The 113,337-nt window shown below is 62.1% G+C and carries 104 protein-coding genes, 2 tRNA genes and 1 pseudogene (1 of these 107 only partly in view); 60 read left to right on the top strand and 47 right to left on the bottom strand.

Annotated features, from left to right (window positions below; translation table 11 throughout):
* A protein-coding gene (locus ABVN19_RS24620) for a DUF3010 family protein (RefSeq protein ID WP_028942247.1) crosses the window boundary here: on the top strand, positions 1-86 show its 3' end. The gene continues 334 nt to the left of window position 1, outside the view; the window shows 86 of its 420 coding nt (coding positions 335-420); its start codon lies beyond the left edge, outside the window; it ends in the stop codon at positions 84-86.
* On the opposite strand, the gene ABVN19_RS24615 is transcribed toward ABVN19_RS24620, so the two are convergent.
* Positions 73-1,032, bottom strand: coding sequence for a GlxA family transcriptional regulator (locus ABVN19_RS24615; RefSeq protein WP_028942248.1), 960 nt, complete (start codon positions 1,030-1,032; stop codon positions 73-75). The genes ABVN19_RS24620 and ABVN19_RS24615 overlap by 14 nt on opposite strands.
* Positions 1,033-1,203: 171 nt before the next feature.
* Between ABVN19_RS24615 and choX the strand changes: the two genes are divergently transcribed.
* From choX to ABVN19_RS24590, 5 genes are all read left to right on the top strand, one after another.
* Positions 1,204-2,148, top strand: a complete 945-nt coding sequence (gene choX / locus ABVN19_RS24610; RefSeq protein WP_028942249.1) for a choline ABC transporter substrate-binding protein — start codon at positions 1,204-1,206, stop codon at positions 2,146-2,148.
* 87 nt (positions 2,149-2,235) lie between these two features.
* Positions 2,236-3,120 carry a 3-keto-5-aminohexanoate cleavage protein gene (locus ABVN19_RS24605; RefSeq protein WP_028942250.1) on the top strand — a complete coding sequence of 295 codons (885 nt, stop codon included), beginning with the start codon at positions 2,236-2,238 and terminating at the stop codon, positions 3,118-3,120.
* Between the two features lie 15 nt (positions 3,121-3,135).
* Positions 3,136-4,101, top strand: coding sequence for an L-carnitine dehydrogenase (locus ABVN19_RS24600; RefSeq protein WP_105641435.1), 966 nt, complete (start codon positions 3,136-3,138; stop codon positions 4,099-4,101).
* A gap of 13 nt (positions 4,102-4,114) precedes the next feature.
* Positions 4,115-4,579: a thioesterase family protein gene (locus ABVN19_RS24595; protein WP_028942252.1), complete on the top strand. Its 465-nt coding sequence runs from the start codon at positions 4,115-4,117 to the stop codon at positions 4,577-4,579.
* Between the two features lie 330 nt (positions 4,580-4,909).
* Positions 4,910-5,164, top strand: coding sequence for a hypothetical protein (locus ABVN19_RS24590; protein WP_028942253.1), 255 nt, complete (start codon positions 4,910-4,912; stop codon positions 5,162-5,164).
* Between the two features lie 73 nt (positions 5,165-5,237).
* Here ABVN19_RS24590 and ABVN19_RS24585 read toward each other — a convergent pair whose 3' ends face one another.
* Positions 5,238-6,341: a GlxA family transcriptional regulator gene (locus ABVN19_RS24585; RefSeq protein ID WP_028942254.1), complete on the bottom strand. Its 1,104-nt coding sequence runs from the start codon at positions 6,339-6,341 to the stop codon at positions 5,238-5,240.
* 408 nt (positions 6,342-6,749) lie between these two features.
* The gene (locus ABVN19_RS24580; protein ID WP_028942255.1) at positions 6,750-8,126 is read right to left on the bottom strand and encodes an L-serine ammonia-lyase; all 1,377 of its coding nucleotides are present in this window, start codon (positions 8,124-8,126) and stop codon (positions 6,750-6,752) included.
* Positions 8,127-8,576: 450 nt separating this feature from the next.
* Between ABVN19_RS24580 and ABVN19_RS24575 the strand changes: the two genes are divergently transcribed.
* The 3 genes from ABVN19_RS24575 (at position 8,577) to choV (ending at position 11,613) form a co-directional block, all read left to right on the top strand.
* Positions 8,577-9,524, top strand: coding sequence for a choline ABC transporter substrate-binding protein (locus tag ABVN19_RS24575; RefSeq protein WP_028942256.1), 948 nt, complete (start codon positions 8,577-8,579; stop codon positions 9,522-9,524).
* A 65-nt stretch (positions 9,525-9,589) separates the two neighbouring features.
* A complete protein-coding gene (gene choW, locus ABVN19_RS24570) occupies positions 9,590-10,438 on the top strand; it encodes a choline ABC transporter permease subunit (RefSeq protein ID WP_177431039.1) in 849 nt (282 codons plus the stop codon).
* Positions 10,435-11,613: a choline ABC transporter ATP-binding protein gene (gene choV / locus ABVN19_RS24565; protein ID WP_028942258.1), complete on the top strand. Its 1,179-nt coding sequence runs from the start codon at positions 10,435-10,437 to the stop codon at positions 11,611-11,613. The genes choW and choV overlap by 4 nt, the downstream gene beginning before the upstream one ends.
* A gap of 73 nt (positions 11,614-11,686) precedes the next feature.
* On the opposite strand, the gene hisF is transcribed toward choV, so the two are convergent.
* From hisF to ABVN19_RS24535, 6 genes are all read right to left on the bottom strand, one after another.
* A complete protein-coding gene (gene hisF / locus ABVN19_RS24560; RefSeq protein WP_010221324.1) occupies positions 11,687-12,457 on the bottom strand; it encodes an imidazole glycerol phosphate synthase subunit HisF in 771 nt (256 codons plus the stop codon).
* A gap of 10 nt (positions 12,458-12,467) precedes the next feature.
* Positions 12,468-13,205 (bottom strand): 1-(5-phosphoribosyl)-5-[(5-phosphoribosylamino)methylideneamino]imidazole-4-carboxamide isomerase, encoded by a 738-nt coding sequence (gene hisA / locus ABVN19_RS24555; protein WP_028942259.1) that lies wholly within the window; start codon positions 13,203-13,205, stop codon positions 12,468-12,470.
* Between the two features lie 42 nt (positions 13,206-13,247).
* Entirely contained in the window at positions 13,248-13,508 is a 261-nt protein-coding gene (locus tag ABVN19_RS24550; protein WP_105641434.1) for a DUF2164 domain-containing protein, read from the bottom strand.
* Entirely contained in the window at positions 13,508-14,146 is a 639-nt protein-coding gene (gene hisH, locus ABVN19_RS24545; protein ID WP_028942261.1) for an imidazole glycerol phosphate synthase subunit HisH, read from the bottom strand. Before hisH ends, ABVN19_RS24550 begins: the two co-directional genes overlap by 1 nt.
* Positions 14,146-14,739 carry an imidazoleglycerol-phosphate dehydratase HisB gene (gene hisB, locus ABVN19_RS24540; RefSeq protein ID WP_028942262.1) on the bottom strand — a complete coding sequence of 198 codons (594 nt, stop codon included), beginning with the start codon at positions 14,737-14,739 and terminating at the stop codon, positions 14,146-14,148. The genes hisH and hisB overlap by 1 nt, the downstream gene beginning before the upstream one ends.
* A 138-nt stretch (positions 14,740-14,877) precedes the next feature.
* On the bottom strand, positions 14,878-16,530 hold the full coding sequence (locus tag ABVN19_RS24535) for an OFA family MFS transporter (protein WP_105641433.1): 1,653 nt from the start codon (positions 16,528-16,530) through the stop codon (positions 14,878-14,880).
* 214 nt (positions 16,531-16,744) lie between these two features.
* On the opposite strand from ABVN19_RS24535, the gene panM reads away from it, so the two are divergent.
* The 7 genes from panM to ABVN19_RS24500 all read left to right on the top strand — a co-directional run bounded on the left by panM (position 16,745) and on the right by ABVN19_RS24500 (position 22,690).
* Entirely contained in the window at positions 16,745-17,149 is a 405-nt protein-coding gene (gene panM, locus ABVN19_RS24530; protein WP_028942264.1) for an aspartate 1-decarboxylase autocleavage activator PanM, read from the top strand.
* 97 nt (positions 17,150-17,246) lie between these two features.
* Positions 17,247-19,493, top strand: coding sequence for an AsmA family protein (locus ABVN19_RS24525; protein WP_105641432.1), 2,247 nt, complete (start codon positions 17,247-17,249; stop codon positions 19,491-19,493).
* Positions 19,490-20,554 carry an A/G-specific adenine glycosylase gene (mutY, locus tag ABVN19_RS24520; RefSeq protein ID WP_105641431.1) on the top strand — a complete coding sequence of 355 codons (1,065 nt, stop codon included), beginning with the start codon at positions 19,490-19,492 and terminating at the stop codon, positions 20,552-20,554. Before ABVN19_RS24525 ends, mutY begins: the two co-directional genes overlap by 4 nt.
* Positions 20,554-20,826, top strand: a complete 273-nt coding sequence (locus ABVN19_RS24515; protein ID WP_028942267.1) for an oxidative damage protection protein — start codon at positions 20,554-20,556, stop codon at positions 20,824-20,826. Before mutY ends, ABVN19_RS24515 begins: the two co-directional genes overlap by 1 nt.
* A 91-nt stretch (positions 20,827-20,917) precedes the next feature.
* Positions 20,918-20,993, top strand: a tRNA-Phe gene (locus tag ABVN19_RS24510).
* A 143-nt stretch (positions 20,994-21,136) separates the two neighbouring features.
* On the top strand, positions 21,137-22,189 hold the full coding sequence (gene ppk2, locus ABVN19_RS24505) for a polyphosphate kinase 2 (RefSeq protein WP_105641430.1): 1,053 nt from the start codon (positions 21,137-21,139) through the stop codon (positions 22,187-22,189).
* Between the two features lie 60 nt (positions 22,190-22,249).
* Entirely contained in the window at positions 22,250-22,690 is a 441-nt protein-coding gene (locus ABVN19_RS24500; protein WP_105641429.1) for a hypothetical protein, read from the top strand.
* Positions 22,691-22,775: 85 nt separating this feature from the next.
* Here the strand turns inward: ABVN19_RS24500 and gabP are convergent, their stop codons facing one another.
* Positions 22,776-24,170: a GABA permease gene (gene gabP, locus ABVN19_RS24495; RefSeq protein ID WP_028942270.1), complete on the bottom strand. Its 1,395-nt coding sequence runs from the start codon at positions 24,168-24,170 to the stop codon at positions 22,776-22,778.
* 612 nt (positions 24,171-24,782) lie between these two features.
* On the opposite strand from gabP, the gene ABVN19_RS24490 reads away from it, so the two are divergent.
* From ABVN19_RS24490 to ABVN19_RS24470, 5 genes are read left to right on the top strand one after another with little or no spacing between them, the layout of a single operon-like run.
* The gene (locus ABVN19_RS24490) at positions 24,783-25,556 is read left to right on the top strand and encodes an ABC transporter ATP-binding protein (protein ID WP_028942271.1); all 774 of its coding nucleotides are present in this window, start codon (positions 24,783-24,785) and stop codon (positions 25,554-25,556) included.
* Between the two features lie 13 nt (positions 25,557-25,569).
* The gene (locus ABVN19_RS24485; RefSeq protein WP_028942272.1) at positions 25,570-26,346 is read left to right on the top strand and encodes an ABC transporter substrate-binding protein; all 777 of its coding nucleotides are present in this window, start codon (positions 25,570-25,572) and stop codon (positions 26,344-26,346) included.
* 58 nt (positions 26,347-26,404) lie between these two features.
* Positions 26,405-27,061: an ABC transporter permease gene (locus ABVN19_RS24480; protein ID WP_028942273.1), complete on the top strand. Its 657-nt coding sequence runs from the start codon at positions 26,405-26,407 to the stop codon at positions 27,059-27,061.
* Entirely contained in the window at positions 27,058-27,747 is a 690-nt protein-coding gene (locus tag ABVN19_RS24475) for an ABC transporter permease (protein ID WP_028942274.1), read from the top strand. The genes ABVN19_RS24480 and ABVN19_RS24475 overlap by 4 nt, the downstream gene beginning before the upstream one ends.
* Before the next feature lie 45 nt (positions 27,748-27,792).
* A complete protein-coding gene (locus ABVN19_RS24470; RefSeq protein WP_028942275.1) occupies positions 27,793-29,013 on the top strand; it encodes a methyltransferase in 1,221 nt (406 codons plus the stop codon).
* A gap of 240 nt (positions 29,014-29,253) precedes the next feature.
* Here the strand turns inward: ABVN19_RS24470 and mdtI are convergent, their stop codons facing one another.
* Complete coding sequence (mdtI, locus tag ABVN19_RS24465) at positions 29,254-29,583, bottom strand: multidrug/spermidine efflux SMR transporter subunit MdtI (RefSeq protein ID WP_105641428.1); 330 nt, start codon at positions 29,581-29,583, stop codon at positions 29,254-29,256.
* Entirely contained in the window at positions 29,577-29,936 is a 360-nt protein-coding gene (locus ABVN19_RS24460) for a multidrug/spermidine efflux SMR transporter subunit MdtJ (protein ID WP_028942277.1), read from the bottom strand. The genes mdtI and ABVN19_RS24460 overlap by 7 nt, the downstream gene beginning before the upstream one ends.
* A 395-nt stretch (positions 29,937-30,331) precedes the next feature.
* On the opposite strand from ABVN19_RS24460, the gene ABVN19_RS24455 reads away from it, so the two are divergent.
* The 4 genes from ABVN19_RS24455 (at position 30,332) to ABVN19_RS24440 (ending at position 32,646) form a co-directional block, all read left to right on the top strand.
* Positions 30,332-30,556, top strand: coding sequence for a hypothetical protein (locus tag ABVN19_RS24455; RefSeq protein WP_028942278.1), 225 nt, complete (start codon positions 30,332-30,334; stop codon positions 30,554-30,556).
* 97 nt (positions 30,557-30,653) lie between these two features.
* Positions 30,654-30,729, top strand: a tRNA-Thr gene (locus ABVN19_RS24450).
* Between the two features lie 241 nt (positions 30,730-30,970).
* Positions 30,971-31,171 carry a hypothetical protein gene (locus tag ABVN19_RS24445; protein WP_028942279.1) on the top strand — a complete coding sequence of 67 codons (201 nt, stop codon included), beginning with the start codon at positions 30,971-30,973 and terminating at the stop codon, positions 31,169-31,171.
* A 95-nt stretch (positions 31,172-31,266) separates the two neighbouring features.
* The gene (locus ABVN19_RS24440) at positions 31,267-32,646 is read left to right on the top strand and encodes an NAD(P)/FAD-dependent oxidoreductase (RefSeq protein ID WP_105641427.1); all 1,380 of its coding nucleotides are present in this window, start codon (positions 31,267-31,269) and stop codon (positions 32,644-32,646) included.
* On the opposite strand, the gene rfaD is transcribed toward ABVN19_RS24440, so the two are convergent.
* Together rfaD and ABVN19_RS24430 are read right to left on the bottom strand one after the other, a co-directional pair.
* The gene (rfaD, locus tag ABVN19_RS24435) at positions 32,643-33,674 is read right to left on the bottom strand and encodes an ADP-glyceromanno-heptose 6-epimerase (RefSeq protein WP_105641426.1); all 1,032 of its coding nucleotides are present in this window, start codon (positions 33,672-33,674) and stop codon (positions 32,643-32,645) included. The two genes, ABVN19_RS24440 and rfaD, sit on opposite strands and share 4 nt — an antisense overlap.
* 70 nt (positions 33,675-33,744) lie before the next feature.
* Positions 33,745-34,944, bottom strand: a complete 1,200-nt coding sequence (locus tag ABVN19_RS24430) for an MFS transporter (RefSeq protein WP_028942282.1) — start codon at positions 34,942-34,944, stop codon at positions 33,745-33,747.
* A 218-nt stretch (positions 34,945-35,162) separates the two neighbouring features.
* On the opposite strand from ABVN19_RS24430, the gene ABVN19_RS24425 reads away from it, so the two are divergent.
* A complete protein-coding gene (locus tag ABVN19_RS24425; RefSeq protein WP_105641425.1) occupies positions 35,163-36,821 on the top strand; it encodes an FMN-binding glutamate synthase family protein in 1,659 nt (552 codons plus the stop codon).
* A gap of 77 nt (positions 36,822-36,898) precedes the next feature.
* On the opposite strand, the gene ABVN19_RS24420 is transcribed toward ABVN19_RS24425, so the two are convergent.
* Positions 36,899-38,188, bottom strand: a complete 1,290-nt coding sequence (locus tag ABVN19_RS24420; RefSeq protein WP_028942284.1) for an OprD family porin — start codon at positions 38,186-38,188, stop codon at positions 36,899-36,901.
* A 427-nt stretch (positions 38,189-38,615) separates the two neighbouring features.
* On the opposite strand from ABVN19_RS24420, the gene ABVN19_RS24415 reads away from it, so the two are divergent.
* Positions 38,616-40,718 carry a TonB-dependent siderophore receptor gene (locus tag ABVN19_RS24415; protein ID WP_105641424.1) on the top strand — a complete coding sequence of 701 codons (2,103 nt, stop codon included), beginning with the start codon at positions 38,616-38,618 and terminating at the stop codon, positions 40,716-40,718.
* Positions 40,719-41,208: 490 nt separating this feature from the next.
* Here ABVN19_RS24415 and aguA read toward each other — a convergent pair whose 3' ends face one another.
* The 3 genes from aguA to ABVN19_RS24400 form a co-directional block, all read right to left on the bottom strand.
* On the bottom strand, positions 41,209-42,315 hold the full coding sequence (gene aguA / locus ABVN19_RS24410) for an agmatine deiminase (protein ID WP_028942286.1): 1,107 nt from the start codon (positions 42,313-42,315) through the stop codon (positions 41,209-41,211).
* Positions 42,316-42,373: 58 nt separating this feature from the next.
* Complete coding sequence (gene aguB / locus ABVN19_RS24405) at positions 42,374-43,252, bottom strand: N-carbamoylputrescine amidase (protein ID WP_028942287.1); 879 nt, start codon at positions 43,250-43,252, stop codon at positions 42,374-42,376.
* A gap of 184 nt (positions 43,253-43,436) precedes the next feature.
* Positions 43,437-46,346: an aminotransferase gene (locus ABVN19_RS24400; RefSeq protein WP_105641423.1), complete on the bottom strand. Its 2,910-nt coding sequence runs from the start codon at positions 46,344-46,346 to the stop codon at positions 43,437-43,439.
* A gap of 162 nt (positions 46,347-46,508) precedes the next feature.
* Between ABVN19_RS24400 and rfbB the strand changes: the two genes are divergently transcribed.
* The 7 genes from rfbB to ABVN19_RS24365 are packed head-to-tail and all read left to right on the top strand — an operon-like array spanning position 46,509 to position 53,579.
* The gene (gene rfbB, locus ABVN19_RS24395; RefSeq protein WP_105641422.1) at positions 46,509-47,591 is read left to right on the top strand and encodes a dTDP-glucose 4,6-dehydratase; all 1,083 of its coding nucleotides are present in this window, start codon (positions 46,509-46,511) and stop codon (positions 47,589-47,591) included.
* The gene (gene rfbA, locus ABVN19_RS24390) at positions 47,588-48,463 is read left to right on the top strand and encodes a glucose-1-phosphate thymidylyltransferase RfbA (protein WP_105641421.1); all 876 of its coding nucleotides are present in this window, start codon (positions 47,588-47,590) and stop codon (positions 48,461-48,463) included. Before rfbB ends, rfbA begins: the two co-directional genes overlap by 4 nt.
* Positions 48,460-49,005 carry a dTDP-4-dehydrorhamnose 3,5-epimerase gene (gene rfbC / locus ABVN19_RS24385; protein WP_028942291.1) on the top strand — a complete coding sequence of 182 codons (546 nt, stop codon included), beginning with the start codon at positions 48,460-48,462 and terminating at the stop codon, positions 49,003-49,005. Before rfbA ends, rfbC begins: the two co-directional genes overlap by 4 nt.
* Before the next feature lie 2 nt (positions 49,006-49,007).
* A complete protein-coding gene (gene rfbD / locus ABVN19_RS24380) occupies positions 49,008-49,868 on the top strand; it encodes a dTDP-4-dehydrorhamnose reductase (protein ID WP_028942292.1) in 861 nt (286 codons plus the stop codon).
* A gap of 41 nt (positions 49,869-49,909) precedes the next feature.
* The gene (locus tag ABVN19_RS24375; RefSeq protein WP_028942293.1) at positions 49,910-51,718 is read left to right on the top strand and encodes an ATP-binding protein; all 1,809 of its coding nucleotides are present in this window, start codon (positions 49,910-49,912) and stop codon (positions 51,716-51,718) included.
* On the top strand, positions 51,715-53,127 hold the full coding sequence (locus ABVN19_RS24370; RefSeq protein WP_105641420.1) for a sigma-54 dependent transcriptional regulator: 1,413 nt from the start codon (positions 51,715-51,717) through the stop codon (positions 53,125-53,127). The genes ABVN19_RS24375 and ABVN19_RS24370 overlap by 4 nt, the downstream gene beginning before the upstream one ends.
* Positions 53,124-53,579, top strand: a complete 456-nt coding sequence (locus ABVN19_RS24365; protein WP_105641419.1) for a YiiD C-terminal domain-containing protein — start codon at positions 53,124-53,126, stop codon at positions 53,577-53,579. The genes ABVN19_RS24370 and ABVN19_RS24365 overlap by 4 nt, the downstream gene beginning before the upstream one ends.
* Here ABVN19_RS24365 and cysQ read toward each other — a convergent pair.
* Positions 53,568-54,395, bottom strand: a complete 828-nt coding sequence (gene cysQ, locus ABVN19_RS24360; protein WP_028942296.1) for a 3'(2'),5'-bisphosphate nucleotidase CysQ — start codon at positions 54,393-54,395, stop codon at positions 53,568-53,570. The genes ABVN19_RS24365 and cysQ overlap by 12 nt on opposite strands.
* Positions 54,392-54,958, bottom strand: coding sequence for an ADP compounds hydrolase NudE (nudE, locus tag ABVN19_RS24355; RefSeq protein WP_028942297.1), 567 nt, complete (start codon positions 54,956-54,958; stop codon positions 54,392-54,394). The genes cysQ and nudE overlap by 4 nt, the downstream gene beginning before the upstream one ends.
* A gap of 80 nt (positions 54,959-55,038) precedes the next feature.
* Here nudE and yrfG point away from each other — a divergent pair, with 80 nt between their 5' ends.
* On the top strand, positions 55,039-55,701 hold the full coding sequence (gene yrfG / locus ABVN19_RS24350; protein ID WP_105641418.1) for a GMP/IMP nucleotidase: 663 nt from the start codon (positions 55,039-55,041) through the stop codon (positions 55,699-55,701).
* Between the two features lie 3 nt (positions 55,702-55,704).
* On the opposite strand, the gene lysM is transcribed toward yrfG, so the two are convergent.
* Complete coding sequence (lysM, locus tag ABVN19_RS24345) at positions 55,705-56,145, bottom strand: peptidoglycan-binding protein LysM (protein WP_028942299.1); 441 nt, start codon at positions 56,143-56,145, stop codon at positions 55,705-55,707.
* An 84-nt stretch (positions 56,146-56,229) separates the two neighbouring features.
* Between lysM and ABVN19_RS24340 the strand changes: the two genes are divergently transcribed.
* The 4 genes from ABVN19_RS24340 to ABVN19_RS24325 all read left to right on the top strand — a co-directional run bounded on the left by ABVN19_RS24340 (position 56,230) and on the right by ABVN19_RS24325 (position 61,069).
* Positions 56,230-57,117, top strand: a complete 888-nt coding sequence (locus ABVN19_RS24340; RefSeq protein WP_028942300.1) for a LysR family transcriptional regulator — start codon at positions 56,230-56,232, stop codon at positions 57,115-57,117.
* A 92-nt stretch (positions 57,118-57,209) separates the two neighbouring features.
* Positions 57,210-58,046, top strand: a complete 837-nt coding sequence (gene fdhD / locus ABVN19_RS24335) for a formate dehydrogenase accessory sulfurtransferase FdhD (protein ID WP_105641417.1) — start codon at positions 57,210-57,212, stop codon at positions 58,044-58,046.
* A complete protein-coding gene (locus ABVN19_RS24330; protein ID WP_028942302.1) occupies positions 58,043-60,379 on the top strand; it encodes an FdhF/YdeP family oxidoreductase in 2,337 nt (778 codons plus the stop codon). Before fdhD ends, ABVN19_RS24330 begins: the two co-directional genes overlap by 4 nt.
* 213 nt (positions 60,380-60,592) lie before the next feature.
* On the top strand, positions 60,593-61,069 hold the full coding sequence (locus ABVN19_RS24325; RefSeq protein WP_036989495.1) for a glycine zipper domain-containing protein: 477 nt from the start codon (positions 60,593-60,595) through the stop codon (positions 61,067-61,069).
* Between the two features lie 25 nt (positions 61,070-61,094).
* Here the strand turns inward: ABVN19_RS24325 and ABVN19_RS24320 are convergent, their stop codons facing one another.
* The 4 genes from ABVN19_RS24320 to ABVN19_RS24305 all read right to left on the bottom strand — a co-directional run bounded on the left by ABVN19_RS24320 (position 61,095) and on the right by ABVN19_RS24305 (position 64,814).
* A complete protein-coding gene (locus tag ABVN19_RS24320; protein WP_105641416.1) occupies positions 61,095-61,523 on the bottom strand; it encodes a thioesterase family protein in 429 nt (142 codons plus the stop codon).
* A 162-nt stretch (positions 61,524-61,685) separates the two neighbouring features.
* Positions 61,686-63,227, bottom strand: a complete 1,542-nt coding sequence (locus ABVN19_RS24315) for a phosphoenolpyruvate carboxykinase (RefSeq protein ID WP_028942305.1) — start codon at positions 63,225-63,227, stop codon at positions 61,686-61,688.
* A gap of 179 nt (positions 63,228-63,406) precedes the next feature.
* On the bottom strand, positions 63,407-64,300 hold the full coding sequence (hslO, locus tag ABVN19_RS24310; RefSeq protein WP_036989497.1) for an Hsp33 family molecular chaperone HslO: 894 nt from the start codon (positions 64,298-64,300) through the stop codon (positions 63,407-63,409).
* Between the two features lie 115 nt (positions 64,301-64,415).
* The gene (locus ABVN19_RS24305; protein WP_105641415.1) at positions 64,416-64,814 is read right to left on the bottom strand and encodes a S4 domain-containing protein; all 399 of its coding nucleotides are present in this window, start codon (positions 64,812-64,814) and stop codon (positions 64,416-64,418) included.
* Positions 64,815-64,955: 141 nt separating this feature from the next.
* Here ABVN19_RS24305 and ABVN19_RS24300 point away from each other — a divergent pair, with 141 nt between their 5' ends.
* Together ABVN19_RS24300 and rimK are read left to right on the top strand one after the other, a co-directional pair.
* Positions 64,956-65,438: an ATP-dependent zinc protease gene (locus tag ABVN19_RS24300; protein WP_028942308.1), complete on the top strand. Its 483-nt coding sequence runs from the start codon at positions 64,956-64,958 to the stop codon at positions 65,436-65,438.
* Entirely contained in the window at positions 65,435-66,340 is a 906-nt protein-coding gene (gene rimK, locus ABVN19_RS24295) for a 30S ribosomal protein S6--L-glutamate ligase (protein WP_028942309.1), read from the top strand. Before ABVN19_RS24300 ends, rimK begins: the two co-directional genes overlap by 4 nt.
* Here the strand turns inward: rimK and ABVN19_RS24290 are convergent.
* Both ABVN19_RS24290 and ompR read right to left on the bottom strand, forming a co-directional pair.
* A complete protein-coding gene (locus ABVN19_RS24290; protein ID WP_028942310.1) occupies positions 66,337-67,650 on the bottom strand; it encodes an ATP-binding protein in 1,314 nt (437 codons plus the stop codon). The genes rimK and ABVN19_RS24290 overlap by 4 nt on opposite strands.
* Before the next feature lie 127 nt (positions 67,651-67,777).
* Positions 67,778-68,518 carry a two-component system response regulator OmpR gene (gene ompR / locus ABVN19_RS24285; RefSeq protein WP_028942311.1) on the bottom strand — a complete coding sequence of 247 codons (741 nt, stop codon included), beginning with the start codon at positions 68,516-68,518 and terminating at the stop codon, positions 67,778-67,780.
* A gap of 241 nt (positions 68,519-68,759) precedes the next feature.
* On the opposite strand from ompR, the gene ABVN19_RS24280 reads away from it, so the two are divergent.
* From ABVN19_RS24280 to ABVN19_RS24265, 4 genes are all read left to right on the top strand, one after another.
* Positions 68,760-71,078 (top strand): Tex family protein, encoded by a 2,319-nt coding sequence (locus tag ABVN19_RS24280; protein ID WP_105641414.1) that lies wholly within the window; start codon positions 68,760-68,762, stop codon positions 71,076-71,078.
* Positions 71,078-71,461, top strand: coding sequence for a PaaI family thioesterase (locus ABVN19_RS24275; protein ID WP_028942313.1), 384 nt, complete (start codon positions 71,078-71,080; stop codon positions 71,459-71,461). Before ABVN19_RS24280 ends, ABVN19_RS24275 begins: the two co-directional genes overlap by 1 nt.
* A 153-nt stretch (positions 71,462-71,614) precedes the next feature.
* Complete coding sequence (gene gshA, locus ABVN19_RS24270; protein ID WP_105641413.1) at positions 71,615-73,201, top strand: glutamate--cysteine ligase; 1,587 nt, start codon at positions 71,615-71,617, stop codon at positions 73,199-73,201.
* A gap of 1 nt (position 73,202) precedes the next feature.
* Positions 73,203-73,859 carry a TetR/AcrR family transcriptional regulator gene (locus ABVN19_RS24265; protein ID WP_028942315.1) on the top strand — a complete coding sequence of 219 codons (657 nt, stop codon included), beginning with the start codon at positions 73,203-73,205 and terminating at the stop codon, positions 73,857-73,859.
* A 39-nt stretch (positions 73,860-73,898) separates the two neighbouring features.
* Here ABVN19_RS24265 and ABVN19_RS24260 read toward each other — a convergent pair whose 3' ends face one another.
* The 8 genes from ABVN19_RS24260 to ABVN19_RS24225 form a co-directional block, all read right to left on the bottom strand.
* Positions 73,899-74,114 (bottom strand): molybdopterin-binding protein, encoded by a 216-nt coding sequence (locus ABVN19_RS24260; RefSeq protein ID WP_028942316.1) that lies wholly within the window; start codon positions 74,112-74,114, stop codon positions 73,899-73,901.
* 19 nt (positions 74,115-74,133) lie between these two features.
* Entirely contained in the window at positions 74,134-74,946 is an 813-nt protein-coding gene (gene ssuB, locus ABVN19_RS24255) for an aliphatic sulfonates ABC transporter ATP-binding protein (protein WP_105641412.1), read from the bottom strand.
* Positions 74,943-75,737, bottom strand: a complete 795-nt coding sequence (gene ssuC / locus ABVN19_RS24250) for an aliphatic sulfonate ABC transporter permease SsuC (RefSeq protein ID WP_028942318.1) — start codon at positions 75,735-75,737, stop codon at positions 74,943-74,945. Before ssuC ends, ssuB begins: the two co-directional genes overlap by 4 nt.
* A 10-nt stretch (positions 75,738-75,747) precedes the next feature.
* Positions 75,748-76,896, bottom strand: coding sequence for an FMNH2-dependent alkanesulfonate monooxygenase (ssuD, locus tag ABVN19_RS24245; protein WP_028942319.1), 1,149 nt, complete (start codon positions 76,894-76,896; stop codon positions 75,748-75,750).
* Between the two features lie 58 nt (positions 76,897-76,954).
* A complete protein-coding gene (locus tag ABVN19_RS24240) occupies positions 76,955-77,920 on the bottom strand; it encodes a sulfonate ABC transporter substrate-binding protein (RefSeq protein WP_028942320.1) in 966 nt (321 codons plus the stop codon).
* Between the two features lie 87 nt (positions 77,921-78,007).
* Positions 78,008-78,601: an NADPH-dependent FMN reductase gene (gene ssuE, locus ABVN19_RS24235; protein ID WP_105641411.1), complete on the bottom strand. Its 594-nt coding sequence runs from the start codon at positions 78,599-78,601 to the stop codon at positions 78,008-78,010.
* Positions 78,602-78,844: 243 nt separating this feature from the next.
* Positions 78,845-79,483: a peroxiredoxin gene (locus ABVN19_RS24230; protein ID WP_028942322.1), complete on the bottom strand. Its 639-nt coding sequence runs from the start codon at positions 79,481-79,483 to the stop codon at positions 78,845-78,847.
* Between the two features lie 159 nt (positions 79,484-79,642).
* A complete protein-coding gene (locus ABVN19_RS24225; protein WP_028942323.1) occupies positions 79,643-80,971 on the bottom strand; it encodes an OprD family porin in 1,329 nt (442 codons plus the stop codon).
* 448 nt (positions 80,972-81,419) lie between these two features.
* On the opposite strand from ABVN19_RS24225, the gene tauA reads away from it, so the two are divergent.
* The 4 genes from tauA to tauD are packed head-to-tail and all read left to right on the top strand — an operon-like array spanning position 81,420 to position 84,890.
* A complete protein-coding gene (tauA, locus tag ABVN19_RS24220) occupies positions 81,420-82,397 on the top strand; it encodes a taurine ABC transporter substrate-binding protein (RefSeq protein ID WP_028942324.1) in 978 nt (325 codons plus the stop codon).
* Positions 82,398-82,409: 12 nt separating this feature from the next.
* Positions 82,410-83,204 carry a taurine ABC transporter ATP-binding subunit gene (gene tauB, locus ABVN19_RS24215; RefSeq protein ID WP_105641410.1) on the top strand — a complete coding sequence of 265 codons (795 nt, stop codon included), beginning with the start codon at positions 82,410-82,412 and terminating at the stop codon, positions 83,202-83,204.
* A complete protein-coding gene (tauC, locus tag ABVN19_RS24210) occupies positions 83,201-84,037 on the top strand; it encodes a taurine ABC transporter permease TauC (RefSeq protein WP_028942326.1) in 837 nt (278 codons plus the stop codon). Before tauB ends, tauC begins: the two co-directional genes overlap by 4 nt.
* 19 nt (positions 84,038-84,056) lie before the next feature.
* Positions 84,057-84,890 (top strand): taurine dioxygenase, encoded by an 834-nt coding sequence (gene tauD / locus ABVN19_RS24205; RefSeq protein WP_028942327.1) that lies wholly within the window; start codon positions 84,057-84,059, stop codon positions 84,888-84,890.
* Between the two features lie 56 nt (positions 84,891-84,946).
* Here tauD and betT read toward each other — a convergent pair whose 3' ends face one another.
* Together betT and epsC are read right to left on the bottom strand one after the other, a co-directional pair.
* Entirely contained in the window at positions 84,947-86,908 is a 1,962-nt protein-coding gene (gene betT, locus ABVN19_RS24200) for a choline transporter BetT (protein WP_177431038.1), read from the bottom strand.
* A 212-nt stretch (positions 86,909-87,120) separates the two neighbouring features.
* Positions 87,121-88,053: a serine O-acetyltransferase EpsC gene (epsC, locus tag ABVN19_RS24195; RefSeq protein ID WP_028942329.1), complete on the bottom strand. Its 933-nt coding sequence runs from the start codon at positions 88,051-88,053 to the stop codon at positions 87,121-87,123.
* A 192-nt stretch (positions 88,054-88,245) separates the two neighbouring features.
* Between epsC and ABVN19_RS24190 the strand changes: the two genes are divergently transcribed.
* The 10 genes from ABVN19_RS24190 (at position 88,246) to ABVN19_RS24145 (ending at position 98,238) form a co-directional block, all read left to right on the top strand.
* A complete protein-coding gene (locus ABVN19_RS24190; protein WP_028942330.1) occupies positions 88,246-89,244 on the top strand; it encodes a D-cysteine desulfhydrase in 999 nt (332 codons plus the stop codon).
* A 108-nt stretch (positions 89,245-89,352) separates the two neighbouring features.
* The gene (gene tcyJ / locus ABVN19_RS24185) at positions 89,353-90,141 is read left to right on the top strand and encodes a cystine ABC transporter substrate-binding protein (RefSeq protein ID WP_028942331.1); all 789 of its coding nucleotides are present in this window, start codon (positions 89,353-89,355) and stop codon (positions 90,139-90,141) included.
* On the top strand, positions 90,141-90,806 hold the full coding sequence (gene tcyL / locus ABVN19_RS24180) for a cystine ABC transporter permease (protein WP_028942332.1): 666 nt from the start codon (positions 90,141-90,143) through the stop codon (positions 90,804-90,806). The genes tcyJ and tcyL overlap by 1 nt, the downstream gene beginning before the upstream one ends.
* A gap of 2 nt (positions 90,807-90,808) precedes the next feature.
* Positions 90,809-91,570 carry an L-cystine ABC transporter ATP-binding protein TcyN gene (gene tcyN / locus ABVN19_RS24175; protein WP_028942333.1) on the top strand — a complete coding sequence of 254 codons (762 nt, stop codon included), beginning with the start codon at positions 90,809-90,811 and terminating at the stop codon, positions 91,568-91,570.
* A 252-nt stretch (positions 91,571-91,822) separates the two neighbouring features.
* The gene (locus ABVN19_RS24170) at positions 91,823-93,064 is read left to right on the top strand and encodes an SfnB family sulfur acquisition oxidoreductase (protein WP_028942334.1); all 1,242 of its coding nucleotides are present in this window, start codon (positions 91,823-91,825) and stop codon (positions 93,062-93,064) included.
* A 21-nt stretch (positions 93,065-93,085) separates the two neighbouring features.
* Complete coding sequence (locus ABVN19_RS24165) at positions 93,086-94,291, top strand: SfnB family sulfur acquisition oxidoreductase (protein WP_105641408.1); 1,206 nt, start codon at positions 93,086-93,088, stop codon at positions 94,289-94,291.
* Complete coding sequence (locus ABVN19_RS24160; protein WP_028942336.1) at positions 94,291-95,676, top strand: LLM class flavin-dependent oxidoreductase; 1,386 nt, start codon at positions 94,291-94,293, stop codon at positions 95,674-95,676. Before ABVN19_RS24165 ends, ABVN19_RS24160 begins: the two co-directional genes overlap by 1 nt.
* Positions 95,669-96,475, top strand: a complete 807-nt coding sequence (locus ABVN19_RS24155; protein WP_105641407.1) for a MetQ/NlpA family ABC transporter substrate-binding protein — start codon at positions 95,669-95,671, stop codon at positions 96,473-96,475. The genes ABVN19_RS24160 and ABVN19_RS24155 overlap by 8 nt, the downstream gene beginning before the upstream one ends.
* A 1-nt stretch (position 96,476) precedes the next feature.
* A complete protein-coding gene (locus tag ABVN19_RS24150) occupies positions 96,477-97,604 on the top strand; it encodes a methionine ABC transporter ATP-binding protein (protein WP_105641406.1) in 1,128 nt (375 codons plus the stop codon).
* Complete coding sequence (locus tag ABVN19_RS24145) at positions 97,594-98,238, top strand: methionine ABC transporter permease (RefSeq protein WP_105641405.1); 645 nt, start codon at positions 97,594-97,596, stop codon at positions 98,236-98,238. The genes ABVN19_RS24150 and ABVN19_RS24145 overlap by 11 nt, the downstream gene beginning before the upstream one ends.
* A 64-nt stretch (positions 98,239-98,302) precedes the next feature.
* Here ABVN19_RS24145 and ABVN19_RS24140 read toward each other — a convergent pair whose 3' ends face one another.
* The 3 genes from ABVN19_RS24140 to ABVN19_RS24130 are packed head-to-tail and all read right to left on the bottom strand — an operon-like array spanning position 98,303 to position 103,508.
* Positions 98,303-101,350 carry an efflux RND transporter permease subunit gene (locus ABVN19_RS24140; RefSeq protein ID WP_028942340.1) on the bottom strand — a complete coding sequence of 1,016 codons (3,048 nt, stop codon included), beginning with the start codon at positions 101,348-101,350 and terminating at the stop codon, positions 98,303-98,305.
* Positions 101,347-102,420 (bottom strand): efflux RND transporter periplasmic adaptor subunit, encoded by a 1,074-nt coding sequence (locus tag ABVN19_RS24135; RefSeq protein WP_028942341.1) that lies wholly within the window; start codon positions 102,418-102,420, stop codon positions 101,347-101,349. Before ABVN19_RS24135 ends, ABVN19_RS24140 begins: the two co-directional genes overlap by 4 nt.
* Positions 102,417-103,508 carry an efflux RND transporter periplasmic adaptor subunit gene (locus ABVN19_RS24130; RefSeq protein WP_036989502.1) on the bottom strand — a complete coding sequence of 364 codons (1,092 nt, stop codon included), beginning with the start codon at positions 103,506-103,508 and terminating at the stop codon, positions 102,417-102,419. Before ABVN19_RS24130 ends, ABVN19_RS24135 begins: the two co-directional genes overlap by 4 nt.
* Positions 103,509-103,656: 148 nt before the next feature.
* Here ABVN19_RS24130 and ABVN19_RS24125 point away from each other — a divergent pair, with 148 nt between their 5' ends.
* Positions 103,657-104,853, top strand: a complete 1,197-nt coding sequence (locus tag ABVN19_RS24125) for an AAA family ATPase (RefSeq protein ID WP_105641404.1) — start codon at positions 103,657-103,659, stop codon at positions 104,851-104,853.
* 57 nt (positions 104,854-104,910) lie between these two features.
* Here the strand turns inward: ABVN19_RS24125 and ABVN19_RS24120 are convergent, their stop codons facing one another.
* From ABVN19_RS24120 to ABVN19_RS24090, 7 genes and pseudogenes are all read right to left on the bottom strand, one after another.
* Positions 104,911-105,801, bottom strand: coding sequence for an ABC transporter permease subunit (locus tag ABVN19_RS24120; protein ID WP_028942343.1), 891 nt, complete (start codon positions 105,799-105,801; stop codon positions 104,911-104,913).
* The gene (locus tag ABVN19_RS24115) at positions 105,798-106,718 is read right to left on the bottom strand and encodes an ABC transporter permease subunit (protein WP_028942344.1); all 921 of its coding nucleotides are present in this window, start codon (positions 106,716-106,718) and stop codon (positions 105,798-105,800) included. The genes ABVN19_RS24120 and ABVN19_RS24115 overlap by 4 nt, the downstream gene beginning before the upstream one ends.
* Entirely contained in the window at positions 106,715-107,857 is a 1,143-nt protein-coding gene (gene potA / locus ABVN19_RS24110) for a polyamine ABC transporter ATP-binding protein (RefSeq protein WP_028942345.1), read from the bottom strand. Before potA ends, ABVN19_RS24115 begins: the two co-directional genes overlap by 4 nt.
* A 59-nt stretch (positions 107,858-107,916) precedes the next feature.
* Positions 107,917-109,011: a polyamine ABC transporter substrate-binding protein gene (locus ABVN19_RS24105; RefSeq protein ID WP_028942346.1), complete on the bottom strand. Its 1,095-nt coding sequence runs from the start codon at positions 109,009-109,011 to the stop codon at positions 107,917-107,919.
* A 161-nt stretch (positions 109,012-109,172) separates the two neighbouring features.
* Positions 109,173-110,270, bottom strand: a complete 1,098-nt coding sequence (locus ABVN19_RS24100) for a polyamine ABC transporter substrate-binding protein (RefSeq protein ID WP_028942347.1) — start codon at positions 110,268-110,270, stop codon at positions 109,173-109,175.
* A gap of 169 nt (positions 110,271-110,439) precedes the next feature.
* On the bottom strand, positions 110,440-111,798 hold the full coding sequence (locus tag ABVN19_RS24095; RefSeq protein WP_105641403.1) for an aspartate aminotransferase family protein: 1,359 nt from the start codon (positions 111,796-111,798) through the stop codon (positions 110,440-110,442).
* Between the two features lie 47 nt (positions 111,799-111,845).
* A pseudogene (locus tag ABVN19_RS24090) lies at positions 111,846-113,205 on the bottom strand (glutamine synthetase family protein).
* Between the last annotated feature and the right edge of the window lie 132 nt (positions 113,206-113,337).

Here is a 113,337-nt window from a genome sequence, read left to right as displayed (position 1 = left end):
ACAACATCGAGCCGCCCGCCTCGCTGAACAAATACCAGCACGAAGCCTACAAAAGCGCCTGCGCCCTGCTGCTCACCCGCCGCTGATCGCTGCGGCCTGCGGCTTGCGGTCTTCACGCGGGCAGCGCTCGAAACGCCCGCGATAGCAGCGGGTGAAATAGGACGCCGATTCGAAGCCGCAGGCTATCCCCACTTCCAGCACGCTCATGTCGGTCTGGCGCAGCAGTTGCCGCGCCTTGTCCAGGCGCAGGCGCAGGTAAAAGCCACTGGGGGTGTCGTGCAGGTACAGGCGAAACAACCGTTCCAGCTGGCGCCGGGTGACCTGCACCTGCTCGGCCAGCACCAGGGTATTGAGGGGTTGCTCGGTGTTGCGTTCCATCTCGCCGATCACCTGCACCAGCTTCTTGTTGCTGATGCCGTAGCGTGAGGCGATCTGCATGCGCTGGTGGTCCTGGCGCGGGCGGATACGGCCCAGCACGAACTGCTCCGACACCTGGATCGCCAGCGGTGCGCCGTGGGCCTGGGCGACCAGGTCGAGCATCAGGTCGATGGAGGCGGTGCCACCGGCCGAAGTGATACGCCGCCGGTCCACCTCGAACAACTCCTGGGTCGCCTGCAGCTGCGGGTACGACTCCTTGAAGGCCTCCAGCGCCTCCCAATGCAGGGTCACCCGGTGGCCGTCGAGCAGGCCTGCCTCGGCCAGGACTACCGCACCGGTGTCGATGCCGCCGAGCACCACACCGTCGTGATCGAGCTTGCGCAGCCAGTGCTGCAGCGCAGGTGTGAAGCTACCCAACGGCTCGAACCCGGCCACCACCAGCAAGGTTGCACCCTTGGCGAGCGGCTGCAGCGCGCCATCGGCATTGACCGACATGCCATTGCTGGCCTGCACCGCCCCGCCCTCTATGCTCAACACCTGCCAGCGGTACAACCCGCTGCGAAAGCGGTTGGCCACCCGCAGCGGTTCGATCGCCGAGATAAAGCCGATGGCGGAAAAACCGGGAAGCAACAGAAAGTAGAAATCCTGGGGCATAGCGAACGACTCGACGGCCACGGGTCTGCGGTTAATACCTTGCAGGTCGCCAGTGTGCAAGTGCTGGTCGCCAGGGTGCGATTTTTCCTGGCGATGTGCGCGTAGCTTGATCAGCACGGCACGCAGAGGCCGCCCCTTATAACAATTAGAACTGCCGTTGGAGGAGCCACCATGAACAGATTGATCAGCCGTAGCCTGCTGACGCTCGTCGGTACCGCAATCCTCAGCACCAACGTATGGGCAGCCGAACCCGCTGCTTGCAAGAATGTGCGCCTTGGCGTGGTCAACTGGACCGATGTGATGGCCACCAGTGCCATGACCCAGGTGCTGCTCGACGGCCTGGGCTACAAGACCAAGCAGACCAGTGCCTCGCAACAGATCATCTTCGCCGGCATTCGCGACAATCGCCTGGACATGTTCCTGGGTTACTGGAACCCGATCATGACCCAGACCATCACCCCCTTCATCAAGCAGAACCAGGTCAAGGTCCTCGACCAGCCAAGCCTCGACGATGCCCGCGCCACCCTCGCCGTACCCAAGTACCTGGCCGACAAGGGCCTGAAAACCTTCGCCGACATCGCCAAATTCGAGAAGGAACTGGGCGGCAAGATCTACGGCATCGAGCCCGGCTCGGGCGCCAACACCCAGATCAAGGCGATGATCAGCAAGAACCAGTTTGGCCTGGGCAAATTCCAACTGGTCGAATCCAGCGAGGCCGGCATGCTCGCCGCCGTCGATCGCGCCGTGCGGCGCAAGGAGGCGGTGGTGTTCTTCGGCTGGGCGCCGCACCCGATGAACGTCAACATCGAAATGGCGTACCTGAGCGGCAGCGAAGACGCCCTGGGCCCGGATGAAGGCCGCGCCACAGTGTGGACCGTCACCGCCCCGGATTACGCCGAGCGCTGCCCTAACGTGAACAAACTGCTGACCAACCTGACCTTCAGCGCCGAAGACGAGAGCCGCATGATGCAACCGCTGCTCGAACACAAGGACGCCCTGGCCTCCGCCCGCCAGTGGCTCAAGGATCATCCTGAAGACCAGAAGCGCTGGCTCGAGGGCGTGACCACCTTTGACGGCAAACCGGCTGCCGACAACCTTCAGCTCACTGCCAACTGACTTCATCGCGGGGCAAGCTCCTCACAGGCCTCTGTGGGAGCGGGCTTGCCCCGCGACAACCCCCGACACGCGCCAAGGAACCCCGCCATGAACCATGACGTCATCATCACCTGCGCCCTCACTGGCGCCGGCGACACCGCCAGCAAGAGCCACCTGGTACCGGTTACTCCCAAGCAGATCGCAGCAGCCGCAGTCGAAGCCGCCAAGGCCGGTGCCACCGTGGTCCACTGCCATGTCCGCGACCCACAGACCGGCCGCTTCAGCCGCGATGTGGCGCTGTACCGCGAAGTGATGGAACGCATCCGCGAGTCGGATGTGGACATCATCGTCAACCTCACCGCCGGCATGGGCGGCGACCTGGAGATCGGCCCGGGCGAAACGCCGCTGGAGTTCGGCGCCGGCACCGACCTGATCGGCCCGCTGGAGCGCCTCGCCCACGTCGAGGCGCTGTTGCCGGAAATCTGCACCCTGGACTGCGGCACCCTCAATTTCGGCGACGGCAACAGCATCTACGTTTCGACCCCGGCACAGCTGCGCGCCGGTGCCAAGCGCATCACCGAACTGGGTGTCAAAGCGGAGTTGGAAATCTTCGACACCGGCCACCTGTGGTTCGCCAAGCAAATGATCAAGGAAGGCCTGCTTGACGACCCGCTGTTCCAGCTGTGCCTGGGCATTCCATGGGGGGCTCCGGCCGACACCACCACCATGAAGGCGATGGTCGACAACCTGCCGCCGGGCGTCACCTGGGCAGGCTTCGGCATCGGCCGCATGCAAATGCCCATGGCCGCGCAAGCGGTGCTGCTGGGCGGCAACGTGCGGGTGGGGCTGGAAGACAACCTGTACCTGGACAAGGGCGTACTGGCCAGCAACGGCCAGTTGGTTGAACGCGCCGGCGAAATCCTCAGCCGCCTTGGCGCGCGGGTACTCACCCCTGCCGAAGGCCGCGCCAAAATGAACCTGACCCGCCGCTGAACACTGGAGAGCACGATGAGCTTTATCACCGAGATCAAGACGTTCGCAGCCCTGGGCAGCGGTGTGATTGGCAGCGGCTGGGTGGCCCGCGCCCTGGCCCACGGCCTGGACGTAGTGGCCTGGGACCCGGCACCCGGCGCCGAGACGGCGCTGCGCAAGCGCATTGCCAATGCCTGGCCGGCCCTGGAGAAACAGGGCCTGGCGCCGGGCGCCTCGCAAGATCGCCTGCGCTTCGTCGACACCATCGAGGCGTGTGTGCGCGACGCCGACTTCATCCAGGAAAGCGCACCTGAGCGCCTGGACCTGAAACTCGACCTGCACGGCAAGATCAGCGCCGCGGCCAAGCCCAACGCCCTGATCGGCTCCAGTACCTCGGGGCTGTTGCCCAGCGAGTTCTACGAGTCCTCCACCCACCCTGAGCGCTGCGTGGTCGGCCACCCGTTCAACCCGGTATACCTGTTGCCACTGGTGGAAATCGTCGGCGGCAACAAGACCTCGCCCGAGGCCATCGAAGCGGCGAAAGCCGTCTACACCCGCCTGGGTATGCGGCCCTTGCACGTACGCAAGGAAGTCCCCGGTTTTATCGCCGACCGCCTGCTCGAAGCGCTGTGGCGCGAAGCCCTGCACCTGGTCAACGACGGCGTGGCCACCACCGGCGAAATCGACGACGCCATTCGCTTTGGTGCCGGCCTGCGCTGGTCGTTCATGGGCACCTTCCTGACCTACACCCTGGCCGGGGGCGATGCCGGCATGCGCCACTTCATGTCCCAGTTCGGCCCGGCGCTGCAGTTGCCCTGGACCTACCTGCCCGCGCCGGCGCTCACCGAAGACCTGATCGATGCCGTGGTCGACGGCACCAGCGAACAACTGGGCAAGCGCAGCATCAACTCGCTTGAGCGCTATCGTGATGATTGCCTGCTGGCCGTGCTGGATGCGGTCAAAACCACCAAGGCCAAGCACGGCATGGCCTTCAGCGACTGACCGGAGTGTTGTGATGCCCGCCTTGATCACCTACCAGACCCCAGTCCAGGCGGACTGGGTCGACTACAACGGGCATTTGCGCGATGCCTTCTACCTGTTGATTTTCAGCTATGCCACCGATGCCTTCATGGACCACATCGGCCTGGACAGCGACAACCGCAGCGCCAGCGGGCACTCGCTGTTTACCCTGGAGTGCCACCTGAACTACCTGCATGAAGTGAAGCTGGGCACAGAGGTGTGGGTGCAAACCCAGGTGATCGGCTTTGACCGCAAGCGCCTGCACCTTTACCACAGCCTGCACCGCGAGGGCTTCGACGAAGCCTTGGCGGCCAGTGAGCAGATGCTGTTGCATGTGGACCTGGCGGGGCCCCGCTCTGCGCCCTTTGCGCCTGAGATTGCGCAGCGGTTGCAGGCCATTGTGGATGAGCAACAAGACCTGCCGGCAGCGGCATTCATTGGCCGGGTGATTGGCCTGTAGGAGCGGCGGTGCGACTTGCCCCGCGATGCGATGTGCCTGTGAGATTGCTATCGCGGGGCAAGCCCGCTCCCGCTCAACCCATAAAAAAACCCCGGTAAGCCGTGACGCAACCGGGGTCAAGCAAGAGCATCTGCATGCGCGAAGCGGGAGGTGACCAAACCTTCCTGTAACTGTGCATGGCCCCAGTGTGCAGCCTCCCCGTCCCGATGATTTAGCCGAAAACGACCTGTTCATAGCCAAAGCGGCCATTGCGACATTCTGCCCTTGCCGCGGCCCACCCACGCCCACAGAATCGACTCACGATCACACCTGCAAACAAGGACAACAACCATGATGCATGCGGATTTGATTGATCAGGACGACCTGCTGGGCCAGCTGCGCGCGCTGGGGTTCGAGATGCCGGCCGACGCCAGTGCCGAACAGGCCTGCGAGTGTGCGGTGCGGGGCTTGAGCGAGCCGCGGGCCAAGGCCCTGAAGGGAATGGTCGAGCAGATGTACACCGGTAACGCGACGATTCTGCCGGCGGTGCGCCAGGCCATCGAAAAGCAGCTGTTACCGGCGTTGGCGCAGTTCAACAGTCGCTAAACGCATCACGGGGCAAGCCCGCTCCCACAAGCTCTGTGGGAGCGGGCTTGCCCCGCGGTGAATTCACCCCAATTCAGAGCCTCACACTGGCAAACGTCGACTCGTTGCGCGCCTGGCTCAACGCCGACATCGGCCCTGCCAGCGGCGACAACACCAGTGCCTGTGGAATCGGCATCATCGCCACTTGCTGCGCGGTGTTGGAGCCCACGCGCTCGTCACGTGGCGGAATACCGAAGTACTCGCGGTAGCACTTGGAGAAGTGCGGCGTAGAGACAAACCCGCACACCGACGCCACCTCGATGATCGACATCGGTGTCTGCTTGAGCAGTTGCCGGGCACGGATCAGGCGCAGCTTGAGGTAGTAGCGCGACGGCGAGCAGTGCAGGTACTTCTGGAACAGGCGCTCCAGCTGGCGACGCGACACCGCTACATACACAGCCAGTTCGTCCAGGTCGATCGGCTCTTCCAGGTTGGCTTCCATGAGCGCAACGATTTCCTGAAGCTTGGGCTGGTTGGTGCCCAGCATGTGCTTGAGCGGCACGCGCTGGTGGTCCTGTTCGTTGCGGATGCGCTCGTAGACGAACATCTCGGAGATCGCCGCCGACAGTTCGCGGCCGTGGTCGCGACTGATCAGGTGCAGCATCATGTCCAGCGGCGCGGTGCCGCCAGAGCTGGTGAAGCGGTTGCGGTCGAGGGTGAATAAACGGGTGCTCATGCTCACCCGCGGGAAAGCCTCCTGCATGGCCGCCAGGCACTCCCAGTGCACACTGCAATCAAAACCATCGAGCAGGCCGGCGCAGGCCAGCGCCCAGCTTCCGGTACACACCGCACCCAGGCGACGCGACTGGCGGGCCTGGCTCTGCAGCCACGTCACGTGCTCTCGGGTCACCGTGCGCTGAATGCCGATACCGCCGCAGACGATGACCGTGTCCATGGCGGGCGCCTTGTGCATCGCCGCGTCCGGGGTGATCTGCAAGCCATCACTGGCCCAGACCTGACCGCCATCCACACTCAAGGTGCTCCAGCGATACAGTTCACGGCCCGACAGCTGGTTGGCCATGCGCAGCGGCTCGACCGCAGACGCCAGGGAGATGAGGGTGAAGTTGTCCAGCAGCAGGAAGCCGATGGATTGAGGTGTGCGGTTCTGGGTTGGGGTCCCGGAGTTGTACGACGTCATCGCGGTATCTCCTCACACAATGCAGGGTGCGCCTCAGGCAGGCACGGGCTTTTTTGTCACGGCCCCGATTCGAATGCAGGGGCTTTTGACTATCACAACGCAATTGCCATGCCTGAAATTGAATGGCTATTCAACAAAACCCAAAAACGACGTCGCGCAGCGTCTATCTGGCCCCTGCTTCCAGGCCTGGACACAAACGCAAACGACCGGGCTAGCGCCGGTGCGTAGGAAAAATGAGCAGTTCGGTAGCACTTGTGGGAAGGATGCCCAGAAACGACATGTGACAAATGTCACCCAAGTACTTCAGCCGGGGGTAACAAGCGTTTAAGGCCGGGGTGCCGTGCCGCGCGCCAAAAGGCGGCGCGCGTACAGGTTATGTGCGAAAAAGGCGCAGCGTCTGTAGGGCACTCAGCACTCAATGGCGCTGACGGCCAGGCCACCGCGCGACGTTTCCTTGTACTTGTCGTGCATGTCGGCACCGGTATCGCGCATGGTGCGGATCACCCGGTCGAGGGAGATGAAGTGCTCGCCGTCGCCGCGCAGGGCCATCTGTGCGGCGTTGATCGCCTTGACCGCAGCAATGGCATTGCGCTCGATGCACGGCACCTGAACCAGGCCGCCCACCGGGTCGCAAGTCAATCCCAGGTTGTGCTCGAGGCCAATCTCGGCCGCGTTCTCCAGCTGTGCCGGGGTGGCGCCGAGCACTTCTGCCAACCCTGCAGCCGCCATGGCGCAGGCTGAACCGACCTCGCCCTGGCAGCCGACCTCGGCACCGGAAATCGACGCATTCTTTTTGCACAGAATGCCCACCGCTGCCGCGCCCAGAAAGAAGTCGACCACGTTCGCTTCACTGACTTCATCGCTGAAGCGCATGTAGTAGTGCAGCACCGCCGGAATGATCCCCGCTGCGCCATTGGTGGGCGCAGTCACCATGCGCCCGCCGGCGGCGTTTTCCTCGTTCACCGCCAGGGCATAGAGGTTGACCCACTCCATGGCGCTCAGGGTCGAGCCGATCACATTGGGCTTGTTCAACTCTTGCAGGCTGCGGTGCAGCTTGGCCGCACGACGCTTCACATTCAGTCCGCCGGGAAGAATGCCTTCGTATTTGAGACCGTTTTCGACACAGGCCTGCATGGCGTGCCACAGCTTCAACAGCCCAGCGCGAATCTCCTCTTCACTGCGCCAGACCTTTTCGTTTTCCAGCATCAATTGCGACACGCGCAGGTCGTTTTGCTTGCACAACTCCAGCAGCTCCACGGCACTGTTGAAATCGTAGGGCAACACGGTGTTGTCGGCATCCAACACACCGCTGGCGGCCTGCGCGGCATCGACCACAAAGCCGCCACCAACCGAGTAGTAGGTATCGCGGTGCAGCTCGCCCGATGCGCCTTCTGCGATCAGGGTCATGGCATTGGGGTGGTAGGGAAGGTTCTCGTCCAGCAACAACATGTCGCGGCCCCAGACAAACCCGACTTCGAGCCTGCCATCGAGGAGCAAGGTGTCTGTCTCGCGCAAGGTGGCAATGCGCAGGCCGATCTGCGACGGGTCGATTGCATCTGGCCATTCGCCCATCAGGCCCATGATCACTGCATTGTCGCTGCCATGGCCGATACCGGTAGCCGACAGCGAGCCGTACAGGCGCACCTCGATGCGTCGCACCTGCTCAAGCTCACCGCGCTCACGCAGGCCCTGGACGAACAACGCCGCCGCCCGCATCGGGCCCACGGTATGGGAACTGGAAGGGCCGACGCCGATCTTGAACAGGTCGAACACACTGATGGCCATGCCACCTACCTCCTGATTGAGCAGCCGCCCACAGCCCACGCCAAGGACGGTGCAACTGCTACGCTGATTAGGCGGCAATCCGCCGAATTCGCGCATCATCAGGCTTTTGACCCGAGGTCTGACGTCTGCAACCGACGTGCTCTTGCTCAGCAACGCCGCCAGTTGTCACCCGCGTCCATGCGCCGTTTTTTTACGGTGCAGATGCACTGAAACCACGTTTACGGGGCGGGAAAAATCTGTAAACGACCTCATCGACACTGGATGCGACCCTGTCTGTACTGGATACGACGCACCCTGTAGGCGTTTGATTTTCGCTGTTAGATGATCGGTATCGACTCGATTGCACGGCACCTGTCCCGCTATAGCCCGATAGCCAGGCCCGACCGACTGCAAACCATAAAGCACGGCGGTCCCGTGGGACGTCCGAGAAAAACATCAGGAGTCCATCGTATGAAAGGTTCACCTTCGCTGTTGCTGGCCGCGGCGCTGAGTCTGCCGGTGCTGGCCCAGGCCGCCGAGCCCGAGCAGTGCCATACCGTCAACTTCTCCGATGTCGGCTGGACCGACATCACCGTGACCACCGCAGTCACCAGCGTGGTGTTGCAGTCGCTGGGCTACAAGACCAAGACCACCATGATCTCGGTCCCGGTGACCTACAAGTCGCTGGCCGATGGCAAAAATATGGATGTGTTTCTCGGCAACTGGATGCCAACCATGGAAAACGACATCAAGCAGTACCGCGATGCCGGCACCGTGGAAACCGTACGGGCGAACCTCGAGAACGCCAAGTACACCCTGGCTGTACCTCAGGCGCTGTATGACAAGGGCCTGAAAACCTTCGCCGACATTCCCAAGTTCAAGAAGGAGCTGGACGGCAAGATCTACGGGATCGAGCCTGGCAATGACGGCAACCGCACCATTCAAACCATGATCGACAAGAACGCCTTCGGCCTCAAGGACGCCGGTTTCAAGGTGGTCGAATCCAGCGAGGCCGGCATGCTCTCGCAGGTTGAACGCGCCCAGCGCCGTGACACCGCCGTGGTGTTCCTGGGCTGGGAACCGCACCCGATGAACACCCGCTTCAAGATGAAATACCTGGACGGGGGCGATGACTTCTTCGGTCCCGAATACGGCAAGGCCACGGTGCTGACCAACACGCGCAAGGGCTATGTGCAGGAATGCAGCAACGTCGGTCAGTTGTTGAAAAACCTGTCCTTCACCCTGGACATGGAAAGCACCCTGATGGGCAACGTCCTGGACGACAAAATGAAACCCGACGCCGCAGCCAAGGCCTGGCTGAAAAAGAACCCTCAGGTACTCGATACCTGGCTGGCAGGGGTTACCACCGTTGACGGCAAACCGGGCCTGGAAGCGGCCAAAGCCAAACTGACGCAGTAAGCACCACCTGCGGCGGGTTCGCCCGCCGCAGGCTGTCTTCAATCTTTTGCAGGTGGACGCTCGCTATCATGCTGATCGATCAAAAAATACCACTGGGCCAGTACATCGCAGGCTTCGTCGAATGGTTGACCCAACACGGCGCCAACTACTTCGATGCCTTCGCCGAAGCACTGGAATTGATGATTCACGGGGTGACCGGGGCGTTGACCTGGTTCAATCCTTTCGTCCTGATCGGCCTGGTTGCAGTGATCGCGCACCTGATCCAGCGCAAATGGGCGCTGACCGCCTTCTGCGTGCTGTCATTCCTGCTGATCCTCAATCTGGGTTACTGGCAAGAAACCATGGAAACCCTGGCCCAGGTGCTGTTCGCCACCATGGTCTGCGTGGCCATCGGCGTACCGCTGGGCATCCTCGCCGCCCACAAGCCGATGTTCTATACCGCCATGCGTCCGGTGCTGGACTTGATGCAGACGGTGCCCACCTTCGTCTACCTGATCCCGACACTGACCCTGTTCGGCCTGGGCGTGGTACCGGGGCTGATCTCCACGGTGGTGTTCGCCATCGCCGCACCGATCCGCCTCACTTACCTGGGCATCTGCGACGTACCCCAGGAGCTGCTGGATGCCGGCAAGGCCTTCGGTTGCTCGCGCCGACAACTGCTCTCGCGCATCGAACTGCCCCACGCCATGCCGAGCATCGCTGCCGGCGTCACCCAATGCATCATGCTGTCACTGTCGATGGTGGTCATTGCCGCCCTGGTGGGCGCCGACGGCCTGGGCAAACCTGTGGTCAACGCACTGAACACCGCCGATATCGCCCTGGGCTTCGAAGCAGGTCTTGCGATCGTGCTGCTGGCGATCATGCTCGACCGTATCTGCAAACAACCCGACGCACCGGTAAGGAGTGAAGCATGAGCATTATTCGCTTCGAAGATGTAGACGTTATCTTCTCCAGCCGACCGCGTGAGGCCCTCAGCCTGCTAGACCAAGGCCTTTCGCGGGAGCAGATCCTGAAGAAAACCGGGCTGGTAGTCGGCGTCGAAAAAGCCAACCTGGACATCAACAAAGGCGAGATCTGCGTGCTGATGGGCCTGTCCGGTTCGGGCAAGTCGAGCCTGCTGCGCTGTATCAACGGCCTGAACACCGTCAGCCGTGGCAAGTTGTTTGTCGAGCACGAAGGCTCGCACATCGACATCGCCCACTGCACCCCGGCGGAACTGAAAATGATGCGCACCAAGCGCATCGCCATGGTGTTCCAGAAGTTCGCCCTGATGCCCTGGCTCACCGTGCGCGAGAACATCAGCTTCGGCCTGGAAATGCAGGGCCGCCCCGAGAAGGAACGGCGCAAGCTGGTCGACGAGAAGCTCGAGCTGGTCGGCCTGACCCAATGGCGCAACAAAAAGCCCGACGAACTCTCCGGCGGCATGCAGCAACGTGTAGGCCTGGCCCGCGCCCTGGCGATGGACGCCGATATCCTGCTGATGGACGAACCCTTCTCGGCCCTCGACCCGCTGATTCGCCAGGGCCTGCAGGACGAACTGCTGGAGCTGCAGCGCAAGCTGAGCAAAACCATCGTGTTCGTGAGTCACGACCTGGACGAAGCGCTGAAGCTGGGCAGCCGAATCGCGATCATGAAGGACGGCAAGATCATCCAGTACAGCAAGCCAGAAGAAATCGTCCTCAACCCGGCCGACGAATACGTGCGTACCTTCGTCGCCCACACCAACCCCCTCAACGTACTGTGCGGCCGCAGCCTGATGCGCACCCTGGACAAGTGCAAGCGGATCAACGGCTCGATCTGCCTGGACCCGGGCGGCGATTCGTGGCTGGACCTGGCCGAAGGCAACACCATCAAAGGCGCGCGCCAGGGCGTCAACGGCCTCGACCTGCAGAACTGGGCGCCAGGAGAAGCAGTGGAAGACCTGGGGCGCAAGCCAACCCTGGTCAGCGCCAGCATCGGCATGCGTGAAGCGCTGCAGATTCGCTACCAGACCGGTAACAAGCTGGTGCTTCAGGAAGGGAATTCAGTGGTGGGGATTCTGGGTGACAGCGAGCTGTATCACGCGTTGCTGGGCAAGAATCTGGGGTAAAAAGCATCGCGGGGCAAGCCCGCTCCCACCGGCCTGGTGGGAGCGGGCTTGCCCCGCGATCAGCTTTGCAATTTCAGCGAACGACGATGCCCTGCTTGGCCATGAAGGCCTTGGCTTCAGGCACGGTGTACTCACCGAAGTGGAAGATGCTCGCCGCCAGCACTGCGCTGGCATGCCCTTCGATAATGCCATCGGCCAGGTGCTGCAGGTTGCCCACACCACCGGAGGCAATCACCGGAATCCCCAGCGCATCGCTGATGGCCCGGGTTACGCCCAGGTCGAAGCCGTTCTTCATGCCATCCTGATCCATGCTGGTCAGCAGGATCTCACCAGCACCCAGGCCTTCCATTTTCTTTGCCCATTCAACGGCATCCAGGCCGGTCGGCTTGCGGCCACCGTGGGTGAAGATTTCCCAGCGCGGGGTTTCGCCCGGGCCGGAAACCTTCTTGGCATCGATGGCGACCACAATGCACTGAGAGCCGAAATGCGCGGCAGCTTCGCCGACGAACTCCGGGTTGAACACCGCGGCAGTGTTGATCGAAACCTTGTCGGCACCGGCGTTGAGCAGGTTGCGGATGTCTTGCACGGTGCGCACGCCACCGCCCACGGTCAGCGGGATGAATACCTGGCTGGCCATGCGCTCGACAGTATGCAAGGTGGTGTCACGGCCATCGACGCTGGCCGTGATGTCGAGAAAGGTGATCTCGTCGGCGCCCTGTTCATCGTAGCGACGGGCGATTTCCACCGGGTCACCGGCATCGCGGATATTCTCGAACTTGACGCCCTTGACCACTCGGCCGTTGTCGACGTCCAGGCAAGGGATGATGCGCTTGGCCAATGCCATGGGTCGTTCCTCAGCCTTTGTAGGCGTCGCAGAAGGCTTGCGCCTCGGCAACGTCCAGGGTGCCTTCGTAGATGGCGCGGCCGGTGATCGCACCGATGATGCCTGGCGCCTTGGCGTCGAGCAGGGCCTTGATGTCACCCAGGTTGTGGATACCGCCGGAGGCGATGACCGGGATCTTGGTGGCTTCGGCCAGGGCGGCGGTGAACGGCACGTTGCAGCCCTGCATCATGCCGTCTTTGGCGATGTCGGTGTAGACGATGGCCGAGACGCCGTCAGCCTCGAAACGCTTGGCCAGGTCGATGACCTGCACAGTGCTGACTTCGGCCCAGCCGTCGGTGGCGACGAAGCCGTCCTTGGCGTCCAGGCCGACAATGACCTTGCCCGGGAAGGCACGGCAGGCTTCTGCGACGAACTCGGGCTCTTTCACTGCCTTGGTGCCGATGATCACGTAGCTGACGCCGGCCTTGACGTAATGCTCGATGGTTTCCAGCGAGCGGATACCGCCGCCGATCTGGATCGGCAGGTTCGGGTAGCGCTTGGCAATGGCGGTAACCACTTCGCCATTGACCGGCTGGCCTTCGAAGGCGCCGTTCAGGTCGACCAGATGCAGACGACGGCAGCCGCCCTCGACCCATTTGGCGGCCATGCTCACCGGGTCATCGGAAAAAACGGTGGAATCTTCCATACGGCCCTGGCGCAGGCGTACGCAAGCACCGTCCTTGAGATCGATAGCGGGGATAATCAGCATCTGGAAAACCTGTCTATTCGGTAAACAGTGATGCTCGGGAAGTCAGTTCTTCTCGAGCGCCCACAGGTCGCTTTCGATGCTTTCGAACCTCTCTTTGAGGTGCGTCTGCACATCGAAAATCGCCCTGTTGTAGTAGTGCGGGGCAATCTCTTTGGTGAACACGTCCAGGACCTCGGCCACCTCGAACGACCCAAGCTGCAGCTCGAAGCGGTCTTCAAGAAAGCGCTTGAGTACATCCAGTGCCTCGCGTTCCTGTTCCGGTGCGAGCGTGAGGATCGGTGCCTTGGTCCTGGATTTGCTCATTACCAGCGTCCGTCCCAGGCAGCGAAGTTCTGCAGCAGTTGCAGGCCATGGGTATGGCTCTTCTCCGGGTGGAACTGCACGGCAAAACGCGAACCTTCAGCCAGCGCGGCGGCAAAATCGACGCCGTAGTGACCACGGCCCACCACCTGCACGGCCTTGGCCGCGGTGATGTAGTAGCTGTGCACGAAGTAGAAACGTGCAAGGTCGGGGATGTTGTGCCACAGCGGGTGATCGATGGCCTGGGTGACCTCGTTCCAGCCCATGTGCGGCACTTTCAGGTGCTCGCCGTCTTCGTGCAGGTCCTTGCCGAAGAACTTCACGTTGCCGGGAAACAGTCCGATGCAGTCGACGCCGTCGTTCTCTTCACTGTGATCGAGCAGCGCCTGCATGCCCACGCAGATGCCGAGGAACGGACGGTCCTGGCTGACTTCACGCACCAGGCTGTCAAAGCCCAGGCGGCGGATCTCGGCCATGCAGTCGCGGATCGCGCCAACACCCGGAAATACCACGCGGTCAGCCTCGCGGATCACCGCAGCATCGCTGGTGATCAGCACCTTGCCGGCGCCTACATGCTCCAGGGCCTTGGCCACCGAGTGCAGGTTGCCCATGCCATAGTCGATTACGGCAACTGTCTGCATTACAGGCAACCCTTGGTCGACGGCATCTGACCGGCCATGCGCTCATCGAGCTCGATGGCCATGCGCAGCGCGCGGCCGAAAGCCTTGAACACGGTTTCGATCTGGTGGTGGGTGTTGTGCCCACGCAGGTTGTCGATGTGCAGGGTGACGTTGGCGTGGTTGACGAAGCCCTGGAAGAATTCCTGGAACAGGTCGACATCGAAGCCGCCTACCGAGGCACGGGTATAGGGCACGTGCATCTGCAGGCCTGGGCGGCCGGAGAAGTCGATAACCACACGCGACAGTGCTTCGTCGAGCGGTACATAGGCGTGGCCGTAGCGGCGGATGCCTTTTTTGTCACCGATGGCCTGGTTGAACGCCTGGCCCAGGGTGATCCCGACGTCTTCGACGGTATGGTGATCGTCGATATGCAGGTCGCCCTTGCATTCGATGTCGAGATCGATCAGCCCATGTCGGGCGATCTGGTCGAGCATATGTTCAAGGAAAGGCACACCGATATCGAATCGGGCCTTGCCGCTGCCATCCAGGTTGATCGAGGCCTTGATCTGGGTCTCCAGAGTATTGCGCTCGACGGAAGCCTTACGTTCGACCATCACCAGCTCCGCAAAATCATTGGGCGAAAAAGGCGATCATTATAGGCCCAGATATGTCTGGCATGAAACGAAGATGACATGTGGCAGGGGATTTACCTGGTAAATCCCCCAAATCGCACAAATTTCCGCAGCCGCGGGTCAGTTGAACAGCACCGCCGTCTTCTGCAGCGTCACCCAGATCCCCCAGGCCAGCGGAATGCCCACTACCAGCCAGGCGGCGATCACCAGCGGCAAGGTGCCCGGCGCCGCATGCCACTCCAGCACCCGCGCGCTGCCCTGGTCATGGCCCAGCGCCTGTTCGGCCGCCAGTTGTTCGTCGGTCATGAAGTATTTGTCGGCCACCGGGCGTACCAGCGCGTTGCAGATAAAGCCCAGCACCAGCAAGCCGGCGAGGATGTACAAGGTGATGTCGTACACCGCCGCGCGATCGACCCCCAGCGACAGTTGGTACTCGCGCAAATACGTGATCAACACCGGGCCAAGCACCCCGGCAGCCGCCCAGGCGGTCAGCAGGCGACCGTGAATGGCCCCGACCATCTGCGTACCGAACAGGTCGGCCAGGTAGGCCGGCACCGTGGCAAAGCCACCGCCATACATAGACAGGATGATGCAGAACGCCGCCACGAAGAGGGCGATGTTGCCCACCTGCCCCATGTTCGGCACCAGTGCATACAGGGCAACGCCCAGGGCGAAGAAGGCAAAGTAGGTGTTCTTGCGCCCTATATAGTCGGAGAACGACGCCCAGAAAAACCGCCCGCCAATGTTGAACAGGCTGAGCAGCCCGGTAAAGCCGGCGGCGATGGCGGCGATCTGCGCCAGCTGTGCGGTGTTGAGCTGGCTGAAGGTCAGGTCATTACCCAGCAGTTTGCCGGCAAAAACCTCCTGCAGCAGTGGCGAGGCCATGCCCAGGATGCCGATACCCGCCGAAACGTTCAGGCACAACACCAACCAGATCAGTGCAAACTGCGGGGTTTTCCACGCCACGCTGACATGCACATGGCGGTGGGTGATCATCGCGTTGTTGGCCTTTTTCAGCGGAGCGGTCCAACCCTCGGGCTTCCAGCCGGTGGGCGGCACACGGTAGGCCAGGGCACCGCCGATCATGAAGATGAAGTAGATGACCGCCATCACCACGAAGCTCTGCCATACGCCGACACCTTCAGGGCTGGCGAAGTGGTTCATCAAGGCTGCCGCCAGCGGTGCGCCAACCATGGCCCCGCCGCCAAAGCCCATGATCGCCATGCCGGTGGCCATGCCGCGCTTGTCCGGGAACCACTTGATCAACGTCGAGACCGGCGATATGTACCCCAGGCCCAGGCCGATTCCGCCGATCACCCCCGAACCCAGCCACATCAACCAGAGCTGGTGGGTGTAGATACCCAGCGCCGAAAGCAGTAAACCACCGCACCAGCACAGTGCCGACACCACACCGGCCTTGCGCGGCCCGGCATGCTCCAGCCAACCGCCCCAGACCGCCGCCGAGCAGCCCAGGAACACAAAGAACAGGGTGTAGATCCAGCTCAGCATCGAGATCTGCCAGTCGCAGTCGGCGCTGAACAGGCGGGCAAAGAAGCTCATGTCGGGCGCACAGGCAACCGGCGCGGTGATGCCGACGGCCTGGGACAACGGCAGCCAGAACACCGAAAAACCGTAGGCCATACCGATACACAAGTGGATCGCCAGGGCGGCGGGCGGTACCAGCCAGCGGTTGAAGCCGGGCGTGGCGATAATCCGCTCCTTGGACAGGAAACCCGGGGGGCTGGCTTTGGCGCCTGCCGTGATGCTGTTCATTTGTTGTAGTCCCTCGTAGAAATGGTCAGCTCACGGCTCACGACCTTGGCCGGCAGGCACTGGTCGTCTTATTTGGCACAATTGCCCTGCAAAACGCGACAAAACGCCACAGCAGGACCCGCGAGCGGCGAAAGAGTAGCATTAGCCGCCCGCACTGAAAGCAAGCTGATCCCGTCTTTTGCTCAACAACTGAACCCGTGTGCAAGGAACTGTCATGCCCATCGTTGTCGAAACCCTGACCACTCCCAGCCAGCAAGACCTGCAGGACCTGGCCAGGCTCTATGCCGACGCCCCCGCCTGGATGCTCGCCGGCCCCGAACAGGCCCTGGCCCTGGTCAGCGCAGCACTTGAGGACGGCAGCCTGATCGCCGCGCGATTCAACGATCGCCTGCTCGGCGCTGCCCGCCTGCAGCGTGAGGATGTAGCCTGGCAATTGAGCGACTTGTGCGTACGCTCATTGACCCGGCGCCGCGGCGTCGGGCTGCGCCTGGTCAACGAGGCACAGCGGTTGGCACAAGAAGCAGGGGCTGGGTTGCGTCTGTTTTCAAAGCAGGAAAGCGCTGAGATGAACGCGCTATTGGCACCACTGAACCTGAAGCTGGATGTGGCACAACTGTAGGAAAAATTCCTGACAGCGCGGCATCACTCCAGCGTCAACGACCGCAGCGCTATACTCTGCGGCTGAATTTTAGAAATCGGACTACAAGGACTCGCCCATGAAAGCGTTCGGCAAAATCCTGGGGCTGGTGCTTCTCGGGCTGTTGCTGATCATTGTGGCTCTGGGCTTCGCCCTGACCCACCTCTTCGATCCCAACGACTACAAAGACGAGATTCGCCAGCTGGCACGCGACAAGGCCCACATCGAGTTGACGCTCAATGGTGATATCGGCTGGAGCCTGTTCCCCTGGCTGGGGCTGGAACTGCATGAAGCCAGCATCGCCACCCTGAACAATCCGCAAGTGCCCTTTGCCGACCTGCAGATGCTTGGCCTTTCAGTGCGCGTGCTGCCCCTGCTGCGCCGTGAAGTGCAAATGAGCGATGTGCGTGTCGAAGGCCTGAACCTGACCCTGAGCCGCGACGAGAACGGCCATGGCAACTGGGAAGACATCGGCAAGCCGCTGCCGGCTGCCACGCCGGCACCTGGCGAAGGCACCCCGCCTGCCGCCGATGGCACGGCCCAGGCCGAGAGCAAGAGCGACGCCAGCGACCGCCCTGTGAAGCTGGACATCGACAGCCTGACCGTGAACAACGCCCGGGTGCAGTACACCGATGCCCGCAGCGGCCAGACCTTTGGCGCCGAAAGCATCCAATTGAGCACCGGCGCCGTACACGAAGGCGTGAACATCCCGCTGAAGCTGACCGCCTTCCTCAGTGCCGGCCAGCCAGTGATCAAGGCGCGTACCGAGCTCAACGGCGAGCTGCGCTTTGACCGTCGCCTCAAGCGCTACCAGTTCGAAGACATGAAACTCAGCGGTGAGGCCTCGGGTGAACCGTTGCAGGGCAAGACCATGAGCTTTGCCGCCCAGGGCCAGTTGTTGGTCGATCTGGCAGCCAACGTCGCCGAATGGAACGGCTTGAAGCTGTCGGCCAACCAATTGCGCGCCCTCGGCGAGTTGAACGTGCGTGACTTGGACAAAACCCCCCAGCTGACCGGCGGCCTGTCCATCGCCCAGCTCGACCTGCGCAAGTTCCTCGACAGCATCGGCCGCCCACTGCCGGCCTCGGCCGACGCCACCACCCTGAGCAAGTTCGAGATGGTCAGCCGCCTGCAAGGCAGCCCTACCAGCCTTGCCCTGGAAGACCTGGCAGTAAAACTCGACGACAGCACCTTCAGCGGCCGCCTGGCCGTCGAAGACTTCGCCAAGCAAGCCCTGCGCATCCAGCTCAAGGCCGACAAGTTCGACGCCGACCGCTACATGCCGGTCAAGAGCGAAGCGGCCGCCAGCGCCACGGCGGCGCGTCAGGCCGAGGTCAAGAGCAAGGAAGACAGCGCCCTGGCCACCGCCGGCAACACGCCGCTGCCCGACGCTCCTACCCAGGTGGCCTGGAGCAACGACAAGCTGCTGCCGGTCGACCGCCTGCGTAAAGTCGACCTGCAGGCCGATCTGACCTTCGGCCTGCTGACCCTGGAGAAGCTGCCGATCGAGAACGCCCACCTCAAAGCCCAGGGCCAAGGTGGCCTGATCACCCTCGAAACCCTGAGCGGCGGCCTCTACAACGGCGACTTCGCCACCAAGGGCACCCTCGATGTACGCCCCGCGGTGCCGCAGATTGGCCTGAACACCAAGATCAACCGAGTGCCGGTGGAGCACTTCATCAAGAGCCAGACCGAAACCCCGCCGGTCAAAGGCCTGTTGACCCTCAACAGCGACCTGACCGCCACCGGCAACAGCCAGAAGGCCCTGGTCGACACCCTCAACGGCAACGCCAGCTTCGTCATCAACGACGGCATCCTGGTCAACGCCAACCTTGAACAGCAACTGTGCCAGGCCATCGCTACGCTGAACCGCAAGTCCTTGAGCGGCGAGCCTCGGGGCAAGGACACGCCGTTCCAGGAGCTCAAGGGCACCCTGGTGCTGCGCAACGGCGTCGCCAGCAACCCGGACCTCAAGGCACGCATTCCGGGCCTGACCGTCAACGGTCGCGGCGACCTCGACCTGCGCGTGCTCGGCATGGACTACCGCATCGGCGTGATCGTCGAGGGCGACAAGCGCGACATGCCGGACCCGGCCTGTCAGGTGGGCGAGCGCTACGTGGGCCTGGAATTGCCGCTGCAGTGCCGTGGCCCGCTGGAGCTGGGCGCCAAGGCCTGCCGCCTGGACAAGGACGGCCTGGGCAAGGTTGCCGCCAAACTCGCTGGCGACCGGGTCAGCGAGAAACTGAGCGACAAGATCGACGAGAAGCTCGGTGACAAGGTGAGCCCGGAACTCAAGGATGCACTCAAGGGGTTGTTCAAGCGATGAGCCCCGAGCAGTTTTCCAGCGCCGTACTGGCGTGGTACGACCGTAACGGCCGTCATGACCTGCCCTGGCAACAGGGCATCAACCCGTATCGGGTGTGGGTCTCGGAGATCATGTTGCAGCAGACCCAGGTCAGCACCGTGCTCAATTACTTCGCTCGCTTCATGGAAGCGCTGCCCACCGTGCAGGCCCTGGCCAAGGCACCTGAAGACGAAGTGCTGCACCTGTGGACAGGCCTGGGTTACTACACCCGGGCGCGCAACCTGCAGAAAACCGCGAAGATCGTCGTCGAGCAGTACGGCGGCGAATTTCCCCACGATGTCGAGAAGCTCACCGACCTGCCCGGCATCGGCCTGTCTACCGCCGGCGCCATTGCCAGTATCAGCATGGGCCTGCGCGCGCCGATCCTCGACGGCAACGTCAAGCGCGTGCTGGCCCGCTACACCGCCCAGGAGGGTTACCCGGGCGAGCCCAAGGTGGCCAAGGCGCTGTGGGCCAATGCCGAACGCTACACCCCGCACGCCAGGGTCAACCACTACACCCAGGCGATGATGGACCTGGGCGCCACCTTGTGTACTCGCAGCAAGCCCAGTTGCCTGCTGTGTCCGCTCAAGGTCGGTTGTGAAGCGCACATGCTCGGCCAGGAGATCCGCTACCCGATCCCCAAGCCGCGCAAAGAGCTGCCCCAGCGACGCACCCTGATGCCGCTGCTGGCCAACCCCGAAGGCGCCATCCTGCTTTACCGTCGCCCTTCCAGCGGCCTGTGGGGTGGTTTGTGGAGCCTGCCGGAGCTCGACAACCTGGAGCAGCTCGAAGACCTGGCCGAGCAGCACGGCCTGAACCTGGCTGGCAGCCAGGCGCTGGACAGCCTGACCCACACCTTCAGCCACTTCCAGCTGGCCATTGAACCCTGGCTGGTCCGGGTCGATGACACCCGGGCCCACGTGGCCGAGGCCGACTGGCTCTGGTATAACCTCGCCACCCCGCCGCGCCTGGGCCTTGCCGCCCCGGTGAAAAAACTGCTTAAGCGCGCGGCCGACGTTTTGATTGCAGGAGAGTCGTGATGACCCGCACCGTAATGTGCCGCAAGTACAAAGAAGAACTGCCAGGCCTTGAGCGCCCACCGTACCCCGGCGCCAAGGGCCAGGACATCTATGAGCACATCTCGCAGAAGGCCTGGGCCGACTGGCAGAAAGAACAGACCATGTTGATCAACGAGAAGCGCCTGAACATGATGAACGCCGAGGACCGCAAATTCCTCCAGGGCGAGATGGACAAGTTCTTCTCCGGCCAGGAATACGAGAAGGCCGAAGGCTACGTTCCACCGGCCGAATAACCCCGGAAAATCGTAAGCGACGGAATTAATTTAAAAAATTTTAAAAAAGTCGTTGACGTAAATCCGAAAAACCCTTTTAATGCGCCCCGTTGCCCAGATAGCTCAGTCGGTAGAGCAGGGGATTGAAAATCCCCGTGTCGGCGGTTCGATTCCGTCTCTGGGCACCACTAATACCGAAAACCCCTGAATCGCGAGATTCAGGGGTTTTTCATTTGCGCCGCAAAAAGCGCCGTCGTTGACCACCGTCAATACGCCCCCGCCCCATCGCCGTAAGCTGCCTGGTGGATACCCGAAAACCAACAGGCCCCCAATGAGCGAAGATTCCACAGCCCTGCCCCTGCCCTTGCCCGCTACCGAAACACCCGCGAGCACCAGCACGACTACACCGCGCAAGACCGCTACCCCCCGCCCACGTCGCCCGCGCGCCCCACGCCCCCCTGCGACCGCCAGCACCGACGCGCCGATCAGCACCATCAGCCAGCAGCCGGCCGCACTCAAAGTCGCCTCGGCCCCACGCGGCTCGAATGAAGACAGTACCTCGGCCAGACTGCCCGCCAGCTACCCCTACCGTACCCGCATGCGCCGTGCCGAGTACGACAAGGCCAAGCACGAACTGCAGATCGAGCTGCTCAAGGTACAGAGCTGGGTCAAAGACACCGGCCAGCGCATCGTCGTGCTGTTCGAAGGCCGTGACGCCGCGGGCAAGGGTGGCACGATCAAACGCTTCATGGAGCACCTGAACCCGCGCGGCGCACGCATCGTGGCCCTGGAGAAGCCTTCTGAGCAGGAAAAGGGCCAGTGGTACTTCCAGCGCTATATCCAGCACCTGCCCACCGCAGGTGAAATGGTCTTCTTCGACCGCTCCTGGTACAACCGCGCCGGCGTCGAGCGGGTGATGGATTTCTGCACGCCGCTGCAGTACCTGGAATTCATGCGCCAGGCGCCCGACCTTGAACGCATGCTCTGCAACAGCGGCATCCTGTTGTTCAAGTACTGGTTCTCGGTGAATCGCGAAGAACAGCTGCGCCGCTTCATCTCCCGACGTGACGACCCGCTCAAGCACTGGAAGCTGTCGCCTATCGACATCAAGTCGCTGGACAAGTGGGACGAGTACACCGCGGCCAAAGAGGCAATGTTTTTCCACACCGACACCGCCGATGCGCCGTGGACAGTGGTCAAGTCCGATGACAAGAAGCGCGCACGGATCAACTGCATCCGTCACTTCCTGCATTCGCTGGACTATCCGGGCAAAGACCTGCGCGTGGCCCATCATCCCGACCCTTTGTTGGTGGACCGGGCATCGCGGGTGCTGGTGGAAGAGGACCGTAGTGAGGGTGTACAGCCGCTGGCCACCCATTCGTAGCTTGGGTTTCCCGGCCAACTGCGATTCAATACGCAAAACCTTACGACTCAGGATTCACCGATGGCCTCCAACAGCAAACAACAGAAACGCGCCAAGCGCGCTGCCGCCAAGGCTCGCGAAAACCGCATGGTGCGTAGCGGCCAGGCGGTCAAGAGCAGTGGCGAAAGCTCCAGCGCAAGCGTTGAGCAGGTGTTCAACAAGGCAATGGACTCGGGCAGCTACGACGCCCTGTTCGAGAAGATGAAGACCGCTCAGGAAGGCGGGCTGGTGTCGCTGATCTCGGTGTTCCTGGTTGACCCGCTGCTGGCCCTGGTGCTCAAGGGCCACAAGGAAGAACACGCTACCGACTACATCGTCATGGTCTTCACCGCCTACCGCAAATGGCTGGACGGTGCAGACGAAGACACCACCATGGCGTGGCTGGAGAGCGACGAGTTCCAGGAGGCCTACATCTCGGCCTCTGAGGCTGTGGCCAAGACTCAGCAGAAGCAGTTCGGCTGAGTTTCGCGGGGCAAGTCGAGACGTCACACCGCCGCTCCTACAGGTTTTGTATGCACCGGTAGGGCTTGCCCCGCAACTCATCCCGTCAGTTGTTCAGCACAACCCGCCCAGCCGCTTCGGCCTTGCGCTTGCGCGCCACCAGCAGCCCCGCCGCCACAACTGCAATCGACAGCAACCCGGTCGCCACGATCTCGATGCGATGGTCCGGACGGATCAGCATCACCGTCAGAATGCCCACGATGAACACGATGGTTGCCCAGGTCAGGCCCGGGAACAGCCACATCTTGAAGGCAATCTTCTCGCCACGGGCCATACGCTGACGGCGCATGCGCAGTTGCGAAACGGCAATCACCAGGTACACCAGCAAGGCGATGGCACCGGAGCTGGCCAACAGGAACTCGAACACCTGGGCCGGGGCCAGGTAGTTGGCGATCACGGTAAGGAACGCCGCCGCCGTCGACAGCACCACCGCGCAGTACGGCGTGCCGGTTGAGGTGGTGCGCTGGGCAACGGCCGGTGCATCACCACGCTTGCTCAGGGAAAAGAGCATGCGCGAGGAGGTGTACAGCGCCGAGTTCAGGCAACTGGTCACGGCAATCAGCACGACGATGTCGACGATCAACTTGGCATTGGGGATGCCCATCAGGTTCAGCACAGTCTGATAGGAGCCCACTTCGGCCAGGTCACTGTGGTTCCACGGCACCAGGGCCACGACCACGAAGATCGACACGAGGTAGAACAGGAAGATCCGCCAGATCACCGAGTTGGTGGCCTTGGTGATCTGCTTGCCCGGATCTTTCGACTCGGCGGCAGCAATGGTGACGATCTCGGTGCCCATGAACGAGAACATAGTGGTCAACATGGCTGCCAGCACCGCACCCATACCGTTGGGCATGAAGCCCTGGGTGTCGAACAGATGGCTGACGCCGCTGACCTGGCTGTTGGGCAGCAGGCCGAAGATTGCCGCAGCACCAAGGATAATGAAGGCGACGATCGCGACCACCTTGAGCAACGCGAACCAGAACTCGAACTCGCCGTAGTTCTTCACGCTGAACAGGTTGGTCGCGGTCAGCAGCAAGGTGATGACCAGGGTGAACACCCAGATCCCGACATCAGGGAACCAGGCATGCAAGATGGTGGCGGCGGCATTGGCCTCCAGCGGGATCACCAACACCCAGAACCACCAGTACAGCCAGCCGATGGTAAAGCCGGCCCAGTGGCCGATGGCCTTGTCGGCGTAAGTGGAGAAGGAGCCGGTATCCGGCGAGGCGATAGCCATTTCCGCCAACATGCGCATCACCAGCACCACCAGGGTACCGGCAGCGGCATAGGCCAGCAGCACGGCTGGGCCGGCCTCGGCAATGGCGTGGCCGGAGCCGACGAACAAACCGGCGCCGATAACGCCAGCAATGGACAGCATGGTGACATGCCGTTGTTTGAGCCCCTGAGCGAGGTCATTGGAAGTGTGCGTACCGCTCATTAAAACTACCTTTGCAAGGATTGGCTTTTCGGTCCTGCGACGTCGGGTGCGCCCTTGAATGCAGCGGCGCAACATCCTGTTACCGATCAGGAACGCAAATAGTGCGCCAGCTCCCCGACCGTTCGTTCGAAATCCCCTACGGCCTTGTGCAACAAGGTTTACAGGCCTTTCCGCCAGACACTGGCCGAATGCCCACTAAAAAAGGCCCCTCCCCCCTTAATTACTGAAATACTCACTTACAAATAGACGGTCGCACCAAAATCCATCACCGGTAACACCTCACGCACATCCTTGGAGCAAAAAGGTACAACCCACAAGGCGCAACCAATCGCCGCAATCCATGCCCGAAGCTGTACGGAAGGTCAGAAACGGCTTCCCAGCACTGGCCAAAAATGGCACCATCGCGCCTTTTTTCATCAAGGCTCCGGCCCTGGAAACGAGGGCAGGCGGACATCCGCGCGACAGTCAGCTGCAGCGATGCGACACCCGCCCTCCCGGTAACCCGTTGCCCCTCCCGTCGTTGTTGGCTGTCATTCAGCCGCTATGCTAGCTTGGCGCTCGCCAAGAAGGCCGCCAACAGCAGGAGCGCACCAGAACACATGAGGACCGCACATGGCTGAGGCCACGCCCGCGCTGGAAATCCGCAACCTGCACAAACGCTACGGCGACCAGGAGATTCTCAAGGGCATCTCGCTGACCGCACGCGATGGCGACGTGATCTCGATCCTGGGATCCTCCGGCTCCGGCAAGTCCACTCTGCTGCGCTGCATCAACCTGCTGGAAAACCCGCACCAGGGCCAGATCCTGGTGGCTGGCGAAGAGCTGCGGCTCAAGTCGGCAAAAAACGGCGAACTGGTGGCAGCCGACAACAAGCAGATCAATCGCCTGCGCAGCGAGATCGGCTTCGTGTTCCAGAATTTCAATCTGTGGCCGCACATGAGCATCCTCGACAACATCATCGAGGCCCCTCGCCGCGTGCTCGGCCAGAGCAAGGCCGAGGCCATCGAACATGCCGAGGCGCTGCTCAACAAGGTCGGCATCCACAACAAGCGCCACAGCTACCCGGCCGAATTGTCCGGTGGCCAGCAGCAGCGCGCAGCCATTGCCCGCACCCTGGCCATGAAGCCCAAGGTCATCCTGTTTGACGAGCCGACCTCGGCCCTGGATCCGGAAATGGTCCAGGAAGTGCTTAACGTTATCCGCGCCCTGGCCGAAGAAGGCCGTACCATGCTACTGGTTACGCACGAAATGGGCTTCGCCCGCCAGGTGTCCAGCGAAGTCGTCTTCCTGCATCAAGGGCTGGTCGAAGAGCAGGGAACGCCGCAGCAGGTTTTTGAAAACCCGAACTCGGCGCGTTGTAAACAATTCATGTCCAGCAACCGCTAACGGAGCAACACGCATGCAGACCTATAAGAAATTCCTCCTGGCCGCTGCCGCCACGCTGGTGTTCTCGGCCAATGCAATGGCTGCCGAGAAACTGAAGATGGGCATCGAGGCGGCCTACCCGCCATTCAACAGCAAGGACGCCAGTGGCCAGGTAGTGGGCTTTGACAAAGACATCGGCGACGCCCTGTGCGCCAAGATGAAAGTCGAATGCGAAGTGGTTACCTCCGACTGGGACGGCATCATTCCGTCGCTGCTGGCCAAGAAATACGACTTCATCGTCTCGTCGCTGTCGATCACCGACGAGCGCAAGCAGGCCGTTGACTTCACCGACCGCTACTACTCCAACAAGCTGCAGTTCATCGCGCCGAAAAACAGCGACTTCAAGGTCGAAAAAACCGACATGGCCTCGCTCAAGACCGCACTCAAGGGCAAGACCATCGGCACCCAGCGCGCCACCCTGTCCGGCACCTGGCTCGAAGACAACTTCAGCGACGACGTCAAATCCATCAAGCTCTACGACACTCAGGAAAACGCCTACCTTGACCTGACCTCCGGCCGCGTCGACGCACTGCTGGCCGACAAGTTCGTCAACTACGACTGGCTCAAGTCCGAAGCGGGCAAGAACTACGAGTTCAAAGGCGAGCCTGTGGTCGAGAGTGACGAAATCGGTATCGCCGTACGCAAAGGCGATCCACTGCGCGAGAAGCTGAACGCTGCCCTGAAAGAAATCGTTGCTGACGGCACCTACAAGAAGATCAACGACAAGTACTTCCCTTTCAGCATCTATTGATTCGCCCCGACCGGCACCGCCTGCATGGGCGGTGCCCGTCCCTTGAACACACCTGCCCATGAATATTGATCTATACGGATTCGGTCCGGCTCTTGCGGCCGGGACGCTGATGACCGTCAAACTGGCGTTGTCGGCCCTCTGCGTAGGGCTGGTGCTGGGGCTGCTCGGCGCCCTGGCCAAGACCTCGCCCTTCAAACCCCTGCAATGGATTGGTGGCACCTACTCCACCCTGGTACGCGGCGTACCGGAATTGCTCTGGGTACTGTTTATCTACTTCAGCTTTGCCACGCTGATGGACAAGCCCTTCGTTGCCGGCGTGATCGCCCTGGGCCTGTGCTTCGGTGCCTATGCCACGGAAGTGTTCCGCGGCGCGATCCTGGCCATCCCCAAGGGCCACCGCGAAGCGGGCCTGGCCCTGGGCCTGTCCAAGGGCCGCATCTTCTCCAGGCTGATCCTGCCGCAAATGTGGCGCATGGCCCTGCCCGGCCTTGGCAACCTGTTCATGATCCTGATGAAAGACACCGCCCTGGTGTCGGTGATCGGCCTCGAAGAAATCATGCGCCAGGCCCAGAACGGCGTGACCAACACTAAGCTGCCATTCACCTTCTACATGGCTGCTGCCTGCATTTACCTGTGCCTGACCATCGTCGCCATGATCGTCATGCACTTTCTGGAAAAACGCGCCGCTCGCGGCTTCGCGAGGGCCAACCAATGAACTGGGAAGTCATCATCAAGTGGCTGCCAAAGCTGGTCCAGGGCGCCACGCTGACCCTCGAACTGCTGGCCATTGCCGTGATTGTCGGCCTGATCCTGGCCATTCCGCTGGGTATCGCCCGCTCGTCGCGGCACTGGTATGTGCGCGCCCTGCCCTTTGGCTACATCTTTTTCTTCCGCGGCACCCCGCTGCTGGTGCAGCTGTTTCTGGTGTACTACGGTCTGGCGCAGTTCGATGCGGTGAAAAACAGTGCGCTGTGGCCTTACCTGCGCGATCCGTTCTGGTGCACGGTGCTGACCATGACCCTGCACACCGCGGCCTACATCGCCGAAATCCTTCGTGGCGCCTTGCAGGCCATCCCCCGTGGCGAGATTGAAGCGGCACGGGCACTGGGCATGTCGCGGGCCAAGGCGATGATCTTCATCATGCTGCCGCGCGCCGCGCGCATCGGCCTGCCGGCCTACAGCAACGAAGTCATCCTGATGCTCAAGGCCAGCGCCCTGGCCAGTACCGTGACCCTGCTGGACATCATCGGCATGGCCCGGACCATCATTGCGCGCACCTACATGCCGGTAGAGATCTTCTTCGCCGCTGGTGTGATGTACCTGGTGATCTCCTTCGTGCTGGTGCAAGCGTTCAAGCAATTGGAACGCTGGCTGCGCGTAGACGCCTGCCAAGGCCGTTGAACCTGTATAACGGGGCTGATCACAGCCCCGTTTTCGTATCAGACCATGACCACTGCCCTCCCCCTCGCCAATGACCAACTGCCCAGCCGCTTCCAGGCACTGGACAGCTTTTTGCGCGAGCACCAGCACTTGTGGCGACCACGCCCCTTCACCCAGCTGCAACTGCCCTGGGAGGCCGAGCACCCGACGCTGGCGGCCTGGCTGCGGCAGCGCTCGCTGGACGAGGCAGAAACCGCGCACAACCATCCCGAGCGACTGGACGCGCCGGCACCTTTTCCACAGCTGGCAAGCATGGCCGCCCAATTGGCCGAGGTCGGCGAGTTATCCACAATCGCCCTGCCAGCGGCGAGCCATCGCTTGAACGTGGATGTGCCGGGGCGCAAATGGCAGCAGATCGAAGCCTTCGCCAGCCACCTGGGCTTTACCCAGGCGCCACGACACTGGCTGGACTGGTGCTCAGGCAAAGGCCACCTGGGCCGGCGCTTGCTGCAGGCCGAGCAGCAGCAACTGACCTGCCTTGAATACGACCCGGCGCTGGTCGACGCTGGCCGGCAACTGAGCCAGCACCACGGCGTGAATGCCCAGCACCTATTGCAGGACGTACTGGCCGAAGACGCCGACCAGCGCCTGGGCAGCGCCCACACCGCCGTCGCCCTGCATGCCTGTGGCGACCTGCACGTACGCCTGATGCAATTGGCCAGCCGCCAGGGCTGCCGTCAGCTGGCTATTGCGCCCTGCTGCTACAACCGCATCCAGGCGGCGCAGTACCAGCCGCTCTCGGCCGCTGCGATCACCTCCGGCCTGCATCTGTCGATCGATGACCTGGGCCTGCCCCTGAGCGAAACCGTCACCGCCGGCGCACGGGTACGCCGCCAGCGCGATGAGTCGATGGCCAGACGCCTGGGGTTCGATTTACTGCAGCGAGCGCTGCGAGGCATGGATGAGTACCTGCCGACACCCTCGTTGCCGGTCAGCTGGCTGCAAAAGCCCTATGCCGACTACTGCCGGGAACTGGCGGCGCTCAAAGGCCTGTCGATAGACCACACCCCTGACTGGGACGCACAGCAGGCTGCTGGCTGGCAGCGCTTGGCCGAGGTTCGCAACCTGGAGTTGCTGCGCAACCTGTTCCGCCGCCCGCTGGAGTTGTGGCTGGTGCTCGACCGTGCGCTGTACCTGCAGGAGCAGGGCTACCACGTACAGCTGGGAGTGTTCTGTGAGCAGCCCCTCACACCGCGCAACTTGATGCTCCTGGCGGAACGCCAGTAACCCTGCCCCGAAGGTGCGCAGCCTGTGGATAAGTCTGTGTGCAACCTTTTGAAAAAACCCTCAAAAACCTTGGATCCAAGCGCTTTCGACCGTTGGTCGTTTTTTGCTCAGCGGCTTATCGCCAGCAAAAACAGCCATTTGCGCAAAGACCAACGGCAAGCGTTGGTCCGATGGAAGCGACACCGATATGGCACGCGGCTTGTGCATAAGCATTTTAACCAAACGCTCTAAGCAGCAAAATCAGGCCAGTTTCAGCAAGCTCATACCGACCAGCAACAGTGCCAGGCCCAACCAGCCGCGCCCGGCCAGGCGCTGACCAAACAGCGCCCACCCCATGGCTACGGTGGCAAGGATGCCGAAGCCACCCCAAATGGCATAAGCCAGCGACAGTTCAATATCGCGAACAGCCTGGGCCAAAGCAGTAAAGGCCGCCAGCACGCACAGAATCGAGAAGATACCGTAGCCGCGCTTGCGGAAGCCGTCGGAATACTTGAGCAGCAGGTTGGCAAAAACTTCCAGCACGATCGCCAGGCCCAGCCAGGCGAAGGGAACCCAATTCATGGTCAGCATGGCAGGGCCTCCATCTCGCGCTTGGCAGGCGCGGCGCGGGTACCAGCCTTGATCAGCAGAATACCGGCGATCATCACACCCAGGCCGGCGGCCTTGAGCAGGCCGATGCTCTCACCGAGCCAGGTCACACTGATCAGTGTGATCAGCACGATACCGATGCCTTCCCACAGTGCGTAGGCAACGCCCACCGGCACACGTTTAACGGCCAGGGCGAGGAAGAAGTACGACAGACCGATCATGGCGTACATCAACCCATGACCCAGAATGGCAGAATGAGTGGCGGCGAATTTCATCGACGCGGTGCCGATCACCTCAGCGATGATGGCGATAAACAAATAGATCCAGGAACGCATGATGCCCTCCCACGGGCGACAACACACCGCGCGCACAAACAGCGACGGCTACAGACAAAAAAGAGAAAAAGCTGATTGTCGGGGGAGGCGCTACAGACCGCCGGTCCAGTGATTTTCACGGGTGGCCAGACGAGGGATGAGGAGCAGAAACGCTTTAGTGTTCAACATAATGCACAACAAATTAGCTCAAGGCATTGCTTAAGTCAAATCGATAGAGAATCACTAATTAAAAATCGCGTGGTTTATGACCTATTCAGGGAAAAGCCCTTAAAGCCTGCTGAAAGTTTCGTAAATTATATTCCCCACCCAAGACCACAACCGTCACGTAGCGGCTGCCGCCAGGCTGCGATTCTGCGTGGCAGCCCCGAAACAGCCCATCAGCAAACGGAATTCAAGTGAAAGCCCTCTACCCCTTCACCCTGCTCGCCGCCCTGACCACCCTCCCCGGCTGCAGCACTCCAAGCGCCCCCACTGCCTCTGCCTGGGACACGCCACTACCCCCCCTGTCCGCCCAGCCCACCACCCACTGCAACAAGCGCGGCTGCCACGAACACAAACCGATGATTTTCGACCCGACCCAAAACGAACCCGACGCCACGACATTGCACCGCGGCTGGTAAGAAAATCCCCCGCGACACACCCAGAAACCGGGCATCGCAACGAATCTTGCAGAAGTAGTTTACAGACGCAAACTGATCGCTATAATGGCGACCCTGTGCCGGTATAGCTCAGATGGTAGAGCAACTGACTTGTAATCAGTAGGTCCCGGGTTCGATTCCTGGTGCCGGCACCATACGCAGTAAAAAAGAGGCTCACCGAAAGGTGGGCCTTTTTTGTTTCCGTCTAGAAAACCGCGCTTCTCCGTAGCATTCGACATTACTGGCGGTGGGCTGACCGCAACCTTCGGCCGAAAAGGTGTAACCGCTCGGTCGCCTTACGATGCAGCACCAACGCCATCCAACCTTGTAATCCAAATCCCCATCCGTTATAGCTAAAAAGGCATCCATAACCAAAAGAGGCAGAATCAGCCCGCCATGAACGAGACCACACGTATCTTTCGCCCCCAAGGCCCGTTTGCCGCGCTGTTCGGCAATACCTACGGGCCTACCGCGGTCGCCACGCTTTCGCTGACCAGCTCTCCCCTCTCGACACTGTTCCATGCGCTGTCGATTCCACCCCGCGACGTCTTGCTCGCGCACAAACGCAAACGCCCTGTTCCTCCGCCTGCCAGCTGACGCCTGAATTTTCGCTTTCCATTGCCCTCGGCTTTTTGCCGCTCAGGGCTGGAGACGCTTTGCATTTTTTTCAGTGTTTTCTGTCAGGAAGTCTTATGAGTATTCGTGTTGCCATTATCGGCGCGGGCCCGTCTGGCCTGGCGCAGCTGCGTGCCTTTCAATCCGCTCATGCCAAGGGGGCGGCCATGCCGGAGGTGGTCTGTTTCGAGAAGCAGGCCGACTGGGGCGGGATGTGGAACTACACCTGGCGCACCGGGCTGGATGAGCATGGCGAGCCGGTACACGGAAGTATGTACCGCTACTTGTGGTCGAACGGGCCGAAGGAGTGCCTGGAGTTCGCCGACTACAGCTTTGACGAGCACTTCGGGCGGCCGATTTCGTCCTACCCCCCGCGTGAGGTGTTGTGGGACTACATTCAGGGCCGGGTGAAGAAGGCCGGTGTGCGCGATTACATTCGCTTCAATACGGCGGTCAAGGCGGTGCGTTTCGATGAGGCCAGCCGCACCTTTACGGTCACCGCCTACGACTATGCACAAGGCCAGGGCATCGAGCAGGTGTTCGATTACGTGGTGGTGGCCAGCGGGCATTTTTCCACCCCGCATGTGCCGGACTTCGCCGGCTTCGAGCGCTTCTCCGGGCGCATTCTGCATGCCCACGATTTTCGCGATGCGCTGGAGTTCAAGGGCAAGGACGTGCTGATTGTCGGCAGCAGTTACTCAGCCGAAGACATCGGCTCACAGTGTTTCAAGTACGGCGCGCGCTCCATCACCACGGCCTATCGCACCCAGCCCATGGGCTACAAGTGGCCCAAGGGTTGGGAAGAGCGCCCGCAGTTGCAGCGGGTGGAAGGTGAGCTGGCGTTCTTTGCCGACGGGTCGAGCAAGCGGGTGGAGGCGATCATTCTGTGCACCGGCTATCAGCACCACTTCCCGTTCCTGCCCGATGAGCTGACGCTCAATACCGGCAACCGCCTGTGGCCGCTGGGGTTGTACCAGGGCGTGGTGTGGGAGCAGAACCCACAGTTGATCTACCTCGGCATGCAAGACCTCTGGTACAGCTTCAACATGTTCGACGCCCAGGCATGGTTCGCCCGGGACTACATGCTGGGCCTCAAGAAGCTGCCATCGATGGCCGAGATGCAGGCCGACAGCGCCCGTTGGCGCGCCGAAGAAGAGGCGCTGCAAACCACCGCGCAGATGTACGAGTTTCAGGGCCGCTACATCAAGCACCTGATCGAGCAAACCGACTACCCGAGCTTCGATATCGACGCGGTGAACCGGATCTTCCTCAAATGGAAGTCGGACAAGAAGCAGGACATCATGGGCTATCGCGACAAGTCCTACCGTTCAGTGATCACCGGCACCGCTGCCGTGCCGCACCACACCCGCTGGATGCAGGCAGTGGATGATTCGCTGGTCGAGTACCTGCGCGAAACCTCAGCCAAGGGCGATGTAAAAACCCTGCGCCGGCACTAGGCCACAGCCGCGTGCCTATGCTGGGCAGGCGGCGCTACCTCGATGCCTTGCAGCCAGTCGCAATAGCGGGCCACACCCTGCTCGACCGTGAGCAGCGGCTGCGTGAAGCCTGCCTCGCGCAAGCGGCTCAGGTCGGCGCAGGTGTAGCACTGGTACTTGCCGCGCAGGTGGTCGGGAAAGTCGCTGTATTCAAGGATGCCCTCGAGCAAGGCCATCTCCCGTGACAACGGGGGCTGGTCTTGCTGCTCGCGCAGGCGGTTGATCACAGCCATGGCTACTTCGTTGAACGGCTGGGCGCGGCCACTGCCGACGTTGAACAGGCCGCTGAGCCGAGAGTGGTCGAGAAAGTGCAGGTTGACCTTGACCACATCCTCTACCGACACGAAATCGCGCAGGTGGCCGCCGCTGGGGTAGTCGCCATAGCTACCGAACAGGCTGACCTTGCCGTGGGCCTGGTACTGGTTGAAGCAGTGCAGGGCCACCGAGGCCATGGTGCCCTTGTGCTGTTCGTGGGGGCCGTAGACGTTGAAGTAGCGCAGGCCGACGATCTGGCTGCGCGCTGCAGGCAACAGCCTGCGCACGTGTTGATCGAAGAGGAATTTGGAGTAGCCGTAGACGTTCAACGGCCGCTCGCACTCGCGCTGTTCGCGAAAGTCGCGCCCGGCGCCATACACCGCTGCCGACGAGGCATACAGCATGGGCACTTGCAGGGCCTGGGCAGCATCGAGCAGGTTGCGACTGAAACGGTAGTTGTTGTCCATCATGAAGCGCCCGTCGCCTTCGACGGTACTGGAGCAGGCGCCCTGGTGCAGCACCGCGCGGACCTTGCCGAACTGGCCGCGGGCAAAGCGCTCGAGAAAGTCGTCCTTGTCGAGGTAGTCGGCAATCTCGCAGTCGGCGAGGTTGCGGAATTTGTCGCCATCGGTCAGGTCGTCGACGGCAATGATCTCGGTTTCATTGCGTCGGTTGAGGGCCTGGACGAGGTTGCTACCGATGAAACCGGCGGCGCCGGTCACGATGATGGTCATGCCTTGTCCCCCTTTGAGGGTGCAGAGCATTCAGTGTAAAGCTGACCATTTGAACAAAAATTAACCAGGATCAATAAAACGGCGATACCTCGCGGGTGCGTGCGCGCCAGCGGCCGACCAGGCGACCGGCGCTCACCAGCCAGTTGAGCAAGGCGATGCCCAGCAGGCACAGCATCATGGCCTCGGTACCACCGCTGACGATCAAGTTGCCCGCCAGCCACGGGAAGCCGAACACGCCGAGAAAATAGGCCAGGCTGAACAGCAGCAAGGCTTGCGGGGTGTGCCCGGCCGGCGCCTGGTTGGCCGCCAGGCCGTTGATCACCGAGTAGTTCAGGCCATAGCCGACACCCAGCAAGGCAGCGGCCAACAGGTAACCAAGATTGTTCTGCACCCACCAGCCCAATGCCAGCACGGCCAGCACGGTGAAGGCCGAGAGTAGGCAGGAGGCGCGGTAGGCGTCACGCTTGACCACCCACCCGGCCACCAGCAACCGGCAACCAATGGCCGCACTCATGAAACCGACGAAGAACAGCGAATAGTCCAGGCCACGGGCTGCAGCGTAAGAGGTTTGAAAACTACCCAGGCCGCCGAAGATCGCACCACCCAGGCCGACCATCAGAATCGGCCAGCGCGCCGCCGAGCCCAGCACCTGGGCACTGGCCCGGCGGCTGATGCCGACGGGGCTGGCAGCTTGCCGGGGCTGTCGGGCCAGGTGGTTGAAGATCATCAGGCCAAGCACTGCCGCCGTCGCCGCGGTGAAGAACGCCGTTTGCACTGGCAGGTGAAAGAAGCTTGCGAGCTTGCCCGCAAGAGGTCCGGAGCCAATGCCGCTCATCATGCTGCCCGAGAGCAAGGCAAAGCAGTGTGTGCGGCGCTCAGGCTCGACCCGTTCGGCGACCAGGATCGGCCCAAGGGTGTAGAACGCACCCCAGCCCAGGCCCAGGGCAAGGCCGCAGAACATCAGGCCGATGCCGATGCCAGGCATCAGGGCAAAACCCAGGCAGGCGGCCACCAGGCACAGCGCCGACAGTGCAATGGCCCGCGCCGAGCCCAGGCGATCAGCCAGGTGTCCGCTGCCGAGTACCGCCACCACCGTACTGAGCATCGCCAGGGAAATTATCCGCCCCGCGTCCTGCTCGTTGCCGCCGCGGGTGCTGACCAGCAACGACAACAAAAAGGTCGAGCCGTACGACAGCGACAGCAAGTAGCTGGCCAGGCAAAGCAGGCCAAAGCCCTTGTTGGCAGGTGCGGTACGGGAAGCGGCGGTCACAGATTCTCACTCGCAAAAAAACGGTACGAGCCTTGTAGCACGGCGGCTGCGAGCGGCAGTTATGCAAGTGCCGGAGTTGGGTTCAGTCATTGGCAAACTATCGCGCCAACGGCGGGGTCAAGCACACCGGGAATAAAAGTCTTTTACCGAAACCACGGGTTTTCTGCGCAGGGGCTTGCCTTATCCTAGGTAGGATCTCTCACATCAGCGGAAGATCCATGAAAGCTTCGCTTCCCAGCCGTTTTGCCTGTCTGGCCGGCTGTTTGCTCTTCACCTGTATCAGCCTGCCCTTCCTTGCAACCCAGTCCTGGCTCTGGCCCTTTACCGCACTCTGCGCAGTGCTCAGCCTGGTCGGGCTGAACGACCTGCGACAACGTCATCACGCGGTGCGACGCAATTACCCGATCCTGGGCAACATCCGTTACCTGATCGAAACCATCCGCCCGGAAATCCGCCAGTACCTGCTCGAAGGCGATGACGACAAGCTGCCCTTCTCCCGCGCCCAGCGTTCGCTGGTGTACGCCCGGGCCAAGAATGAAAGCGCCGAGAAGGCCTTCGGCACACTCAATGATGTATACCGCCCGGGCTTTGAGTTCATCAGCCATTCGATGCTGCCCAGCGACACGCCGGACCCGGCCTCGTTTCGCATCGCCATCGGTGGGCCGCAGTGCCGCCAGCCTTACTCGGCTTCGATCTTCAATATCTCCGCCATGAGCTTTGGTGCGCTCAGTGCCAATGCCATTGCCGCCTTGAACCAGGGCGCCAGGCGCGGGCGTTTTGCCCATGACACCGGCGAAGGCAGTATCAGCCCCTACCACCGCGAACACGGTGGCGACCTGATCTGGGAAATCGGCAGCGGCTATTTTGGTTGCCGCAGCGAAGAGGGACGTTTCGACCCCGAACGCTTTGCCGCCCAGGCCAGCGATCCGCAGGTGAAGATGATCGAGATCAAGCTCAGCCAGGGCGCCAAGCCTGGTCATGGCGGGATCTTGCCGGGGCACAAGGTCAGCGCCGAAATCGCCGCCACGCGCGGGGTGACGGTAGGTGAGGACTGCATCTCGCCCGCCGCCCACAGCGCCTTTCGCACGCCGCTGGAGCTACTGCAGTTCATTGCGCGGCTGCGTGAGCTGTCGGGCGGCAAGCCGGTGGGTTTCAAATTCTGCCTGGGCCATCCCTGGGAGTTCATGGGCATCGCCAAGGCCATGCTGAGCAGCGCAATCGTGCCGGACTTTATCGTGGTCGATGGCAAGGAAGGAGGAACCGGCGCTGCGCCACGGGAGTTCAGCGACAACATCGGGGTGCCGATGCGCGAAGGGCTGATGTTCGTACACAACACCTTGGTCGGCCTGAACCTGCGCGACAAGGTGCGCATCGGTGCCGGCGGCAAGATTGTCAGTGCGTTCGATATCGCCAGCGTGCTGGCCATTGGTGCCGACTGGGTGAACTCCGCGCGCGGCTTCATGTTCGCCATTGGTTGCATCCAGTCGCAAAGCTGCCACACCAACCAGTGCCCCACCGGGGTTGCAACCCAGGATCCATTGCGCCAACGCGCGCTGGTGGTGCCCGACAAGGCCGACCGAGTCTACAGCTTTCACCGCAACACCCTGCACGCCCTGGCCGAGATGCTGGCGGCTGCGGGGCTCGATCACCCTTCACAACTGAAGCCCAAGCACCTGGTTCGGCGCATCAGTGCCAGCGAGATTCGACTGTTTTCGCAGCTGCACGTGTTCCTCAAGCCTGGCGAGTTGCTCAGCGGCGAGATCAACAGCGAGTTCTATGCGCGGATGTGGCGAATGGCCCGCAGTGACAGCTTTGAGCCGGAGATGGGTGAGACCGTGAAGGTTCCAGTGCGCAGAAAAGAAACAACCCCGGCATAAACCGGGGTTGTTCGATCGGGGGGGGCAAGCCCCTCCCACCGAGTAAGGTGGGAGCAGGCTTGCCCCGCGAAATCCAATCAGAAAATGCTGATCGGGTATTCGACGAATACGCGGACTTCGTTGCCGTCGTCGTTGTAGCCGTTCTGACGAACGCTGTCAGAGGTACGCAGGAACGAGCTACGCAGTTTGACGGACAGGTCCTTGGCAGGGCCTTCCTGAACGACGTATTTGACCTGGTTGAAGATTTCGCGCTCTTTACCTTCGCCGAAGCCGTGGGTGTTGATGTTGTCACCACGCACGTAGGCCACTTTGTAGGTCAGGCCCGGTGCGCCGAAGGCACCGAAGTCCAGGCCGTAGCCGATCTGCCAGGAACGCTCGTCTTCAGCGTTGAAGTCAGACCAGTACGAGTTGGCCAGGTAGATGGTCGAGCCACCGTCACCCACGCCACCACGGTTCTGGTACCAGCCGTACTGGTAGCCGGTATCGCCAGTGCTGCGCTGGTGAGCAATGGTCACCGAGTGCGGACCGAAGGCGTAAGTGGCTGCCAGGCTCCAGATGGTGTTGGAGTCGCCAGTCAGGCCAGCTTCCTTGACGTACTTGTTGTTGATGTCCGACTTGTAGCCGTTGAAGTCCAGGGTCAGGGACTGGTCATCGGCGATTGGGTGAACGTAGTTCACGCCCAGGTAGTACTTCTGCAGCACGTCTTCGACGTCGGAACCGTACACCGCAGCCGACAGGTTCTCGGTGAACTTGTAGCTACCGCCAAGCACGTTGATCGACTTCAGGCCACCGCTGTCACGGCCTTCAGCACTCTTGCGCGCTTCCTGGGTGAAACGGCCAGCGTTCAGTTCCAGGCCCTTGATCTCTTTGGAGGTGATCATGGTGCCGGTGAAGCTTTCTGGCAGCAGACGGGCATCGTCGTACTGCAGTACTGGCAGCGAAGGCATCTGGTCGCCGTACTTCAGCACGGTGTTGGAAACGCGCAGTTTTACTGCAGCGCCGCCACGGGCCAGGTTGTGCGGGGAGTTGGCCTGAGCACCATCGCTAGGCTTGAAGAAGTCGACACCGGCGCCGCCGTTGTGACCCTTGCCGCCGTCCAGACGCACGGCGTACAGACCGAACGCATCGACACCCACACCAACGGTGCCCTGGGTGAAGCCGGAGGAGAAGTTGGCGATGACGCCCTGGCCCCATTCGATCTGGTCGTCGGTGCCGTGTTTCTTGTCACGGTTGATGTAAGCGTTGCGCAGCAGGACGTTCATGCTGCTGTCTTCTACGAAGCCCTTGGCGGCGGCCTGGTCATTGGCCATAGCCTGGGTCGCGGTCAAGAGGCTGAGCGCGATCAGACTGATCCTGGTTTTGAACATTTTATTTTCCTTATTACTTAGTCAAAGACGCTCTGCGGCCGACGCCAAAAACCACGCCCCCTGCGTGGGTTGACGCTCGCGGGTCAGAAAATAAAAAGCCCGCGTGCGAGTGATCGCAGCGGGCCTTTTATTCTGGACTCTTGGCCGGTGGGCCTACAGGCGTTGACCGAATCCTATCCGTGGTTTCATCAATGTGTCAAAAATTCGTGAAAAGTCGTTCACATTAGCCACTGATAGCAACACCAGACGACGGATCTGCACGGTTGTTTCAGCCTTGTAACACCGAAATTACTGAGCAACATCCTGAAACAAATGTCCGCAACAAAACATTAGAAACAATTAACGCTAGCAAATAGCACGCATTATCATTCGCGCCAAATTTTAGCACCCCTCCTTTCGTCTACCTCTACCCCTGCGGATGTCTTTAATGCCTGCCCCTTGCCGCCTGTCACCCTTGAGCCTGGGTGTCTCCCTGTTCCTCAGTTCCAGTATGGCCCTCGCTGCCAGCATGACGTTGCCAGAGCTGTCGGTTACCGCCCAAAGCGAACGCGATGAGGACGATCCACGGGTCAAGGAAGTGACCACCGCAACCCGTACCGCCACCCCGGCCCGCTACGTGCCCCAGGCCATCGACTCGGTGAAGACCAGCAACGTGCTGGACTACGGCACCGATGACCTGGGCCAGGCCTTGAGCGGCATTCCCAACGTGAGCACTGGCGCCGACACCCGCTTCGACAGCGTGCGCATCCGTGGTTTCGATGCCAGTAACGACTTCTATCTGGACGGCATCCGCGATGACAGCCAGTACGTGCGCGACCTGCACAACATCGAGCGAATCGAGGTGCTCAAAGGTCCCGCCGCCGTGCTGTACGGCCGTGGCAGCCAGGGCGGTATCGTCAACCGCGTGAGTAAAACGCCGGAAGCCGGTCGACGCTCGAGCATCGAAGCCCAGGGCGGCAGCGAAGACCTGCGCAGTCTGTATGCCGACCTCAGTGCCGACCCCACCGACACCATCAGCCTGCGCCTGAACATGGGCAACCAGGATAGCAACAGCTTTCGCGACGGCATCGACGGCAACCGCCAGTTGTTCGCCCCGTCCATGAGCTGGCAGCTTACCCCGGACCTGAACTGGCTGGTGCAGTACGAGTACAGCCGCTACAACCGCACCCCCGACCGTGGCATTCCGAGCGCCAACGGTCGCCCGGCCGATGTCGGCCGCGACACCACCTACGGCGACACCCAGCGCGACTACATCGACGACAAGGCCCAGTCCCTGCGTTCGCGCCTGAACTACCAGCTCAGCGATACCTGGCAGGTGCGCCATACCCTGGGCCTGTTCAAGCTCAACAGCGACTTCGACAACACCTACCAGACCGGCTACAACGCCACCACCGGCCAGGTCACCCGCCAGCGCTGGCAGCAGGACCTGAATACCCGCAACCTGTTCAACAACGTCGAACTGGAAGGCAACGTCGACACCTACGGCCTGCAGCACACCCTGTTGACCGGCATCGAAATCGGCAACCAGCGCCGCGACCCGCTGCTCTATACCGCTGCTACCACGGGCCCCGGCGCGAGCCCGGTGCCGAGCGTCGACCTGTACAACCCCAACCGTAACCTGCAGCACAACGGCACCATGATTGCGTCGAGCAACAACCACACCGTGGTCGACAGCCGAGGGCTGTATGTTCAGGACCAGATCCGCCTGAGCGAGCAATGGCAGGTACTGGCCGGTGTGCGCTTCGACCAGTTCGAGGTGGAGACCACCAACAAGCTGCGCGGAATTTCCGAAAACCAGGACAGCGACAGCACCAGCCCGCGCCTGGGCGTGGTGTATTCGCCGTGGAAGGAGCACGCCTTCTACGCCTCCTGGAGCAAGACCTTCTCGCCTGTGGGGGGCGGTTTGATCGGCATCACCCCAGGGGCTGCCGGCAACGCCAACGAGACCAGCCCGGAAGAGACCCGGCAAAAGGAAATCGGGGTCAAGAGCGACTGGCTGGATGAACGCCTGAGCACCACCCTGGCCGTCTACGAGCTGGAGCTCTACAACCGCCGCACCAGCGACCCGAACAACCCGGGCATCACCCTGCTGACCGGCCTGCAACGCTCGCGCGGTGTGGAGTTGACCGCTACAGGCAATATCGTTGGCAACTGGTATGTGCGCGGCGGTATCGGTTTGCAGGACGCCACCATTGTCGAAGACAACAATGGCCAGCAAGGCAATCGAGTGAGCAACGTCGCCAAGCGCAACGGCAGCCTGTTCCTGACCTGGAAACCGGAAACGGGCTGGTATGGCGAGACCGGGATGACCCTGGTGGGTGAACGCTATGCCGACAACCAGAACACAGCAGTGTTGCCGGGTTATGGTCGATGGGATGCCTTGGCCGGTTTCCGTACCCAGGACTGGGACCTGCGTGCGGCGTTGAACAACATCACCGACAAGACCTACTACAGCTCGGCAACCAGTGCTGCGCAGATCCAGTTCGGTGATCCGCGTAGCCTGGTGGTTACCGGGACCTATAGCTTCTGACCCGGTAGGAACAACGGTCTTGTACAGACTTTGTGGGAGCGGGCTTGCCCCGCGATGAGGCCAGTGAATGCGCCATGAATCGCGGGGCAAGCCCGCTCCCACCAGCCCCCCGCCAATCACTCGCCCAGCAGTGCCGCAAGCTCTGCGTCGGTCAACAGACCTGCTGGGTATCGCTCTCGCAACACTCGCCGTGTATCGGTCTTCCTGACCCGGATTGCTCCATTGTGTTTCAACCACTGCGCCACACGCTCTAGCGCTTCGTGGTTCAAGGCCGATGGGGACGAAGCCGGCTCACTTGCTGCATTCATTTCGACACGTACTCCCTGGGGTCGTGAGCGGCTAATCTATTCAAACTTTGTGACAGAACGATGCGGTTCTATCTCGTTGAAATACAATGCAAAACAAATACAAGAGGTATGCCAGCGCGGGTGCCGATTGTCGCTTGCCCATAAAAAACCCGTCAAGCGACGGGTTTTTTTATGGCCGGATTTCAGCCCTTGGCCGGAGCCGGTTGCTGCTGGGTCAGGCAGTGAATGTTGCCGCCCCCCAGGAGCATTTCGCGTCCTGGGATCATGACCACTTCGTGATCAGGGAACACCTTGCTCAGAATCGCTCTAGCCTCGGCATCTGCCGGGTCGTCGAAGCTCGGGGCGATGATGCCGCCATTGACGATCAGGAAGTTGACGTAGGAGCCGGCCAGGCGAACCGAGGGGTTGCGCTCCTGGCTGCCAGCCACCGGATCGACGCCATCGCACTCTTCTTCAGTGGCAAACAGCGGGCCGGGGATCGGCATTTTGTGCACGGTAAAGGTGCGGCCTTTGGCGTCTCGGCTGTTCTGCAACACCTCGAGGGCAGCGTGGCAGCGTGCGTAGTTGGGGTCTTGCGGATCATCTGTCCAGGCCAGTAACACTTCGCCCGGGCGCACGTAACAGCAGAAGTTGTCGACGTGGCCGTCGGTCTCGTCGTTGAACAGGCCATCGGGCAGCCAGACGATGGTGTCCACCGCCAGGTGATCACGCAGGATCGCTTCGATCTGCTCGCGGTTCAGGTGCGGATTGCGGTTGTGGTTGAGCAGGCATTCTTCGGTGGTGATCAGGGTGCCTTCACCGTCGACATGGATCGAGCCGCCTTCCAGTACAAAGCCTTCGGTGTGGTAGCGCTGGCAGCGCTCCATTTCCAGGACCTTGCTGGCCAGTTGTTCATCGCGGTTCCACGGCGCGTACAGGCCGCCCTCGAAACCACCCCAGGCGTTGAAACCCCAGTCGACGCCGCGCACTTCGCCGTTGTCGTTGATGACGAAGGTCGGCCCGGTGTCACGCACCCAGGCGTCGTCGTTGCTGATTTCCACAACGCGGATGTTCGGTGCGTCCAGGCGGGCGCGGGCATTGTCGTACTGGGCTGCGGAGACGGCCACGGTAACCGGCTCGAAACGCGCGATGGCCTTGGCCAGGGTCACGTGGGCGGCCTGTACCGGTTTGCCGCCCAGGCGCCAGTTGTCCGGGCGCTCGGGCCAGACCATCCATACCTGGGTTTGCGGCGCCCATTCGGCTGGCATGTAGAAGCCGTCGGCGCGTGGGGTGCTGGTCAGGGTTTTCATGAGTCAACCTTTGCAGTGCCCGACGCGGGCGCAAGCCCGCGTCGAGGTCATTGAATGTTCAGGATTCCAGCGCGCCGTCGAGGGTTTTCACCGGGCCGTACAGGTTTGGACGGCGGTCACGGAAAGTGCCCCAGGCGCTACGGATGTGCTCCAGTTTATCGAGATCGAAAGTATGCACCAGCACACCCTCTTCGGTCTCATTGAGCTCCTGGACTTTCTCACCGAACTGGTTGGCGATGAACGACGAGCCATAGAAGGTGATGTCGTAGCCGTCCTGCTCTTCGTTGCCGATGCGGTTGCTGGCGATCAGCGGCATCAGGTTGGCGCCGGCATGGCCTTGCTGCACGCGCTGCCAGTGGTCACGCGAGGAGATGGTCTTGTCATGCGGCTCGCTGCCGATGGCGGTCGGGTAGAACAGCACTTCTGCACCCAGCAGCGCCATGCTGCGTGCGCACTCCGGGAACCACTGGTCCCAGCAGATGCCCACGCCGATCTTGGCGTAGCGGGTCTGCCAGACCTTGAAGCCGGTGTCGCCCGGGTTGAAGTAGTACTTCTCGTGGTAGCCAGGGCCGTCCGGGATGTGGGTCTTGCGGTACACACCCAGGTTGCTGCCATCGGCATCAATGATCGCGATGCTGTTGAAGCGGGCGCGGCCGGCCAGCTCGAAGAAGCTGATCGGCAGTACCACTTCCAGCTCCTTGGCGATCTGCTGGAAGTGCTCGATGGCAGCGTTGATCTCGACTGGCGTTGCCAGCTGCAGATAGTCAGGGTTTGGTTTCTGGCAGAAGTACGGGGTTTCGAACAGTTCCTGGATCAGGATGATCTGCGCGCCTTTGGCGGCAGCTTCACGCACCAGCTTCTCAGCGGTGGCGAGGTTGGCCTGGCGATCCCAGGTACAGGCCATCTGGGTGGCGGCGACGGTGACGGTGCGGCTCATGAAAACCTCCTCGAAGGGTGACTGGGCCGACTGACCGTAGCAGGCGACCGATGACAGATTGCAGCGTTGTGGACGCATTTATATCCGATAAATATCGACTTTAAAAGCCAGAATGAAAATATTAAGACCACAAAAAAGCCATATAACCCGATAACAATCGGGTTATATGGCTCTGAGTTGAGGGTTACAGCACTTCGCTGAGCACCTGGTCGATGCTGTCGACAAAGAAATCGACACTGGCGCGGGTGGTACACATCGGTGGCTTGATCTTGAGGATGTTCAGGTAGTCGCCAGTGGGCTGCATGAAGATGCCCAGGTCACGCAGGCGGTTGCACAGTGTGGTGGTTTCTTCAGTGGCAGGCTCCAGGGTGTCGCGGTCACGCACCAGCTCCAGGCCGAGGTAAAAGCCCGAGCCGTGTACAGCGCCGGCCAGCGGATGTTTATCGACCAACGCTTGCAGGCGTGCCTTGAAGTGCCGGCCAACATCCCGGGCATTGTTCCACAGGCCTTCTTCGCCCATCACGTCGAGCACCGCCATACCGATCCGGCAACTGACCGGGCTACCGCCGGCCGACGAGAAGAAGTAGCCCTCGGCTTCCAGCGCCTCGGCAATTTCGCGCCGGGTGATCACCGCGCCCAGCGGGTGGCCGTTGCCCATGCCCTTGGCCATGGTGATGATATCGGGCACCACGCCCTGCTCCTCGAAGCCCCAGAAGTACTCGCCCAAGCGGCCGTAGCCCACCTGCACCTCGTCGGCGATGCACACCCCGCCGGCCGCCCGGACCTTGGCATAGGCCTGTTGCAGATAGCCCGGTGGCAGGGAGATACCGCCCGCATTGCCATACACCGGCTCACAGATGAAGCCGGCCAGTTGGCGTTGTTCGGCCGCCAGTGCGTCGAGCTTGGCATCGACATCGGCCAGGTATTCGGCTGCGCTGCCTTCGCCACGGTAGGCGCCGCGATAGGTGTTCGGCGCAATCACCGGGTGTACCCACTCCGGCCGGGTGCTCAGCGCCTGGGGGTTGTCGGCAATGGACGTGGAGATCGCATCGGTGGCCACCGACCAGCCGTGGTAGGCCTCCAGCACGCTGAGCATGTCGCGCCCGCCGCTGAAAGCCCAGGCCAGGCGAATGGCCAGGTCGTTCGCCTCGGTACCGCTGTTGACCAGGAACACCCGGTCCATGCCCTCGGGAGCCAGCTCCAGCAGGCGCTCGGAGAACTCGGCAATAGCCGCGTAGTGAAAACGCGAGTTGGTATTGAGCAGCGACCATTGCCGCGCCGCTTCGTTGACCATGCGCGGGTGACCGTGGCCCAGCACCGCGACGTTGTTGAGCATGTCCAGGTAGGAGCGGCCCTGCATGTCGATCAAGTAGTTGCGCCAGCCGCGCTCGATATGCGGCGGCTGCTGGTAGTAGTGCTTCTGCGAGCGGGCGAAGCTGGCGTCGCGACGTTCCAGCAACTGGCGTGCATCCACCAGGGGCTCGGCATTGCAGTCGAACCCCAGCAGCGCTTGCGGTGACGGGCACAGCGCCTGCCAGGCGGCAGCGCGGGACGGCACCACAAAGGCAGGCGGCTGCAGGCCAGCAACGCGGCACAGCTGCACGGTCAGCAATCCGCTGCTTTGCCCCAGCGACTGCCCGGCGCTCACCTGCGTGCCGGCTGCCGGGGTATCGGCCAAACCTTTCAACCAGAGACTGCACTGCTCACCTTGCAGGCAGCCCTGCCCGACTGCCGCTGGCTGCCAGGTGCCCGCCCAGGGCGCTTGCACGGCCATGCCCGCAGGCAGCTGCAACTCGACGCTCAGGGCGAAGGTCGCAGGCTCCTGTGGATTGTCGATATGAGTCTGTGAAAGCCGGTACTGGCCATACAACGAGCAGGCAGCGCCCTGCTCGCCTGCCTGCTCGCTCAGTAGCTGTTGGTCGATACCGGCTTGCTCCCAGTTGCCGGCCTGGAAGTGGCGGCCGAGTACGCCCAGATCCACTGGCATGACCGAGCCTGCCTGCAGCCCCGGCAATAGCGGCGCACTGGAGGCCAGGTCAACGGCAGGCACGTCGAGACCAGCCACTTGCAGGATCGCCGCTTCCATCAGCTCGAACGGCACGCCGGTGGCGACATCGAAAATTTCCCATTCGTGGGCCAGGTTATCGCGGCTGTAGGCGTTGCCCGGATCGACACTCAACTGCTGTTCGCTGCTCAGCACCAGCACCGCCGCACGCGCCACGATCATCGGCCACAAGGCCTTGAGTTCGGCTTCGGTCAGGGGGTTGAGTGCGTGGTAAGCCTCGACTGCTGGCAGGATGCGCAGCGGGTCGCCCTCGGCATGGTGCAGCAGTGCCGCGCAGGTCACCGCCAGGTCGGCGATGCGCCAGGTGTGCATCAGGTCGCCGAAGTCGATGACCCCTTGCAACTGCCATTGGCGCTGGTCGTCGCGTTGCCACACGGCGTTGTCGTCGGTGATGTCCAGGTGCACGGCCTGCATCGGCAACTGCTCGAGCAAAGGTTGCAGGCGTTGTTCAGCCTTGCGTGCGGCCTCAAGCACCTGTGCTTTGCGCGGCCCCTCGGCGAGTACCGGCAGCAGGTGAGCGATCAGCGCCTGGGCATGACGGGGGTCCCATTGCAGGGTGCGTTCGAGTCCTGGGTGATTGAAGTCGGCCAGCGCCTGGTCGATTCGGGCACACAGTCGGCCCAGCTCGGCGATCAGCTGCGGCTCCATGTGTTTGAGACGGGTGAGGGACTGGCCTTCGATATAGTCGAGCAGGCGCACGCGCAACGGCTGGCCATCGAGGTCCAGCGCCAGCAACTGCTCGCCGGACGTGGCACCGATCACAGCCGGCACGGGCAGCCCGCGTTCGCGCAGGAAACCCAGGGCCGCATGCTGGGCCTCTAGCTCAGCCACGGCATAGGTACCATGGCATATTTTCAGCACATAGCGCCCGCTGGGTGCATCGACACGAAAGTTCAGGTCTTGCTGGCTGCCCAGGGACTGCAATGAACCGCTGAGCCCGTAGCGCTCCTGCAGTACGCGCAGGGCCTGCTGCTCGCTGACGTTGGGGCAGGGCTGGCTGGAGCGGTGGATCAGGGTACTGAGCGGCATGACGGGACCTCGTTTTTTTTGCTGCTTATATCGCCACCGCTCCCGTCGATAAGCAAGTACGGCAGGAAAAAAGCGATGGGCGAGCGGGCTTGTGTGTTGGGCAAGACACCGACAAGCTAGTCTTCAACAGATAACCGTCAGAAACGCGAAAGGTCCTTGAACATGCGAATTCTCATTACCGGCGGCGCCGGGTTCATCGGTTCAGCCCTGATTCGCCACCTGATCGATACCACCGAACATGAAGTGCTGAATCTCGACAAACTGACCTACGCCGGCAACCTGGAATCCTTGGCCAGCATCGTCACCAACACCCGCTACGAGTTCGTCCAGGCCGACATCAACGACCAGGCCACGGTCACGGCCGTGCTGCAGCGCTTCGAGCCCCAGGCGGTCATGCACCTGGCGGCCGAGTCCCATGTGGACCGCTCGATCGATGGCCCGGCACCGTTCATCCAGACCAACATCGTCGGCACCTATGCTTTCCTCGAGGCCACCCGCGGCTATTGGCAAGCGCTGCCTGACGCGGCGCGCAGCAACTTTCGCTTCCACCACATTTCCACCGACGAAGTGTATGGCGACCTGCACGATACCGATGCACTGTTCAACGAAACCACCGCCTACGCCCCCAGCTCGCCCTACTCGGCAAGCAAGGCGGCATCCGACCATCTGGTCCGCGCCTGGCATCGCACCTACGGGCTGCCGGTGGTCATCAGCAATTGCTCGAACAACTACGGACCGTTCCAGTTCCCGGAAAAACTCATACCGCTGACGATCCTCAACGCCCTCGCAGGCAAACCATTGCCGGTGTACGGCAATGGCCTGCAGGTGCGCGACTGGCTGTTCGTCGATGACCATGCCCGTGCGCTGCTAACAGTCGTGACCGGTGGCGAGGTCGGCCAGACCTACAACATCGGCGGGCACAATGAGCAGAAGAACATTGATGTGGTGCGTGGCATCTGCACCCTGCTCGAAGAGCTCGCACCGCAGCGACCTGCTGGCGTGGCGAACTACGCCAACCTGATTACTTTTGTTGAAGACCGCCCCGGCCATGACCAGCGCTATGCCATCGACGCCGGCAAGATCGAACGCCAACTCGGCTGGGTACCCGACGAGACCTTCACCACCGGCTTGCGCAAGACCGTGCAGTGGTACCTGGAGAATTTGGAATGGTGCCAGCGGGTCCAGGACGGCAGCTATCAAGGCCAGCGCCTGGGCAACAGTGACTTCAAGGATTTGATTGCATGACCAAGGGCATTGTCCTGGCAGGGGGGACCGGTACCCGCCTGCATCCCATCACCCTCGGCGTTTCCAAGCAACTGCTGCCAATTTACGACAAGCCGATGATCTACTACCCGATCTCGGTACTGATGCTCGCTGGCATTCGTGAAATCCTGCTGATCTCGACCCCGCAGGATCTACCGCAATACCAGCAGCTGTTCGGCGACGGCAGCCAGTTCGGCACCCAGCTCAGTTATGCCGAACAACCGTCACCCGACGGGTTGGCCCAGGCCTTCCTGATTGGCGAGCAGTTCATCGCGGACGACTCGGTGTGCCTGATTCTGGGTGACAACATTTTCTACGGCCAAGGCTTCAGCGAGCAGTTGCAGCGGGCGATCAACCAGCCTGGCGGTGCCACTGTGTTCGGCTACCGGGTCAAGGACCCGGAGCGTTTTGGCGTGGTGGAGTTCGATGCTCAGGGGCGGGCACTGTCCATCGAAGAAAAGCCGCTCCAGCCACGCTCCAACTACGCCGTTACCGGGCTGTATTTCTACGACAACGACGTGATCGAGATCGCCAAGGGCATCAAGCCTTCGGCCCGTGGCGAGCTGGAAATCACTGATGTCACCAATGCCTATCTGCAACGCGGCGACCTGCGCGTTGAGCGCTTTGGCCGAGGCTTCGCCTGGCTCGACACCGGCACCCACGACAGCCTGCTCGAAGCCTCGCAGTATGTGCAGGCCATCGAGCATCGCCAGGGCCTGAAGGTCGCATGCCTTGAAGAGATCGCCTTCCAGCAGGGCTGGATCAACCGCGCGCAATTACTGGAGCGTGCAAGGATTTTTGGCAAGATCGGCTATGGCCAATACCTCTACCGCCTGGCTGAAGAGCAAGCATGAATATCATCTCAACTACCTTGCCCGGCGTGCTGATGCTTGAACCCAAGGTGTTCGGCGACGAGCGCGGCTTTTTCTACGAAAGCTTCAACGCCCGCACCTTCGAGCAGCAGACCGGCGTGACTGCACGCTTTGTGCAGGACAATCACTCAGCTTCGTGTCGTGGCGTACTGCGCGGCCTGCACTACCAACTGGAAAACACCCAGGGCAAGCTGGTGCGGGTAACGCGTGGCGAAGTGCTGGATGTGGCAGTGGACATTCGCCGCAGCTCCCCTTGCTTTGGCCAGTGGGTGGCGGCGCGGCTGTCGGCAGACAACCACCGCCAACTCTGGGTACCCGAAGGCTTCGCCCACGGTTTTGTGGTGCTGAGCGAAAGCGCCGAGTTTCTGTACAAGACCACCGACTACTACAACCCGAGCGCCGAGCGCTGCATTCGCTGGGACGACCCGGACCTGGCCATCGACTGGCAGCTCACTGAGCCCCCTCAGCTTTCCGCCAGGGACCAGGCTGGCCAGTGGCTGAAGGACGCGGACCTGTTTCCATGAGCCTGCACATCCTCATCATCGGCCAACACGGCCAAATCTCCCAGGCCCTGCAACAACGCCTGCATGACCTTGGCACGCTCCAGGTACTGGGACGCAACCAACTGGACCTGGCCCAGCCCGACAGCCTTCGCGCCCCCGTGCAACAGCTCAGGCCGGACCTGATCATCAACGCCGCCGCCTACACGGCCGTGGACCTGGCCGAAAGCGAGCCGGACCTTGCGCTCGCGATAAATGCCCGGTCGCCTGGCGTGCTGGCCGAAGAAGCGGCGCGCCTTGGCATACCGTTGATCCACTACTCCACCGACTATGTGTTCGATGGCAGCAAGACAACGCCCTATACCGAGGACGACCTGCCAAACCCGTTGAACGTGTATGGCCGTAGCAAGCTGGCCGGTGAAGAAGCCATCAAGGCCGTCGCGGGCCAGCACCTGATCTTGCGCACGAGTTGGGTGTATTCGCGCCAGGGCCGTAATTTCTTGCTGACCCTGCAACGCCTGCTGCAGGAAAAGCCGCAGCTGCGCATCGTCGCTGATCAGGTCGGTGCCCCCACCTGGGCCGGGACCATCGCCCACAGCACCCGAGCCTTGATCGAGCGCTGGCAAACAGATCAGGCCGGCCCGTGGGGCACCTATCACCTGACGGCTCAGGGCGAGACTTCCTGGTTCGGTTTTGCCCAGGCGATTGCCGAGCACTTGAAAGCCCAGGGCCTGCCCTGCGCCGACCTGCTGCCAATCCCCTCCAGCGACTACCCGAGCCCGGCCCGGCGGCCACTGAACTCACGCCTTGACTGCAGCCACCTGCAGCACCACTGGCAAGTCAGCCAGCCCCACTGGCAGCAGGCGCTGATCGACTGCCTGAAGTAGCGCATAATGCGCCAGATCACCCTGGCGCAATTGCGATGACCATGACTCCACCTCCTCCACGACGCCCTCGCTGGCGCAGCCTCGCCCTGTTGGCGATTTGCCTGGCGCCGTTGCTCTGGCCCCTGCAGCACCTTGCCGAACGCTACTACCAGGAAGAACTGGCCAGCCAGAACCGCCAGACCCTCGACCTGTACGTGGCCAACCTGCTGGGCACCCTGCACCGCTATGAAACCCTTCCGCAGATCCTTGGCGACCTGCCTGCCCTGCGGGCGGTGCTGGCCGACCCGTTGCGGCTCGAAACCCTGACCAACGCCAACCGCCTGCTCAAGGACATCACCACCCAGACGGGCGCCGAAGTCATGTACCTGCTGGACGCCAACGGCAATACGCTGGCGGCCTCGAACTGGGACAAACGCGACAGTTTCATCGCCCGCAACTTCACCTTCCGGCCTTACTACAGTGAAGCCATTGCCGGTCGCCTGGGACGCTTCTTCGGCCAGGGCACCACCTCCGCCAAGCGCGGTTACTACTTTGCCGCCGCGGTCCGTGACGGGGAACGGATCATCGGTGCGCTGGTGGTCAAGGTCGACCTGGACCATACCGAAAACCTGTGGGGCAAGACGCCCGAGCAACTGCTGGTAACCGACCATAATGGCGTGGTCATTCTTACCTCGCGCCCGGACTGGCGCTTCCGCGCCACTCGGCCGCTGACCGATGCCGAGCGTGAAGCGATCGTCGCTATCAAGCCTTACCCGACCCAGGCGCCGCAGCCACTGAACCTCGACCGGGCGGCCTGGCTGATCCAGACCGAAGCCATCGAAGAAACCGGCTGGCAAGCCAGCATCCTGGCTCCACGGTCCATCGTCGACCGCTCGGTGAGCACCGTGCTGGCCATTGGTGCCGCAGCGTTGCTGGTGCTGATGTTGCTGCTGGGCCTGATGATGCAGCGCCGACGCCATTACATGGACCGCATCGACTTCGAGGCCCACGGGCGCCAGGAATTGGAAAAGCGTGTAATCGAGCGTACCGCCGACCTCGAAGGCCTCAACAGCCGCCTGAAAAACGAGGTACTGGAGCGCGAACAAGCTCAGCAGGAACTGGTGCGCGCCCAGGATGAACTGGTCCAGGCCGGCAAATTGTCGGTGCTCGGGACCATGTCGGCGAGCATCAGTCATGAACTCAACCAGCCGCTGGCGGCCATCCGCAGCTATGCAGAAAACGCCGAGATCCTGCTGGATCACCAGCGCACCGACGATGCCCGCAGCAACCTCAAGCTCATCAGCGAACTGACCGGGCGCATGGCTTCGATCATCGCCCACCTGCGCGCCTTCGCCCGCCGCGACCGCCATGCCCCCGAGAGTGTGGCGTTGCAACCGGCGCTGGACGATGCCCTGGCCCTGCTGGCCAAGCGTCGGCGGGCCATGGCGGTAGAGCTGGTACGTGACCTGCCGGACGCCACGCTGTGGGTCCAGGCCGGGGAAACCCGCCTGCGCCAGGTGCTCGGAAACCTGCTGGCCAACGCCCTGGATGCCCTGACCGAGAAGGCCAACCCGCGCAAACTCTGGCTAAGTGCCGAACAGCGCGACGGCAACGTCTACCTGTACATTCGCGACAACGGCCCGGGGTTTTCCAGTGAAGCCCTGGCCCGCGCCCGCGAGCCGTTTTTCACCACCAAGACACGCACCCAGGGCCTTGGCCTGGGCCTGGCGATCTGCGATACCTTGATGCGGGCGTTGGGTGGCGAACTGGTGCTCGGCAACCACCCCGAAGGGGGTGCCCTGCTTACCCTGCAACTGCGCGTGGCCAAACCCGGCGCCAACCTGCAACCCTCGGAGGACCCATCGGCATGACGACCGAGCCGCTCATCGACAGCCGCGTACAGGTGATTCTGGTCGACGACGACCCGCACCTGCGCCAGGCCCTGAGCCAGACCCTGGACCTGGCCGGCCTCAAGGTCCTGTCGCTGAGCGACGCCCAGGGCCTGGCCGGGCGAATCGAGCAGGACTGGCCCGGGGTGCTGGTCAGCGATATCCGCATGCCCGGCATCGACGGCCTGCAACTGCTGGAGCAGGTACAGGCCCAGGACCCGGAATTACCGGTGCTGCTGATTACCGGGCACGGCGATGTGCCCCTGGCGGTGCAGGCCATGCGCGCCGGTGCCTACGATTTTCTCGAGAAGCCCTTCGCCAGCGATGCCCTGCTCGACAGCGTGCGCCGCGCCCTGGCCTTGCGCCGCCTGGTGCTGGACAACCGCAGCCTGCGTCTGGCCCTGAGCGACCGTCAGCAATTGAGCACCCGCCTGGTGGGCCAGTCAGCGCCAATGCTGCGTTTGCGCGAGCAGATCGGTGCGCTGGCCGGTACTCGTGCCGACGTGCTGATCCTCGGTGAAACCGGTGCCGGTAAAGAAGTGGTGGCGCGTGCGCTGCATGATTTGTCGAGCCGCCGCGACGGCCCGTTTGTCGCCATCAACGCCGGGGCCCTGGCGGAATCGGTAGTCGAAAGCGAGCTGTTCGGCCATGAACCCGGCGCCTTTACCGGCGCGCAGAAGCGCCGCATCGGCAAGTTCGAGTTCGCCAACGGCGGCACGCTGTTCCTCGATGAAATCGAAAGTATGAGCCTGGACGTACAGGTCAAGCTGCTGCGCCTGTTGCAGGAGCGGGTAGTCGAGCGTCTCGGCGGCAACCTGCAGATTCCCCTGGATATCCGCATCATCGCCGCCACCAAGGAAGACTTGCGCCAGGCCGCCGATCAGGGTCGCTTCCGTGCCGACCTGTATTACCGCCTGAACGTTGCACCGCTACGCATCCCGCCGCTACGCGAACGTGGCGACGATGTCCTGGTGCTGTTCCAGCATTTCGCCGACGCCGCCAGTGACCGCCACGGTCTGCCGCCTCACACCTTGCAGCCCGCACAGCGTGCATTGCTGCTGCGCCATAACTGGCCGGGCAATGTCCGTGAGCTGCAGAATGTGGCGGAGCGCTTCGCCCTGGGCCTTGAGCTGGCCCTGGACGGCGACGCGCCACCGCCCGCCCAGGCCCAGGCATCACCCGTGAACAGCGGCAACCTCAGCGATCAGGTCGAGCAGTTCGAGCGCGCGTTGATCGCCGCCGAACTGGCTCAGCCGCACAGCTCCATGCGCAGCCTGGCCGAAGCCCTGGGCATTCCCCGCAAAACCCTGCACGACAAGCTGCGCAAGCATGGCCTGAGTTTCGCCGACAGCAACGCCAGCACTGACGAGATGGAGGACACCCGCCCATGACCACGGACAGCCGCTACCTTGAATCGGTGCTGCACGGTGACATTCCCCTGACCCGCGAAATGGGCCTGCAGGTGCTCGACTGGGAACAGCAGCGCTTGCGCCTGCAGTTGCCGCTCGAAGCCAACGTCAATCACAAGAGCACCATGTTCGGCGGCAGCCTGTATTGCGCTGCCGTACTGGTCGGTTGGGGCTGGTTGCACCTGCGTCTGCGCGAGGCGGGGATCGACGATGGCCACATCGTCATCCAGGAAGGTCAGATCAGCTATCCACTGCCGGTCACCGGCGCAGCCATCGCCACGTGCGAGGCACCGGAGGAAAAAACCTGGGAGCGCTTCATCGCCACCTACCAGCGCCGTGGCCGGGCACGCCTGAACCTGCACACGCGGGTCAGCAACGCCGGTAGCGATGAGGCCGCCGTGTTGTTCAGCGGCCAGTACGTGCTACATCGCTGAAGCCAGTTGCAGCAGCCGCTCACGCCAGGGAGCGGCTGCTGGCAGCGCGAGGAAGAAGGGATTGAGCAACGACTCGCGCGGCGGGTATACAAACACCTGGCCATCAAGCCCCAGCACTTCGCCGCCTGCGCCTTCCAGTACGCCCTGGGCAGCGGCGGTGTCCCACTGCGAAGTTGGCGCCAGGCGCGGATAGCAGTCGGCAGCGCCTTCGGCCAGCAGGCAGAACTTCAGCGAGCTGCCGATATTGGCAAGTTCAAGCTCACCCACCGCCGAACTCAGGCCGGCCAGCAGGGCTTCCTGCTGCGGGCTTGAATGGCGACGACTGGCCACCACGGTAAAGCCCTGCCCCGCAGGCGGTGCCAGGCGGACTTGAATAGCGTGCGCTGCGCCATCGGCCTCGGCGCACCAGGCGCCAATACCCTGGCCACCGTAGTAGCAGCGGCCATTGGTAGGAATCGCCACAACCCCGAACACCACCCGGCCTTGCTCGATGAGGGCGATGTTGACGGTGAACTCCTCGGTGCCGGCGATGAACTCCTTGGTCCCGTCCAACGGGTCGACCAGCCACCAGCGCTGCCATTGCTGGCGCTCGCTCAGGGGAATCTCGCAGTCTTCCTCGGACAGTACCGGAATTTGTGGGGCCAGTTCCCGCAAGCCTTTGGCAATCACCTCATGGGCCGCCAGGTCGGCTGCGGTGACCGGGGATTCATCGGCCTTGGACGTCACTGCGACATCAGCACGCCAGAACGGCAGGATGGCCTTGCCCGCCTCGCGAGCCAGCTCAACCACTGCCTGCATCAATTGCACATCGCTCATGCGCCGAACACTCCGCGCTGGGTCAACAGGTCACGCACCAGGTACAACGCCGCCAGGGCGCGCCCTTCGGAAAACTGCGGGTGCTGGGCCAGGGCCGAGAGCTCGCGCAGGCTGACCTTGTCGACCCGCATCGGCTCGGGCTCGTCGCCTTCCAGGCGCTCTTCATAGAGGTCGGTGGCCAGTACCACCTGGATCTTCTGGCTCATGTAGCCCGGCGACAGGGAGAGTTCGGTCAGGTGCTCGAGTTGGCGAGCGCCAAAGCCGGCTTCTTCCTTGAGTTCGCGGTCGGCAGCGGCCAGAACATCCTCACCCGGCTCGATCAGGCCCTTGGGCAGGGACAGTTCGTATTCGTCGGTGCCGCCGCAATATTCTTCGACCAGCACCGCATGCTCGCTGTCGAGCATCGCCACGATCATCACCGCACCATAACCGTTGCCGCGTCCCACCAGCCGCTCATAAGTGCGCTCGTTGCCATTGGCAAAGCGCAATTGCACAGCCTCGACCCGGAACAGGCGGCTGCTGGCGACAATCTCGCGGGAGAGAACGGTGGGTTTCTGGCGCATGGGGCGGCTCCTTGGCGTGAACGGGTTACTATACCGTGGCTTGCCCGGCCACCGCTGCCCTGACTGTCCGAGAATTTCATATGCCCGTTTTAGCCTGGTCCACCATCGATACCGTACTGCTGGACATGGACGGCACCCTGCTGGACCTGCACTTCGACAATCACTTCTGGCTCGAGCATCTGCCCCAGCGCTACGCCGACCTGCACGGCATCAGCCGAGCCATGGCCGAGCTTGAAATGCAGCCGCTGTTCAAGCAGCACGCGGGCTCACTGAACTGGTACTGCCTGGATTTCTGGAGCCGCGAGCTGAACCTTTCGGTGCGCGACCTGAAGCTGGAAACCGCTCATCTGATCGCCCTGCGCCCGGACGCCGACACCTTTTTGCAGGCAATCAAACAGGCCGGCAAGCGGGTGATCCTGATCACCAACGCGCACCGTGATTCGCTGTCGCTGAAATTGGAGAGGGTGGAGCTTGCGCCCTACTTCGAGCGCCTGATCAGTTCCCATGATTACGGGTACCCCAAGGAAAACCCGCAGTTCTGGGACGCCTTGCAAGCCGATATCGGCTTTGAACCGGGCCGCAGCCTGTTTGTCGACGACACCTTGTCGATCTTGCGCAGTGCCCGCGACTTCGGCGTGGCGCACCTGCTTGCGGTGCGCCAGCCAGACAGCCGCAAAGGGCCGCGTGATACCGAGGAGTTCGCCGCCGTGGAGGACTACCGGACGCTGCTCGAAGGGCTTTGAGGCTTACTCGGGAATGCGCAGGCTCTGGCCCGGGTAGATCTTGTCCGGGTGCTTGAGCATCGGTTTGTTGGCTTCGAAGATCTTGTTGTACAGGTTGGCGTTGCCATACACAGCCAGGGAAATGGCGCTGAGGGTGTCACCTTTCTTGACCACCACAAAGCGCGCTGCCGCCATGACCGGGCCAGTCACAGTGATCTGGTCGTCGACTTCAGCGACACCGGCAATGTTGCCCAGCGCCAGGAGGATCTTTTCTTTTTCTTCCTGGCTGGCCACCTCGCCTGTGACCGTTACCTTGTCGCCCTCGACCGAGGCCTTGATGTTGGGGTTACCGAGGCCAACCGCTTCCACGTGCTTTTGCAATTGCTCACTGGCATTGGCATTACCCGGTGTCAGCAGGTCGATGATTTTCTCACCGGCCTCTTTGATGAAACTGAAAATGCTCATACCGCTCTCCTTGGTGATGAATCTCGGAGCCTGCAGTCTAGGACAGGTTAGAATGCTTCGCCTGCTTTGCGCCGTGGACCGACGATGGACATCAAACAGCTCAAATTCCTCATCGCTCTTGATGAAACCCGACACTTCGGCCAGGCCGCCGCCCGTTGCCACGTGACCCAACCGACCCTGTCGATGCGTCTGCGCAACCTGGAACAGGAACTGGACCTGGCGCTGGTCAACCGCGGCCAGCGCTTTGAAGGCTTTACCGCCCAGGGCGAGCGCGTGCTGGCCTGGGCCCGCTCGGTGATGGCGGCCTACGACGGCCTGCACGCCGAAGCCGCGGCCTGTCGCGGGCACCTGGTCGGTAACCTGCGCCTTGGCGTGGTGCCGTTGTCGAGCTTCGATCCGCTGCCGTTGCTGCAACGCCTGCACGAACGTCATCCGGAGCTGAACTTCGAGCTCAGCGCCCTGAGTTCCGAACAGATCCTGGAGCAGCTCACCAGCAACCGCCTGGACCTGGGTGTGTCGTACCTGGAGCGCCTGGACAACGAACGCTTCCTGTCCCTGCCCCTTGGTGAGACACGCATGGGCCTGCTGTATGACCCAGATCACTTTCGGTTCGACGATCAACCCTTAGGCTGGCAAGCACTGACCGAACTGCCGCTGGGCCTGCTGACTGCCGGCATGCACTTTCGCCAGTCGATCGACCACAACTTCACCAGCCGGGGCCTGGAACCACGGCTGTTGCTGCAGACCGACGCCGTCCATCAGTTGGTGCAGTCGGTAAATGGCGGCCTGTGCTGCGCGATCATGCCGCTGGCAGCGGGCCTTGAAGTGCTGACCGAACGGTTGCGCCTGCAACCGATCGAACAGGCCAGCACCCTCGCGCCACTGGGCCTGATCATGCGCCGCACGGCACCGCGCTCGGCACTGGCCGAAGCCTGCCTGGCCGAATTCCAGGCACTGCACAGCGGTGCATGATCGACGCCATCTATCAAGGCATCAGCATTAGCGATTAGACGATACCCGAGCGCAAGCCTAGGCTTAAACCAGACCTGCCGCCGGTATCTCCAATGAGCACAAAACCTCCGGCCTGCGCCGCGTCCGCCCCTCTGACTGCGCCCGCGGCCAGCAACCGCTACGACTATACCCACCTGACCGATGACAGCCAGGCCAGCACCGCGCTGGCCGAAGAAGTCGCCCTGGCCATTGCCTACAACGGTATCAACCAGGCGGTGATGCTGGTCAGCCCGACCGACCTCGAAGACTTCATCGTCGGCTTCAGCATCGGCAGCGGCATCATTGCCTCGCCCCACGACATTTATGACGTGAAGCTCAGCGGCCGGGGGGCGGCCATCAGCGCAGAGGTAGAAATCGCCAGTCGCGCGTTCTGGAACCTGAAGAACCAGCGCCGCCAATTGGCCGGTACCAGTGGCTGCGGCCTGTGTGGGGTCGAAGCCCTGGAGCAGGCCTTGCCAGACTTGAACGTATTGCCCGGGGCGCCCCTGCCCCCGGCACACTGGCTCGACGGCCTGCGTCAGCGCATCGACGCCTTCACGCCCCTTGGCCAGCACTGCGGTGCCGTGCATGCAGCGCTGTTCATGAATGATCGCGGCGAGTTGCTGATGGGTCGCGAAGACATCGGCCGGCACAACGCCCTGGACAAGCTGATCGGTGCCCTGCTGCGCCAGCACATCAGCCTGGATGGCGGCCTTGCCATCGTCACCAGCCGTTGCAGCCTGGAGCTGATCCAGAAAGTCCTGCGCGCCGGCATCCAGACCCTGGTGAGCCTTTCATCGCCCACCGGCCTTGCCCTGCAATGGGCCCGCCGGCACAACCTCAACCTGATCCACCTGCCTAAACACAGCGCGCCACGGGTGTTCAGCCCCGTGCGGGAGAACCGATCTTGAGCCTGCACCACCAAGCCGACCAGAAGCCTGTGCCTCGCTACAAACCCTACAACGGCGCCGCCGGCGGCTGGGGTGCGCTGCGCAGCGTGGCCCAGGCGTGGATGGGCAGCGACAATGCGCTGAAAAACATTCGCGCCCTGCTCAAGACCAACCAGAACGGCGGCTTCGACTGCCCGGGCTGCGCCTGGGGCGACTCCCCGGAAAGCGGCATGGTCAAGTTTTGCGAGAACGGCGCCAAGGCGGTGAACTGGGAAGCCACCAAACGCCGTGTCGATGCGGCATTCTTCGCCCGCCACAGTGTGACCTCGCTGCTGGGCCAGAGCGACTATTGGCTCGAATACCAGGGGCGATTGACCGAGCCGATGGTCTATGACGCCGACACCGACCGCTATCGACCCATCGACTGGGACGGCGCCTTCACCCTGATCGCCAAACACTTGCACAACCTTGCCAGCCCCGACCAGGCCGAGTTCTACACCTCCGGGCGCGCCAGCAACGAGGCGGCGTACCTGTACCAGTTATTCGTCCGCGCCTATGGCACCAACAATTTCCCCGACTGTTCGAACATGTGCCACGAAGCCAGCGGCGTCGCCCTGGGCCAGAGTGTCGGCGTTGGCAAAGGCACCGTGACATTCGATGACTTCGAACACGCCGAGGCCATTTTCGTCTGGGGCCAGAACCCCGGCACCAACCACCCCCGGATGCTCGAACCGCTGCGCGAAGCGGTCAAGCGTGGCGCTCAGGTTGTGTGCATCAACCCGCTCAAGGAACGTGGCCTGGAGCGTTTCCAGCACCCCCAGCATCCACTGGAGATGCTCACCAACGGCGACCGCCCGACCAACACAGCGTACTTCCGCCCGGCCCTGGGCGGCGACATGGCTGTGCTGCGCGGCATGGCCAAGTTCATGTTGCAGTGGGAGCGCGAAGCCCAGGCCAGCAATGCGCCGGCGGTCTTTGATCACGACTTCCTCGACCAGCACACTCAAGGCGTAGCCGAATACCTGACAGCCGTTGATGCGACACCGTGGGATCAGATCGAAAGCCAGTCGGGCCTCGGCCTCGCCGAGATCGAGCAGGCCGCACGCATGTACTGCAACGCCAGCAAAGTCATCATGTGCTGGGCCATGGGCATTACCCAGCACCGGCATTCGGTGGCGACCATCCAGGAAATCGCCAACCTGATGCTGCTGCGCGGCAACCTTGGGGCACCCGGTGCCGGCCTGTGCCCGGTACGGGGCCACAGCAACGTCCAGGGCGACCGGACCATGGGCATCAACGAACGCCCGCCAGTGGCCCTGCTCGATGCACTGGAACGCCGCTTCGACTTCAAGGTGCCACGCCACAACGGCCACAACACCGTGGAAGCCATCGCCGCCATGCTCGCAGGCCAGGCCAAGGTATTCATCGGGCTGGGCGGCAACTTCGCCCAGGCCACCCCCGACACCGAGCGCACGGCCCAGGCCCTGCGCAGCTGTGAGCTGACCGTACAGATCAGCACCAAGCTCAACCGCAGTCACCTGGTTCACGGCAAACAGGCGTTGATCCTGCCGTGCCTGGGCCGCACCGACATCGACCAGCAAAGCGAAGGTCCGCAGGCGGTCACGGTGGAAGACTCGTTCAGCATGGTCCATGCCTCCAACGGCCAACTGCAGCCGCTTTCACGGAAGATGCGCTCGGAGCCTGCGGTGATCGCCGGTATCGCTGCCGCCACCCTCGGCGCAACACCGGTGGACTGGCACTGGCTGGTGGCCGACTACGGTCGTATCCGCGACCTGATCAGCGACACCATTCCCGGCTTCGACAATTTCAACCAGCGCCTGGAGCATCCGGGAGGCTTCTACCTGGGCAACAGCGCCGGCCAGCGGCACTGGAAGACTGCCAGCGGGCTGGCCAACTTCAAGGCCAACGGCCTGCCTGATGATTTGCTCCACGAACGGGTACGCGCTACCGGCCAGGTACCGGACCTGATCATGCAGTCGATGCGCTCCCACGATCAGTACAACACCACCATCTATGGCCTGGATGATCGCTACCGCGGGGTCAAGGGCCAGCGCAATGTGCTGTTCGCCAACGAAGCCGACATCATTCGCCTGGGCTTTCACCCGGGGCAGAAGGCCGATATCGTTTCGTTGTGGAGCGATGGCCGCGAGCGTCGAGTCAAAGGCTTCACCCTGCTGGCGTTTGATATCCCGGCGGGACAGGCAGCGGCGTATTATCCGGAGGTCAATCCGCTGGTGCCGCTGGAGAGCGTCGGCGATGGCAGCCATACGCCGACCTCGAAATTCGTCGCGATCAAACTCGAAGCAGCCAGCGACAACGCCCGCATCCTCTGACAGACTGGCTGTACCCCAGACACAAAAAAGGCCCTGGCAGCGATGCCGGGGCCTTGTCTCAAGTAAGCTCAGACAGCCAAAAATCAATAAAGTTTCATAGTTAAAACAGTAACTTAGAGAATTGTGTACAACTCGTGTTACTCGTCGGATTTCCGTTGCCAGCCCCCCTCGCCAGCCTCAGGATCGCCTCGTCATCCCTATGAGGCTCTCTTGATGAAGTACTCCTCGATTCTGTTGTTGTCTCTCGGCCTGCTCAGTGGCGTTGCCTCGGCAGGTGGCACCACCGAAGCCGGTATTGGCGGCGCATTGGGTGGGGTACTGGGTTCGGTGGTCGGTCAGTCGATCGGCGGCAGCACCGGCTCGGCGATCGGTGCGGGTCTGGGCGGCGCGGCAGGCAGTGCCGTCGGCGCCGACAAACGCAGCCGTGGTGAAGCAGCCATCGGTGGCGCCCTGGGCGCAGCCGGCGGCAACGTGGTGGGTCGCAGCGTAGGCGGCACCAGCGGAAGCTATATCGGTGCAGCCGCAGGTGGTGGTGCCGGTGGCGCCCTGGGTAACTACATGGGCCGCAAGAGCGACGAAGAAGATGATCGTCGCTACCGCAACCGTGGCTACGACGACCGTCGTCACTACCACGACCGTGGCCACCATTACGGCCACCGCAAGCACAAGAAGCACTGGCGCCACCGCTAAGGGCGCCTTCAGCTGAATGTGCGGCTTAGCCCTGAATACGTACCAGCGCTGCCTGAAGCCCCTCAGGTAGCGCTACAGGGCGTCCCGAGGCGCGCTCGACGAACACCTGCACCACCTTCCCCGCTGCACATGCCTGCACCTCTCCTACCTTGAACAGTGCCAACTGATACTCCACCGAACTGCCGGCAAGGCGCGCGACGCGCAGGCCCACTTCGAGAGTGTCGGGAAACGCCGGCAACGCGAAGAAATCCGCTGCCGAACTGACCACGAAGCCCATCACCTCACCTTCCTGAAGATCCAGGCCGGCTTGCTGCTGCAGGAACCCCTGGATCGTCGTATCGAAATAGGCATACACCGTGGCACCGGCGATAAAACCGTTGAGGTCACTGTCTTGCCAGCGCGTGAGGATCGGCTGCAGGTGGGGGTAGTCGTGGCGTTGGGGGGATTCGGACATGGCGGCTCCTTGTCATTGAAATCACTGTAGGCGTGGCGGTGCGACGTCTCGACTTGCCCCGCGATAGCGATGTACCTGAGGCACCGAAACGTCGCACCGCCGCGCCTGCACAGCAAAAAGCCGCCCCTGGGGGCGGCTTTTTCGTTTCACGCGGGCTTTAGCTTACAGCTGTGGGCCAGCAGCCTTGATGGCGTCGGAAACGTCGAACTTCTTGAAGTTCTCGATGAACAGGTTGGCCAGGCCCTTGGCTGCTTCATCGTAGGCGGCCTGGTCAGCCCAGGTGTTGCGTGGGTTGAGCAGGACCGTTTCAACACCGGCAACGGCTTTTGGCACGTCCAGGTTGATGATGTCCAGGTGCTCGGTCTCGGCACCGACCAGAGCGCCGCTCTGGATGGCTGCGATCACCGCACGGGTGGTCGGGATGTTGAAGCGCTTGCCGACGCCGTAGCCACCGCCGGTCCAGCCGGTGTTGACCAGGTAGACCTTGGAGCCGAAACCACGGATACGCTTGATCAGCAGTTCAGCGTACTCGCCAGCCGGACGCGGGAAGAACGGTGCGCCGAAACAGGTGGAGAAGGTCGACTTGATGCCGCTGCCCGAACCCATTTCGGTGGAACCGACCAGTGCGGTGTAACCCGACAGGAAGTGGTAGGCCGCTTGCTCTTCGCTGAGGATCGACACGGGCGGCAGAACGCCGGTCAGGTCGCAGGTCAGGAAGATCACAGCGTTAGGCTCACCGCCGAGGTTCTTCTCGGAACGCTTCTCGACGTGCTCCAGCGGGTAGGCGGCACGGCTGTTCTGGGTCAGGCTGCCATCGGCGTAGTCAGCTTTCTTGTCACCGTCGAGAACGACGTTTTCAAGAACGGCACCGTGCTTGATAGCTTTCCAGATGACCGGCTCGTTCTTCTCGGACAGGTCAATGCACTTGGCATAGCAACCGCCTTCGATGTTGAACACCACGCCTTCGCCCCAACCGTGCTCGTCGTCACCGATCAGGTAACGGCTTTCATCGGCCGACAGGGTGGTTTTACCGGTGCCCGACAGACCGAAGAACAGGGTCACGTCGCCTTCTTCGCCGATGTTGGCAGCGCAGTGCATTGGCAGCACGTCGGCCGCTGGCAGCAGGAAGTTCTGCACCGAGAACATGGCTTTCTTCATTTCACCGGCGTAACGCATGCCAGCGATCAGTACTTTCTTCTGGGCGAAGTTGATGATCACGCAACCGTCGGAGTTGGTGCCGTCACGCTCAGGCACGCACTCGAAGTTGGCAACGTTCAGTACTTGCCACTCATCACGGCCAGCAGGGTTGTACTGCTGCGGGTTGATGAACAGGCAACGACCGAACAGGTTCTGCCAGGCAGTCTGGGTAGTCATCTTCACCGGCAGGTAGTGCTCGGTGGCCGCTCCTACGTGAACGTGGGAAACGAAATGCTCTTGGGCGTTGTTGAACGCCTCGACGCGGTCCCACAGGGCATCGAACTTGTCGGCCGGGAACTTGCGGTTGATCGGGCCCCAGGCGATGGCGTCCTGCGTGGACGGCTCTTCAACGATGAAACGGTCAACCGGCGAACGACCGGTACGGTGACCGGTTTTCACGACCAGGGCGCCAGTATCGGCCAGCTCGCCTTCACCGCGGTTCAGCGCTTCTTTTACCAGCTCATCGACGCTCAGGTCGGTGTAGACGGTGTTGTTGGCTTGCGTCATGAGATTCCCCATCCGGCCTGCGGCCGAGTGCTCCAAACGTTTTGTAGTAGAGCTTTGAAAACTACTACAGCGAAAAAAGTGGCCGGATTATGCCAGAAACGCCCAAAAAAAGTAGGGCCCTCCTGTCAGAACACCCGGTTTACGGCGTTCGACAGGAGATTTTCCTGTGATGAAACGTTTTAGTGCCGAGTATCTGAGGGCGTGTCTACGCCACCACCGGCGAACAATTGTTCGATATCCGCCGCGTCGAACTTGTAGCTCTGATTGCAGAACTGGCAATCGACTTCAACGCTGCCGCCATGCTCGGCCGCCAGCTGTTTGGCGTCTTCCAGACCCAGGCTCACCAGGGCGTTGCCGGAGCGCTCACGCGAGCAGCTGCAATGGAAGCGCAGTGATTGGATATCGAACAGGCGCACGGCTTCTTCGTGGTAGAGGCGGTGAAGGACCGTCTCGTTGTTCAGGCCCAGCAGCTCTTCGGCAGTCAGGGTGCTGGCCAGGGCCGTCACATGCTGCCAGCTGACGGCACGCTCTTCTTCGTCTTTCTCGCGGTCGGCGGGCAGTTGCTGCAGCAACAGGCCACGGGCGTGCTTGCCATCGGCGTTCAACCAGAACTTGGTGTTCACCTGCTGGGACATGACGAAGTAGTTGGTGAAGCACTCCGACAGCGTTTCGCCGTCCAGGTCGACAATGCCCTGATAGCGCTGGCCCTGGGTCGGGTCGACGGTCATGGCCAGAACTCCGCTTGGCATCAGGTCCGCCAGGGTCGCGCCGTCGCGGATGTCTTCGGCGTTGTAGCGGGCCAAGCCGCGAATATCGCGCTCGCTGGAGCACTCGATCATCAGCAGCGGCACCGGCCCCTCGGAACGGGCTTGCAGAATCAGCAGGCCATCGAACTTGAGTGTGCCGACCAGCAGCGCAGCCGCCGCCATGAACTCGCCCAGCAATTGCTGGACCGGCAGCGGATAGTCGTGCTTGGCCAGGACTTCGGCGTAGCTGTGCTCCAGTGCAACGAGCTCACCGCGCACGTCGCGCTCGTCGAAGATGAAGCGTTGGGTGTAATCGGTATCAGACATGAATGCTGGCTTTCTGAAGAGAAGGATGGGCGTATTTTATGGGCAATTGCCCCCTGTTCCAAGCAAGGACACCGTTTGCCCTACCCCGGTTGCCGGCGCGCGACGAATGGTGCCATTACTGGCTGTCGTGAAACTGGTGAAACTGGCGTCGCTGCTTCTTGGTCGGACGGCCGTCGGTACTCACCCCCAGGGCCCCGGCCTTGCGCTGCGCGGCAGCCTCTTTACGCTTGGCGATACTCTGCGGGGTCTCTTCGTAGAGTGCCTGGGCCTCGGGCGCCCCCCGGCGGACGATGGACAACGCCCTGACCACCACCGTGCGCTCATCGAAGCCGGTACGCAGTACGAACTCGTCGCCCACGCGCGGCTCCTTGCCTGGCTTGCAACGCTCCCCGCGACAGTGCACCTTGCCACTCTCGATGGCCGTCTTGGCCAGCGCGCGGGTCTTGTAGAAACGCGCTGCCCATAACCACTTGTCCAGACGGATCTTGTCGTCCTCTTCCGGCTTTTGTGCCATGACATTTCTCCATTGATTTTCCTTAACGGAACTGTACTACCGTAACTGGCGGATGCAAAAAAACCGGCACGTGCTTACAGTTCACCGAACTGTCGCACACGCCGGTTCCGGCCTGACGATTTCCTACGCTGGTTGAACATTTTGAAGACATTTGATCATTTGACTGTGATTGGCCTGCGCGAGTGGGTAGCCTTGCCCGACCTCGGTGTGGCAGGCCTGCGCGCCAAGATCGACACTGGGGCCAGTACCTCGAGCCTGCACGCCACCGAAGTCGAACCCTTCGAGCGCAATGGCGAGCGATGGGTGCGCTTCAACGCTCACCTGGGCTCGGTCGTGCAGTTGCGTCACCGTCGCTGCGAAGCACCACTGGTAACCATGAAAACCATCAAGAGCTCCAACGGCCATGCCCAGATCCGCTACGTGATCCGCACGGCCCTGGCGCTGGGTGACCGGGTCTGGGAGGTCGAGTTCACCCTGGCCTGCCGCAAGGCCATGCGCTACCGCTTGCTGCTGGGTTCCAAAGCCCTGATCCATGGCCAGCTGGTGGTCAATCCGGGCCTCAAATACGTTCAGGACAAGCCGGCATTCCCGGCCACTATTTCCCCCTCCACAGGTGTTGCATGAAGATCGCCGTGCTGTCGCGAAACCCGCGTCTGTATTCCACTCGTCGCCTGGTAGAAGCCGGTACCGAACGAGGCCATGAGATGGTTGTGATCGATACCCTGCGCGCCTACATGAACATCGCCAGCCACAAGCCGCAGATCCACTACCGCGGCAAGCCGCTGGAAGGGTTCGACGCGGTGATCCCGCGTATTGGTGCGTCGGTGACGTTCTATGGCTGCGCCGTACTGCGCCAGTTCGAAATGATGGGTGTATTCCCGCTGAACGAGTCGGTGGCCATCGCCCGCTCGCGCGACAAGTTGCGCTCGCTGCAGCTGCTTTCGCGTCGCGGCATCGGCCTGCCGGTGACAGGCTTCGCCCACTCGCCAGACGACATCCCCGACCTGATCCAGATGGTCAATGGCGCGCCCCTGGTGATCAAGGTGCTCGAAGGCACACAGGGCATCGGTGTGGTGCTGTGCGAAACCACCAAGGCCGCCGAATCGGTGATCGAGGCGTTCATGGGCCTGAAGCAGAACATCATGGTCCAGGAATACATCAAGGAAGCCGGTGGCGCCGATATTCGCTGCTTTGTGGTCGGCGACAAGGTCATTGCCTCGATGAAGCGCCAGGCCAAGCCCGGCGAGTTCCGCTCCAACCTGCATCGCGGCGGCAGCGCCAGCCTGATCAAGATCACCCCGGAAGAGCGCATGACCGCCATTCGCGCAGCGAAGGTCATGGGTTTGAGCGTGGCGGGGGTGGATATCCTGCGCTCCAATCACGGCCCCTTGGTGATGGAGGTGAACTCTTCGCCTGGCCTTGAAGGCATCGAGGTCACTACCAACAAGGACGTTGCCGGGATGATCATCGAACACCTGGAAAAGAACGGCGGGCCAAACCTGACCCGCACAAAGGGCAAAGGCTAGACCGCGTCGCGCGGCAGCAGCAGGCCCAGTGGCAAGCGCACCCGGGCTTCAAGGCCGCCACCGGAACGATTGCGCAATTCGACATTGCCGCCATGCTGGGCGGCAATGCGCTTGACGATCGCCAACCCCAGCCCCGTGCCCTTGCCGCTGCGAGCACGGTCACCGCGAATGAACGGGTTGAAGATGCCTTCCAGCTCGTTCGGGTCGATGCCCGCCCCCCTGTCCAGCACACTCAGCACCACGTAGGGCGCACTGCTGTCGCCCGACACGTAGGCTGCCACCTCGACCCCCTTGCCAGCGTGATACAACGCGTTGCCGATCAGGTTGTTCAGCAGGCGCTTGAGTGACACCCGACGCAGCGGAAAGGGTGGAATCGGCTCAAGGCACAGCCGTACCCGTTCTTCAGGTTGATTGAACGGTGCTACCACCTCGCGCACCAGGTCACTCAGGTCGACCTGCTCCACCGGTTCGTCTCGTCCGTCGCGGATGAAGGCGAGGAACTGATCGAGGATGGCGTCCATGTCTTCGATATCGCGCACCATGTCGTCGGTCAGGTCGCTCTCGTTGGCCAGCAGCGACAACGACAGGCGCAGACGGGTCAGCGGTGTGCGCAGGTCATGGGAAACCCCCGCCAGCATCAGCTCCCGTTCGCGTCCGGCTTGCTCGACATCTTCAGCCATCTGGTTGAAGGCGCGGTAAACCTCGGTCATCTCACTCGGGGTGTCACTGATCGGCAACCTGACACTCCGCCCCTGCCCCAGTTGCCGGGCAGCGAACACCAGGCGCTTGAGAGGCTGGTTGAGCTGGCGCACGAAGATCCAGGCCGAAGCCGTGGACAACAAACCAATGGCCAGGAACCAGCCCAGCACGCTCCAGATCTTCTGGCCGCGCAGCGGGTGGGGGTACAACGGAACCTTCAGCCAGCCATCGCCCAGGCTTGGCGCCCTGACCCACAGCGCCGGTGGCGCATGGATGCGCAGGCGCACTTCAGTGTCGGCACCCAATTCGGCCTGCATCTGGCGCTGATAGATCTCGCTGTACGGCCAGTGCTGCTCACCCTCGGGCACGCCAGAGCCGACCACCCGGATCAAGCCGGCCGCTTCGGCGATCTTGTCCCGGTCAGACTCGTCGGCCGCCCAATAGGCGCGCAGGGTCAAGGCAACGCCGTGGCTGTACTGTCGATCGACCAGCACATCCTCGTTCATCAGCAGGTAGACCAGGGTCAGGGCCTTGGAAAACAGCACGACGATAAGCACCAGCCAGAGGGTGCGGGCGAAGAAGCTTTGCGGGAACCAGAGGGGCGTTTTCATCGACAGCAGCTACACACTTTGCGGAAACGAGCAGGGCTCGCAGGCTTTGCAGGCTTCAGCACACACAAAAACAGGGCAACCCAAAGGACTACCCTGTTCGTCATGACTGATGCCTACAAACGAAACATCACTTGCTGGCATTACCATCCGGCACAAAGACGTAACCGACACCCCATACCGTCTGAATATAGCGCGGCTTCGACGGATCGGGCTCGATCATGCGGCGCAGACGGGAAATCTGTACGTCGATGGAGCGTTCGAGCGCGTCCCATTCGCGACCACGGGCCAGGTTCATCAGCTTGTCGCGGGTCAGCGGCTCGCGGGCATGCATCACCAGTGCCTTGAGCACGGCGAACTCACCCGTGGTGAGCATGTGTACTTCTTCGCCACGCTTGAGTTCGCGAGTGGCCAGCGACAGCTCGTAGTCGCCAAAGGTAACGGTTTCGTCTTCGCTGCCCGGTGCCCCCGGCACGGTCGGTGCCTGGCGGCGCAATACGGCCTTGACCCGTGCCATCAGCTCGTCGGGGTTGAACGGTTTGGCCAGGTAGTCGTCGGCGCCCAGCTCCAGGCCCTTGATGCGGCTCAGTTCGTCGCCCTTGGCGGTAAGCATGATGATCGGGATCTGGTTGTTCGCGGCGCGCAAGCGGCGACAGGCAGTCAGGCCATCTTCGCCTGGCAACATAAGGTCGAGCACCACCAGGTTGAAGACCTCGCGGGCCAGCAGGCGGTCCATCTGTTCGGTGTTGGGTACTGCACGAGCGCGGTAGCCCTTGCTGGTGAAGAAACGCTCCAGCAGGCTGCTCAAGCCCGGGTCGTCGTCGACGATGAGGATTTTTTCGCCTTCAGCGGTTTGTGCAGTGCTGCTCATGGGTAGCTCCTTTAATCTCGGCACGCATTATGGCTTAGCCGCCATTGGCCGTGCCGTGTGCATTGTTAGCAGATTTTTCCCCTTGTGCCAGTTTTGCCCGGCCTGCATCTGGCTCCCTGCCATCACCGCAACCCCGACGCACTGGGTATAATGCGCCGCTTTCGGACTGCGCCGCATTGACTTTCAGCGCCTTCAGGCGCCCGCCCGCGGCCTTTGTATTCACAATATGTCAGGTGGTTTTATGGACAGCATCAACAGCCGCATCGCCGAGGAACTCGGTGTCCGCCCGCAACAGGTCGAAGCGGCCGTGGCCCTGCTTGATGAAGGCTCGACAGTGCCTTTTATCGCCCGTTACCGTAAAGAAGTGACTGGCAGCCTGGACGACACCCAACTGCGCCATCTGGAAGAACGCCTGCGTTACCTGCGCGAACTGGACGATCGCCGCGCCAGCATCCTGGCCAGCATCGAAGAGCAAGGCAAGCTGACCCCGGAACTGGTCCGCGAAATCAAGCTGGCCGACACCAAGACCCGCCTCGAAGACCTCTACCTGCCCTACAAGCAAAAGCGTCGCACCAAGGGCCAGATTGCCCTGGAAGCCGGCCTGGGCGAGCTGGCCGACGGACTGTTGAACGACCCGCAACTGAGCCCTGAAGTCGAAGCCGCCCGCTTCGTCGATGCCGACAAAGGCGTGGCCGACGTCAAGGCGGCCCTCGAAGGCGCCAAGTACATCCTCATGGAACGTTTCGCCGAAGACGCCAGCCTGCTCGACAAGCTGCGCAGCTTCCTCAAGCAGGAAGCGGTACTCAGCGCCCGCCTGGTCGCCGGCAAAGAGGAAGAAGGCGCCAAGTTCCGCGACTACTTCGAGCATGACGAACTGCTCAAGAGCGTACCGTCGCACCGCGCCCTGGCGATTTTCCGTGGCCGCAACGAAGGCGTGCTGGCCGCTTCGCTGAAAGTCGGCGAAGAGCTGCCAGGCACCCTGCACCCATGCGAGATGATGATCGCCGAGCGTTTCGGCCTGCAGAACCAGAACCGTCCTGCCGACAAATGGCTGGCCGAAGTGGTGCGCTGGACCTGGAAGGTCAAACTCTACAGCCACCTGGAAACCGACCTGTTCGGCGAGCTGCGCGATAACGCCGAAGGCGAGGCAATCAACGTCTTCGCCCACAATCTGCACGACCTGCTGCTGGCTGCCCCGGCCGGCCCACGCGCCACCCTGGGCCTTGATCCGGGCCTGCGGACCGGCTGCAAGGTCGCGGTCGTGGATGCCACCGGCAAGCTGCTCGACACTGCCACCGTGTACCCGCACGTACCGAAAAACCAGTGGGACCAGACCATCGCCGTGCTCGCCGCCCTGTGCGCCAAGCACTCGGTGGAGCTGATCGCCATCGGCAACGGTACCGCCAGCCGCGAAACCGACAAGCTGGCAGCCGAGCTGATCAAGAAATACCCGGCCCTGAAGATGACCAAGATCATGGTCTCCGAAGCCGGCGCATCGGTGTACTCGGCCTCGGAACTGGCGGCCCGTGAGTTCCCGGAGCTGGACGTATCGATCCGTGGCGCGGTGTCCATCGCCCGTCGCCTGCAGGACCCGCTGGCAGAGCTGGTGAAGATCGACCCGAAGTCCATCGGCGTCGGCCAGTACCAGCATGATGTCTCCCAGCTCAAGCTGGCCCGCGGCCTGGATGCCGTGGTCGAGGACTGCGTGAACGCCGTCGGCGTTGATGTCAACACCGCCTCGGTCGCGCTGCTGGCCCGCATCTCCGGCCTCAACAGCACCCTGGCACAGAACATCGTCGCCCATCGTGATGCCAACGGCGCCTTCAAGACCCGCGCAGCGCTGAAGAAAGTCAGCCGCCTGGGCGAAAAAACCTTCGAGCAGGCCGCAGGCTTCCTGCGCGTGATGAACGGCGACAACCCGCTGGATGCCTCGGCTGTACACCCTGAGGCCTACCCGCTGGTGCAACGCATTGCCGCCGAAACCGACCGCGACATCCGCTCGCTGATTGGCGACAGCGGTTTCCTCAAGCGCCTGGACCCAAAGAAATTCACCGACGAAACCTTCGGCCTGCCGACCGTCACCGACATCCTCCAGGAACTGGACAAGCCCGGACGCGACCCTCGCCCCGAGTTCAAGACCGCCGAGTTCCAGGAAGGCGTCGAAGACCTCAAGGACCTGCAACTGGGGATGATCCTCGAAGGCGTGGTCACCAACGTCACCAACTTCGGCGCCTTCGTCGACATTGGTGTACACCAGGATGGCCTGGTCCACATCTCGGCGCTGTCGGAGAAGTTCATCAAGGACCCGCGTGAGGCGGTCAAGGCTGGCGACGTGGTCAAGGTCAAGGTCATGGAAATCGACATCCCGCGCAAGCGCGTCGGTTTGTCGATGCGCATGAGCGACACCCCGGGCGAGAAAGTCGATGGCGCCCGTGGCAGCCGTCCAGGTTCGGCACCGCGCCAGCAGAGCGCCCCAGCCCGCGCCAAGGAAACCCCGGCACCGGCCAACAACGCCATGGCGGCGCTGTTTGCCAACGCCAAGCAGTTGAAGAAGAAATGATGGAACTGCCGCAAGAGGTCACCCTCAGCGCCTTCAGCCAACTGCTCGGCTGCCACCTGCAACGCCTGGAACCAGGCGTTGCGCAAATGACCCTGGCGCTGGAGCCGCACCTGCGCAACCGAGGCGGCAAGTTGCATGGCGGGGCGATCTTCAGCCTGGTCGATACAGCCATGGGCCTGGCCTGTTCAAGCGCCCACGGCTTCGATCAGCAGAGCGTCACCCTGGAATGCAAGATCAACTACCTGCGCTCCGTCGGCGACGGCGAAGTGCTGTGCATCGCCCGGGTGCTGCATGCCGGGCGTCGCACCCTGGTGGTCGACGCCGATGTACTTCAGGGCGACAAGCTGGTGGCAAAAGCGCAAGGGACATTCGTCGTCCTCTAGCCGCAAACAGCCAAACTGCGATACTTTCGGCAGAGCGCAGGCGCTGCCGGAAGCCAGCCAATACCAGGCGACAACGCCAGTTCCTCTGTCCACCCTTGTAGACCGTCAACTCTACCCCCATATTGCGGCGACTGACGTGTGAAGGAATCCATCTTGAGCGAACTTCTCAACCGCCGCCTGAGCCTGCTCGGCCAAGGCGACAACCTTTCCCTGCTCAAGCAGTGCCTGCACGGCATCGAGCGCGAATGCCTGCGTGTGACCGAGGACGGTCGCCTGGCCCAGACCCCGCATCCCGAGACGCTCGGGGCGGCGCTGACCCACGAGCAGATCACCACGGACTATTCGGAGTCGCTGCTGGAGTTCATCACCCCTGCCCTGGCCGACCCTGCGCAAACGCTCGAAAGCCTGGAGAACATCCACCGCTTCGCCTACACCCAGCTGGGCACCGAGTACCTGTGGAGTCCGTCGATGCCCTGCCCGCTGCCGGCCGAGGAAGACATTCCGATCGCCTGGTACGGCACCTCCAACATCGGCCAGCTCAAGTACGTCTACCGCAAGGGCCTGGCCCTGCGTTACGGTCGCACCATGCAGTGCATCGCCGGTATCCACTACAACTTCTCGTTGCCGGAACAACTCTGGCCGCTACTGCGTGGCGCCGAAGACAACCAGCTTGATGACCGCGACTTCCAGTCGGCGGCCTACATCGCCCTGATCCGCAATTTCCGCCGCTACAGCTGGCTGCTGATGTACCTGTTCGGTGCCTCGCCAGCCTTGGATGCAGGCTTCCTGCGTGGCCGGGCGCACCAGCTCGAGCAGTTCGACGCCGACACCCTGTACCTGCCCTACGCCACCAGCCTGCGCATGAGCGACCTGGGCTACCAGAGCAACGCCCAGGCCGGCCTCACGCCCTGCTACAACGACTTGAACAGCTACACCGACAGCCTGCGCAGGGCCGTGGCAACCCCATACGCACCTTATGTCGAGATCGGCACGCACAAGGATGGCGAGTGGGTTCAGCTCAACACCAACATCCTGCAGATCGAGAACGAGTACTACTCCAACATTCGTCCCAAGCGCGTGACCTACAGCGGTGAACGACCGATCCAGGCACTGGTGGCCCGTGGCATCCAGTACGTCGAAGTGCGTTGCCTGGACATCAACCCGTTCCTGCCGACCGGTATCGACCTGCCCGAGGCGCGCTTCCTCGACGCCTTCCTGCTGTTCTGCGCCCTGGAAGAAAGCCCGCTGCTGGGCCACCTGGAGTGCGGCAACTGCACCGGCAACTTCCTCAGCGTGGTCAAGGAAGGCCGCCGCCCTGGCCTGCAACTGCAACGCCACGGCGAGCCGGTCGAGCTCAAGCAATGGGCCGACGAGTTGCTCGAGCGCATTGCACCGCTGGCCGAACTGCTCGACCGCAGCCAGGGTGGCGAGGAACATGCCAAGGCCCTGCAGTTGCAAAAAGCCAAGGTCAGCGACCCGTCCCTGACACCGTCGGCCCAAGTGCTGGCGAGCATGACCGAGCACAAGGAAAGTTTCAGCCGCTTCGCCTTGCGCCAGAGCCAGGCCCACGCCGAATTCTTCCGCGCCCAGGCGTTGCCAGCGCAAGAGCAGCTGCGCTTTGAAGCCGCGGCGCGCGCCTCCCTCGAGGCCCAGGCCAAGCTTGAGCGCGAAGAGGACAAGGCCGACTTCGACCTGTTCGTCAGCGCTTACCAAGCCAGCATCCTGGCGATCAGCAACTGACATGACGCGCACTGTTACCCCACGCAAACCCCGCGCCCGCAGTCAGGCGCGGATCGACTCGATCCTCGAAGCCGCACGCACGCTGCTGGCCAGCGAGGGCGTGGCCAGCCTGTCGATCTACAGTGTGGCCGAGCGGGCGCAGATCCCGCCGTCGTCGGTGTATCACTTCTTCGCCAGCGTCCCGGCCCTGCTCGAAGCCCTGACCGCCGACGTGCATGGCGCCTTTCGCGCCTGCCTGCAGGCGCCGATCGATGGCGCTGCACTGAACACCTGGCACGACCTTTCGCGCCTGATCGAGCAGCGCATGCTGAGCATCTACAACCAGGATGCCGCTGCACGCCAGTTGATCCTCGCCCAGCATGGCCTGAGCGAAGTGACCCAGGCCGACCGCCAGCACGACCTCGAACTGGGTGACTTGATGCACAAGCTGTTCGCCCAGCATTTCCAGCTCCCAGCGCTGCCGGAAGACGTCGACGTGTTTGCCCTGGCCATGGAGCTGGGGGATCGGGTGTATGCCCGTTCGGTGCAGTTGCATGGGCAGATCACGCCGCGCATGGCTGAGGAAGGCATGCGCGTGTTTGATGCCTACCTGGGTTTGTACCTGCCGCCGTTCTTGCCGAAGCATCGCGGGGCAAGCCCGCTCCCACAGGACCTGTAGGAGCGGCGGTGCGACGTCTCGACTTGCCCCGCGATCGCGTCACAACTTGGCAATCGACACCTCGGTCGACTTCACAAAGGCAATCACCTCGCTGCCAATCGCCAGCTCCAGCTCGCGTACCGAACGGGTGGTGATCACCGAAGTGACGATGCCCGAGGCTGTCTGCACATCGATTTCCGACAGCACCGGCCCTTCCAGGATTTCCTTCACGGTGCCTTTGAACTGGTTACGTACGTTGATTGCTTTGATAGTCATCTGCTGGATTCCTTACAGGTCAGAGGGCCCAACGCAATTGCGTCGGCAAGGGGGCTACAGGTTCAGGTTCGGGCGGTGTGCCCGGGATCGCCAGAACCCGGTTGAGAACTTCGGCTTCCAGGGCCGCCAGGCGGTGTGAGCCGCGCGCCCGTGGTCGTGGCAGGTCGACCGTCAGGTCCAGTCCGACCTCCCCGTCTTCAATCAGAATCACCCGGTCAGCAACCGCCACCGCTTCGCTGACATCATGGGTTACCAACAGCACGGTAAAGCCGTACTGGCGCCAGAGCCGTTCGATCAGTTGCTGCATCTCGATGCGGGTCAACGCATCCAGCGCTCCCAACGGCTCGTCGAGCAGCAACAGCCGAGGTTTGTGGATCAAGGCCCGGGCCAGGGCCACACGCTGCTTCTGCCCGCCCGAGAGCGCTGCCGGCCATTCGTTGGCGCGCTCGGCCAGGCCGACCGCTTCCAGGGCCTCCAGCGCCTGGGACCGCCAGTTGCCTGACAACCCCAGGCCGACGTTGTCGATCACCTTCTTCCAGGGCAACAAGCGCGCCTCCTGGAACATCAGCCGGGTGTCTTCGCGCGCCTCGCTCAGGGGGGCGGTGCCTGCCAGCAACTCGCCCCCGGAAGGCTGGTCAAGCCCGGCCAGCAATCGCAGCAACGTGCTTTTGCCGCAGCCGCTGCGGCCAACGATCGCCACGAATTGCCCGGCCGGAATGTGCAGGTCGATATCGCACAGCACCTGCCGCTGGCCGAAGGTTTTCTGCAGGTTGTTCGCCGCCAGCGGGATACCGCGCAGCAGGTGTTGAGGTGGTTCCTTGAGGATGGTCATGCGCCCTCTCCCCGGGTCGGTTGATACGCCGGGTGCCAGCGCAGCCAGACCCGCTCGAGGCCTCGGGCCGCCAGGTCGGCAAGCTTGCCCAGCACGGCATACAGGACGATGGCCAGGACCACGACGTCGGTCTGCAGGAACTCGCGGGCGTTCATGGCCAGGTAGCCGATGCCGGCGTTGGCCGAAATGGTTTCGGCAACGATCAGAGTCAACCACATAAAGCCCAGGGCGAAGCGCACCCCCACCAGGATCGACGGCAAGGCGCCGGGCAGAATCACCTGGCGAAACAGCTCGAACCCCGACAGACCATAGCTGCGTGCCATTTCCACCAGTGCCGGATCGACGTTGCGGATGCCGTGGTAGGTGTTCAGGTAGATCGGGAACAAGGTACCCAGAGCGACCAGGAAAATCTTCGCCGACTCATCGATCCCGAACCACAGGATCACCAGCGGAATCAGCGCCAGGTGCGGCACGTTGCGGATCATCTGCACCGAGCTGTCGAGCAGGCGTTCACCCCACTTCGACAGCCCGGTGATAAAGCCCAGTGCCAGGCCGATGGCACCGCCGATCAAGAACCCGACGGCGGCACGCCAGCCACTGATTGCCAAATGCGTCCAGATCTCGCCGCTGCGCACCAGCTCGACCCCGGCGCTGAGTACCGCGCTCGGTGCCGGCAGGATGCGCGTCGACAGCCAGCCAGCACTGACGGACAGTTGCCAGATCGCCAACAGCAGCAGCGGCAGCGCCCAGGGCGCCAGGCGCTGTGGCCAGGGAGTGGAGACTCGACTCATGGCCCGCCCCTCAGCGCTGTGCTGTGGATTTGGGCAGGATGTCGTTGGCCACCATCTCGCCGAAGGGGCTCACGTAGCCACCGGTTTTCGGCAACTCCGGGCGCTCCACATCCAGGTGCGGGAACAGCAGCTCGGCAACCCGGTACGACTCTTCGAGGTGTGGATAACCGGAGAAGATGAACGTATCGATGCCCAGTGCCGCGTACTCCTTGACCCGCTCCGCCACGGTCGGCCCGTCACCCACCAGCGCGGTACCGGCACCGCCACGCACCAGGCCGACACCGGCCCAGAGGTTGGGGCTGACTTCCAGGTTGTCGCGGTTGCCGCCGTGCAGCGCGGCCATGCGTTGCTGGCCCACCGAATCGAAGCGCGCCAGCGAGGCCTGGGCGCGGGCAATGGTGTCGTCGTCCAAGTGCGAGATCAGGCGCTCGGCGGCCTGCCAGGCTTCGGCATTGGTTTCGCGCACGATTACATGCAGACGAATCCCGAACCGCACCGTGCGGCCCTGCTTGGCGGCCTTGGCACGCACTTGCTCGATTTTCTCGGCCACGGCGGCCGGTGGTTCGCCCCAGGTCAGGTACAGCTCGACCTGCTCGGCTGCCAGGTCCTGCGCAGCCTCGGAGGAACCGCCGAAGTACAACGGCGGACGTGGCTGCTGAATGGGCGGGTAAAGCAACTTGGCGCCTTTGACCTGGATATGCTGGCCGTCGTAGTCGACGGTTTCGCCTTCCAGTACGCGCCGCCAGATGCGGGTGAATTCCACCGAAGCCTGGTAGCGCTCTTCGTGGCTGAGGAACAGGCCATCGCCAGAGAGTTCTTCCGGGTCGCCGCCGGTGACCAGGTTGAACAACGCACGACCACCCGAGAGCCGGTCCAGAGTCGCCGCCTGACGCGCAGCCACCGTGGGTGAGATGATGCCCGGGCGCAGAGCCACCAGGAACTTCAGGCGCTGGGTCACCGGAATCAGCGACGCAGCAACCAGCCAGGAGTCCTCGCAGGAGCGCCCGGTGGGAATCAGCACCCCGCCAAAGCCCAGGCGGTCGGCAGCCTGGGCGATCTGCTGCAGGTAGCCGTGATCGACCGCACGGGCGCCTTCGGCGGTGCCCAGGTAGTGACCGTCGCCGTGGGTGGGAAGAAACCAGAAAATATTGAGGCTCATTGGAGTTGTCTCCTAAGGGGAACGCAAACCGGGGCGGCGCCCCGGCACGGGCGAATCGTCAAGGCGCGGTGGCAACCTTGGCCGGGGGAGTCCAGATCACATCCTTGATGCTCAATGGCTTGGGAATCAGCTTGAGCGAGTGGAAGGTGTCGGCGATTTTCTGTTGGGCAATGACCACGTCCGGGGTCAGGAAGTGAGCACCGTAGCCCTGGCGCTTGACCGAGGTGAGGGTGATGTCGGCAGGCAGGCCGAGCAGCGGCGCCACCTGGTCGGTGACCTCTTGCGGATTGGCCTTGGACCACTCGCCCACGGCGCGCACTTCCTCCACCAGAGCATTGATCACCTCAGGGTGCTTCTGGGCGTAGGGCTTGGTGGCGAGGTAGAACTGGTGGTTGTCGACAATGCCTTTGCCGTCACGCAGGGTGCGTGCCTGCAGTTGCTGTTCTGCGGCGGCCTGGTACGGATCCCAAATCACCCAGGCATCGACACTGCCACGCTCGAAGGCGGCGCGGGCATCGGCGGGCGGCAGGAACACCGGCTGGATGTCGGTGTATTTGAGGCCGGCATCTTCAAGGGCGCGTACCAACAGGTAGTGAACGTTGGAACCCTTGTTCAGCGCGACCTTCTTGCCTTTGAGCTCCTTCACCGACTGGATCGACGACCCCTTGGGCACCAGGATCGCTTCGCTGTGCGGTGCCGGCGGCTCATAGGCCACGTACAGCAGATCGGCACCGGCGGCCTGGGCAAACACGGGCGGGGTTTCACCGGTAACGCCGAAGTCGATGGAGCCTACGTTCAGGCCTTCAAGCAGCTGCGGGCCGCCGGGGAACTCAGTCCATTGAACCTGTACGCCCTGGGCGGCCAGACGCTTTTCCAGCGAGCCCTTGGCCTTGAGCAGCACCAGCGTGCCGTACTTCTGATAACCGATACGCAGGCTTTCAGCTTGAGCGTGAGTGATGGCGCCGAAGGACACAGCCGCAGCAAACAGAGCGACCAGACCACGACGCAAAATGACAGTGCGCATAGCGCTCTCCTTTTGCTGTTGGGTTCAGGCTGCACCTGCTTGCCCGTTGGCGGGCGAGTAAGGTGGGAATGACAGGTTGAGTAGGGCTCAGATGCTCCAGCGAGCACTGAGCAGACGTTCGTTCAGCACCCCTGGGGCGACCGGTTTTGGCCGGCGCGCCAGGGCACTGTGAAACAGGTCCAGCGATTCGTTCAGGCGCTGCTCCAGGGCCGGGGCCAACTGCGCGGCTGCGCTGCCTTCGCCGTAGGCGATCTGGCTGTCGTCGGCGAAGATCCCTTGCAGGGTTTCTTCGGCCTTGAGTGCCGACAGAACGGGCTTGAGGGCGTAATCCACCGCCAGCATGTGGGCGATGCTGCCGCCCGTGGCGATTGGCAATACCACCTTGTGGCGCAGTGCGCGTTCAGGCATCAGGTCGAGCAGTGTTTTAAGGGCACCCGCAAAGGACGCCTTGTACACCGGCGTGGCGACGATCAGGCCGTCCGCCTGTTCGACCAGTTGCAGGAAGTGTTGCACTTTGGGGCTGTCGAAGCGGGCATGCAGCAGGTCCTCGGCCGGAAAATCCCGTACTTGGAAAGTCACCACTTCAACACCCTGCTCTTGCAGCCACTGGCGGCTGCGCTCAAGCAGCACACCGGAGCGTGAACGCAGACTGGGACTACCACCGAGAGAAACAACCAGCATTGGAGCGCTTCCTTGATCGTGTTCTAGAGGGCCGCGAGGTGAAGTTCTCGCTGGAGTGGAGTGACCTTAACAGCCGGACACATATATCTATAAATCATATTTTTTCATTTGTTTATTCGTTTTGGAACTATTAAAGCATCGCGGGGCAAACCCGCTACCACCGGCCTGGTGGGAGCGGGCTTGCCCCGCGATCAACCATAAAAAAGGGCCGTCGAAACGGCCCAAGGATCCCTGCTATTGGATTCAGCGGTTAGGCTGCGGGGTCAAGCGCAAGTACGGCTTGACCGCCCGGTAGCCCTTCGGAAAGCGTTGCTTGATTTCGTCTTCGTCCTTGAGCGACGGCACGATCACCACCTCATCACCGTCCTGCCAGTTGGCTGGCGTTGCCACCTTGTGGTTGTCGGTAAGCTGCAGCGAGTCGATCACCCTGAGGATTTCGTGGAAGTTGCGCCCCGTGCTGGCCGGGTAAGTGATGGTCAGGCGGATCTTCTTGTTCGGGTCGATCACAAACAGGGAGCGTACCGTCAGCGTGTCACTGGCGTTGGGGTGGATCAGGTCGTAGAGGTCCGAAACCTTGCGGTCGGCATCGGCCAGGATCGGGAAGTTGACCACGGTGTTCTGGGTTTCGTTGATGTCGTCGATCCAGCGGTGGTGGGAGTCCACCGGGTCCACCGACAGGGCAATGGCCTTGACGCCGCGCTCGGCAAACTGGTCCTTGAGCTTGGCGGTAAAGCCCAGCTCGGTGGTGCATACCGGAGTGAAGTCGGCCGGATGCGAAAACAGCACGCCCCAGCTATTGCCCAGCCACTCATGGAAACGGATCTTGCCGGCGCTGGATTCCTGTTCGAAGTCGGGGGCGATATCGCCGAGTCTGAGGCTCATGGTGCGGCTCCTTGGCTGGGTTCGTTATGGGTTCACTGTGCCTGCAAGCAGTAGAAATTAAAAAGAATAAATATCGATTTATTTATAACTTTAAAATCTATAAATGCGCAGACAAAAAAAAGCCTCGCACTAAGGCGAGGCTTCTCGTTTCAACCGGACTTACATGAAGCTGTAAGTGTAGTTGAAGATCAGGCGGGTCTGATCCTGGTCGGCGCTGGCTTCGCTGCTGCCGCCGCGGTACACACCGTGACGCAGGCTGGCGCCCAGGCCCTTGAGGGTACCTTCCTGGATCACGTAGTCGATACGCGCGTCGCGTTCCCACTCGCTGTAGTCGCTGCCACCGGTACGGCTACGGATGTCATCACCACGCAGGTAGGAGATCGAGGTCTTCAGACCAGGAACACCCAGGCGAGCGAAGTCGTAGGAGTACTGACCGAAGGTGGTGTTTTCACCGGCACGGGCAAACTGGTTGATCATGCTGTCGGTGAACAGGTAGAAGCTCGAACCGCCGGCACCTTCGTTGCGGCCATTGCCGTCAACCACGTTGCCCTGGTTCAGCCAGACGAAACCACCGTCATCACCGATCTGCTGGTGACCCAACAGGAAAGCATGACCACCCAGGGAGTAGGTGAACATGGCGCTCCAGGTCTTGTTGTCGACCTCGCCGGTGTTCTTGGCATAGCCACCGTTGTTGTTGAAGGCGTAGCCGGTTTCACCGTTCTTGCCATCGCTGCTGCTGTCGAAGTAGCGGATGTCGGTCTTGAACGACTGGTCTTCAGCAATCGGCAGGACGTGTACCAGGCCCAGGAAGTGCTGCTTGTAGAAGTCTTCCAGGTTCGAGTAGTAGTACTGCAGGGTCAGGTCTTTGGTGACTTTCCAGTCGCCACCGGCGAACTGGAACTTGTTGCTGTCCTGGGTAGCACCGGCAACCGACAGGCCGGTACGGTTGCTCGAAGCACGGCCCATGGCGTGGGTCAGCTGACCGGCGTTGAGGGTCAGGCTGTCGATTTCCTTGGACTGGATGGTGCCGCCTTCAAAGGTTTGTGGCAGCAGACGACCGTCGTTGGATACCAGGATCGGCAGGTTTGGCGCCAGGGCGCTCCCGAAGTGAGCTTCAGTCTTGGAGAAGCGCGCTTTGGCGTTGGCACCGAAACGGGCCCACTGGCTCTCGGCCGAACCATCGGAGTCGCTTGGGAAGAAACTGCTGTTGTCTGGGTGGTGGCCACGGCCGCCGTCCAGGTGAATACCCCACAGGGCTTGTGCATCAACACCAAAACCAACGGTACCCTCGGTGAAACCCGAGATGTAGTCGACTTTGAAACCCTGACCCGATTCACGGTTGTCAGCGCCACCATCACGGTTGTCGTTGTTGAAGTACATGGTGCGGGAGCTGAGCGACAGCTTGCTGTCTTCAACGAAACCGGCGGCACCTGCCTGCTGGGCCAGAACCCCTACGGCCACGGCAATTGCCAAGGTCGACTTGTACATGTTTTGCTCCTCTCGTTTCTAATTCTTGTGGTTCGCTTACGGCAGGATCTGAAGCCCTGCTCGTTGTCGATTGGCGATTAGCACCAAAGCGTGACCGTCAAGTCAATCGTAACTATTCATTTCGCTACTTTGGTCTAATACGCCAGCCCTTGGGGTCAAGGATAATAACAATCCTATAAATCCAAAAAGCCTTATTTCAGAATTTTTCAGACTAATCTGGAATATGTTCCGAATTTTTCTCAGCCAGCTGTATCGACGTCCTGTTTAATTCCTTAAGGTTATAAGCTCTAATTTTTTAGATCTAATCTCCTGGGCACCTTCCTTCGGCCCCCAACAACCTTAAATCAAATGCTTCCTAAGCTAATGCTAAAAAGTTATTTATTTTAGCTTTCTTAGATCATTTAGCCTTTCTTCTCTCGCACCTCCACCGCCTGAGAAGGAGTTCACCATGACCCCGCACGCCCCACTGCGCCTGTTTGCCGCCCTGACCCTGGCTGGCGCCAGCTGGTTGGCCCAGGCGGCCGATCTGACCGTGGCCTACCAGACGACCGTTGATCCGGCCAAGGTCGCCCAGGTCAACGGCGACTACGAAAAAGCCAGCAAGGCCAGCATCGACTGGCGCAAATTCGACAGCGGCGCTGATGTGATCACCGCCGTGGCTTCCGGCGACGTGCAGATCGGTTATCTCGGCTCCAGCCCGCTGGCTGCCGCTGCCACCCGCAAGCTGCCGGTGGAAACGTTCCTGATCGCCACGCAGATCGGCGCTGCCGAAGCCCTGGTAGCTCGTGACGGCGCCAACATCAACTCGCCTCAGGACCTGATCGGCAAGAAGATCGCCGTACCGTTCGTGTCGACCGGCCATTACAGCCTGCTGGCCGCACTCAAGCAGTGGGACATCGACCCGGCCAAGGTGCAGATCCTCAACCTGGCGCCACCGGCGATCATCGCCGCCTGGAAGCGCGGCGACATTGATGCCACCTATGTATGGGACCCCGCCCTGGGTGTGGCCAAGGAGACCGGCAAGGTGTTGATCACTTCCGGCGAGCTGGCCAAGAAAGGGGCACCGACCTTTGACGCCTGGATCGTGCGCAAGGACTTCGCGGCCAAGCACCCTGACATCGTCAAGGCCTTCGCCACCGTGACCCTTGATGCCTACGCCGACTACCGCAAGGACCCGCAAGCCTGGCTGGCCAACTCGAGCAACGTCGACAAGCTGGTCAAGCTGTCCGGCGCCAAGCCCGCCGACATCCCGGGCCTGCTGCAGGGCAACGTGTTCCCGCTGGCCGCCGACCAGGTCGCCGCACTGGGCGCACCGACAACCCAGGCGATTACCGACACCGCGACCTTCCTCAAGGCGCAGGGCAAGGTTGAAGCCGTGCTGCCGGATTACTCGCCCTATGTCAGCGCCCAGTTCATCCCCCATTGATCGGAGCTTGTCATGGCATTGCTTGAGCTGGAGCGCATCAGCGCACAGTACCCCGGCGCAGCCGTACCGGTGCTGACCGACATCACCCTCAGCCTGGGCCCGGAGCAATTGCTGGTGGCCCTGGGTCCCTCCGGCAGCGGCAAGACGTCGCTGCTCAATTTGATCGCAGGGTTCGTCGCGCCCAGCGCCGGCCGTATCACCCTGGACGGTGTGCCGGTGCAAGGCCCCAGTGCCGAACGGGGCGTGGTCTTCCAGGACGACGCCCTGCTGCCGTGGCAGGACGTGCTGGCCAACGTCGCCTTCGGCCTGGAGCTGGCCGGGGTGCCGCGCGCCGAGCGTGAACGCAAGGCCCGGGAGATGCTGGCACTGGTCGACCTGAGCGACTTCGGCAAGCGGCGGGTCTGGCAGCTTTCCGGTGGGCAGAAGCAACGCGTAGGCCTGGCTCGCGCCCTGGCTGCCGACCCACGGGTGCTGTTGATGGACGAGCCGTTCGGCGCACTGGATGCCTTTACCCGTGAACAGATGCAAGAGCTGCTGTTGCAGGTCTGGCAACGCACGGCCAAGCCGGTGTTCCTGATTACCCACGACATTGAAGAAGCCGTGTTTCTCGCCACCGACCTGATTCTACTGGCGCCCGATCCCGGGCAAATCGTCGAACGTCTGCATCTGGATTTCGGCCAGCGGTACGCCGCCGGCGAATCGGCGCGGGCAATCAAGTCCGATCCACGCTTTATCGAAACCCGCGAGCATGTCCTGGCCCGGGTGTTTTCCCAACGCAGCGCCACCGTGCGCCAGGAGATCGCATGAGCAGCCTGAATGTGGTCGCAGCCAAACACAGCGCCCCAGCGCACGCGCCCACCCCGCTACGTCGCCCTTTGAGCACTCGCTTGATCAGCGGTCTGACCCTGGCCACCCTGCTACTGGTGTGGTGGGCGGTGACTGCAGCCGAATGGATCGAGCCGCTGTTCCTGCCATCTCCTGGTGCGGTGCTGGCCAAGGCCTGGTTGCTGCTGACCCAGGGCTACATGGAGTCCACGCTCTGGCAACATCTGGGCGCGAGCCTGGGGCGCATCGGACTGGCCTTGGGCGCGGCAATAGTCACCGCGATCCCGATTGGCATCGCCATCGGCCACAACCGTATTGCCCGCGGTATCCTCGACCCGCTGATCGAGTTCTACCGCCCGATTCCACCCCTGGCCTACCTGCCCTTGATCGTAATCTGGTGCGGTATCGGCGAGCTGTCGAAAGTGCTGCTGATCTACCTCGCGATCTTTGCCCCCATCGCCATTGCCACCGCCACCGGTGTACGCACCGTCGACCCGAGCAAGCTACGGGCAGCACAGTCGCTGGGCGCCACGCGGGCCCAACTGATTCGCCATGTGATCCTGCCCAGCGCCTTGCCCGACATCCTCACCGGTGTGCGCATCGGTCTGGGCGTGGGCTGGTCGACCCTGGTCGCCGCCGAGTTGATCGCCGCCACCAGCGGCCTGGGTTTCATGGTCCAGTCGGCCGCGCAGTTCCTGGTGACCGATGTGGTGGTGCTCGGCATCCTGGTGATCGCGCTGATCGCCTTTGCCCTGGAAATGAGCCTGCGTGCCCTGCAACGCAAACTAGTGCCCTGGCATGGCCAGAGTCATTGAAGACGTATCGAGAACCGACATGAGCCTGACCATTACCCCGCTCAGCCCTGCCCTCGGCGCCCAGATCAGCGGTATCGACCTGAGCCACCCGATCAGCCACGAAACACGTGACGCCATCGAACACGCCCTGCTCACTCATCAGGTGCTGTTCTTTCGCGACCAGCCGATCAACCCACGCCAGCAAGCTGAATTTGCCGCGCGCTTTGGCGACCTGCACATTCATCCGATCTACCCCAACGTGCCGGAAACCCCGCAGGTGCTGGTGCTCGACACAGCGGTTACTGACGTGCGCGACAACGCCGTGTGGCACACCGACGTGACCTTCCTGCCAACCCCGGCACTGGGTGCCGTGCTCAGTGCCAAGCAACTGCCGGCTTACGGTGGCGACACTTTGTGGGCCAGTGGCATCGCAGCGTTCGAGGCCTTGTCGGCGCCGCTGCAACAATTGCTCGACGGGTTGACGGCAACGCACGACTTCACCAAGTCCTTTCCGCTTGAACGCTTCGGCAATACACCCGAAGACCTGGCGCGCTGGAAGGCGACGCGGCGCAATAACCCACCGCTGTCGCACCCGGTAGTTCGCACCCACCCGGTCAGCGGCCGCAAGTCGCTGTTCGTCAATGAAGGCTTCACCACGCGGATCAATGAGCTCAGCGAGACGGAAAGCGAGGCGATTCTCAAGCTGCTGTTCGCCCACGCCACCCGCCCGGAGTTCACCATCCGCTGGCGCTGGCAGGAGAGCGACGTGGCGTTCTGGGACAACCGCGTGACGCAGCATTTCGCGGTGGATGACTATCGGCCGCAGCGGCGGGTGATGCACCGGGCGACAATTCTTGGGGATGCGCCGTTCTGACGCGATCGCGGGGCAAGCCTGCTCCAGCAGGAGCGGGCTTGCCCCGCGATGGCTTGCTAACGAACCAAATGCAAAAACTGCATATGCCGCTCGTACTGATCAAGGATGTCGTTGATGATCTGCTCCTTGCTGTAGCCAACCAGGTCATAGTCCTGGCTGCCTTCGCTCAGGTGAACTTCAGCACGATAGTAACGACGGTTCTTCAACTCCTGGGTACCCAACCCGCCCAAGGCGAATGACGGGGTGAAATACCCGCGCATCTGCACCTGGTAAATGAACGGCTGCTCTTCACCGTGGCCGATCTTGAGGCTGACGTTGTCGTGGCTCGGGTCCTCCTGGGTGATGACGTTCAGGCCTTTCTCGACAAACACCTCGGTTACCTCGGCAATCGCCGGGCGCACCACGTCGTCCATGAAGCGGTACACCTCATCGCGCGACGGAAAATGCACGGCCTGGCTCAAGCGCTGACGCCAGCCACCGCGTCCGCGGCGCGAATTGGCGAAAGGTGCCAGGGAATGCATCTGCGCAATCTGGCGTTGCGACTCCAGGTAGAACGCCTTGTGCAGGCCCCACATCATGGCCAGCAGGATCACCGAGAACGGCAGCGAGGTCAGTACCACCGCCGACTTCAACGAATCGATGCTGCCGGCGAACAACAGGCCGATGGTCACCAGCGCCGTCATCGCGCCCCAGAACACCCGCAACCAGTTGGGGCCGTCTTCATCGGCATTGCCGCCACGGGCGGACAGGGTCGACAGCACCACAGTGCCGGAGTCGGCGGAGGTGACGAAGAACACAAAACTGATGAACACGGTGACGCCGATCACCGCCTTGCTCCAGGGGTAGGTTTCCAGCAGCAGGTAGAGGGTCATTGACGGGTTGTCGATCGCCGACTGTCCCAGTGCGGTCATGCCGTGATCGAGCACCTGGGACATGGCGCTGTTGCCGAAGATCGACATCCACGCCAGGGTGAAGCCCAACGGAATCAGCAGCACGCCAAAGACGAATTCACGGATGGTCCGGCCACGGGAGATCCGCGCGATGAACAGGCCTACAAACGGCGCCCAGGCAATCCACCAGGCCCAGTAGAACACGGTCCAGCCGCCCAGCCAGTCGCTGGCCTCGTTGTAGGCATAGACATCAAAGCTCTTGCGCGGCAGCGCCCCCAGGTAGTCACCCAGGTTCTGGATCAGGGTATTGAACAGATGCTGCGTGGGCCCGGCAAACAGCACGAACAGCAACAGCGCACAGGCCAGGAACATGTTGATGTCGGACATCACCCGCACGCCCTTCTCGACTCCCGCCACGGCAACCGCCACCGCAGCACCCATCATCAGGGTAATCAGCGCCACTTGTACCCATTGGGTATGCGGGATGCCGAAGAGGTAGTCCAGGCCAGAGTTCAGGTGCAGCACACCAAAGCCCATGTCGGCGCCCAGGCCGAACACCGTGGCAATGATCCCGAAGCCATCCACCGCATAACCGATCGGCCCGTTGATGCGTTTCCCGATCAGCGGGTAAAGCGCAGAACGCAGGGCCAGAGGCAGGTTGTGACGGTAGGCAAAGTACGCCAGGGCCATGCCGACGAAGGCAAACACGCCCCAGCCATGCAGGCCCCAGTGCAGGAACAACAACTGCATCGCCTGACGCCCGGCCTCGGCAGTGCCCGCCTCGCCCTGGGGCGGATGGAGCATATGGGTCAGGGGTTCGGAGACACAGAAGAAGAACAAGGTGATGCTGATACCGGCGGCGAACAGCATGCCGGCCCAGGACAGGTAGCTGAACTCGGGCTCGTCGTGGTCGGCACCGAGCTTGATCTTGCCGTAGCCGGACAAGGCGGTGACCACCACGAAGACCAGGTACAGCGTCATTGCCAGCATGTAATACCAGCCGACCGTGTTGGCCGCCCAGTTCTGCGCCGCCAGCAACCACTCACCCGCTGCTTGCGGGTTGCTGATGACCACCAGTCCGAAAATGAGGATAAAGCTCGCCGCGAAATAGAAAACCGGCGGATTCATGCGGATCTTGCCGCTGGGTAGGGAACTCGGTGCACTCATCTAACGCGCACCTCGAAATGAGGGAAAAGGCTTGGATTGAACGGGTTCAGCAAAGGGTTTCCTCCTGTTGAACGCCGGCAGCGGACCACCGTTTTAACTTGAACAAGCGTTCAAGTTAAACATGGATGGGGTCCGCAATGCGACCCGATGCCGCAAGCCAAGCCTGGTTTGCGCTACTTCTGGGTCCCGTCATCGTGCTGCAGATTGGCCTGGGTCAGGTTGCTGCCCGGCGCCACACTGCGGGTCAGCCAGACGTTGCCGCCGATGGTCGAACCCTTGCCGATGGTGATACGTCCCAGAATAGTGGCGCCGGCGTAAATCACCACGTCGTCCTCTACGATCGGGTGACGCGGGTGCCCCTTTTGCAACTGGCCGTCTTCGTCAGCCGGGAAGCGCTTGGCGCCCAGGGTAACGGCCTGGTAGATGCGCACACGCTCACCGATGATTGCCGTCTCGCCGATCACTACGCCAGTGCCGTGGTCGATGAAGAAACTCTGACCGATCTGCGCACCCGGGTGGATGTCGATACCGGTGGCCGAATGCGCCAGCTCCGAACTGATCCGCGCGAGCAACGGCAGGCCAGCGCGGTACAGGTGATGGGCCAGACGGTGATGGATGACCGCAAGAATTCCCGGGTAGCACAGCAACACTTCATCGACGCTGCGCGCCGCCGGGTCGCCGTGGAAGGCAGCCAGTACATCGGTATCGAGGATGCTGCGCAGGCCCGGCAATGCCGCAGCAAAGCCCTGGATAACGCTCAGGGCCTTGGCGTCGACATCCGCCATGTTGCACTTGCCGTGGCGAGCCACGTAGCGAAGCTCGAGGCGGGCCTGGGCGAGCAAGGCAGTCAGGGCCGAATCGAGGGTGTGCCCGACATAGAAGTCTTCACTTTCCTCGCGCAAGTCCACGGGCCCCAGGCGCATCGGGAACAGCGCCCCGCACAGTTGCTCGAGGATGTGCCGCATGGCTTCACGCGAAGGCAGCTCGCGGCCGCCCTGTTCGCCACTGCTACGACCATTGCTGCTGCGCCATTTGTCCCGGGCAGTACGCAAGCCGGCGACGATGCCCTGCAATTGCCAATGCCCTGTTTGCGCGTTTTCGCTCACGGTTACGTCTCCTGCCACGGCGGCGGTTATTGGAAGGGAAGGCCGCCTGATAGGCGGTCACTTTACGGCAAATCACCAGGCGGGAAAAAATAACCCTTTATTCCAGATCGCGATAACGCCGGCATAAGCCCTGGAGTTGCCCCTGAGCTTGGCGCTGCCTATAGTCGAATTTTCCCACGCAGATGTGTTGCCATGATCGAACGACAGCTCGAACGCTTCAATCGTCTGGACCTGCTAGGCGCACCCACCGCACTGGAAAAGCTGGATCGCCTTTCGGCCTGGCTGGGCCGCGAAATCTACGTCAAGCGCGACGATTGCACGCCGCTCGCCCTCGGCGGCAACAAGCTGCGCAAGCTCGAATACCTGGCCGCCGACGCCTTGAGCAAGGGTGCCGACACCCTGGTGACCGCCGGTGCAATCCAGTCCAATCATGTGCGCCAGACGGCCGCCTTGGCTGCGCGCCTGGGCCTGGGTTGTGTGGCGCTACTGGAAAACCCCATCGGCACCGATTCGCTCAATTACCAGCAAAACGGCAACCGCCTGCTGCTCGACCTGTTCGATGCCAAGGTCGAGTTGGTCGACAACCTGGACAATGCCGATGATCAACTCCAGGCCCTTGCCATACGGCTGCACGCCAGCGGTCGCAAACCTTACGTGGTGCCTATTGGTGGCTCCAACGCTCTCGGTGCGCTGGGTTATGTGCGTGCAGGCCTTGAACTGGCGACCCAGATCGACCACACCGGCAAGCAATTTGCCGGCGTGGTCCTGGCCTCCGGCAGCGCCGGCACCCATAGCGGCCTCGGCCTGGCCCTGGCATCGGTCATGCCACAACTGCCGGTGATTGGGGTGACCGTATCGCGCAGTGATGAAGACCAGCGGCCCAAGGTCCAGGGCCTGGCCGAACGCACGGCCGAACTGCTCGGTGTGCAGGTACCCGGCAGCTTTCACGTTGAACTCTGGGACGAGTATTTCGCCCCCCGCTACGGCGAGCCGAATGCCGGCACCCTGGCCGCCATACGCCTGCTGGCAAGCCACGAAGGCCTGCTGCTGGATCCGGTGTACACCGGCAAGGCCATGGCCGGCTTGCTCGATGGCATCGCTCGCCAGCGTTTCGATGATGGTCCGCTGATTTTCCTGCATACCGGTGGGGCTCCGGCATTATTCGCCTACCCTGAGGTCTGGAACAGCTGAATGGCTTATCTGAAAGCGATATAAGAAAATAAATTTATATTATTTTTAAGCCTATAGCGCTTCACCCTATTGTCGTCACCCACTACACAACAACATTGGGGCTTCGTCATGACAGTAATCGGTAAACAGATTTTCAATGCAGGTGTTGCCCTGCTGCTGGGCGCCAGCCTGCTTGGCCAGGCCGTTGCCGGCGAGCAATTGAAGACCATCAAAGACAAAGGGGTGATCAGCGTAGGCCTCGAAGGCACCTACCCACCCTTCAGCTTCGTCGATGAAAGCGGCAAGCTGGCCGGCTTCGAGGTGGAGCTCTCCGAAGCCCTGGCCAAGGAGCTGGGGGTCAAGGCCAAGCTGCAGCCGACCAAATGGGACGGCATCCTCGCCGCCCTTGAGTCCAAGCGCCTGGACGTGGTGGTCAACCAAGTGACCATCTCTGATGAGCGCAAGAAAAAGTACGACTTCTCCGAGCCCTATACCGTTTCCGGTATCCAGGCGCTGACCCTGAAAAAGAACGAAGGCACGATCAAATCTGCCGCCGACCTGGCCGGCAAGAAGGTCGGTGTGGGCCTGGGTACCAACTACGAGCAGTGGGTGAAATCGGCGGTACCGAAGGCGGAGGTGCGCACCTATGACGATGACCCGAGCAAGTTCCAGGACCTGCGCGTGGGCCGAATCGACGCCATCCTCATCGACCGCCTGGCCGCGCTGGAATACGCGAAGAAAGCCCAGGACACCGCCGTGGCAGGTGACGCCTTCTCGCGCCTGGAATCCGGTATCGCCCTGCGCAAGGGTGAGCCCGAATTGCTCGATGCTATCAACAAGGCGCTGGACAAGCTGCGCGCCGATGGCACCCTGGCCAAGCTCTCCGAGAAGTACTTTGGCGCCGACGTGACTAAATGATCGAAGACAGCCTGCAGCTTGCTCTCGACAGCGCGCCCTTTCTGCTCAAGGGCGCTTACTACACGGTAATCCTCAGCCTGGGCGGGATGTTCTTCGGCCTGCTGCTGGGTTTTGGCCTGGCGCTGATGCGCTTGTCGTCGTTCAAGCTGCTGAGCTGGACGGCGCGGGTCTATGTGTCGTTCTTTCGCGGCACACCGCTGCTGGTGCAGTTGTTCATGATCTACTACGGTCTGCCGCAGCTGGGGCTTGAGCTGGACCCGTTGCCGGCAGCGCTGATCGGCTTCTCGCTGAACATGGCCGCCTACGCCTGTGAAATCCTGCGTGCTGCCATCGGCTCCATCGATCGCGGCCAATGGGAGGCCGCCGCCAGTATCGGCATGACCCGTGGCCAGGCAATGCGCCGGGCGATCCTGCCCCAGGCGGCGCGTACCGCCTTGCCACCGCTTGGCAACAGCTTCATTTCGCTGGTCAAGGACACTGCCCTGGCGGCCACCATCCAGGTGCCGGAACTGTTTCGCCAGGCGCAGCTGATCACCGCCCGTACCTTTGAAATCTTCACCATGTACCTTGCCGCCGCCCTGATCTACTGGGTGCTGGCCAGCGTTCTCGCACACTTTCAGAACCGTCTGGAAGCGCGGGTCAACCGGCACGACCAGGAGTCCTGAGCATGATCGTGGTAGACCGACTGAGCAAGCAGTTCAACGGCCAGACCGTGCTGAACGACATCAGCCTGAAGGTCGAGGCCGGCGAGGTGATCGCCATCATCGGCCCCAGCGGCTCGGGCAAGACCACCTTCCTGCGTTGCCTCAACTTGCTGGAAACCCCCAGCAGCGGCCGCATCCAGGTCGGCGATGTGCAGATCGATGCCAACCGCCCGCTCGGCCAGCAGCAAGGACTGATCCGCAAGCTGCGCCAGCAGGTAGGTTTCGTGTTCCAGAGCTTCAACCTGTTCCCGCACCGCACGGCACTGGAGAACGTCATCGAAGGGCCGCTGGTGGTCAAGAAGACCCCGCACGACAAGGCGGTGGCGCTGGGACGCAAGCTGCTCGCCAAGGTGGGCCTTGCCGGCAAGGAAGACGCCTACCCGCGCAAGCTTTCGGGTGGCCAGCAACAACGCGTAGCCATTGCCCGCGCGCTGGCCATGGAACCTGAAGTGATTCTGTTCGACGAACCCACCTCGGCACTGGACCCTGAGCTGGTTGGCGAGGTGCTGGCCACCATCCGCGGGCTTGCCGAAGAAAACCGCACGATGATCATCGTCACTCATGAAATGAGCTTTGCCCGCGACGTCGCCAACCGGGTGATCTTTTTCGACAAGGGTGTGATCGTCGAACAGGGTGAGGCCAAGGCACTGTTCGCCCACCCCCGTGAAGAGCGCACCCGCCAGTTCCTCGGCAAGTTTCTCGGCACCCAGAACACCGGTTACTGATTTCCCCGCCCCCATTGCTACCGCCCATCCCGCTGTTTGGGGCGGTAGCAACACTTCTATTAATATTCCTATAAGTTAGTTTATTTAATTTTTATACACGATTAGGGTATATAAACCGGACCACCGGACCAGCGCATTTTTCGTCGGCGCCCTCGCGTCGACCTTCTCAATACGTGAGGTAGGTATGGTCAGGAACACAATCACCCCAGTGCGTAACGCCAGGGCATTGAGTGCAGCCAAGGAGCAGTACTGATGTCCAGTCTGGCAACCACCAACGTCCACAGTGATCTGGACAACGCCCCCCTGCTGTTGCCAGCCAACGTGCTGCGCAGCGACACCGAGGCCCTGCAGGCCGCCCATGAGCTGGCCGAGATCGCCCGCAGCCAGGCTGCCCGTCGCGATCAGCAGCGCAAGCTGCCGTGGGCCGAAATCGAGCAGTTCACCCGCAGTGGCCTGGGCAGTATCTCCATTCCTCGCAGCCACGGCGGTGCACAGGTTTCGTTCGTCACCCTTGCCGAGGTGTTCCGCATCATCAGTGCCGCCGACCCGGCGCTGGGGCAGATTCCGCAAAACCAGTTCGGCATCCTGCAACTGCTCAAAGGCGCCGCCAGCGAACGGCAGAAAGACCTGCTGTTCAAGTCGGTGCTCGACGGCTGGCGCATCGGCAACGCCGGCCCCGAACGCGGCAGCAAGAACACCCTGGAACTCAAGGCGCGGATCACTCGCAAAGGCGAACACTCGGTGATCGATGGGCAGAAGTTCTATTCGACCGGCGCCCTGTTCGCCCATTGGGTGGCGGTCAAGGCGCTGAACGATGAGTGCCGTCCGGTGATGGCCTTCGTTCGCCGCGGCACCCCGGGGCTGCGCATCGTCGATGACTGGAGCGGCTTCGGCCAACGCACCACCGCCAGCGGCACAGTGCTGCTGGATCAGGTGCAGGTCGACAATGACCTGGTCGTGGATATCTGGCGCCAGAGCGAAGTGCCGAACATCCAGGGCGCTGTCTCGCAACTGATCCAGGCGGCCATCGACGCCGGCATTGCCGAAGCGGCCGTGGCCGATGCCATCGCTTTTGTCCGCGAGCGGGCCCGGCCCTGGATCGATGCCAAGGTCGAGCGCGCCAGCGACGATCTCTACGTGATCGCCGACATCGGTCGCCTGCAGCTCGAACTGCACGCCGCCCAGGCCCTGTTGAGCAAGGCTGCGCGAACCCTCGATGAAGTCGACGCAGGCCCGGTGGATGCCGCGTCCGCAGCCCGTGCCTCGATTGCCGTGGCAGAAGCCAAGGTGCTGACCACCGAGATCGCCCTGCAAGCCAGCGAGAAGCTGTTCGAGCTTGCCGGCAGCCGCGCCACCCTCGCCGAGTTCAACCTCGACCGGCACTGGCGCAACGCCCGCGTGCACACCCTCCACGACCCGGTGCGCTGGAAATACCACGCCGTCGGCGCCTATCACCTCAACGGTACCTTGCCTGCCCGGCACGCCTGGATCTGACCAGACCACTGGAGCCCTGTTATGAGCCTTCTCCCCCAACCGCACGAAAACGTCGCGGTGATCCACACTGACGCCCAGGCGTTGGAGGTTGCCGAAAAGCTGGCCGGCCAACTACGCCGCGACAGCATCCTGCGCGACCGCGAGCGACGCCTGCCGCACCCTGAACTGGCGCTGTTTTCCCGCTCCGGCCTGTGGGCCATCAGCGTCCCCAAGGCCTTTGGCGGGGCCGGTGTTTCCAACGTCACCCTGGCCAAGGTCATCGCCCGCATTGCCCAGGCCGATGCCTCGCTGGGGCAGATTCCACAGAACCATTTCTACGCTCTGGAAGTGCTGCGCGTGAACGGCAGCGCTGCACAACAACAACGCCTCTATGCCGAGGTAATGGCCGGCCAGCGCTTTGGCAATGCCCTGGCCGAACTGGGCACCAAGACAGCCCACGACCGCACCACCGCCCTGAGCCGTGACGGCGATGCCTACCGCATCAACGGGCGCAAGTTCTACGCCACCGGCGCCCTCTACGCCCAGCGCATTCCCACCTCGGTGGTCGATGAGCGCGGCGTGCAGCAATTGGTGTTCGTGTCCGCCGAGAGTGCCGGGCTCAAAGTGATCGACGACTGGAGTGGCTTCGGCCAGCGCACCACCGGCAGCGGCTCGGTGGTGTTCGACAATGTCCCGGTGGCCGCCGACGATGTGGTGCCTTTCCAGAGCGCCTTCGAACGCCCGACTACGGTCGGCCCGCTGGCGCAGATCCTACATGCCGCTATCGACACGGGCATTGCCCGCGCCGCCTACGAGGACGCCCTGCAGTTCGTACGCACCCGTACCCGGCCCTGGATCGACTCCGGTATCGACAAAGCCTGCGAAGACCCATTGACCTTGAAGTCGTTCGGCCACTTGGCGATCCGCTTGCACGCCGCCGAGGCCTTGCTCGAACGCGCCGGCGAATGCCTCGACCGGGCCCAGTCTGAACCCGACGCCACGACCGTGGCCGCCGCCTCCATCGCTGTAGCCGAGGCCCGGGCGATCAGCACCGAAATTTCCCTGGCCGCCGGCAGCACCCTGTTCGAACTGGCCGGCAGCCAGGCCACCCTGGCCGAGCACGGCCTGGACCGCCACTGGCGCAACGCCCGCGTACATACCCTGCATGACCCGGTGCGCTGGAAGTACCACGCCATCGGCAACTACTACCTCAACGATGAAAACCCACCGCTGCGGGGGACCATCTGATGGCGAAGAAAAAGATCCTGCTCAACGCCTTCAACATGAACTGCATCGGGCACATCAACCATGGCCTGTGGACCCACCCTCGTGACACCTCAGCCCAGTACAAGACCCTCGAATACTGGACCGAGCTTGCACAACTGCTTGAGCGCGGCCTGTTCGACGGGCTGTTCATCGCTGACATCGTCGGGGTCTACGACGTGTACCAGAACGGGGTGGATGTACCGCTCAAGGAGTCGATCCAACTGCCGGTCAACGACCCGTTGCTGCTGGTCTCGGCCATGGCTGCCGTTACCCGTCACCTGGGCTTCGGCCTGACCGCCAACCTCACCTACGAGGCGCCCTACCTGTTCGCCCGCAAACTCTCGACCCTCGACCACCTGAGCCGAGGCCGGGTGGGCTGGAACATCGTCACCGGTTACCTGGACAGCGCCGCCCGTGCCATGGGCCTGGAGCGACAGACCGAGCATGACCGCCGCTACGACCAGGCCGATGAATACATGCAGGTGCTGTACAAGCTGCTCGAAGGCAGCTGGGAAGACGGTGCCGTACTCAACGACCGCCAGCAGCGGATCTACGCTCGGCCCGACAAAGTCCACAAGGTGCGGCACCAGGGTGAGTTCTACCGGGTCGAGGGCTATCACCTGTGCGAGCCCTCACCACAACGCACGCCGGTGCTGTTCCAGGCCGGCAGCTCCGAGCGCGGCCTGAGTTTTGCCGGCAACCATGCCGAGTGCGTGTTCATCAGCGGCCAGACCAAGCAAGCGACCCGTGCCCAGGTCGACAAGGTACGCGCCGCTGCCGTGGCCGCAGGGCGAGACCCGCACGCGATCAAGGTGTTCATGGGCCTGACCGTGATCGTCGCGCGCACCGAGGAACAAGCCAGCGCCAAGCACGCCGAGTACCTGCGCCATGCCAGCCCGGAAGCGGGTGTCGCGCACTTTTCCAGTTCCACCGGCATCGACTTTTCCGCCTATGCACTGGACGAGCCGATCCAGTACGTCAAAAGCAACGCGATCCAGTCGGCGACCAAAACCCTACAGAACAACGACTGGACCCGCCGCAAGCTGCTGGACCAGCACGCCCTGGGCGGTCGCTACATCACCCTGGTGGGCTCGCCGACCCAGGTTGCCGACGCACTGGAAAGCTGGATCGCCGAAACCGGCCTGGACGGCTTCAACCTGACCCGCACCGTCACCCCGGAAAGCTACGTCGACTTCATCGACCTGGTAATCCCGGAGCTGCAACGTCGCGGCTCCTACAAGACCGCGTACGAACCCGGCAGCCTGCGCGAAAAACTCTTCGCCAGCCGACAACCCCACCTGCCCGCCGACCATCCCGGCGCCAGCTATCGCCACACCACCCCGACCGGAGCGCCACAACATGCTTAAGACATTCCTCGCCCGCCCCGTCGCGGCACTGGCCCTGACCCTTGGCCTGTTCAACACGGCCCAGGCCGCCGACGAGCCCTTGAAAGTCGGCACCACGGCTGCCTTTTCCATCCCGCTGGAGGCCGCCGTCGACGAGGCGAAAAAACAGGGCCTGAAGGTGGAACTGATAGAGTTCAGCGACTGGATCGCGCCGAACGTCAGCCTGGTCAGTGGCGACATCGACGTGAACTATTTCCAACACATCCCCTTCCTGGAAAACGCCAAGGCCGCCGCCGGCTTTGACCTTGTGCCCTACGCGCCGGGGATCATCAACAACGTCGGCCTCTACTCGAAAAAGTACCAACGCTTCGACGCGTTGCCCCAGGGGGCCAGCGTGGCTATCGCCAACGACCCGATCAACAGCGGCCGCGGCTTGCAGCTGCTGGCCAAGGCAGGCTTGATCACCCTCAAGCCGGGCGTCGGCTACAAGGCCACCGAGGAAGACATCATCGCCAACCCCAAACAGTTGAAGATCCTCCAGGTTGAAGCGGTGCAACTGGTACGTGCCTACGACGATGCCGATCTGGTTCAGGGATACCCGGCCTACATCCGCCTGGCCAAGACCTTCGATGCCACCTCGGCGCTGCTGTTCGACGGCCTGGACCACAAGGAATACGTGATCCAGTTCGTGATCCGTCCGCAAACCAAGGATGATCCGCGCCTGGCCAAGTTCATCGACATCTACCAGCACTCGCCGGCGGTTCGTGCCGCGCTGGAAAAGGCCCACGGCACGCTCTACCAGCCCGGCTGGGAGAGCTGAGATGAGCGCTGCCACCGCCCCGTTTGCACAACAGAGACAAACTTTCGAGCCGTTGCAAAACGCTCAGCAACGGGCCTTGCGCCCGGAACTGGGCAACGCCCACGTGCGCTTTCTCGGCCTGGGCAAGACCTATCCCGGCCAATCCGCCCCGGCACTGGAAGGCATCGACCTGAACATCCAGCGCGGCGAAATCTTCGGCATCATCGGCCGCAGCGGTGCGGGCAAGTCGTCGCTGATCCGCACCATCAACCGCCTTGAACAACCGAGCACCGGCCGCGTGCTGATCGATCAGGTAGACATCGGCGAGTTCGATGAGGACCGCCTGGTACGCCTGCGCCGGCGAATCGGCATGATCTTCCAGCACTTCAACCTGATGTCGGCCAAGACGGTGTGGCAGAACGTCGAACTGCCGCTCAAGGTGGCGGGCGTCGCAAAAACCGAGCGTCAGCACAAGGTCGCCGAGCTGCTTGAGCTGGTAGGCCTTGAGGAAAAGCATCACGTCTACCCCGCGCAGTTGTCCGGTGGCCAGAAGCAACGCGTCGGCATTGCCCGCGCACTGGTACATGATCCGGACATTCTCCTGTGTGATGAAGCCACCTCGGCACTCGACCCGGAAACCACAGCATCGATCCTTGAGCTGCTGCGCGACATCAACCAGCGCCTGGGGCTGACCATCGTCCTGATTACCCACGAGATGGCAGTGATCCGCGACATCTGCCAGCGGGTGGTGGTGCTCGAACGCGGGCGCATCGTCGAACAGGGGGCGGTGTGGCAAGTGTTTGGCAATCCGCAGCATGAGGTCAGCAAGACCCTGCTCGCGCCTTTGCAACCGGCATTGCCAGCGACCCTGCAAGCGCGCCTGCAGGTACATGCCGCCAGTACTGAGTCGGCGCTGGTGCTGAATCTTAAGGTCAGTGGCAGCGAACGCCAGGCGCCGGAGCTATCCACCCTATTCCATCACCTGGGGGGTCGCATCAGCCTGCTGCAAGGCGGCATAGATCCTATCCAGGGCCGCCCGCAGGGGCAGTTGGTAGTGTCGGTGGCGAACTCCCCGCACAGCCATGAACAGGTCATCGAACGCGCCCGAGCATGGGCCACGCAGGTGGAGGTATTGGGGTATGTGGACTGATCGACTGATCCAGGGCGTGCTCGACACCCTGTTGATGGTAGGCGTGTCATCGCTGATCGCCTTGCTGGCCGGCATACCGCTGGCAGTGATCCTGGTGACCAGCGGCAAGGGTGGCATCTTCGAAGCGCCCACCTTGAACCGGGTGCTGGGAGCGTTCGTCAATGTGTTCCGCTCGATTCCGTTCCTGATCCTGATGGTCGCGCTGATCCCCTTCACCCGCCTGATCGTCGGCACTACGTATGGCGTCTGGGCGGCAGTAGTGCCGCTGACCATCGCAGCCACTCCATTCTTTGCCCGCATCGCCGAAGTCAGCCTCCGCGAGGTCGACCACGGCCTGATCGAAGCGGCCCAGGCCATGGGCTGCCGGCGTTGGCACATCGTCTGGCACGTGCTGCTGCCCGAGGCTCTGTCGGGCATTGTCGGCGGCTTTACCATCACCCTGGTGACCATGATCAACTCCTCGGCCATGGCCGGCGCGATTGGTGCTGGTGGGCTGGGCGACATCGCCTACCGCTACGGCTACCAGCGATTCGACAGCCAGATCATGCTGACCGTGATCGTCATGCTGGTGGCGTTGGTCGCGTTGATCCAGCTGGGCGGGGATCGCTTGGCCAGGGGCTTGAACAAGCGCTGAAAGCATCGCGGGGCAAGCCAGCTACCGCAGGAACGGCAGTGCGACTTGCCCCGCAAGCAAACCCTCAAGCCTCCTGCGGCTCGCGGATCTTGTACCAGGCCACATACAGCGCCGGCAGGAACAGCAAGGTCAGCAAGGTAGCAACGATGATCCCGCCGATCATGGCGTAGGCCATCGGGCCCCAGAATACTTCCCGTGCAATCGGGATCATCCCCAGGCTTGCCGCCGCTGCCGTCAGCAGGATCGGCCGTCGTCGGTGGTTGGTGGCCTGCAGCACCGCCGCCCAGGGCGAGAAGCCCTGGGCTTCGTACTCGTCGATCTGGGTTACCAGGATCACCGAGTTGCGGATGATGATGCCGATCAGCGCCAAGATCCCGAGGATCGCCACAAAGCCCATGGGCGTCCCTGTCGGCACCAGCGCCAGCACCACCCCGATCAACCCCAGCGGCGCCACGCTGACCACCAGGAACAGCTTCTGCACGCTCTGCAGCTGGATCATCAGGAAGGTGCCCATCATGAACAGCATCAGCGGGATGACTTTGGCAATCGGGCCCTGGGCCTTGCCGCTTTCCTCCACGGTACCGCCGGTTTCCACGTAGTAGCCCACCGGCAGCTTGCTGGCGAAGGCGTCGATCTGCGGCTTGAGCTCGGCCACCAGGTCTGTCGGCTGGATCTCACCGCGCACCGAGGCCTTGATGGTGATGGTCGGCTTGCGATCGCGACGCCACACCAGCGGTTGTTCAAGCTCGTAGCGCACGGTGGCGAACGCCAGCAGCGGAATCGAAGTGCCATTGGGGGTGACGATCTGCAGGTTCTGCAGGGTCTGTGGTGAACCACGCTCGGCGTCTTCGGCACGGGCAACCACGTCGATCAAGTAGATGTTGTCGTTGACCTCGGTGATCGGTGCGCCGGTGACGATGCTGTTCATGACCTGGGCGACATCCTCGGACGACAGCCCAAGCTGACGCGCCTTGTCCTGGGCAATCTCGACCCGCAGCACCTTGCCCGGCTCGTTCCAGTCGTAAATCATCTCGCCGATGTGTTCGTTGCGGTCAAGCAGCGATGCCAGGGCAATGGCGTGCTTGCGCACTTCGTCGATCTCCTTGCCACTGACTCGGTACTGGATAGGCCGCCCTACCGGCGGGCCCATTTCCAGCGACTGGACGTTGGTGCCGATGCCCACGAAGTCTTCACGCAGGCGATCTTTCAAGCGTTTCATCAACCCTTCGCGCTCTTCGAAGCCCTTGCTGACAATCACCAGCTGGGCGTAGTAGGGGTTCTGCAGTTGCTGGTCCAGCGGCAGATAGAAACGAATCGCGCCCTGCCCGATGTAGGTACTCCAGCGCACGATGTCCGGGTCACCTTTGAGCGTCGCTTCGAGCTTGTCGACCGCCTTGCGGGTTTCTTCGATCGAGGCGTTCTGCGGCAGGTTGAGGTCGACCAGAATCTCCGGACGATCCGATGCCGGGAAGAACTGGTTCTGCACGAAGCGCATGCAGAACACCGCCAGCACGAACAGCAGCACCGTACCGATGATGGTCAGCCAGCGATTGCGCATGCACCACAGCAGGCTGCCTTCGAACGCCTTGCCGACCCGTCCGGGTTCTTCACTGTGCGGCTTCACCTTGGTGCTGAGGATGTGTACGCCCAGCACCGGGGCAAACAGCACGGCCACCACCCAGGACACCAGCAGCGCAGCGGCGATCACCGCAAACAGGGTGTAGGTGTACTCGCCCGCGGAACTGCCGTTCAGGCCGATCGGGACAAAGCCCGCCACCGTCACCAGGGTGCCGGTAAGCATCGGAAAGGCCGTCGAGGTGTAGGCGAAGGTTGCCGCCTGCTCCTTGGTCTCGCCCATTTCCAGGCGCGTGACCATTACCTCCACGGTGATCATCGCATCGTCCACCAGCAGGCCCAGGGCAATGATCAAGGCACCCAGCGAGATCCGCTGCATGGTGATGCCGCTGTACTCCATGAAGATGAACACCATGGCCAGCACCAGCGGAATCGAGCAGGCCACCACCAACCCGGCACGTACTCCGAGGCTGATGAAGCTCACCACCAGTACGATGATGACCGCCTCGAACAGCGCGCTGGTGAACCCGCCCACGGCTTCTTCGACCACCACCGCCTGGTCGGATACCGTGTGTACGCCAACGCCCACTGGCAATTCGGCGGTGACGCTTTCCATTTTCTTGTGCAGGTTGGCACCGAAGACCTGAATGTTGCCGCCGGCTTTCATACCGATGGCAAGGCCGATGGCGGTCTGGCCGTTGAAGCGGAACATGGGCGCCGGTGGATCGACATAGCCACGCTCGATCTCGGCGATGTCGGCCAGGCGGAAGAAGCGGTCATTGATTCGCAGGTTGACCGCCTCGAGGTCTTTCTCGGAGGCGAACTGGCCAGTGGTACGCACCGAAATCCGCTCGGGCCCGGCTTCGATGACCCCGGCAGGGGTCACCGCGTTCTGGGCCTGCAAGGCCTGCAGCACCTGACGCTGGTCGATACCGAAGGACGCCAGTTTGCGCGTGGAGAAGTTCAGGTACAGCACTTCATCCTGGGTGCCGATCATCTCCACCTTGCCCAGGTTGGGCACCTCGCGGATCTCGGCACGCACCTGCTCGACGTAGTCGCGCAACTGTCGCATGCTCAGACCGTCGGCGGTAAAGGCATAGATCGAGCCGAATACATCACCGAACTCATCGTTGAACGCCGGCCCCTGGATGCCCTGGGGGAACTGGCCGCGGATGTCCTGGATCTTCTTGCGCACCTGGTACCAGATCTGCGGAATGTCCTCGGCCTTGGTGGTGTCGCGCAAGTTGACGTAGACCGTCGATTCACCCGGGCGGGTGTAGCTCTTCACATAGTCGAGCGAATCCAGTTCTTCGAGCTTTTTCTCGATGCGGTCAGTGACCTGGTAGAGGGTTTCGTCCTGGGTCGCACCCGGCCAGCGGGTCTGGATAACCATGGTCTTGATGGTGAACGAGGGGTCTTCTTCTCGCCCCAGGTTCATGTAGGAGAACACGCCCATCAGCAAGCCGACGAACATCAGGTACCAGACAAAGGATTGGTGCTTCAGCGCCCACTCCGAGAGGTTGAAGCTTCCTTTCATTGCGCGTCTTCCTCGTCGACGATGACCTTCTGGCCTGGTTTGAGACTGTTAACACCTGCGGTCACCACACGCTCCCCGGCTTGAACGCCGGAGGCCAGTACCACCGTGCCGGGTGTGCGTTCAAGCAACTTCACCTCACGGGTGGACACGGTTTTTTGCTGCGGGTCGACGATCCAGACTCGGGTCTGCCCATCGCTTTCCAGCAGGGCCGATGCCGGCAGCTCGCTGCGTGGCGACACGGCAGAGCTCAAGGTGACACTGATCGAGGTACCCAGGCGGAATGCATTTGGCGTATTGGCCAGGGTAAGCCGGGCGCGCCGGGTACGGGTGGCAGCGTCAGCCTGGGGCTCGAGTTCACGCAGAGTGGCACTGGTGTTGATGCTCGGGTCCAGCTGCGAGGCCACCACGAATTTCAGATCCGGGGTCAGTTGCTCGGCCAGATAGGTGGGCAGGTCAATGACCGCTTCCTTGATTTCCGGCCGCGCCAGGGTGACCACCGCCTGACCGGCACTGACGGTCTGCCCGGCCTCGGCCTGCCAGTTGGTGACGACGGCAGCATGATCGGTGCGCAGCTCGCTGTAACTGAGCTGGTCGCGGGCCTGATCGACGGCAGCCCGGGCCTGCTCCAGCGAAGCACCGGTGGTTTTCAGGTCGGTCTGGGCAATGTCCAGCTGTGCCTGCGCACCCACGCCCCGGTCGAACAACTGCTGCTGGCGGCGGGCATTGGCCTGGGCGTTTATCCACAGGGCCTGCACCTTGGCCAGGTCGCCTTCGGCTGCACGCAACTGGTTGCGTTGATCGGTGGGGTCGAGGCTGGCGAGCACATCACCCGGCTTGACCTGACTGCCGACATCCACCCAGCGTCGAGCAATGCGCCCCCCCACGCGAAAACCCAGGGTGCTTTCATAGCGCGCCTGGATAGTGCCGGCAAAACGCCCCAGGCTTGCCTGCACCTGGGGCTGAACAATCATCGACAGCACCGGCCGTACCGGCTCAGGGGCTGCGGCTTCTTTGCCACAGCCAGCGAGCAACAGCACAGCACCGCCTACAACAAGGGTCATGGCCTTCATTGCACCACCCCGATGTCCTTGAGCGGTGCGATTTCCACCTCCATGCCTGGATTGAGTAACTGACCTCCTGCCACTACCACGGTTTCACCTTCCTTGAGGCCTTCGCCCACCACAATCTTGCCCGTGAGGTATCGCGTGACCTTGACCTTCTGCAGGCTGACCTTGTTGCCCTCGCCGACCAACCACACCGCTGGTTCATGCAGGTCCTTGGTCAAGGCTGACCAGGGCAGCTCGATACTGGGCTTGCCCTGGACATTGCCGGTGGCGGTGACCGGCGAGCCAAGCTCCATGCCCGCCGGCACATTCTGCAGCGCTACCTTCACTTGCACCGTGCCGCTTTGCGACGAGACCGTCGGGGTGACTTCACGCACACGGCCCTGGGCCTGGATTTTCGGGTTGTCCACCAGGCTCACGGTAATCGGGTCGTCGGTCGCCGGTGCCAACAACAAGGCTTCATAGACGTTGAACACCGCATCGCGGTCGCCATCGCGGGCCAGGCCGAAGATCGGCACCGTCGCCTGCACCACCTGGCCAACCTCAGCCTGGCGATCGGTGATGACCCCATCCGCCTCGGCCACCAGCGCGGTGTAGCTCAGTTGTTCGCGGGCATTGGCCAACTGCGCCTGGGCCGCCTTCAGGGCACTCTGATTGCTGAGCAATTGGGCCTGGGCCGAGTCGTACTCGCTCTGGCTGGTATAGCCCTTGGGCAGCAACTTTTGCTGACGGACAAACGCGGCGCTCGATTGCGTCACCCGCGCCTGTGCGGCGAACACTTCGGCCTTGGCCGAGTCGACGTTGGCCTGCAGATCCTTGGGATCGAGCCTGGCCAGTACCTGGTTGGCTTTGACGTGGTCGCCGACGTCGACGCTGCGGGAAATGATCTTGCCGCCCACGCGGAAAGAGAGATCGGTCTGCACCCGCGCCTGAACGTCGCCGGTCAAGGTCACGGACGCAGCGAAATCACCGGGTTCTACACGTTGTACGCCGACTCTGGGCATTTCGGCTTCAGCGGCTTTTTTCTCACCGCACCCACCCAGCACGAGCAATGTTCCCAGGCTGACGATCAATACAGGACGCAACACCGTCATGCAGGCTCCTTGCATGTGCCAATTCGATATAGAGATGCGAGTGTTAGCGTAGATCAGGGTTCCATCTGCCGCTCGCGACAAACGCAATTCATTCAAGCTTTTAGAATGGGCGATACTGACGACCCAATGCCCGCGCAAGGACGCTGTGATGCTCACCACCCTGGCCGTCGCCAATTACCGCTCGATCAATCACCTGGTGCTGCCACTGGCGCGCCTGAACGTGATCACCGGCCCCAACGGCAGCGGCAAATCCAACTTGTACAAGGCCCTGCGCCTGTTGGCTGAAACCGCCCAGGGCGGTGTAGTCAATGCGCTGGCCGGCGAAGGTGGCCTGGAGTCGACGTTCTGGGCCGGCCCCGAGCGCATCAGCCGGCGCATGAGCCGTGGCGAGGTGGCCGTCGAAGGCGGCCCCCGCCAGGACGTCAAGCGCTTGCGCCTGGGTTTTGCCAGTGAAGACTTCGGTTATGCCATCGGCCTGGGCCTGCCGGCCTCCAGTGGCCACTTCATGCTGCCTGGACACAGCACCCCGATTGCTTCGCGCTTTACCCTCGACCCGCAGATCAAGCGTGAATGCATCTGGGCCGGGCCGGTGTACCGCCCGGCCAGCCTGCTGGTGGACCGTCAGGGTGCGATGATCCGTGCCCGCGAAGGGCGCCAGTGGGACGTGCTGGCGCAGCACACGCCAGACTTCGACAGCCTGTATGACCAGGTCGGCAACCTGCGCTCTTCGCCGGAGGTAGTCCACCTGCGCGAACGGATTCGCGGCTGGCGCTTCTACGATCACTTTCGCACCGACCGCGATGCACCGGCGCGTCGTCCGCAACTGGGTACCCGTACCCCGGTGCTGCACCATGACGGCCGCGACCTGGCTGCAGCCCTGCAGACCATCATCGAGATCGGTGATGCACAGGCATTGTGGGCGACCTTGAGCGATGCCTTTCCCGGCTCGCACCTGACCATCGATGCAGTGCCCGGCGGGTTGTTCAACCTGCAGTTCCACCAGGAAGGCCTGCTGCGACCGTTGTCGGCGGCGGAACTGTCGGACGGAACATTGCGCTTCCTGCTGCTGGTAGCGGCGCTTCTCAGCCCTCGGGCGCCGACCATGATGGTACTCAACGAGCCAGAGACCAGCCTGCACCCGGATTTGCTGCCGGCATTGGCACGTTTGATCATTCGTGCCACCGAGCATTGCCAGGTGTGGGTGGTTTCGCACGCACGGCGATTGGTGGCCGCGCTTGAACAGGATGCGACCTGCAACTCGATTGTGCTGGAGAAAGAATTGGGACAGACCCGGGTGGCGGGTCAGGGGATGCTGGATGAGCCGGCCTGGCACTGGCCGGATTGAACGTTATCGCGGGGCAGGCCCGCTCCTGCAGTAGGAGCGGACTTGCCCCGCGATCCATCACGCCGAAACAGGCGCCGGCGCGCGACGCACGTCCGGCTGTTTCCACGAGTCGGCAGCGCTTTCTTCGATGGCTTGCTGGATCGCCCGGCGGCGACGCTCTTCAGCGCGACGGCTGAAGTACCAGACCATGAAGGTCACCAGCGACACCGACAGCAGGATCAGGCTGGCCACGGCGTTGATTTCCGGCTTCACGCCCAGACGCACGGCAGAGAAGACTTCCATCGGCAAGGTGGTCGAGCCTGGGCCCGACACGAAGCTGGCCAGTACCAGGTCGTCCAGCGACAAGGCAAAGGACATCATGCCGCCCGCCGCCAGCGAAGGCGCGATCATCGGGATGGTGATCAGGAAGAACACCTTCCACGGTTTTGCACCCAGGTCCATGGCCGCCTCTTCGATGGACAGGTCCAGTTCACGCAGGCGGGCCGACACCACTACCGCCACATACGCAGCGCAGAACGTGGTGTGGGCGATCCAGATGGTGACAATGCCACGCTCCTGCGGCCAGCCGATCATCTGCGCCATGGCCACGAACAGCAGCAACAGCGACAGACCGGTGATCACCTCGGGCATTACCAGCGGCGCGGTGACCAGGCCACCGAACAGGGTACGGCCCTTGAAGCGGGTCACCCGGGTCAGCACGAAGGCTGCCAGGGTGCCCAGCGCCACGGCGGCGATCGCGGTGTAGCAGGCGATCTCCAGCGAGCGCATCACCGAGCCCATCAGCTGGCTGTTGTCGAGCAGGCCGACGTACCACTTCACCGACCAGCCGCCCCACACCGTTACCAGCTTGGAGGCGTTGAACGAGTAGATCACCAGAATCAGCATGGGCAGGTAGATGAACAGCAAGCCCACGACCAACATCAGTTTGGAGAAACTGAAACGCTTCATGCCCTGCCCTCCATCTCTTTGGCCTGACTACGGTTGAAGAGCAGGATCGGCACGATCAGGATCGCCAGCATCACTACCGCCAGGGCAGACGCCACCGGCCAGTCGCGGTTGTTGAAGAACTCTTGCCACAACACTTTACCGATCATCAGGGTTTCCGGGCCGCCGAGCAGCTCAGGAATGACGAACTCGCCCACCACCGGAATGAACACCAGCATGCAGCCGGCGATGATGCCGTTCTTCGACAGCGGCACGGTGATTTTCCAGAAGCTGTTGAAGGTGCTCGACCCCAGGTCCGATGCCGCCTCGAGTAGGCTCTGGTCGTGTTTGACCAGGTTGGCGTAGAGCGGCAGGATCATAAACGGCAGGTACGAATAGACCACGCCGATATACACCGCAAGGTTGGTGTTGAGGATCTGCAGTGGCTGGTCGATCAGCCCCAGCCACATCAGGAAGGCATTGAGCAGCCCGTTGTTGCTGAGGATACCCATCCAGGCATAAACGCGGATCAGGATCGCGGTCCAGGTCGGCATCATGATCAGCAGCAACAGGACCGTCTGGGTTTCCTTGCGCGCATTGGCAATGGCATAGGCCATCGGGTAGCCGATCAGCAGGCACAGCAGCGTGCTGACGAAGGCCATCTTCAACGAGCCCAGGTAGGCCGAAATGTACAGTTCATCCTCGGTCAACAGGCCGTAGTTGGCCAGGTTGAGCACCAGTTGGACCTTGTCTTCGACGTAGCTGTAGATCTCGGTGTACGGCGGAATCGCCACGTCCGCTTCAGCGAAGCTGATTTTCAGGACGATGAAGAACGGCAGCATGAAGAACAGGAACAGCCAGATGAATGGCACCCCGATCACCACATGGCGACCTTCGGGTTTTATTCGATTGAATGCTCGCTTGAGCTTGCGCATGTTCATGACCGCAGTACCACGCCGCTGTCGTCTTCCCACCAGACGTAGACCTGGTCATCCCAGGTAGGTCGGGTGCCCTGGCGCTCGGCGTTGGCGACGAACGACTGGACGATCTTCCCGCCAGGCAATTCGACGTAGAACACCGAGTGACCGCCCAGGTAGGCAATGTCGTGGACCTTGCCGCGCGACCAGTTGTGCTCGCAGGTCGGTTGCTGGGTGGTGACCAGCAGTTTTTCCGGACGCAGGGCATAGGTGATGCGTTTGTCTTCGACCGAGGTGGTGACACCGTGGCCGACGTAGATCTTGCGCTCCAGCTCAGGGCTGGCAATCACCGCGTGGCCCTCGGCGTCTTCGACTACTTCCCCGTCGAACAGGTTGACGTTGCCGATGAACTCGCAGACCAGTCGGCTGGTCGGGGTTTCGTAGATGTCGATCGGGCTGCCGATCTGGGCAATCCAGCCCAGGTGCATGATGGCGATGCGCTGGGCCATGGTCATGGCCTCTTCCTGGTCGTGGGTCACCATGACGCAGGTCACGCCAACGCGCTCGATGATTTCCACCAGTTCCAGCTGCATTTGCGAACGCAGTTTTTTGTCCAGTGCGCCCATCGGCTCGTCGAGCAACAGCAGTTTCGGGCGTTTGGCCAGGGAGCGGGCCAGAGCCACACGCTGACGCTGGCCACCCGAGAGCTGGTGCGGCTTGCGCTTGGCGTACTGGGTCATATGCACAAGCTTGAGCATCTCGCCGACACGGGCGTCGATCTCGGCCTTGGGCATGCGGTCCTGCTGCAGGCCGAAGGCGATGTTCTGCGCCACGGTCATGTGCGGGAACAGCGCATAGGACTGGAACATCATATTGATCGGCCGCTCGTAGGGCGGCATATCGGTGATGTCTACGCCATCGAGGAAGATCCGGCCTTCGGTCGGACGCTCGAAACCGGCGAGCATGCGCAGCAACGTGGATTTACCAGAACCGGAACCGCCCAGCAGGGCGAAGATCTCGCCCTTCTTGATTTCCAGGGACACATCGTCCACGGCGACCGTTTCGTCGAACTTTTTTGTAACCCGATCGATTTTGACCAGCACCTGTTTAGGTTGCTGATCGCCCTCGAGGGCTTTCTTATAGGCACCGGAGGCAACTGCCATGTGTGGAACTCCCAACAAGATTTTTTGCGTCCGCCCCTGCCGTGACGGACCCTGGATATTTACTTGCCCGACTTGACCTTGGTCCAGCTACGGGTCATCAAACGTTGCACTTTGGGCGGTAGCTCAGAGTTGACGTACAACTTGTCCAGCACTTCTTGCGGTGGGTAAACCGCTGCGTCGGTTCGTACGCTCTGGTCCATCAGATCGCCAGCCTTGAGGTTCGGGTTGGCATAACCGACGTAATCGCTGACCTGGGCAATGACCTCAGGCTGCAGCAAATAGTTGATGAAGGCGTGGGCCTCTTTGACATTGGTGGAGTCCTTGGGGATCGCCAGCATGTCGAACCAGAGGTTTCCGCCCTCCTTGGGAATTACATACGCCACGTCCACTCCCTTGCCGGCTTCTTCGGCGCGGGACTTGGCCTGGAACACATCGCCGGAGAAGCCGGCGGCCACGCAGATGTCGCCGTTGGCCAGGTCGGAGATGTATTTGGAGGAGTGGAAGTAGGTCACGTAGGGACGCACGGCCAGGAGCTTTTTCTCGGCGTCGGCGTAGTCCTTGGGGTTGGTGCTGTTGGGGTCGCGCCCCATGTAGTTGAGTACTGCCGGCAGCATCTCGTCAGCCGAGTCGAGGAAGGCGACACCGCACTTGGAGAGCTTCTTGATGTTTTCCGGTTCGAACAGCATGGCCCAGGAGTCGATCTTGTCGGTTCCCAGCGCGGCCTTGACCTTCTCGACGTTATAGCCGATGCCATTGGTGCCCCACAGGTAAGGCACGGCGTACTGGTTGCCCGGATCGTTCTTTTCCAGGCGCTTCAGTAGCGCAGGGTCCAGGTTCGAGTAGTTCGGCAGCAACGACTTGTCGAGTTTCTGGAACGCGCCCGCCTTGATCTGCTTGCCGAGAAAATGGTTGGACGGCACTACCACGTCATAGCCGGTGCGACCGGCCAGCAACTTGCCTTCCAGGGTTTCGTTGGAATCGAAGACATCCTGCACCGGTTTGATCCCGGTGGCTTTCTCGAAGTCTGCGAGCGTGGTCTCACCGATATAGTCCGACCAGTTATAAATGTGCACCGTGGGCGCCGCTTGGACGCTGAATGCCAGCGTCAGACCCGCTCCAGCCAGCATGGCCTTGCGAAATACAGAAATAGACAAGTGGGAGGTCCTCACAATAGTGCCAGTGGCAAACGACAGAAACACCTGCCGTAAACGCAAACCGGCGCGCAACTTACCTTCGATGCACTCTTGTCGCAAAAAAAATTTACCTGCTGAAGCCACTGGACGTGATTGACACCACGCCCAGTGGTAACGCGTGCTTACTTGCCCGATTTGATCTTGGTCCAGCTGCGAGTGATTTCGCGCTGGGCCTTGGCACCCGGGTCAGCAATTGCATACAGCTGTTTCTTCACATCGGCCGGTGGGTAGATGCTTGGATCGCCCGAGATGTCTTTGTCCACCAGCGGGGTAGCCGCCTTGTTGCCGTTCGGGAAGCGCACGGCATTGGTGATCTCGGCCATGACTTCCGGCTGCATCAGGAAGTCCATGAACTTGTAGGCGGCGTCGACGTTGGCGGCATCCTTGGGAATGGCAACCATGTCGTAGAAAGTACCCGCGCCTTCTTTCGGAATGATGTAGTCCAGCTTGACCTTGTCACCGGCCTCGTGGGCACGGGCCTTGGACTGCTCCAGGTCACCCGAGTAGCCCACGGCCACGCAGATGTTGCCGTTGGCCAGGTCCGAGATGTACTTGGAAGAGTGGAAGTAGGCGATCGACGGACGCACTTTCAGGAACAGCTCTTCTGCGGCCTTGAGGTCAGCTTTGTCGGTGCTGTTGGTGGGTTTGCCGAGGTAGTGCAGCGCCGCCGGGATCATCTCGGTCGGAGCGTCGAGGAAGCTTACGCCGCAGCTCTTGAGCTTCTCGATGTTTTCCGGCTTGAACACCACATCCCAGGAGTCGATCTTGTCGACGCCCAGTGCAGCCTTGACCTTCTCCGGGTTGTAACCGATACCGATGGAGCCCCACATGTAGGGGAACGCATATTTGTTGCCCGGGTCGCTGGCATCACCAACGGCCTTGAGCAGGTCTTCGTCGAGGTTCTTCCAGTTCGGCAACTTGGAACGGTCCAGTTCCTGATAAACGCCCGCCTTGATTTGCTTGGCCAGGAAGTTGTTGGACGGTACGACCACGTCGTAACCGGACTTGCCCGCCAGCAACTTGGCTTCCAGGGTTTCGTTGCTGTCGAAGACGTCATAGACAACCTTGATACCCGACTGCTTTTCGAACTTGGCGACGGTATCCGGTGCGATGTAATCGGACCAGTTGTATACGTGCAGCACTTTGTCATCCGCCTGAACAGCACTGGCCATGGCGCCCATCAGGGACACAGCCAACAACGTCTTGCCCAATTTCTTCATGCGTAATGCTCCAGAATTTTTTGTTAAGCCATCTGTTCAGCGGCCGGCTCTCTACGGCGCAAGCACTGGGCGACTGAAACAGTCGCTAGTCTGGCAAGTTCCAAGGCGCTCTTTCAACAAAAGCGCGCCTTGAATCACGATGATGCCATTACGCTAGCCTAGCACTTGGCTATTTCAGCGCTTCGAGCGTCAAGTCCAGGCATTTGCGTGCCTTTTCAACCAACTCGTCGATCTCTTCATGGCTGATGACCAGCGGTGGTGCAATGATCATGGTGTCGCCCACGGCGCGCATGATCAAACCGTTGTCGAAGCAGTGCTGGCGGCAGATCATGCCGGCGCCCTGGCCTTCATAACGGGTGCGGGTTGCCTTGTCCTTGACCAGTTCGATTGCACCGAGCATGCCCAGGCCGCGCACTTCACCCACCAACGGGTGATCGTTCAGCTCGCGCAGACGTTTTTGCAAATACGGTGCCGTTTCCTCCTGCACGCGCTCGATAATTTTCTCGTCGCGCAGGATTCGCAGGTTTTCCAGGCCCACCGCAGCCGCCACCGGGTGACCGGAGTAAGTGAAGCCGTGGTTGAAGTCGCCACCTTCGGAGAGCACCTTGGCCACTTCGTCACGCACGATCACACCACCCATGGGGATGTAACCGGAGGTCAGGCCCTTGGCGATGGTCATCAGGTCAGGCTTGAGGTCGTAATAATCGGAGCCGAACCACTCGCCGGTGCGACCGAAGCCGCAGATCACTTCGTCGGCAATGAACAGGATGTCGTACTTGGCCAGGATCTCCTTGATCTTCGGCCAGTAGGTGTCTGGCGGAATGATCACCCCGCCCGCGCCCTGGATCGGCTCGGCGATAAAGGCGGCGACGTTGTCTTCACCGACTTCGAGGATTTTCTTTTCCAGTTGCTCGGCTGCCCACACACCGAACTCGTCCGGGGTCATGTCGCCGCCTTCACCGAACCAGTAAGGCTGCGGGATATGCTCGATGCCCGGCAGCGTGCCGCCCTGAGCATGCATGCCGCTCATGCCACCCAGGGCAGCGCCGGCCACGGTGGAACCGTGATAACCGTTGATACGGCCGATGATTACCTGCTTTTGCGGCTTGCCCTTGAGCGCCCAGTAATGGCGGACCATGCGCAGGTTGGTGTCGTTGCCTTCGGAGCCGGAGCCGGTGAAGAACACATGGGTCATGCCTTTTGGCGCCACGGCGGAAACGGCCTTGGCCAGTTCCAGTGCCGGCGGGTGAGCGGTCTGGAAAAACAGGTTGTAGTACGGCAGCTCGCGCATCTGCTTGGCAGCGACTTCCACCAGCTCTTCACGGCCGTAGCCAACGGCCACACACCACAGGCCCGCCATGCCGTCGAGGATTTTGTTACCCTCGCTGTCCCACAAGTGAACACCTTCAGCTTTTGTGATGATGCGCGGCCCCTTCTCTTTCAATTGTTTGTAGTCACTGAAAGGCGCCAGGTGATGATCACGGCTCAGGTCTTGCCACTCGCGGGTTTGCGGGTTGTTGACACTCATGTGCTTCTCCGTTTTCTGACGGCCGCGGTCCTGCGGCTCCGGGTTGATCAGACCGCAAACAGCAGGAACTCACGTTCCCAGGAGCTGATTACGCGTTTGAAGTTTTCATGTTCGGCGCGCTTGGTGGCGACGTAGCCGGTGATGAATTTCTTGCCCAGGTACGGCTCCAGGGCCTGGCAGTTTTCCATCCGCTCCAGCGCATCCTCGATGGTCAGCGGCAGGCGCAGGTTGCGCCGCTCGTAACCACGGCCTTGCACTGGCGCACTAGGCTTGATGCCTTCGACCATGCCGATGTAGCCGCACAACAAACTGGCGGCGATTGCCAGGTACGGGTTGGCGTCAGCGCCAGGCAAGCGGTTTTCCACGCGGCGGTTCTGCGGGCCGGGCATCCGGTACGCGCAGGCCCACGGTACGGTTCTCCTCGCCCCACTCGACGTTTACCGGCGCCGAGGTGTCGGGCAGGAAGCGGCGGAAGGAGTTGACGTTCGGGGCGAAGAGCGGCAGTACCACCGGGATGAACTTCTGCAGACCACCGACGTGATTGAGGAACAGCTCGCTCATGCGGCCATCTTCATCGGAGAAGATGTTCTTGCCGGTATGTACGTCGATGATGCTCTGGTGCAAGTGCATGGCACTGCCAGGCTCGCCGGTCATGGGCTTGGCCATGAAGGTGGCGGCGACGTTGTGCTTGAGCGCCGCTTCACGCATGGTCCGCTTGAACACCAGGATCTGGTCGGCCAGGGCCAGGGCGTTGCCGTGACGGAAGTTGATTTCCATCTGCGCAGTGCCGTCTTCGTGGATCAGCGTGTCAAGGTCCAGGTTCTGCAGCTCGCACCAGTCGTAGACATCCTCGAACAGCGGGTCGAATTCGTTGGCGGCTTCAATGGAGAACGACTGGCGGCCGGTTTCCGGCCGGCCGGAACGACCGATTGGCGGCTGCAGCGGGAAGTCCGGGTCTTCGCAGCGTTTGGTCAGGTAGAACTCCATCTCCGGCGCCACGATCGGCTGCCAGCCTTTGTCGGCATAGAGCTTGAGTACCTTCTTGAGGACGTTGCGCGGCGACAGCTCGACCGGGTTGCCCTGCTTGTCGTAGGTGTCATGGATCACCTGGGCCGTAGGCTCGATGGCCCAGGGCACGAGAAACACCGCGTTCTCGTCAGGGCGGCAGATCATGTCGATGTCCGCCGGGTCCAGCAGCTCGTAATAGATGTCATCGTCGACATAGTCGCCGGTAACCGTCTGCAGCAAGACACTCTCGGGCAAGCGCATGCCTTTTTCGGCGATGAACTTGTTGGTTGGAGAAATCTTGCCACGGGTGATCCCGGTGAGGTCGCTGATCAAGCACTCCACTTCGGTGATCTTGTGTTCTTTCAACCAATCGGTGAGCTGGTCGAGGTTGTTACTCATAAATACCTCAGGAGGTAAATGTCTGGACAGTCGTCAGGACACCCGGAGTGGGCCGTCCCAGACATTCTGGATGCCCCTCGGAGCTAAAGCAAAAGCCAGACGCAGGGAGACCGCGACGGGTATTACCCGCAA

This window comes from Pseudomonas vranovensis, from assembly GCF_040438935.1.
In the GTDB taxonomy this organism is placed as follows: domain Bacteria; phylum Pseudomonadota; class Gammaproteobacteria; order Pseudomonadales; family Pseudomonadaceae; genus Aquipseudomonas; species Aquipseudomonas vranovensis.
This window is presented reverse-complemented; position numbering and strand designations above follow the sequence as displayed.

Bases quoted from the DNA above. Each gene is read 5' to 3' on its own strand.
- ABVN19_RS24615 (WP_028942248.1), bottom strand. From the start codon at position 1,032: ATGCCCCAGGATTTCTACTTTCTGTTGCTTCCCGGTTTTTCCGCCATC.
- choX (WP_028942249.1), top strand. From the start codon at position 1,204: ATGAACAGATTGATCAGCCGTAGCCTGCTGACGCTCGTCGGTACCGCA.
- ABVN19_RS24605 (WP_028942250.1), top strand. From the start codon at position 2,236: ATGAACCATGACGTCATCATCACCTGCGCCCTCACTGGCGCCGGCGAC.
- ABVN19_RS24600 (WP_105641435.1), top strand. From the start codon at position 3,136: ATGAGCTTTATCACCGAGATCAAGACGTTCGCAGCCCTGGGCAGCGGT.
- ABVN19_RS24595 (WP_028942252.1), top strand. From the start codon at position 4,115: ATGCCCGCCTTGATCACCTACCAGACCCCAGTCCAGGCGGACTGGGTC.
- ABVN19_RS24590 (WP_028942253.1), top strand. From the start codon at position 4,910: ATGATGCATGCGGATTTGATTGATCAGGACGACCTGCTGGGCCAGCTG.
- ABVN19_RS24585 (WP_028942254.1), bottom strand. From the start codon at position 6,341: ATGACGTCGTACAACTCCGGGACCCCAACCCAGAACCGCACACCTCAA.
- ABVN19_RS24580 (WP_028942255.1), bottom strand. From the start codon at position 8,126: ATGGCCATCAGTGTGTTCGACCTGTTCAAGATCGGCGTCGGCCCTTCC.
- ABVN19_RS24575 (WP_028942256.1), top strand. From the start codon at position 8,577: ATGAAAGGTTCACCTTCGCTGTTGCTGGCCGCGGCGCTGAGTCTGCCG.
- choV (WP_028942258.1), top strand. From the start codon at position 10,435: ATGAGCATTATTCGCTTCGAAGATGTAGACGTTATCTTCTCCAGCCGA.
- hisF (WP_010221324.1), bottom strand. From the start codon at position 12,457: ATGGCATTGGCCAAGCGCATCATCCCTTGCCTGGACGTCGACAACGGC.
- hisA (WP_028942259.1), bottom strand. From the start codon at position 13,205: ATGCTGATTATCCCCGCTATCGATCTCAAGGACGGTGCTTGCGTACGC.
- ABVN19_RS24550 (WP_105641434.1), bottom strand. From the start codon at position 13,508: ATGAGCAAATCCAGGACCAAGGCACCGATCCTCACGCTCGCACCGGAA.
- hisH (WP_028942261.1), bottom strand. From the start codon at position 14,146: ATGCAGACAGTTGCCGTAATCGACTATGGCATGGGCAACCTGCACTCG.
- hisB (WP_028942262.1), bottom strand. From the start codon at position 14,739: ATGGTCGAACGTAAGGCTTCCGTCGAGCGCAATACTCTGGAGACCCAG.
- ABVN19_RS24535 (WP_105641433.1), bottom strand. From the start codon at position 16,530: ATGAACAGCATCACGGCAGGCGCCAAAGCCAGCCCCCCGGGTTTCCTG.
- panM (WP_028942264.1), top strand. From the start codon at position 16,745: ATGCCCATCGTTGTCGAAACCCTGACCACTCCCAGCCAGCAAGACCTG.
- ABVN19_RS24525 (WP_105641432.1), top strand. From the start codon at position 17,247: ATGAAAGCGTTCGGCAAAATCCTGGGGCTGGTGCTTCTCGGGCTGTTG.
- mutY (WP_105641431.1), top strand. From the start codon at position 19,490: ATGAGCCCCGAGCAGTTTTCCAGCGCCGTACTGGCGTGGTACGACCGT.
- ABVN19_RS24515 (WP_028942267.1), top strand. From the start codon at position 20,554: ATGACCCGCACCGTAATGTGCCGCAAGTACAAAGAAGAACTGCCAGGC.
- ppk2 (WP_105641430.1), top strand. From the start codon at position 21,137: ATGAGCGAAGATTCCACAGCCCTGCCCCTGCCCTTGCCCGCTACCGAA.
- ABVN19_RS24500 (WP_105641429.1), top strand. From the start codon at position 22,250: ATGGCCTCCAACAGCAAACAACAGAAACGCGCCAAGCGCGCTGCCGCC.
- gabP (WP_028942270.1), bottom strand. From the start codon at position 24,170: ATGAGCGGTACGCACACTTCCAATGACCTCGCTCAGGGGCTCAAACAA.
- ABVN19_RS24490 (WP_028942271.1), top strand. From the start codon at position 24,783: ATGGCTGAGGCCACGCCCGCGCTGGAAATCCGCAACCTGCACAAACGC.
- ABVN19_RS24485 (WP_028942272.1), top strand. From the start codon at position 25,570: ATGCAGACCTATAAGAAATTCCTCCTGGCCGCTGCCGCCACGCTGGTG.
- ABVN19_RS24480 (WP_028942273.1), top strand. From the start codon at position 26,405: ATGAATATTGATCTATACGGATTCGGTCCGGCTCTTGCGGCCGGGACG.
- ABVN19_RS24475 (WP_028942274.1), top strand. From the start codon at position 27,058: ATGAACTGGGAAGTCATCATCAAGTGGCTGCCAAAGCTGGTCCAGGGC.
- ABVN19_RS24470 (WP_028942275.1), top strand. From the start codon at position 27,793: ATGACCACTGCCCTCCCCCTCGCCAATGACCAACTGCCCAGCCGCTTC.
- mdtI (WP_105641428.1), bottom strand. From the start codon at position 29,583: ATGCTGACCATGAATTGGGTTCCCTTCGCCTGGCTGGGCCTGGCGATC.
- ABVN19_RS24460 (WP_028942277.1), bottom strand. From the start codon at position 29,936: ATGCGTTCCTGGATCTATTTGTTTATCGCCATCATCGCTGAGGTGATC.
- ABVN19_RS24445 (WP_028942279.1), top strand. From the start codon at position 30,971: ATGAACGAGACCACACGTATCTTTCGCCCCCAAGGCCCGTTTGCCGCG.
- ABVN19_RS24440 (WP_105641427.1), top strand. From the start codon at position 31,267: ATGAGTATTCGTGTTGCCATTATCGGCGCGGGCCCGTCTGGCCTGGCG.
- rfaD (WP_105641426.1), bottom strand. From the start codon at position 33,674: ATGACCATCATCGTGACCGGCGCCGCCGGTTTCATCGGTAGCAACCTC.
- ABVN19_RS24425 (WP_105641425.1), top strand. From the start codon at position 35,163: ATGAAAGCTTCGCTTCCCAGCCGTTTTGCCTGTCTGGCCGGCTGTTTG.
- ABVN19_RS24420 (WP_028942284.1), bottom strand. From the start codon at position 38,188: ATGTTCAAAACCAGGATCAGTCTGATCGCGCTCAGCCTCTTGACCGCG.
- ABVN19_RS24415 (WP_105641424.1), top strand. From the start codon at position 38,616: ATGCCTGCCCCTTGCCGCCTGTCACCCTTGAGCCTGGGTGTCTCCCTG.
- aguA (WP_028942286.1), bottom strand. From the start codon at position 42,315: ATGAAAACCCTGACCAGCACCCCACGCGCCGACGGCTTCTACATGCCA.
- aguB (WP_028942287.1), bottom strand. From the start codon at position 43,252: ATGAGCCGCACCGTCACCGTCGCCGCCACCCAGATGGCCTGTACCTGG.
- ABVN19_RS24400 (WP_105641423.1), bottom strand. From the start codon at position 46,346: ATGCCGCTCAGTACCCTGATCCACCGCTCCAGCCAGCCCTGCCCCAAC.
- rfbB (WP_105641422.1), top strand. From the start codon at position 46,509: ATGCGAATTCTCATTACCGGCGGCGCCGGGTTCATCGGTTCAGCCCTG.
- rfbA (WP_105641421.1), top strand. From the start codon at position 47,588: ATGACCAAGGGCATTGTCCTGGCAGGGGGGACCGGTACCCGCCTGCAT.
- rfbC (WP_028942291.1), top strand. From the start codon at position 48,460: ATGAATATCATCTCAACTACCTTGCCCGGCGTGCTGATGCTTGAACCC.
- ABVN19_RS24375 (WP_028942293.1), top strand. From the start codon at position 49,910: ATGACTCCACCTCCTCCACGACGCCCTCGCTGGCGCAGCCTCGCCCTG.
- ABVN19_RS24370 (WP_105641420.1), top strand. From the start codon at position 51,715: ATGACGACCGAGCCGCTCATCGACAGCCGCGTACAGGTGATTCTGGTC.
- ABVN19_RS24365 (WP_105641419.1), top strand. From the start codon at position 53,124: ATGACCACGGACAGCCGCTACCTTGAATCGGTGCTGCACGGTGACATT.
- cysQ (WP_028942296.1), bottom strand. From the start codon at position 54,395: ATGAGCGATGTGCAATTGATGCAGGCAGTGGTTGAGCTGGCTCGCGAG.
- nudE (WP_028942297.1), bottom strand. From the start codon at position 54,958: ATGCGCCAGAAACCCACCGTTCTCTCCCGCGAGATTGTCGCCAGCAGC.
- yrfG (WP_105641418.1), top strand. From the start codon at position 55,039: ATGCCCGTTTTAGCCTGGTCCACCATCGATACCGTACTGCTGGACATG.
- lysM (WP_028942299.1), bottom strand. From the start codon at position 56,145: ATGAGCATTTTCAGTTTCATCAAAGAGGCCGGTGAGAAAATCATCGAC.
- ABVN19_RS24340 (WP_028942300.1), top strand. From the start codon at position 56,230: ATGGACATCAAACAGCTCAAATTCCTCATCGCTCTTGATGAAACCCGA.
- fdhD (WP_105641417.1), top strand. From the start codon at position 57,210: ATGAGCACAAAACCTCCGGCCTGCGCCGCGTCCGCCCCTCTGACTGCG.
- ABVN19_RS24325 (WP_036989495.1), top strand. From the start codon at position 60,593: ATGAAGTACTCCTCGATTCTGTTGTTGTCTCTCGGCCTGCTCAGTGGC.
- ABVN19_RS24320 (WP_105641416.1), bottom strand. From the start codon at position 61,523: ATGTCCGAATCCCCCCAACGCCACGACTACCCCCACCTGCAGCCGATC.
- ABVN19_RS24315 (WP_028942305.1), bottom strand. From the start codon at position 63,227: ATGACGCAAGCCAACAACACCGTCTACACCGACCTGAGCGTCGATGAG.
- hslO (WP_036989497.1), bottom strand. From the start codon at position 64,300: ATGTCTGATACCGATTACACCCAACGCTTCATCTTCGACGAGCGCGAC.
- ABVN19_RS24305 (WP_105641415.1), bottom strand. From the start codon at position 64,814: ATGGCACAAAAGCCGGAAGAGGACGACAAGATCCGTCTGGACAAGTGG.
- rimK (WP_028942309.1), top strand. From the start codon at position 65,435: ATGAAGATCGCCGTGCTGTCGCGAAACCCGCGTCTGTATTCCACTCGT.
- ABVN19_RS24290 (WP_028942310.1), bottom strand. From the start codon at position 67,650: ATGAAAACGCCCCTCTGGTTCCCGCAAAGCTTCTTCGCCCGCACCCTC.
- ompR (WP_028942311.1), bottom strand. From the start codon at position 68,518: ATGAGCAGCACTGCACAAACCGCTGAAGGCGAAAAAATCCTCATCGTC.
- ABVN19_RS24280 (WP_105641414.1), top strand. From the start codon at position 68,760: ATGGACAGCATCAACAGCCGCATCGCCGAGGAACTCGGTGTCCGCCCG.
- ABVN19_RS24275 (WP_028942313.1), top strand. From the start codon at position 71,078: ATGGAACTGCCGCAAGAGGTCACCCTCAGCGCCTTCAGCCAACTGCTC.
- ABVN19_RS24265 (WP_028942315.1), top strand. From the start codon at position 73,203: ATGACGCGCACTGTTACCCCACGCAAACCCCGCGCCCGCAGTCAGGCG.
- ABVN19_RS24260 (WP_028942316.1), bottom strand. From the start codon at position 74,114: ATGACTATCAAAGCAATCAACGTACGTAACCAGTTCAAAGGCACCGTG.
- ssuB (WP_105641412.1), bottom strand. From the start codon at position 74,946: ATGACCATCCTCAAGGAACCACCTCAACACCTGCTGCGCGGTATCCCG.
- ssuC (WP_028942318.1), bottom strand. From the start codon at position 75,737: ATGAGTCGAGTCTCCACTCCCTGGCCACAGCGCCTGGCGCCCTGGGCG.
- ssuD (WP_028942319.1), bottom strand. From the start codon at position 76,896: ATGAGCCTCAATATTTTCTGGTTTCTTCCCACCCACGGCGACGGTCAC.
- ABVN19_RS24240 (WP_028942320.1), bottom strand. From the start codon at position 77,920: ATGCGCACTGTCATTTTGCGTCGTGGTCTGGTCGCTCTGTTTGCTGCG.
- ssuE (WP_105641411.1), bottom strand. From the start codon at position 78,601: ATGCTGGTTGTTTCTCTCGGTGGTAGTCCCAGTCTGCGTTCACGCTCC.
- ABVN19_RS24230 (WP_028942322.1), bottom strand. From the start codon at position 79,483: ATGAGCCTCAGACTCGGCGATATCGCCCCCGACTTCGAACAGGAATCC.
- ABVN19_RS24225 (WP_028942323.1), bottom strand. From the start codon at position 80,971: ATGTACAAGTCGACCTTGGCAATTGCCGTGGCCGTAGGGGTTCTGGCC.
- tauA (WP_028942324.1), top strand. From the start codon at position 81,420: ATGACCCCGCACGCCCCACTGCGCCTGTTTGCCGCCCTGACCCTGGCT.
- tauB (WP_105641410.1), top strand. From the start codon at position 82,410: ATGGCATTGCTTGAGCTGGAGCGCATCAGCGCACAGTACCCCGGCGCA.
- tauC (WP_028942326.1), top strand. From the start codon at position 83,201: ATGAGCAGCCTGAATGTGGTCGCAGCCAAACACAGCGCCCCAGCGCAC.
- tauD (WP_028942327.1), top strand. From the start codon at position 84,057: ATGAGCCTGACCATTACCCCGCTCAGCCCTGCCCTCGGCGCCCAGATC.
- betT (WP_177431038.1), bottom strand. From the start codon at position 86,908: ATGAATCCGCCGGTTTTCTATTTCGCGGCGAGCTTTATCCTCATTTTC.
- ABVN19_RS24190 (WP_028942330.1), top strand. From the start codon at position 88,246: ATGATCGAACGACAGCTCGAACGCTTCAATCGTCTGGACCTGCTAGGC.
- tcyJ (WP_028942331.1), top strand. From the start codon at position 89,353: ATGACAGTAATCGGTAAACAGATTTTCAATGCAGGTGTTGCCCTGCTG.
- tcyN (WP_028942333.1), top strand. From the start codon at position 90,809: ATGATCGTGGTAGACCGACTGAGCAAGCAGTTCAACGGCCAGACCGTG.
- ABVN19_RS24170 (WP_028942334.1), top strand. From the start codon at position 91,823: ATGTCCAGTCTGGCAACCACCAACGTCCACAGTGATCTGGACAACGCC.
- ABVN19_RS24165 (WP_105641408.1), top strand. From the start codon at position 93,086: ATGAGCCTTCTCCCCCAACCGCACGAAAACGTCGCGGTGATCCACACT.
- ABVN19_RS24160 (WP_028942336.1), top strand. From the start codon at position 94,291: ATGGCGAAGAAAAAGATCCTGCTCAACGCCTTCAACATGAACTGCATC.
- ABVN19_RS24155 (WP_105641407.1), top strand. From the start codon at position 95,669: ATGCTTAAGACATTCCTCGCCCGCCCCGTCGCGGCACTGGCCCTGACC.
- ABVN19_RS24150 (WP_105641406.1), top strand. From the start codon at position 96,477: ATGAGCGCTGCCACCGCCCCGTTTGCACAACAGAGACAAACTTTCGAG.
- ABVN19_RS24145 (WP_105641405.1), top strand. From the start codon at position 97,594: ATGTGGACTGATCGACTGATCCAGGGCGTGCTCGACACCCTGTTGATG.
- ABVN19_RS24140 (WP_028942340.1), bottom strand. From the start codon at position 101,350: ATGAAAGGAAGCTTCAACCTCTCGGAGTGGGCGCTGAAGCACCAATCC.
- ABVN19_RS24135 (WP_028942341.1), bottom strand. From the start codon at position 102,420: ATGAAGGCCATGACCCTTGTTGTAGGCGGTGCTGTGCTGTTGCTCGCT.
- ABVN19_RS24130 (WP_036989502.1), bottom strand. From the start codon at position 103,508: ATGACGGTGTTGCGTCCTGTATTGATCGTCAGCCTGGGAACATTGCTC.
- ABVN19_RS24125 (WP_105641404.1), top strand. From the start codon at position 103,657: ATGCTCACCACCCTGGCCGTCGCCAATTACCGCTCGATCAATCACCTG.
- ABVN19_RS24120 (WP_028942343.1), bottom strand. From the start codon at position 105,801: ATGAAGCGTTTCAGTTTCTCCAAACTGATGTTGGTCGTGGGCTTGCTG.
- ABVN19_RS24115 (WP_028942344.1), bottom strand. From the start codon at position 106,718: ATGAACATGCGCAAGCTCAAGCGAGCATTCAATCGAATAAAACCCGAA.
- potA (WP_028942345.1), bottom strand. From the start codon at position 107,857: ATGGCAGTTGCCTCCGGTGCCTATAAGAAAGCCCTCGAGGGCGATCAG.
- ABVN19_RS24100 (WP_028942347.1), bottom strand. From the start codon at position 110,270: ATGAAGAAATTGGGCAAGACGTTGTTGGCTGTGTCCCTGATGGGCGCC.
- ABVN19_RS24095 (WP_105641403.1), bottom strand. From the start codon at position 111,798: ATGAGTGTCAACAACCCGCAAACCCGCGAGTGGCAAGACCTGAGCCGT.